The following is a 110658-nucleotide window of genomic DNA, read 5'->3' on the forward strand; positions in this document are numbered from 1 at the left end:
CCAGAACACCCCCCAACCACTGCTCCCCCCGGAGCTCCACGACGACAACCCGCACGCACTTCCCCGCCGCGTCAACGGCCAACTGCAACACTGACGACCCCGGAGGACGTGACGACGAGCGGCCGTCACCCGCCCTCGGGCTGGCACCGGGGGCAGAACACCGTGCCGCGCCCGCCGACCCGCTCCTTGTGCAGCGGCCCGTCGCAGCGCGGGCACAGCGGGGCCGCGTCGTCGCGGCGGCCGGTGAGCCAGCTCCGCCGCGGCGGAACCCGCCCGGCGCGCACCGACGAGCGCAGAGTTCGGCGCATCTCGGTGTGCAGCCGGCGGCGCTCGTCGTCGTCCAACCGGTCGGCCCGGCGCGTCGGATGCACACCGGCGCGCCACAGGATCTCGTCGGCGAGCAGATTGCCCAGCCCGGCGAGGACGGACTGGTCGGTGAGGGCCGGCTTGACCCGGCCGCGCCGACGGGAGAGCAGCCTGTCGAACTCCTCCCGGTCCACCGACAGCGCGTCCGGCCCCTGGTCGTGGAGGATCCGCGCGACGTCCCGGTCGGCGTCGTCGGCGAGCCACAGCCCCCGCAGCTTGCGCTGGTCGCGGTAGCGGAGCTGGTCACGGCCGACGGTGAACACGACACGGTCGTGCGGATGCGGCGGGTCCGTCGCCGGGCAGCAGACCAGTTCGCCGGTCATGCCGAAGTGCAGCAGTACGGTCGGCCCGTCCGTACAGGCGAGCAGCCACTTCCCGTGCCGCTCCGGCTCCGCGAACCGGCGCCCCTCCAGCGCGCGGCGCAGCCGCGGCGCACTCACCCCGTGCAGCACGCCCGTGTCGCCGACCTCGACCCGCTCGATCCGCCTGCCCCCCGCGCAGGCGGCCAGGACCTCCCGGAAGCCTTCCACATCGGGCAGTTCGGGCACGACATCCTCCAGCCGCTGTTCTCACGTGAGCCTGCCGGGCCTGCGGCGCTGCCGCAGCACGAGGACCGCGGCCAGGCCGGCCGTGCCGACGAACGCTCCCGTCCAGGCGTACGCGATCCCCGACCCGGTCTCCCCGGACACGGCGCCGGCGTGCGCGGGCGGTGTGGCGGTCGGGGTGACGGGGCCGGGTCCGGCCGGCGGGGCCTGCTGCGCCACGGGCGGTTCCAGCGACCCGACGGGCTCGGCCCGTCCCGCCGCGGCGAACCCCCAGTCCAGCAGCGACCGCGCCTCCTCGTACACCGAGCGTCCGCCGCCCTGCTGAGGGTTCATCACCGTCACCAGCAGGGTCCGGCCGTCCCGGCGCGCGGCGGCGATCAGCGTGTTGCCGGCGTGCGAGGTGTAGCCGTTCTTGACGCCGATGATCCCCGGGTACTTCTCCACCCCCTTCGCGCCCGTCAGCAGCCGGTTGGTGTTCTGGATGCCGTAGGTCCAGGTGGGGCTTCCGTCGTCCGCGGTGCCGCCGGGGAACTGCGCGTCGACCGTCGCCGCGTACTCGGCGAACCGAGGGTCCGCCAGCCCCACCCGCCCGAACACCGCCAGGTCGTACGCGGAGGAGACCTGGCCCGGCGCGTCGTAGCCGTCCGGGGAGACCACCTCGGTGTCGAAGGCGCCCAGTTCGCGGGCCTTGGCCTGCATCTGCTCGGCCGTGGCGGTCCAGCCGCCGTTCATCCGGGCCAGTACGTGCACGGCGTCGTTGCCGGAGCTGAGGAACACACCCCGCCACAGGTCGTCGACCGTGTACGTACGGCCGGCGGCGATGCCGACCCGGCTGCTCCCCTCGCCCACGTCCGCGAGGTCGTCCTCGGTGACCGTGTGCGGCGCGGCGTCGGCGAGGCGCGGCAGCGCGGTGACGGCGAAGAGCGCCTTGATGGTGCTGGCGGGCGGCAGCGGGCGGTGGGCGTCGTGGGCGGCGAGCACGTCCCCGGTGCCGGCGTCGGCGACCAGCCACGACAGCGCGGAGACGTCCGGGAGTCCGGGGGCGCCGCCCAGCTCTCCGACGTGCGTTCCCGGGCCCTGCAGCGGCGACGCGCCGGCGGCGGGCCGGGGCGTGGGGTCGGTGCGCGCGGCGGCGGAGGCGGGGAGGAGACCGACGGTGCCTGCGGCGACGGCGGCCAGGCAGCAACAGACCAGCCGTGCAGTAAATCTGATGATCATTCGGCCAGCGTAGGAACGGGTACGGGGACGCGCAGTTCCGCTGAGCCGACCGGCGGAAGCCGACCCTCCGGGGGGTGGCGCCTTGCAGCGGTCGGGGCGTCCGCCGTCGCGCACGTCACCGGCCGCGACGGCCCCGGCGCCCGAGCCCGCGCCGTCCGCCGGCGCGGTGCCGCGCCGGCGTTGCTGGCGCCGGGTGCCCCGGCCTCGTGGCGCGGGCACCCGCGCCGTCCGGGTACGCGTACGCCCCTGCCCCCGGCTTGTGGCCGGGGGCAGGGGCGTTGGCGGCGTGCGTCCGTAGGTGCCGGCGTACGCGTCAGTCGCGGTCGACCTGCTCGCGCAGGATCTTGCCGTTCGTCGCGTCGATGTCGAAGGTCGTCTTGTTCCAGTCGGCCTGGGTGACGACATCGACCGACCAGATCAGCTTGTCGGCGTCGTCGTTGTCGAGTTCGACGGCGGTGACGGTCCCGTCCGTCCTGCCGGTCGCCGTCTGCACGGCCTGCTCGGGCGTGGTCTTGGCCTGGGCCAGGCGGTCGGTGATCCGGCGCTTCTCGTCGGCGCTCTGGTCGGACTCCTGCCGGGACCCGAGTACCTGGCCGGAGGCCGCGTCCACATGGACGGTGTGGACGGTGCCGTCCTCGGTGGCGACGTCGACGGCCCACGCGGGGGCGCCGGGGCTCGGGGAGGGGCTGGGCGAGGGGCTGGCCGGGCTGGGGGACGGGCTGGCGGGGCCGCCGCTCTGGTAGCGCGTCAGTTCGATCTCGACCAGCTTGCTGCCGGCGACCTCGCCGACGGCGGTGTCGGCAGCCTTGTCCCAGGTGACCGTGGCGGCCGGGACCAGCGCCCTGCGCTCGGCCTGGTCGTCCGTGAGACGGGTCGGCTGCCCGTCGGACTCGGCGAACCGGTGGGGCTGCCGGTGGGGCTCGCGGTGCCGGTCGGACTGTCCGTCGGCTGTGCGGCGGCCGCACTCACGTCGGTCCCCTTGTCGCTGCCACAGGCGGTGAGCAGAAGGGCGGAACAGGCGATGAGGCATCCGGGGATCGCGGCACGCAGACGAAGAGCATGAGTCGATACGTTCATGTCGCCACGCGTAACCCCTTGCCCCGTCGCGGACACGGGCTGCCGGGAAGATCACCCGATCGCGTCCGTCCGGTCGGGGCCCTCATGCCGACGCCGTCCAGCGGGGCGAGGTGTCGGCCCAGGCCCCTTCCCACGCCGAGTCACGCCGTCCGTCCAGGAACCGGGCGACGACCGCGTAGGCGGCCAGCCCGGTCAGGACGACCGCCGCGCCCGCCGTGGCGGCCCAGCCGTAGGCACGGCTGCGGATCTCGTCCTCCGCCGTCGGAGCGTCCGTCAGACGACCCTCGGCGTCGCGCCAGACGCGCACGGTGGATCCGGCGGGGAGGCCGGGGGACACGTCCGTCCTGCCGGTGTGCGGCCTCCCGTCCGGGCCGGGGAAGCGCACCTCGGCCGGGTACCGCGTGAGGCGGGCCTCCTCCGACCCCGGTTCCGGATGGCGGGGAGTGTCGTGCACCAGCACGGCCGTGACGCGCTCCCGCGTGCGGGCGTCGGCGGCGGCGTCCTCCCACAGCGCGCTGTGCACGGCGCTGCCCACGAAGACCGCCGCCGTCGGCGCGCCCGCCGTCACGACCACGGCCAGCAGCAGACCGGCCCACGCCTGCACCAGATCGCACCGGCGTCGCAGCGGACTGCGCCGCCATCGCCACAGCCCGGCGCGGGCCGGTGCGGGCGGCGGCTGCGCCCGCGGCTCGGGATCGAACATGTCGCCTCTCCTTCTGCTCGTACGACCTGACCCCCTGTCCCGGGAACGAAAGACCCTAAATCCGGTCCCGGTCCGGCGGTTGGCGCGGGGCGCTGGTCGCGGGGTGGCGGTGGGCCGACTCCAGGACGTGCGACGCACCCCGCAACGCTGCCGTGTGCGGGGCGGGCACCGGCTGGACGGGGGACCGCAGCTGCCCCGTCAGGTCGTAGACGACCTCCGCCCGCAGGGCACCGCCGCCCGCCAGGACCACACCCCGTTGCAGCGCGTCCAGGGTCTGCTGGGTCTCGTCGAGACGCAGCATGTCGGTGACCATGGCGACGACCGCCCGGGTGAGCACGCGACAGCTCGTGCCGTCGTCGAGGTCCGCGGTGCCCAACTCCGTGCGGTACGCGTCGGTCACCTCGCCGGCGCACAGCAGCGTGAGCTCCGTGACGTGCGCGCCGATGTCCGCGACGAGCAGCGGCCGGGTCAGGTCCGCTCCCGCGCCCAGGGCGATCGCCTTCGCGGCCGGGACGGTCAGCACCGTCCGCGGGTGCAGCACGGCGAGGGCCGTGACGGCGGCGCCGCGGAAGGCGGGGCCGCCCAGCACCGGGGTGGTGACGACGATCAGCGGCCGGCAGAAGGCGGGGACACGGCGGCGGAACAGCCGCTCGAGCATCCGGGCCGCCCCCTCCGGGTCGACGACGGCGCCGCGCCGGACGGGGTGGCTGCCGCCCGGGAAGGTCACCGTCGGGACGTCGAGGACGACACCACGGCCGGGGGACCACGCCCGGGTCCGGGAGCTGCCCAGATCGATGGCGAAGCGCGGACAGCTCCGGCCGGCCGGCCAGGACTGCCGTCGCCCGGCCCCCGTCCAGGCGCGGAGACCGGTCACCGCCCCGCCCCGCTCCCCGGCCGGCGGTGCCCGCGGCGGCGCGCCCGGGGCGCGGCGGTGGGGCGGCCCCCGGCAGTCATGCGGTCCGGCGCTGGCAGCCGACGCAGCAGCGCGCGTAGGGGAGGATCTCCAGGCGCTCGACGGGGACGGCACACGCGCACTCCTGGCAGCGTCCGTACGCGCCCGCTTCCAGCCGCTCGAAGGCCGCGTCGATCTCCGCCAGCACACGGCTGATGGACGCCTTCTGAGCGAGCATCAGCTCCTGGGGGGCGTCGTTGCCCTCGTTCTCCATCGCCTCCAGCTGCGTGAGCCGGGAGTTCCGCTCGTGCTGAAGACGCTGACGGACCTCGTGAGCGGTCAGGCGCTCGGGACGGGAGTCGGAGCGGGCCGCGTCGAGCGACATTGAAGGGTCCTTCCACGGGAGGCGAACGCCGGGGTGCTCCGCCGCGAGGGGCGAGGACGCCCCCTGCTCCCGCCGGTGCGGCGGGAGGGCGAAGGGTTCATCAGCGCAACCATGACCGTCCGCCGGAGCCGGGACCATCGGGCCCAGCACCCATTTCCCGGGGGCCGCATGGTGCAGAGGGACGGGGACGGTGCGCACCGCCGCGCGTACGGATGGCTGTCACGGCCGATCGACGGGCGCCTCGGCGCACGGCAGGCTCGGGGGCGTTGTACGCGACCCCGGCCCGCCGTCCACGGTCACCGGCCCCCGGTGCCGGCCCGGTCCGGCGGTGGACGATAGTGGTAGCTCCTGCGGAGTCTGTGGAGGTCTGGTCCTACGTGTCCCTGTTCTGGCGGATCTTCGCGTTGAACGCCGTGGTCCTCGGCCTGGCCACGGCGCTGCTCCTGTGGGCGCCGGTGACCGTCTCGGTGCCGGTGCTGCTCACCGAGGCCGTCATCCTGGTGGGCGGTCTCGCCGTCATGCTGGTCGCGAACGCCGCCCTGCTCCGTATCGGCCTCGCGCCGCTGGACAGGCTCACCCGGCTCATGGCCACGGTCGACCTGCTCCGGCCCGGGCAGCGGCTTCCGGGCCCGCCCGGCCGCGGCGGGGTCGCCGAACTGATCAGCTCCTTCAACGACATGCTCGAACGGCTGGAGTCGGAGCGCGCCACGAGCAGCGCGCGGGCGCTCAACGCGCAGGAGGCCGAACGCCGGCGTATCGCGCAGGAGCTCCACGACGAGGTCGGCCAGAGCATGACCGCCGTCCTGCTGGCACTCAAGCGCGCGGCCGACCGGTCGCCCGAGCCGCTGCGGGCCGAGCTGCGGCAGGCGCAGGAAACCACGCGGGACAGTCTCGACGAGGTGCGCCGGCTGGCCCGCCGGCTGCGGCCCGGTGTGCTGGAGGACCTGGGTCTGATCAGCGCGCTCACGTCGCTGACGGCCGACTTCGCCGCGCACACGGGTCTGCGGATCGAGCGCCGCTTCGGCTCCGGCCTGCCGGAACTCGGCCGGGAGACGGAGCTGGTGCTCTACCGGGTCGCCCAGGAGGGGCTCACCAACATCGCGCGCCACGCGGAGGCACAGAACACCGAACTGATCCTGCGCCACGAGCCCGGCGCCGTGGTTCTGAGCATCGTGGACGACGGCCGCGGCATCGGGTCGGCCTACGAGGGCGCGGGTATCCGCGGCATGCGGGAGCGGGCCCTGCTGATCGGCGCCGCGCTCGACATCGGCCCCGGCGGACCGGGAGACTCCGGCGGCCCCGAAGGCCCCGGTAACCGGATCGGCACGCGGGTGTCGCTGTCGGTCCCGGTCGAACGGGTACCGGCCGTGCCGGTCCCCGCCGCGCCGGCTCCCGACGAACCGTCACAGGACGGAACCCGTGCCGGAAATGGAGCGCCGTAGCCGTGCCGGAGACCGATGAGATCCGCATCCTGCTCGCCGACGACCACGCTCTGGTCCGGCGCGGTGTCCGGCTGATCCTCGACGGGGAGCCGGACCTGCGCGTCGTCGCGGAGGCCGGTGACGGCGCCGAAGCCATCGCCATGGCCCGCGCCCACGCCGTCGACCTGGCCGTCCTCGACATCGCCATGCCCCGTATGACCGGTCTGCAGGCGGCCCGCGAACTCGCCGCGCTCCAGCCCGGCCTGCGCATCCTCATGCTGACGATGTACGACAACGAGCAGTACTTCTTCCAGGCGCTCAAGGCGGGGGCCTGCGGATACGTCCTGAAGTCCGTCGCGGACCGCGATCTGGTGGCGGCGTGCCGCGCGGCGATGAGGGGCGAGCCGTTCCTCCACCCCGGTGCGGTCACCGCGCTCATCCGCAACTACCTGGACCGGGTCCGGCGCGGCCACGAGGCCCCCGACCAGATCCTCACGGTGCGCGAGGAGGAGGTGCTCAAGCTCGTCGCCGAGGGTCAGTCGTCCAAGGACATCGCGGAGACGCTCGTCATCAGTGTGAAGACGGTCCAGCGGCACCGGGCGAACCTGCTGCGCAAACTCGGCCTGCGTGACCGTCTGGAGCTGACCCGTTACGCGATCAGGGCCGGTCTGATCGAGCCCTGAGCGTACGGGGCCGGTGCGCGTGACCCAGGGTCGCCGACGGACGCCGCCGGGGCACCTCCTACACTCGGTGCCTGCTCTCGGCCGCGGTCGGGCGCGGTGACGAGACGACCCCGTGAAAGGACCCTGTTCCAGATGAGTGCCGCAGACCGTACCGACGCACCGATCTACGCGGACCTGGTGGAGGAGCGCGGCGACGTGCCCGCGGATGTCCGGCGGACCGCAGAGGAGACGCTGCGGGAGATGGGGCGCGTCATGGACTTCAGCGACGTCCTCGCCGGCCGCTGACCCCGCAGGCCCGGCCGCACCTCCCGGCGACGGCCGCCACGCCGCACCTCCCGCGCGACGGCCGGCGCACCACGCCAGACCCATGCCTCCGGCGCACCACGCCGGACCCGTGCGCCGCCACGCCGGGCCGGCACCCCGCCGGTGGTCGGGCTGATCAGGCCGGTCGGGCCGCCGGTCCGACGCCCGCCAGCAGCCGCAGCAGCGGCCGCGGCGCCGCGCCGGGGTCGAGCGCCTCGACCAGGGCCCGCCCGTAGTGGATCTTGCGGCCCCGGATGGTGCCCAGAAAGCGCCGGATCTGCCGCTCCACCTCCCGCTCCCGCTGCGCGGGCTGCTTCTGGAACGTGCGGAAGGACCGCAGATCGCCCTGCGCGGCGAACACCTCCTCGACGGCCCCGGCGCCCAGCGCCCGGATCAGCTCGTCCTCCAGGTCCGCGACGCACACCTGGAAACCACGGCGCTCCAGCGCCGCGCGGTCCGGGTGCGGTCCCCGTCCGGCCCGCTCCAGGGCACGCCGGAAGAACGCCTCCTCCGCCGCGTCGCACAGACCCGCCGGCTCCGCGTCGATCCCCTGCGGGCCGAGCAGGTCCAGGAAACGGCCGATGCTGGTCGCGCCGCCCATCGCGACGACGCACACGCCCTCCGCGCCGAGATCCCGGCCGAGCCGCGGTGCCAGCGCCTCCACCGCGGCCCGGTCGCTGTGGCCCTCGACGAGCACGACCTCACGCAGCCGGGCCGCCTTCGCCAGCTCGCGCGCGGCGGTGCCCGCCGCCGCGGCCTCACGGCCGTTCGCCGCCCAGGCGACGAACGCCGAGCGGAACAGTTCCATGTTCATGACCCCTCCATCGCGCCGGAGCGTACGCGAGACGGCGGCACTCGCCCACAGGTTTGCCGCCCGCCGCGACGGCGGCGGGCAGGGCCCTGTCGAGAGGGAAGCGATCACGGGATATCTTGATGTCGAGCAATGTTGCAGACGTGGAGAGCGGAGCACCGGGTGACTGACTCGACCATCATTTACACGCACACTGACGAGGCGCCCGCCCTGGCGACGTACTCGTTCCTGCCTGTGATCCAGGCGTACGCCTCGACGGCCGGTGTCACCGTGGAGACCCGTGACATCTCGCTCGCGGGGCGGATCATCTCGCAGTTCCCCGAGTACCTCGAGGAGGGGCAGCGCGTCGACGACGCCCTCGCCGAGCTCGGCGCCCTGGCGAAGACGCCGGAGGCCAACATCATCAAGCTGCCCAACATCTCGGCCTCGATCCCGCAGCTGAAGGCGGCCGTCGCCGAGCTGCAGGAGCAGGGCTACGCGCTGCCGGCCTACCCGGACGACCCGAAGACGGACGAGGAGCGCGACATCCGCGCCCGTTACGACAAGGTCAAGGGCAGCGCCGTCAACCCGGTCCTGCGCGAGGGCAACTCCGACCGGCGCGCCCCCGCCTCGGTCAAGAACTACGCCAAGGCGCACCCGCACCGCATGGGCGCCTGGAGCGGCGACTCGAAGACGAACGTCGCCACCATGGGCGCCGACGACTTCCGCTCCACCGAGAAGTCCGCGGTGCTCGGCGAGGCCGGTTCGCTGCGCATCGAGCTCAAGGGCGACGACGGCTCCACCACCGTGCTGCGCGAGTCGGTCCCGGTGCTCGCCGGCGAGGTCGTCGACGCGTCCGTGATGCGCGTGGCCGCCCTGCGCGAGTTCCTGACGGAGCAGGTCGCCCGCGCCAAGGCCGAGGGTGTGCTGTTCTCCGTGCACCTGAAGGCCACCATGATGAAGGTCTCCGACCCGATCATCTTCGGTCACGTGCTGCGCGCCTTCTTCCCGAAGACGTTCGCCGCGCACGGCGAGGCGCTCGCCAAGGCCGGCCTCTCCCCGAACGACGGCCTCGGCGGCATCTACAAGGGCCTCGAGGCGCTTCCCGAGGGCGCCGAGATCAAGGCGTCCTTCGACGCCGAGCTGGCCGAGGGCCCGGACCTCGCGATGGTCGACTCCGACCGCGGCATCACCAACCTGCACGTGCCGAGCGACGTCATCGTCGACGCCTCCATGCCGGCGATGATCCGCACCTCCGGCCACATGTGGGGCCCGGACGGCGAGGAGGCCGACACCGTCGCCGTCCTCCCGGACAGCAGCTACGCGGGTGTGTACCAGGTCGTCATCGACGACTGCCGCGCCCACGGCGCCTTCGACCCGTCCACCATGGGCTCGGTGCCGAACGTCGGTCTGATGGCGCAGAAGGCCGAGGAGTACGGCAGCCACGACAAGACCTTCGAGGTCCCGGTCACCGGCACCGTGCGGGTCGTCGACGCTGCGGGCAACGCCGTGCTGGAGCAGGCCGTCAGCGCCGGCGACATCTTCCGCATGTGCCAGACCAAGGACGCGCCGATCAAGGACTGGGTGAAGCTCGCCGTCACCCGCGCCCGCGCGGCCGGCGTCCCCGCCGTGTTCTGGCTCGACGAGACCCGCGCGCACGACGCCCGGCTGATCGAGAAGGTCAGGACCTACCTGGCCGAGCACGACACCGAGGGCCTGCAGATCGAGATCATGTCCCCGGTGGAGGCCACCGCCTTCTCCCTGGAGCGCATCCGCCGCGGCGAGGACACCATCTCCGTCACCGGCAACGTGCTGCGCGACTACCTGACGGACCTGTTCCCGATCCTCGAGCTCGGTACCAGCGCCAAGATGCTCTCCGTCGTCCCGCTGATGAACGGCGGCGGCCTGTTCGAGACGGGTGCCGGCGGCTCCGCCCCGAAGCACGTCCAGCAGCTCGTCAAGGAGAACTACCTCCGCTGGGACAGCCTCGGCGAGTTCCTCGCCCTGGCCGTCAGCTTCGAGCACCTCGCGACGTCCACGGGCAACGCCCGCGCCAAGGTCCTCGCCGACACGCTCGACCGCGCCACCGGCACCTTCCTGGGCGAGGACAAGTCGCCGAGCCGCAAGCTGGGCGGCATCGACAACCGCGGCAGCCACTTCTACCTGGCCCTGTACTGGGCCCAGGAGCTGGCGAAGCAGACCGACGACACGCAGCTCGCGGAGGCGTTCGCGGCACTCGCCAAGACGCTCGGCGAGCAGGAGCGGACCATCGTCGACGAGCTGATCGCCGTGCAGGGCTCGCCGGCCGACATCGGCGGCTACTACCGTCCCGACCCCGCCAAGGCGGAGGCCGTGATGCGCCCGTCGAAGACCCTCAACCAGGCTCTCTCGACCCTGGCCTGACGCGCGACGGCGGGCAGTCGCCCGCCCGTCCCGCATCCGCGTCCGCCCCGGCCGGCCCTCGTGCCCGGCCGGGGCGTTCCGCGTGCCCGCCGGGAACAACTCGGCGTGCCGCGGGGGTTGTTACGGGACACGAGCCGGGCCGGGCGGTCGCCGGTCCCGGCGGACGCCCGCGTACGAAGGAGTCACCCGTGGCGCTCACCCGTGAAGACCGCGAGAAGTTCCTGGCAGAGCCGTTCGTCGCCGCGCTCGCGGTCGACGCGGTCGAGGACGGCCGGGCACCGCTCACGGTGCCGATCTGGTACCAGTACGAGCCCGGCGGCGACATCTGGATCATGACGGAACGGGATTCGCGCAAGGCGGCGGCGATCAGGGCCGCCGGGCGGTTCACGCTCATGGTCGACCGGCTCGAACCGACGGTGCGCTACGTCTCGGTCGAGGGCCCGGTCGTCGACACGGCCCCGGCCACCCGCGAGCAGCTGGTGGAGATCTCCGCGCGCTACCTCGACCCCGCCAAGGTCGAGGCGTACGTCGACTTCGCCTGGAAGAACCACGGCGACATGGTGGTCGTCCGGATGCGGCCGCAGCGCTGGATCAGCGCGGACCTCGGCGACGTGTGACCACGGGAATTCCTCCGGCGGACCGCACCGCCCGCCGGCGGCCCTGAGAGCTCGCTGTCAGTCGCGGCGGACCATCGGCGGCCCGACGTAGCGCGAGCCGGAAAGGCCGAGCGTCGCGTCGTACGCCAGCTTGTAGTCGCCGTTCTCGTCGTGCGCCTGGAGGGCGTCGTTGACGGCTTCCTTCAGCACCGTGTCGCCCTTCCGCATCCCGATCCCGTACGGCTCCTCGGTGAACGGCTGGCCGACGACCTTCAGCTTGTCCGGGTGCTGGGCGGCGTAGCCCTTGAGGATCGCGTCGTCCGTGGTGACCGCGTCGACCTCGCCGGCCAGCAGCCGCTGGACGCACTCGGTGTACTTGGTCGTCTCGACCGTCTGCGTGTTGTACTCCGGCTTCTTGATCTCCCCGAGCGCCGTGGAGCCCTTGGCAGAGCAGACCGTCTTGCCCTCCAGCGAGAACGGACCGGCGATCGTCCTGTCGTCCTTGCGGACCAGCAGGTCGGCGCCGGCCAGATAGTAGGGGCCCGCGAACGAGACCTTCTTCTTGCGCTCCTCGTTGATCGTGTACGTCCCGACGTACAGATCGACCTGGCCACTGGAGATCGCCGCCTCGCGGACGCCCGTGTCCACGGTCTTGAACTCGATCTGCCGGGCGGAGAAGCCGAGGTCGGCGGCGATCATCCTGGCGATCTCGATGTCGAAGCCGGACCGCTCTCCGTTCTCGTTCTCGAAACCGAGGAACGGCTGGTCGTTCTTGGCGCCGATGACGAGCTTCCCGGCCTTCTTCGCCTTCTTCCACGTCGGCGAGTCGAGGTCGACGTCCGTGGCGACCTTGTACGTCGGCAGCTCCGGCAGGTCCCTGGCGTCCGCCGTGCGGGAGGGCCCACTGCCGGCGCCTTCGGATTCGCCGGCGCATCCCGTAGCGGTGAGTGCTACCGCGAACACGGTGACGGCCGCGGTGGCGGCGGACTGGTAGGCCTTCATGGTGCGACATCCTTCACTCGATTTTGCGAGGAGAGTAAGGAGTCGAAGGGGCGAGCGTCATTACATCTGAGCGGAACTTGAGCATCACATTCCGGATACGGCGCCACGTAGGCCGTGCACCCGGCACGACCCGCGCCGGGTGCGCACCGCCCCGGGTCATTCGACCCGGAAGGCCCGGGTGGCGCCGCTGAAGGCGCTGATCGGGCCGAGCAGGCTCCTGGCGTCGCCGAAGTGCGCGATCCGGTACGTCCCGGCCGGCGTGCCGGGGGCCACCTTCCAGGTGATGACCGCCTTGGACGTGCCCGTCAGGCCGTTCAGCCGCACCCAGCGGTACGTCGTGTCCCAGTCGCCGTCGTCGAGATGACGGACCCAGCCGCCGTCCACCTGCCGCTGAACCTCGAGGAAGGTCCCGTTCCGGTGCAGGTCGTTCTTCGGGTGGCCGGTCACGAACTCGGCCGTGACCGTGGCTCCCGGCCCGTACGAGGCGGCCGGCTCCGCCAGCAGGTCGCCGAACCGCCGGCCCGTCGGCGGGTTGTCCATCACCACACCGGTCTGCAGCGACGTCTGCCGGTCCGAGTGGTCGGGCGGCGTCGGCCCGCCGCCGGCCGGCGTGCCGTCCCGCAGCGAGGCCGCCAGCGCGGCGAACTCCTGCTGCTGGGCGGGGAGCGTGTACCTGCCGTAGAGGGTGGAACCGCCCTCGTACTGCTGGAGGTCGTACTCCTCCGGCGTGGTCACGTACTGGCTGTACGCGTTGGCGTACCCCTGCATCAGCACGTTCTCCAGCGATACGCCCAGCTCTTCGGCGACCGTGCGGCGGATGCGCAGCCCCGAGACGATCGTGTACTCGGCCGGTCCGGCCACCAGATGGAACTGGCCGATCTTGACGATCTGCAGCGGCAGCACGGTCGGGGTCGTCGGCGTCACCGCGTTGACCAGCCCGGTGGGCACCAGATTCGCCTTCGGGTACTGGCAGCTCACCAGCCACTCGGGCGGGTCGATGCCGAACGGTTCCAGCAGCTTCGCGACCGGGCTGTTCATGCCCTCGGTGAAGCCGGGGATCGCGGGCCCGTCCTCCACGCTGCCGGCGAGCGTCGAGGCGCCGACCATGGCCGGGCAGGTCCGGTGCTCCCTGCCGTCCGGGGTGTACTTCCCGTCGACCGTCACGTCCTCCATGTCCACGAACCGCAGCCGGGAGTCCACGCTGCCGCGCACCGGGACGGCGGCCGCGTCGTGGATCCGCTGCGCCGCCCTGAACTGCCGGTCGCCGATGATCCGCGTGTTCTCGAACTCGTCCTCCGTCGGACCGGAACCGGGCCGCAGATTCAGATTGGGGGACATGTCGCCGGCGTTGGTGTTGGGGAACGCGGCGACGAAGCCATTGCGGTCCTCGAGATAGCGCACGCCCTTGGCGTCGTGCTCCCACTCGTACGCCGCGTAGCCCTTGTTGTCCGGGCTGAGTAGCGTGTTCTTGTTGGTGAGCGACGTGTTGTGGGTGGCGAACCAGCTGATGGCGCCGATGTCGGTGGCGCCCTGCCGGAAGCGCAGCACGGTCATCGCCGGGTCGATCGCGTCGGGGAAGGCGGCCCTGTCGCGGGCGGGGTTCTCCTCGAACGCGGTCCGTGAGCGGTTGACGCTCGCGTTCTTCAGCTCGCCCCTGCCGAGGGTGACGGTGCCCGGCCGCAGATCCTCGTGCGCCTCGGCCACGGATTCGACGATGCCGTCGACGATCGCCCGGTAGGTGTTCTTCTGGAAGCCCAGCGACGCCAGGTTGTAGGCGAGGTGGTGGGAGTGGCCGCCGGTGCCGGCGTGCGTGTGGGTGGCGGACAGCAGGACGTTGCGGTCGCCGTAGAGCGAGCCGTAGCGCCGCCCGAGCTCCGCGACGACGCCCTGCCGCACGGACTGGAAGATCATCGCCAGATCGGCGTTGACGTACACGACCCGCTCGCCGCTGGTCCGGTCGGCCACGACGAAGGCCCGTGAGCGCTGCCGCTGGTGGATGCCGGTCGCCTTCTGCCCGAAGCTCGAGTAGCCCATCATGCCGACCTCGGCGGCCTCCCCGGTCACGTCGGAGATGCCCCGGCCGACGAGATACGTCGTCGGCCCGGACTCCGCGGCCCGCGCGGTCGCCGCGCCGGTCGGGCCGGCTCCCGGTACGACGGCCGGGGCCAGGGCGCCGAGCGCCCCCGCGAGCAGCAGGGAGGCCGCCTTGGAGCTGGTCGTGGGGAACCGCATGCCTACTCCCTCGTACGCCCTCGTGCCGGAACGAAACCGGGCCTGGCCCACTGGAGCCTGGAGCCGGTCGTGACAGGTGTGGCCGAAGGTAACCGCGGTGGGCGGCCGCTGGAGAGGACCGGACCGGCCAGTAACGGGACTTCATCGGCCACCGGCCCTGTCCTCCCGCCGCCCCGGTCCCTACAGTGACCGCCCGGGAGGTGAGGCGATGACGGCGCACGACCCGGCACCCGCCCGGACCGCACAGACACCGCGGCTCGCGGACCCCCGGCACGGGTCCGCGACCATCACCCCCCACCTGCTGCGCTACCTCACCCTGGTGGCCGCCGAACGCGGGCACGACCTGGGCCCCGCCCTGCGCCGCGCGGGGCTGAGCGAGGCCGCCCTCAGCGCGGTCGGCCAGCGGGTGTCCTACCGGCAGGGCAGCTCCGTCATCAGGGAGGCGATACGGGACCTCGGCGATCCGGCGCTCGGCCTCGCGGTGGGCCGCCGCCAGCGGGTCACCGCGTGGGGCCTGGTCGGTCTCGCCCTCCAGGCCAGCCCCACCCTCCACGACGCACTGCTGCTCGGCGTCCGCCACCACGGCGTCACCGGGTCCATGCTCGACTACCGCTTCGAGCGCGTACCGGCCGGCGCCGCGATCCTGGCGACCGCCCGGTACACCGACACCGGACTGCGGGCGTTCCTGCTCGAAGAGGCCTTCGGCAGCATCGTCGCCCTGATCCGGGACGCCTGGCACGAGGAGTTCGCCCCGCACCGCGTCGCCGTACGGCATCCGCGCCCGTCGTACGGGGACGAGTACGAGCACTGGTTCCGCTGCCCCGTCACCTTCTGCGCCCCCGACGACCGGCTGGTCTTCTCCGCAGAGTCCCTGGCCGGCCCGCTGCCCGGCGCGGACGCCTACACCCTCGCCCAGGTCGTCGCGCTCCTCGACGCGGCCCGCGCGCAGGGCAGGGACCGGCAGGACCTGGTGCAGGGGCTGGAGGTGTCGCTCGCCCGGGCGCTGCCCCGGGTGCCGCCGCTCGCCCAGCAGGCGCTGGAGCGCGGCATGAGCGAGCGGACGCTCCGCCGGCGGCTCGCCGAGCACGGCACCAGCTACGAGGCGCTCGTCGACTCCGTGCGGCTGGTGCGGGCCGAGGAACTGATCATGACGAGCGACCTGCCCCTGCACCGGATCGCGGGACTGCTCGGCTTCAGCGACGCCCGCACCCTGCGCCGCGCCGTGACCCGCTGGTTCGGCGCCAGCCCCTCCGCGCTGCGCGGCTCCACGGCACGCCGGCGGTGAGACGTGCCGGCCGGCCACCGGCCCCGGAGTGCCCGCGGATACGTATCAGGTCCTGCAGTCCGGGTGCTCTGCGCGGCGCCGCGCCCCATACTTGATCCAATGACGGCAGGGAAAGGCGGTGCGGTGAGACATCCGGGATGGACGCGGCGGGCCGGGGGACCGGCGGTGCGCCGGGCGGCCGCCGTGGCCGAGCGGTTCAGGATCCGCAGCCGTCTCGAGTGGCTCAGCCTCGCCGGCACCGAGATCGGCACCACGCTCGACCTGGAACGCACGGCGCAGGAGCTGGCCGACTTCGTCGTGCCCCGCCTCGCGGACGGCGCGGCCATCGACCTGCTGGAGTCCGCGCTGCGGGGCGAGCACGTCGAGGCGGGCCGGGACGGCGAGCGGCCCGTGATGCGGGCCATGGCCGTCTCCGCCGTACCGCGCCTCATGGAGCTCGAACCCGACCCGGTGGGCGAACTGGCCTCGGTCAACAAGGACACGATCGCGGTCCGCGCCCTGATGCGCCGGCAGCCGGTGCTGATGAGCCGGCTCTCCCGGGAGGACTTCGCGCAGGTGGCGCCCACCCGCAGCGCCGCGGAGAAGATGCGCGCGGCCGGCGTGCACAGCTACATGGTGGTGCCGCTGATCGCCCGGGGCGTGCTGCTCGGCGTCGCCGACTTCGTCCGGGCCGGCAGCAGACCGCCGTTCTCCCGCACCGATCTCGTGCTCGCCCAGCAACTCGCCTCGCGGGCAGCCGTGTTCGTCGACAACGCCCGGCTGTACAAACGGGAGCGCGAGCAGGTCGTCAGCCTCCAGCGCAACCTGCTGCCGCGGACCACCCCGCAGACGCTCGGCCTCGACGTCCACGCCGACTACGCCCCCACCGCCGACGCGAGTGGTGTCGGCGGCGACTGGTACGACGTGATGGCCCTGCCCGGCGGGCGGACCGCCCTCGTCGTCGGCGACGTGATGGGCCACGGCCTCGCCGCGGCGGCGACCATGGGCCGGCTGCGCGCCATCGCCCGCACCCTGCTCGCCCTCGACACCGTGCCCGAGCGCGTGCTCGCCAGACTGGACCTCGCCGCCCGCGACCTGGAGGACGACCAGGTCGCCACCTGCCTGTGCGCGGTGTACGACCCCGCCACCGGCGAATGCACCCTCGCCACCGCCGGCCATGCGCCGCCGCTGCTGGTGGACGCCGCCGGCAACGCCGAGTACCTCGACGTACCGGTGGGCGCGCCGCTGGGCGCCGGCGTCATCCCGTACGACCCGGCGAAGGTGGCCGTGCCCGCCGGAAGCCGGCTGCTGCTCTACACCGACGGACTGATCAAGACCCGCACCGAGGACGTCGACGTGCAGCTGGCGCGGCTGCGCAAGGCCGTCGCCGCCGCCGGCGCCGCGGAGCTCGAGTCGTGCGAGCTGCTGGCCGGCGACTGGGGCCCCGGCACGCGCTTCGACGAGGCCGTCATGCTGGTCGCCACCGCGTACGCACGCCGCCCGGGGGAGGACCTGGCCGTCTGGACCCTGCCGGCCGACGCCACGGCCGCCTCCGCGGCCCGCAGGCTGGTGGTGCGGCAACTGGCCGACTGGGACCTGGAGGGCCTGGCCGACACCACCGAACTCGTCGTCAGCGAACTCGTCGGCAATGCCCTGCGCTACGGCGGCGGCCCCGGACAACTGCGGCTGCTGCGCCATGAGCGCCTCGTCGTGGAGGTCTCCGACACGGGCCCCGACCTGCCGCTCATCCAGCACGCGACGATCAACGACGAGGGCGGCCGGGGCCTGCAGCTGATCAACATGATGTGCCGGCGCTGGGGTTCGTGCCGCACGTCCGGCGGCAAGGTCGTCTGGGCCGAGCAGGACATCGTGCCCACCGTATGAACCCGTCCCGGGGCGCGCCGCCGGGGAACCGGAACCGGCCGCCCTGCGTAGTACCTGCGGAGAGGTAACGGGACGAGGGGAGTTCACCGTGGCCGCGAGTGCCGTGCGGATCGACGGAAACAGCCTGCTGCTGGGCGCGGGAGTGCGGGTCCGCTTCATCAGGACGCTGCGGCTGCCGGAAACGGGGACGCACCAACTGCCGCCGGGGCTCGGCGAGTTCCCGGTACGGCGCGTCGAGGACCACCTCTCCGCCGTGCCGCCGCAGATGCGCGAGCGGGGCGGCGTGATGCTGCCCGTGTATCTGCGCGAGGCGATGTGGCTCAGCTTCGCGGGCAGCAGCGAGCCGGCCGCCCTCCAGGTCGGCGTCGGCAAGGTCTGCGCCGTGTCCGGCGAGCCGTGGCGCCCCACCTTGACCCGCACCCCGCAGAACTATGTGGTGCTGCCCCGCCAGCCGTGGCTGGACGGCATCAACTCCGGCAGGGGGACGGTACGTCAGTTCGTCGCCGTACCGCTCGGGACGGGCGCCACCATCGAGGGGCAGGTGACCGGCGAGGAGACCTGGGGCGGCGTACAGCTCCAGGCGTACGGACTGTCGCCCGCGGCGCTGGCCGCCTGGCGGGAGGAGGCGCGCGCCCGCGCCGAGCGCGCCGTGGCCGCCCCGGCCGCCGCGCCGATGGCCTTCGGGGCCGCGCCACCGCCGGCGCCCGGGGGAGCGCCGCGGGTCCGGGCGGCGTCCATGGGGCTCGGCGTGGGCGGCTCCATGCGGCAGGAGGTCTACCGCGACGACCGGAGCCCGCGCGATTGGGCGGAGGAGCCCTCCGGCCGGGTCTTCGTGCACCTGGTGACCCCACCGGAGTGGCGGCGCATCACCGGTGAGGACGCGCCGCCGTCGCCCGTCGACCGCGCGGCCTACACGCGCGCCGGGCTGCCCTGGTACGACTACTACGACGAGAGCGCCGCCGGCCTCGCGCCGGCCGGCCCCTTCACGGGTGTGCGGCCCGTCGGCGACTGGCTCGGCGACGACCACACCCCGTGGGAGCCGCCGGCCCCGGAGCAGATCGTGCCGCTCGGCGACGTGCCGAAGCCGGGGAAGGCGGTCGCGGACGGCGACTGGTGATCAGCCGCCGTCCACGGTCCCACCGTCGTCCGGCCCGGGGGCCGGACGTCAGGGCAGCTTCGTGAAGGGCGAGAGGAACGCCCGTGCGCCGGGGGAGTCCAGACGGTACGTCACATTGGTGGCGTAACAGGGGGAATCGCCCGTGATGGTGGTGGACACCAGGGTGCGCCTGCCGTCCAGCACGGCGAAGTTCGGGCCGCCGGAGTCGCCGTAGCAGGCGCCGCCGTTGCCCTGAGGGGCCGTCATGGCGAGGCGCACCCAGGACTTGTTGAGGGCGTCGAAGCCGACGGGCGCCTTCATCCGGACACCGCCGCCGGGGTGCGTGTGACCGCCCGGTCCCCGCTGGGCCTCCTGGGTGCCGTACCCGGCGACCGTGAACGGGGTGTCCTTCAGTCCCTGCGGCCCGAGCGCGTCGAGCGCCCCCGCCTCGGGCAGCGCGGCCGGGGTGAACGACCAGCGGGCCTTCATCTGCGCGGCCGGCAGCTCCACGACGGAGATGTCGCGGGTGTCCACCGCGGGGCCCGGGTACTCGGGGTGGTTGTGCGCGGCGCCCTGGACGCCCACGGCCGCGGCGACGGCCGCCGGGTCGCCGGGGTGCCGGGTGGCCGCCTCGTCGAGGCCGGCCTGCACGTCCTGGTCGAGGGAGACGTAGAACCTGACGTTCTCCGGCCAGTCGGTGGTGCAGTGGGCGGCGGTGAGGAACGTGTCCGCGTCGATCATCGTTCCGGAGCAGACCCAGTCCACCCGGTCCGGGGTGGCGGGGTCGCCGTCGTTGTCCCAGGTGGCGACGAGCGCGCCGACCTCGGTGCGCTCGGGCGCGGGCGTCGCGTTGTACGAGTTGATCGCGGACGACGGCACGGCCGCGCTGAGGACCAGGGCGCAGGCGCCGGCGGCGACGCCGGTCAGACGTATGGGCAGGGCAGTCAAGGGAAACCCTTCGGTGTCGCGGGAAACGGGATCTCCTGTGGAGTGATCGACAGTGAAGCGTGCCGTGGTCGGCGCGGCAAGGGTCCTGGCGCCGCGAAGCGGCGCCGGGACGCGGAAAAGCGCGTGCCGCGGCCCCCCGGCCACGGCACGCGCTCCCTCGGGGAGGCGGTTCGGATCAGAGGCGCTGCCAGAGCGCCGGGACGGCCGGCGGCTCCCAGCCGGTCTGGGCCTGGTGACCCTGCAGACAGCGGTAGGTCGCACCGCCGTAGGTGACCTGGGCGCCCGTCTGGTAGACCGTGCCGGCCGCCCACGTGCCACCCGGCTCACCGGGCTCCTCGGGCGGCTCGCCCGGACCGTCGGTGGTGGTCTTCAGGGTCAGCCCGTATCCCTGGAGCAGCGGGTTGAGGGGCTGGTGATACGTGGTGCCGCCGGTCCGGCAGTTGCCGGAGCCGCCGGAGGTGACGCCCTGCGCCTGGCTGCCGGAGATGTACGAGCCCCCGGAGTCACCGGGCTCGGCGCACACGGTCGTACGGGTCACGCCGGTGATGGTCCCCTCCGGGTACGTGACGCTGGTGTTGTGCTGCGAGATGGTGCCGCAGTGCCAGCCTGTGGTGGACCCGGAGCGGCAGATCGACGCGCCGACCGGCTGCTGCACCGAGCCGGTCACCCGCACGTTCTGACCGCTCTGCCCCTTGACGTACGGGGTCGAGGTCCAGTTGGCGTTCGTCGCCACCCAGGCGGTGTCCCGGCCGGGGAACGTCGACGCCTGGAAGGTCCCCTGCGCCACCTGGTTGTAGCCGCTGGTGGCCGTGCCGGCCCGGCCGCAGTGCCCCGCGGTGGCGAAGCCCTGGGTGGCGCCCCGGGTGACCGCGAAGCCGACGGAGCAACGGCCGCCGCCGCCCATGTAGTACGCGTCGCCGCCGCGGATGTCGTAGAGCGGGCGCGGCTGTTCACGGGTCGGCACGACCCGTATCAGTTCGCGCTCCGCGCCGCTCGCCCCGATCATGGCCTCGGCGGCGGACGTCTCCACGGCCCGGACCACCACGGAGTTGGTGCGGACGTCGACGTACCAGACCGGCACGTCTCTTGAGGAGTTGCGCGCGGCGGCCCGGTCGAGCGCCGCCTTCGTACGGTCGAGTTCGGCCAGCGTGTGGGAGGCGATCTCGGCGTCGGCGCCGGCGCTCCTGATCGCGGCGGCGTCCGCCGCGCTGGTGGTGGCGACGGTCAGCGTGCCCGAGTCGGCGCCCGCCACCCAGGCCCCGGCGAACGAACCGCCGAGCCGCTGCCGGAGCCCGGCCGCGGTGGCTCCCGCCTCGGCCTCGTTCACCAGCCGCCGTTCCGCCTGGGCCCGGGTGAGGCCGAGGTCCCGCTGCATGGCCCGGAGCAGCTCCGGCTGTGCGGCGGACACGGCGAGCGTGTCCGCCGCGGTGCGCGCGGGTTCCGGTCCGGTCTGCTGTGCCGAGGCGGCACCGTGCAGGGCGGTCAGGATCAGCGCGCCCGCGGCGACGGCGCCGACACACGCTGACCTGGCGTGTCTGTGGAGCATGGAAGTCCCCTAGGTTCGGTGGGAGGTGTGCCGAAACCGTAGGGAAGAACAACCCCCGTGCGTCAGCTATCGGTCGGCCCCCTCCACGGCGTTATGGAGGACCGGGCTCCGGTCGGCCAGCCAGCGCGCGTAGCTGGAACTGCGGGCCGCCGCGTCGGCGTGCGCGGCCCGCACATGGCCGACGACGTCGGGGGCCCGCAGCGCCGCCGGCGCCTCCGGATGCCAGCCGAGCAGATGGCGCCAGACCAGCGGCGCGCCGCTGAGCGGACGCGTCACCATGCCGGGGGTCTCGGGGAACGTGGCGCGGCACAGACCCACCGCCCGGCCCACCTGGACCAGATGGACACAGGAGGCGGTGTCCGCCTCGTACACGCACGCCGGGGTGAAGCCCGCCCGGACGCAGGCGGCGGCGAAGCAGTCGGCGAAGCAGCCGTCGCCCGGTACGTCCGTCCACGCCTCCGCCGCCAGTTCGGCCAGCTCGATCTCGGGCCGGGCGGCGAGCGGATGGTCCGCGGCCAGCATCACGAAGACCGGGTCGCGGGCCACCTCCGCCCACGCGAGCCGCCCCGATTCCGGCGGCGCGCTCTCCCCGCACGCGCCGATCAGGGCGTAGTCCAGCCGGCCCTCGGCGGCCGAGGCGGCGATCTCGCGCTCGGACCACGACGTGTGGGTGACCACCGCGACCCCCGGTTCCGCGGTGGCGAGCCGGTCGACGAGCCCGCCCAGGAGCGGGCCGTGGGTGCCGCCGAGCCGGAACGCGCTCCCCGGGCCGCACCCGGCGCCCGTCCGGGCGAACCGCACGGCCTCCTCCTGCAGTTCGTGCACCGCGGGCAGCACGACCCGGGCGCGGTCCAGCACCAGTTCACCGAGCGCGGTGGCCCGCACCCCGCTGCGTCCGCGCTCGAAGAGCGTCCCGCCGAGCGAGCGCTCGATCCTCTTCAACTGCGCGCTGAGCGCCGGCTGGGCGAGCCCCAGCGAGGTGGCCGCCTTGGTGAGACTTCCGGCGTCGGCGATGGCCCGGATCGTTCTCAGGTGCCGCAACTCCAGTTCCATGCCTGGAGCTTGGCGCGCCGGAAGAGCCCCGGCAATAGGCAGGTCCAGACCAAAGTCGCGGCGTCAGGTTCCGTTCGGCGAACCGGGCGGAACCGGCCCGGAGGGAGGCTGGAGAAGCTTCTCGATGCCACCGGGTCCACCGGTCGGCGGAGGCAGCGTCTGCTCCGTCCAGACGGTCTTGCCGGCGCGTGAGTGCCGCGTGCCCCACCGCGCCGTGAGCTGCGCGACCAGCAGCAGACCCCGCCCGCCCTCGTCGGTGCTGCGGGCCCGGCGCAGATGCGGCGAGGTGCTGCTCGGGTCGGACACCTCGCAGATGAGCCGCTGATGGTTGATCAGCCGCAGCATCACGGGCCCGCCCGCGTACCGGTAGGCGTTGGTGACCAGTTCGCTGACGATCAGCTCCGTGGCGAACGCCATGTCCGCCAGCCCCCACGCCGCCAGCTGGTCCGCGGTGAGCCGGCGGGCCCGCGACGGCGCCGTCGGCTCGGCGGGCAGCTCCCAGGTCGCGACCATCTCCGGCGCCAGGGTGAGCGTCTGGGCCAGCAGCAGGGCGACGTCGTCGCTGGGCCGCGCGGGCAGCAGTTCGTCGACCACCGCCTGGGCCATCTCCTCCACCGGCCGGCCGGTACCGCTCAGCGTCGAGCACAGTTTCGCGAGAGCGGCGTCCATGTCCAGCGGGGCGTACTCCAGCAGCCCGTTGGTGTAGAGCGCGAGCACGCTGCCTTCCGCCAGTGTCAGTTCCGCCGCCTCGAAGGGCAGCCCGCCCAGCCCCAGCGGCGGCCCGGCGGGCAGGTCCGGCAGGCTCACCTCTCCCTCCGGCGTCACCACGGCGGGCGGCGGGTGCCCGGCCCGGGCGACGGAGCACAGCCGGGTCACCGGGTCGTACACGGCGTACAGACACGTCGCGCCCACCACCTGCTCGCCGGGACCGCCCTCGACGTCGTGCTCCTGCTCCCCGGCCAGCCGGGTCACCAGGTCGTCGAGATGCGACAGCACCTCGTCGGGCTCCAGGTCGAGGTCGGCCAGCGTGTGCACGGCGGTGCGCAGCCGGCCCATGGTCGCCGCGGCGTTGATGCCGTGCCCGACGACGTCGCCGACGACGAGGGCCACCCGGGCGCCGGAGAGCGGAATGACGTCGAACCAGTCCCCGCCGACCCCCGTCGCACCGCCGGCCGGCATGTACCGGTGGGCGACGACGACCGCCGGGTGCGCGGGCAGGTCACGCGGCAGCAGCCGCCGCTGCAGCGTCAGCGCCGCCCGGTGCTGCTGGGTGAAGCGGCGCGCGTTGTCCAGGGAGACCGCCGCCCGCGCCGCCAGCTCGCCGGCCAGGGTGAGGTCGTCCTCCTCGAACGGCTCCGGAAGCCGCGAGCGCCACAGGCTCACGAACCCGAGGACCAGCCCGCGCGCAGTCAGCGGCACCACCATCAGCGAGTGCACGGCCAGGGCCGCCTCCCGGACCCCGGGCCCCCGGGCGGTGACGAGGTCCGTGATGTCGATGAACGGCTCCAGCACCGGACGCCCGGTCGCCAGGCACCGCGCCTGCGGCGACCCCTCGGGGAACGAATTGACCGTGCCCACCGGGAACAGCAGAGCCTCCGTCTCCGGCGTGACGGTCGTGTACGCCGTCCTGCGGACCGGTCCGCCGCCCCCGTCCGCGACCGGTTCCTCGCCGCGGCTGATCGCTTCCAGCAGGTCCACGCAGGCGCAGTCGGCGAGCCCCGGCACTGCGGCCCGTACCAGCTCCTGCGCCGTCCGCCGGACGTCCAGGGTGGTCCCTATGGTGGCGCCCGCCTCGGTGAGCAGCGCCAGCCGGCGCCGGGCCCGATGGCCGTCCGTGACGTCCTCGACCAGCTGCGTCACCCCCAGCACCCGGCCGCCCGCGTCCTCGATGCGGAACCCGGACATGGAGACGAACCGCTCCCTGCCCGGATCGGCCGCCATCCGGCACGGCTGCTCGGTGAAGATCATCGGTGTGCCGGTGCGCAGCACCTCGCGCAGCCCCGCCTCCACCATCTCCGCGTCCGCCGGGACGAGAAAGTCGCCGATGCGGTGGCCGCGCGTCTCCTCCGGGGTGACGCCGCCGATGTGGGCGATCGCCCGGTTGACCCGCAGGATGTTCATATCGGGGTCGAGCACCGCCAGTCCGACCGGCGATCTGCGGAACAGCCCGTCCATCACCGACCGGTCGATCTCCCACTGCACCACCTCCTCCGCCGGCGCGGCCACGAGAAACCACTCGCGACCTCCCTCCATCCGCGTCACCCGGCGGGCCCGGACGCCGAAGCCCAACCTGCGCCCGTCACGCGCACGCACGGGCACGACCCCGAACCAGCCCCGCCGCCGGACGCAGGCCGCCGTCGCCTCCAGCACGAGGTCCACGTCGGCGGGGTCCACCAGCACCTCCACCGCGCGGCGCCCGAGCACCTCCGCGGCCGACCAGCCGACCAGTGCGCGGGCGCGGTCGCTCCAGCCGGTCACCCGGCCGTGGCGGTCCAGCACCACGGAGGCGGCTCGACCGTGTGCGTACGGGTCCTCCGGGCTCTCACCGATCAGGATCACGGATCCGGTCATCGGTCCTATCCTGCGCCCGGTCCCGCAGGCACGCGAGCGATGAATTCCGGGCGGCGCGGCGGTCACAGGGAGACAGTGGGTACAGGCCCGCACCGACACACCAGGAGGCCGCCATGCCGCGCATCACGCCCAACCTGTGGTTCGACACCCAGGGCAGGGAAGCCGCCGAGTTCTACGTCTCCGTGTTCCCGAATTCGCGGATCAAGCACGTCTCGTACTACGGCTCGGCCGGCCCCAGGCCCGCCGGCACCGTGCTGACCGTCGACTTCGAGCTCGACGGCCAGGAATACACCGCGATCAACGGGGGCCCGGAGTTCACCTTCGACGAGGCGATCTCCCTGCTGATCAACTGCGCCGACCAGGAGGAGGTCGACTACTACTGGAAGAAGCTCGGCGAGGGCGGGCAGGAAGGCCCCTGCGGCTGGCTGAAGGACAAGTACGGCCTGTCCTGGCAGGTCGTGCCCGCGGCGCTGGGGGAGCTGCTGGAGGGCGAGGACGAGGAACGGTCGCAGCGCGTGATGTCCGCCATGCTCTCCATGGGGAAGATCGACGTCGCCGCTCTGTACGAGGCCGCCGACCGCGCGTGACCCGCGTCTACGCGGGCGGCGCCGGGAAGGCGTAGAGGACCTGGGGCTCGTCCCACTCGACTAACGAGTCCTCCACCGTGGCCCCGAGGGCCTCGAGGAGCCGTCGCGACCGCAGGTTCGCCTGCTGGGTCAGGGCGACCACCCCGGGCGCGCCCGACGGCGCGTCGCCCCGCGCCCAGGCCACCGCGGCGGCCACGGCCTCGCGGCCGTAGCCCCGGCCCCAGTGCTCGGGAAGCAGCTGGTACGACACCTCGGTCCGGCCGTCCCTGGCCCCGAGCTCCACCGTCACCAGGCCGACGACGGCGCCGTCCGCCCGCCGCGCCACGGCGAAGACTCCCGGGGCGCCGACGCACCTCTTCTCCCGGATGCGTACGACGCTGCCGGCGACCGGCCCGCCGAGGTGCCGCCGGACCTCGAGGTCGGTCCACAGGCGCGCGATCTCCGGTACGTCCGCGGCGGCGACGGGACGCAGCGCCAGCCGGCGCGTCGTGAGGGCGGCGGGCCGGACGGCGGCCCCGGAAGCGGAAGGCATGACGGCGATCATGGCACGGGCCGGTGCGCACCGGTGCGCGGCCGGGCCGGACACGACGCGGCGGCGGCACTCGTCGCGTCCGCCGCTGCGTCAAGCCTTGAACGGAAGCGATGAATCGGAGCCGTGCGTCTTGTCAGGAGTTCGAAAGACTCCTACAGTCCAGCAGCGAATGGGAGCGCTCCCACGGCATTTTCCCCACTGCTGAAGGAACACCATGCGACACCGCTTACGCGCCTTGACGACGGCCCTGCTGCTCCTGCTGGGAGCACCGGCCGCACTGCTGTCGGCCGCGCCCGCCGCGCAGGCCGCCGCGGAGATCTGCGACCAGTACGGCACCACGACGATCCAGGACCGGTACATGGTCCAGAACAACCGCTGGGGCACCAGCGCCACCCAGTGCCTCGACGTGACCGGCACCGGCTTCACCCTCACCCGGGCCGACGGTTCGGTGCCCACGAACGGGGCGCCGAAGTCCTATCCCTCGGTCTTCAACGGCTGCCACTACACCCAGTGCTCGCCCGGCACCCAGCTGCCGAAGCAGCTCAGCACCATCGGGTCCGCGCCCACCAGCGTCACGTACGGCTACGTCGACAACGCGGTCTACAACGCCTCGTTCGACATCTGGCTCGACCCCCAGCCCAGGACCGACGGCGTCAACCGCACCGAGATCATGATCTGGTTCAACCGGGTCGGCCCCATCCAGCCCATCGGTTCGCGGACCGGCTCCGCGACCGTCGGCGACCGTCAGTGGGAGGTGTGGACGGGCAACAACGGCGGCAACGACGTGATCTCCTTCGTGGCTCCGTCCGCCGTCAGCAGCTGGTCCTTCGACGTCATGGACTTCATCGACCAGACCGTCAGCCGGGGCATGGCCGCCCCCGACTGGTATCTCACGAGCGTCCAGGCCGGCTTCGAGCCCTGGCAGGGCGGCGCGGGTCTGTCGGTCGGGTCCTTCTCGTCGACGATCAGCGCGGACGGCGGTGGCGGCGGTGGCGGCGGGGAGGAGCCTCCCGGCGAGCCGGCGGGCACCTGCCAGGTCGGCTACGCCACCCAGTCGTGGCCCGGCGGCTTCACGGCAGAGGTGACCATCAGGAACGCCGGCACCGCACCCGTGGACGGCTGGAACGTGGCCTTCACCCTGCCTACGGGCCAGCGCGTCACCAACGCGTGGAACGCCACGGTCGCACCGGCCACCGGCACGGTGACGGCACGCGACGCGGGCTTCAACGGGCGCATCCAGGCCGGTGGCACCCAGTCCTTCGGCTTCCAGGGGACGTACACCGGCGCCTTCGCCGAGCCGGACCGGTTCACGCTCAACGGGACGGCCTGCTCCGTCGTCTGACGGACCGGCCCGTTCCCGGCACGGCTCACCCGGCGCCCCTGAAGGCGCGGCCGGGTGGCGCGGCTCCGTCGGTCCCCCGCACGAGGGGGCGGGGGACCGACGGTTCACGCACGGCGCCGGCTGACCCGGCCTGACACGGCCGGTGCCCGGTGCGACCCTGGGAAGCGGCACGGTGTCCGGCGGGGGAGGGACCGTAAGGAGCCCGGTGGATCTGGAAAGCACCCTCGACGAGCTGTACGCGCTGCGCCCCCAGGAGTTCACCGCGGCCCGCGACGCCCGCGCGGCCGAGGCCCGCCGGGCCGGTGACCGCGAACTGGCCGACCGGATCCGGGCCCTGCGCCGGCCCACCCTGTCCGCCTGGGCCGGCAATCTGCTGGTCCGCCGGGAGCCCGAGCGGATCCGGCCGCTGATCAGCCTCGGCGAGGGCCTGCGCGACGCCCACCGGAACCTCGACGGCGAGCAGCTGCGCGAGCTCGGCAGACAGCAGCACCTCCTGGTCGGCGCGCTGGCCCGGGAGGCCCGGCGGCTGGCGGCGGAGGCGGGACAGCCCGTGGGGGAGTCCGCGGTCCACGAGATCGAGGCCACCCTGCACGCGGTGCTCGCCGACCCGGACGCCGCGCGGCAGTGGGCGGCCGGTCACCTCGACAAGCCGCTGAGCGCCCCCGTCGGCTTCACCGGCCTGGAGGCGGGTGCCGACGCCGGACCCGAGCCGGCCGCGCGGCGCACCCGCGCGGAGAGCAAGGCGACCACGGAGACCACGGAGACCACGGAGACCACGGAGACCACGGAGACCACGGAGACCACGGATCGTGCGGACCCTGCCGACCGCCGACGTCGCGAGAAGCTCGACCGCGCCAGGCAGGACGCCCGGGCAGCCGAGGAACAGGCCCGCGAGAGCGAGCAGGCACGCGAAGAGGCCACGGCGGCGCTGGAGCGGGAGCAGGCCGCCTTCGAGGAAGCGCGGGAGCGGGCGGCCTCGCTCGCCAGTGCGCTCGAGGAGGCTCAGGACCGGCAGCGGCGGACCGAGAGCGCGTTGCGCGAGGCCCGGGACCGGGTCCGCCGGGCGGAGCGGACGGCCCGCGACGCCCGCCGCCGCGCGGACAAGGCGGGCGCGGCGGCGGACCGGCTGTCGGCCGACGGCGGATGACGCGCCGGCCGGCCCGGCCTCAGGGGGCGGGCGTCGCCTTCCAGCTCTGCTCGATGCCCCGCATCAGCGGCGGATACACGAGCACGTGCCGGAACGGGGCGATCGCGGCCATGTAGGCCCGTCCCCAACGGCCGTTCGGCTTCACCAGGACGGCCATCTGTCCCCGGTGACCCCCCTTGCCGTCCGGGACCCAGCTCAGATGCATCACACCGTGCATCGTCCGGTTGGCCATCTCGGCCGCCCATTCGTCCGCTGCCAGATAGAGCGGGGTGAACGGCAGCCGCTCGAATTCCGGACCGGACGGCCCGTCCCGCAGATCGGCCGGCAGCCGGTCACGCAGCGTCGGCACCCGGGAGCCGAGACCCGAGCCCGGACGGTCCCAGCCGAACAGCTCCCCGAGCCGCCACCGGACGGCGAACAGCGCGCGGGCGACCCGGGACGGGTTGTTCGCCGTGTCGCCGCCGGCCGCCTGCCGCACCAGCCGCGGGAAGTCGTCGGGTCCTCCCGGGGTCGGCAGCGCCCACACGTCGTACAGGCGGAAGTCCGGTGCGATCTCGTGGATCCGCCACGGCCGGGACGTGTGTGCGGTGCTCCGGAGCTTCATGCGTGCCTCCACCTGTTCGGTGACGGCCGGGGGCCGCAGTGCGCGCGGCCCGGCTCGTCGTGATCCACGACGAAGTCTCCCCCGCCGCGACCGGCGTGGCATCGGCCTCCGGGTCGATCCCGCTCCGCCGCGCGGGTGAGGCGGCGGGCCGCCCCGGCACAGATCCGAAGGGCCACGGCCCCGCGGCCGTTCACCCGGGCGGGGCCCCCAGCGGATTCGCCGCAAGTGCCTTCGCGGCGCCGAACAGGTTGGCCGCCATCGCCCGGCCCGTCTTGTGCGACCAGTCGCGTCCCCGCTCGTCGTCGAGATAGTCCGGTCCCGGTCCCAGGTGCCAGTACGTCCACGACTGACCCGGGACGGTGTAGCCGATGTCGCCCAGGGCCCCGGAGATCTCGCTGATCACATGATGCGCGCCGTCCTCGTTGCCGGTCACGACCACGCCCGCGACCCGGTTGTAGGCGACGGGGCGGCCGTCGTCGTCCGTCTCGGAGAGCATGGCGTCCATCCGCTCCAGCACCCGCTGGGCGACGGACGAGGGGCGGCCCAGCCAGGTGGGCGAGGCCATGACAAGATCTGGGACGCCAGCAGCTTCTCGTGGACCTGAGGCCACTGGTCGCCGGGGCCGACGGCCTCGCTCACCACGCCCGGCCTGATGTCCAGGTCCACCGCCCGGATGATTTCCACCTCCGCCCCGTACTGCTCGAGTTGTCCGGCGACGACGGTCGCCGGCGCATGGGTGTTGGAGGGGTCCGGGGACGTCTTCAGCGTGCAGTTGATCACCAGTGCCTTCATGTGCCGAGCCGTACCCCTTCGGGCCGCCCGCACCCTGTGCGCCGGGCCGACCGGGTGACACCCCCAGGTTTCCGCCGCCGCCCGCACGGTTACCCAGGACAAGCCGGGACAACTGAGCGCACAGCACGGAGGAGCGGAACACCGATGGCCGAGGCGAAAGTATCCGACTACGTCCTCCAGCGGCTGCGGGACTGGGACGTGACCCATGTCTTCTCCTACGCGGGGGACGGCATCAACGGTCTGCTCGCGGCCTGGGGCCGGGCGGACAACCACCCGAAGTTCGTCCAGTCGCGCCACGAGGAGATGTCGGCCTTCCAGGCCGTCGGCTACGCCAAGTTCTCCGGCAAGGTCGGGGTCTGCGCCGCCACCTCCGGGCCGGGCGCCATCCATCTGCTCAACGGGCTCTACGACGCGAAGCTCGACCACGTACCGGTCGTCGCGATCGTCGGGCAGACCAACCGCAGCGCGATGGGCGGCTCCTACCAGCAGGAGGTCGACCTGAACAGCCTGTTCAAGGACGTGGCCTCCGACTTCTGCGAGACGGCGACCGTCCCCGAGCAGCTGCCCAACCTCATCGACCGGGCAATGCGCACCGCGTACGCCCGGCGGACCGTGACCGCCGTCATCATCCCCGCCGACGTGCAGGAACTGGACTACAGCCCGCCCAAGCACGCCTTCAAGATGGTCCCCTCCAGCATGGGCATCGGACGCTACGCCCCGGTGCCCGCCGACGAGGACCTGGAACGCGCCGCCGAGGTTCTCAACGCCGGCGAGAAGGTGGCCGTCCTCGTCGGCCAGGGCGCCCGCACCGCGCGCACCGAGGTCGAACGGCTCGCGGACGTGCTGGGCGCCGGTGTCGCCAAGGCGCTGCTCGGCAAGGACGTCCTGCCCGACGACCTGCCGTACGTGACCGGGGCGATCGGGCTCCTGGGCACCCGGCCCTCGTACGAGCTGATGCGGGACTGCGACACCCTGCTGGTGATCGGCTCCAGTTTCCCGTACACCCAGTTCCTGCCGGAACTGGACCAGGCGCGGGCCGTGCAGATCGACATCGACCCGCACATGATCGGCATGCGGTACCCCTTCGAGGTGAACCTCGTCGGCGACGCCCGCGAAACCCTGCGGCGGCTCCTGCCGAGGCTGCACCGCAAGGAGAGCCGCACCTGGCGGGACGGGATCGAGCAGAGCGTCGACCGCTGGTGGGAGGTCATGCAGCGCAGGGCCGCCGTCGACGCCGACCCGATCAACCCCGAGTACGTCGTCCACGCCCTCGACGGCATGCTCCCCGACGACGCCATCATCACCGCCGACTCCGGCTCGGCCGCCAACTGGTACGCCCGCCACCTGCGGATGCGCGGCCGGATGCGCGGCTCCCTCTCCGGGACGCTCGCCACCATGGGCCCCGGCGTCCCGTACGCCATCGGGGCCAAGTTCGCGCACCCCGACCGGCCCGCGATCGCCATCGTCGGCGACGGAGCCATGCAGATGAACGGCATGATGGAGCTGGTCACCGCGGTGAAGTACCGGCACGAGTGGTCCGACCCCCGGCTGATCGTGGCCGTGCTCAACAACGGCGACCTCAACCAGGTCACCTGGGAGATGCGCGCCATGTCCGGCGCCCCGCAGTTCGAGGAGTCCCAGCACATCCCCGACCTGCCGTACGCCGACATCGCCGAGCGGATCGGCCTGGGGGGTGTACGGGTCGAGAAGCCCAAGCACGTCGAGGCCGCCTGGAAGCAGGCGCTCGCCGCCGACCGGCCCTTCGTCATCGACTTCCGCACCGACCCGGCCGTCCCGCCGATCCCGCCGCACGCCTCGCTCGACCAGATCCAGGCCGCCGCGGCCGCGATCGTCCAGGGCGACAGCGACCGCGCGTCGGTGCTCAAGCAGGGCTTCAAGGCCAAAGTGCAGGAGTTCCTGCCCGGGACCCGGCACCGCGGTGACCGTTCCGGTGCGACGGACGACAGCACGGCCGGCGAGAGGTGACACCGCGTCGTCGCACGCCCCGCTCGCGTCCCGGGCCGGCCGCAGGGACCGCGGGGGCATGAGCGTCACCATCGGAGTGGAGGAGGAGTTCTTCCTCGTCCGGACCGACAGCCGGGCCGTCGAGCCGGCCGGCGGCCGCGTCGTGGCCCGCGCCCGTGAAACCGTCGGGGACCTGGTCGCCGGCGAGTTCCACGAGGGCCAGCTCGAGGTGCGGACCCCGCCGTGCGACGACACCGCCGCGCTGCTGCGGCAGCTCACCGCCGTACGGGCGGCCGCCCGCGACGCCTGCGGTCCGGACGGCGTCGCCCTGTGCGCCTCGGGCACGCCCGTCCTCGGTGGCCCGGGAGCCCGAGTGCTCGGCGACCATCCCCGCTACCACGCGGGCGTACGGCAGTTCGGCAGCATGCTCGACGACTTCACCGTCTGCTCCGCCCATGTCCATGTGCATGTGCCGGACCGCGAAGTGGCCGTGCTGACCGCGAACCATCTGCGCCCCTGGCTGCCGCTGCTGGTGGCCATGAGCGCCAACTCGCCGTTCTTCGAGGGCCGCGACACCGGCTACGCGAGCTGGCGGACCGTCGTCCGCGGCCGCTTCCCCGCGCTGAGCGCCCCGCCGTACGTCGACTCCCTCGCCCACTACGAGCGGCTGACGGCGGCACTCCAGGAGTCCGGGGCGATGCTCGACGCCAGGCTCCCGTTCTGGGACGTACGGCCCAACCCGCGGGTGCCGACGCTGGAGGTCCGCGTCATGGACGTCCCGGCGGACGCCGCCGAAACCGCCGCCCTGACCGCCCTCGTCAGGGCCCTGGTCGTGCGCTCCGCCGAGCGGGTGCGGAACGGCGACAACGGCGAGGCCGTCTGCGGTGAGCTGCTGCGCGCCGCCTACTGGCGCGCGGCGCGCGACGGCTGGCCGGGCAGCGGCCCGGACGCCCTCACCGGGAGCGTCGTGCCGTTCGCCGAACAGGCGCGGCGGCTGGTCGACCACGTACGGCCGCAGCTGGAGGAGTGCGGCGACCTCGAGGAGACCGCCGCCCTCCTGCGGCGGCTGGACCGGCACGGCTGCGGGGCCCAGCGGCAGCGGGCGTCGTGGGCGCGCCGCTCACGCCTGACCGACGTCGTCGACGACCTGCTCGCCGCCACCGCCGGAACGGGCGGCGTCAGTCCGGCGTGAGGGTGGTCACCAGCACGTCGCGACGGGCCGGGGCACCGGCGTCGACCGGCCTGATGGGCGACACGCCGTGCAGGGTGGCCCGGTCGTCGGAGAGCAGCAGGCTCGCCGGTTCGTCCAGCGTCACCGACAGCACCTCCTCGCCCTCGGGGCTGTAGACGGTGCTCTCCCCGCCGGTGGCGTTGTCGCGGCCGATCAGCAGCGACGACACCAGCGTGACGCCGTCCCGGTGCCGGCCCTCCGGAGTGGGCTCCCCGCCGCCGTCCGCCGTGGCGAGGACCCGGAAGGGATGCACCTTGACGCTCCACCGCTCTGCGCTGTCCAGCGCGCCGGCTGTCCGGCCCAGTACGCCGAGGACCGACCGCAGCACCGGGTCGGCGACGAAGGCGCCGGTCAGCGGGTCGAAGTGACGGTCCACCGTCTCGTACAGCGGATTGGTGTTGTCGGGCTGGACGAACACGGTGTGCGGCAGGAGCCGCAGCTCGCCGGTCGCGGGCACGAAGGAGAAATGACCGTAGCGCCGCAGTCTGCGGGTGCCGCGCCGTGCCGCGTACTCGTCCTGTGACAGGTCGTCCCAGTGGGCCGCGAAGCGGGCCCAGTCGGCCTCGTCGGTCCCGGTGCAGGCCAGGACGTCGGCCGAGGGCATCAGATGTACGCCCTCGCCGGCCAGCGCGGCGCGAGCCGTCTCCTCGGCGGTTCGCGCGGCGGCGTGTCCGGCCGCCGGGTCTTGGAAGTCGGTCAGGGGATCCACGGTCTGCCACCGCCCTTTCTCCGGTGCTGCGCCTGTGTTCGGACCGGGTGCCATCATCGGCGGCCCGCACACCCGGCGCACCTCAGCGCAGTGCCGGCGGTCCGCCCGCCGCTCATGATTGGCGTCCGCGGGTGTGGGAACCCGCCACTGCGTGCCGACCGGGTTCCCGCTGTCACGGGTTCGGCACCCCGTAAGGCGGCAGCCGGCTGAGACGGTGAGGAGTGGTCCCATGAGCGAGCAGACGCCCTCACAGGCCGAGGGCGAACGTCCCGAGGACGAACTCGGCCCGAACTACGCGCGGACGACCCCGTCGCAGGCGGAAGGCGAACGGGACGAGGAGGTCGGGGAGCCGGCGACCGAGGAGAAGACCGGCCCCGGGAACTGACGCGGCCCGAGGCGCCGACGGCGCGCCGTGGGCCTTCCGTACGGGCGGCGGAGGCCGTCGCGGAAGGCCCGGGGGCGGTCACCGTGCGCGGCGGGCACGGTGGACCGGGTGGGCTCAGGTGTTGCGCGTCGCACCGGGGGCGGGCTGTCTGCGTCGTAGCAGGACGGACCCGGCGAGCGACGCCGTCGCCCCGGCGCACAGTACGGCGGCCGCTCTGGCCCAGCCGAAGGAGTCGCCCAGGCTGCTTTGCATCAGGTTCATGGTGCCCACGCCCGCCAGCGTGTGCAGGGCGATGACGCCGACCGCCAGCCCGGCGGCGGCCGCCCAGACCAGCTCGGTGTCCCGTACGGCCAGCCAGACGGCGACGACCAGGCACAGCACCATGACGGCCACCGAAAGCGTCTCGGCGTAGCCGCCGGAACGCAGGCCGGCGACGTCGGTGGGCAGATGGACGACGCCGCACGCGAAGAGGGCGAGCGCCGCGGGCCAGCGGAGTGCGGAGCGCAGGGCGGGGGAGACGCTGTGGCCGTCCGGGCCCGCGGCCAGGGCGCCGTTCAGCGCCGCCTTGGGCCACGCCGACTTCTTCTTCGGCGCGTCGGCGGGGGCGGCGGCCCGGGTTTCCGCCGCGTCGGCGCCGGCCGAGGGCCGGGGCTCCTCGGCGGCGGCCTCGTCCGCCGCCGTACGCCAGTCGCCGGCGTCGGCGCCGATCATGTTCACGAGCCGCACGACGTCCTCGACGGGCCTGTCGACGGCGGCGGCCTTCAGTGTCGTATCGGCCTCGTGGAGGGGGTGCGGGTACTCGTTGAGCAGGGCGACCAGCTGCCGGACCTCTTCGAGCGGGCGGGAGACCGCCGCGGCGCGCAGGGCCAGGTCACCGGGGCTGTCGACCTCGCCGGTCCGCTTGAGCCGGCTCACCAGGGCGGCTACCTCCGCCACCGGGCGTTCGGTCGCGGCCGTCCACAGCAGCGTGTGTATGGGCTGGTCGCTCTCGTTCGCCGCCGTCTCCGGGGCGGGGCCGGCCGCGGGGACCGGGTCGGCGTCCGGCGCGGACGGGTCCACCGGGTCCGCCGGCGCCGGCGTCTCGTGGCGGAGCGGGCGCGGATCCTCGATCGCGTCGCGGACAGGCGTCGGGTCCTTGGCCCCGTACGCCGCACCGGTCTCCGGCTCTGGCGACTGCGTCTGCGACTGCGACTGCGTGTCTGCCTCGGTGCCGTTGCCGTCGTGCGGGGCGCGCGGCTTCTCGGCCGGGGTGCGGACGGGGGTGGGCCGCTGCGCGGGGTCCGGCCCCGCCGTCTTCGGCCCGCTCGCGTCGGCGCCCGTGGCTGTTCCCGTACCCGTTCCCGCCGAGGTCTCGCGGGCGGGGAACGGCTCCGCCTCCGGGGCGGGCGGCTCGGGCGCGGGGTGGACGGGGTCGAGGCTCGCCCGGCCGGCGGGGGCGGCGGAGAGCACCGCGGAATCGGGGAAGGCCGGCGGGTGCGGGGGCAGCGGCGGCACGGGTGGCGCCGCGCGGGTCCCGAACGCCGGGGCGGTGAACCCGGCGTCAGGGCTCCTGTCGGGCGGCCGCGGCCGGTCGTCCTGGTAGTCGGAGGTGGCAGGGGTTCTGGGGTCGGTGGTCATGGCGCGGGCTCCGTTCGCGGAACATCCGGGTAGGCGTACACCGTGTCGTTCGTCGTGCGCCGCCTGAGCGCGCACACTTTGTTACATCTAATGGGCACAAAGCGACATTGCGCCATCCGGGAACGGCCCGGCCTGCTCCGCTCGACGGAATGCGCGGGCGCCTCCGCACCCGCCCCGCCCGGCGACCGCCGTCCGTGCCGGGTGGGCGAGAGAGGTGGGGCCGGCCGCCGTGGTGTCGACGGGCGGCGGCGCAGGGTGTGGCGTTCAATGGAGGCTCGGGGTTTCCACAGGCCTGCCGCGTCTGCGGTACCGGACACGGAGTTCGGGAGCGCCATCTGGGAGTGATCGACGCGTGAGCACCAGCGGCCACATCGTGGACACGGGATCGGAGCGGCCGGAGGATTCCGCCCTGCTCGTGATCGATCACGACGGCGCAGTGCTCGCGTGCACCGGCGGCGCCGCCGAGGTCACCGGCCGGCCGGCCGCCGACCTCCAGGGCCGTACCGTCGAGGATCTGCTCGCGACGCCCGGCGTCTGGGCCCGGCTGCGGGACCACACCCCCGCGCACCGCCCGCGCTCGGTGCGGACGGCTTTACAGTGCGCCGACGGCCCCCGCCTGACGCAGCTCGACCTGCTCCCCGTGGAGGGCCCGCTGGCGGCGCGGTTCCTGATGCGGCTGCTGCCGGCGGCCGTGGCCGACCGGCGGGACGAGGACGACGCGCTGCTCAGGGCCCTGTTCTCGCAGACCGGCATCGGCCTCGCCGTCCACGACGGCGAGCTGCGGATGATCAGGGGCAACTCGCTGCCGAACGATCCCCGGCCGCCGGCCGATTCGGCGGGCCGGCGGCTCGACGAGGTGCTCGTGCCGGAGGACGCGTTGTCCGTCGAGGCGCAGCTGCGCCACGTCGTGACCACCGGCGAACCGCTGATCGACTTCGTCACCCCGGCCCGGCTGGCGCAGGCCCCCGAACGTGAACGCACCATCTCGCTCTCCGCCCTGCGCATGGCCGGCCGGGACGGTGTCGTCCGCGGCGTCGCCGTCACCTTCACGGACGTGACCGAGCAGGAACGGGCCCGGCGGCGTTCGTCGCTCGTCGGCACCGCGGCGTCCGCGCTGGGCCGCTCCCTGGACGTCGGCCGCAACACCCAGGTGCTGGCCGACCTGCTGGTCCCCGCCTTCGCGGACCTGGCCTGCGTGGACGTCACGGAAGCCGTGCTGATCGGTGAGGAGCCCGGCGAGTTCGCCACCGGCGCGCCGCTGCGCCGCGTCTCCGCCGTCGCCAAGGACGGCGAGGACTGGCCGAACGAGCTGTACCCGCTGGGCGCCGTCATCCGGGTCAAGGGGTACGAGAGCGATCGGCTGCGCGGCGGTTCGGCCGTCATCGTGCCCGACATCGACGAGCTGCGGCCGAGGATCGCCGGCGACGCCGAGCGCCGCCGGCTGGTGCTGGCGCCGGGTGCGGCCTCGTACATGGTCGTGCCGCTGCAGGCCCGCGGCCATGTCCTCGGCGCGGTGTCGCTGTGGCGGTCGCCGGAACAGCCGCCGTTCGACACGCGTGACGCGGCCGTCGGGGAGGACGTCTGCTCCCGCGCGGCGCTCGCCATCGACAACGCGCGGCGCTACACCCGCGAACGCCGCACGGCGGAGAGCCTGCAGCGCAGCCTGCTGCCGCGCCCGGTGCTCAAGGTGACGGCCGCGGAGACCGCCGGTATCTATGTGCCCGGCCGGACGCTCGCCGGCACGGGCGGCAGCTGGTTCGACGTCATCACGCTGTCCTCGACCCGCGTCGCGTTCGTCGTCGGCAACGTACGCGGACACGGACTCAACGCCGCCGCGGCCATGGGCAGTCTGCGTACCGCCGTGCGCACCCTCGCCGACCTGGACCCGCCGCCGGAGGAACTGCTGACGCATCTGGACGACCTCGTCGTGCGGCTCGCCGACGACGAGCAGCAGGGCGACTTCGACGGCACGGTCCGCGGCGCGAGCTGTTTGTACGCCGTCTACGACCCGGTCACAGCACGCGCGTCGATGGCCGGCGCGGGACACACCGGGCCCGTGCTGGCCCGGGCGTCGGGCGAGGTGGGCCGGGTCGAACTGCCGTCGGGGCCGGCGCTCGGGCTGGAGGGCGCCCCGTTCGAACCGGTCGACGTCGCGCTCAGGCCCGGTGATCTGCTGGCCTTCACGGCGGGTTCGCTCTCCGAGACCCCCGGCACCGGCACCGGACCGGTCATCGAGCATCTGCGGACCAGGGCCGGCCGGGGCGGCTGCGACGCGTCGGCGGTACCGGAGATCGGCCGGGAGATGCTGGTCCCGTTCCTGGCCCGGCCGCCCGACGACGACGCCGCCCTGCTGCTGGCGCGGGTGGCCACGTCCCCCGAAGGGTCCGTCGTCGCCTGGGAGTTCCCGGCGGACGGGCGGATCGTCGCCGACGCACGGGCGCGGGTGGCGGAGCGGCTCGCGGGGTGGGGGCTGGACGAGCTGGTCTTCACCACCGAACTGATCGTCAGCGAGCTGCTCACCAACGCCATCCGCTACGCCGGCGGCCCGGTGAGCGTACGGCTCATCAGGGACCAGCGCCTGGTGTGCGAGGTGTCCGACCCGAGCGAGACGCAACCGCATCTGCGCCGGGCACGGCTGACCGACGAGGGCGGGCGCGGACTGTTCCTGATCGCCCAGCTCACCCACCGGTGGGGGAGCAGGTACACGGCCGCCGGCAAGACGATCTGGACGGAGCAGCTGCTGCCCGGCTAGGCGGCGACCAAGACGGGCCGCGGCGGTCGGGACCTGTCGGAACAGGGGCCTTCGTGGTCCACTGATGGCACGGGGAGCGTGGCCAATGGAGACGGCAGACGGACGCGGACGCGGCAGCGCGCGGGTCGCCCTGCTCACCGCCGCGGCACTGATCGTCGCCCTCTACGGGTGCACCGACGCCGAGCCGCCCGGGCCGGGGGAGACCACCCCACCCACGTCCGAGCAGGCCACGTCGTACTTCACCGGGCTGCCCGCACGCCAGGGGCCGGTCCTCGCGGTCAAGATCGACAACGTCCGCCCGGCGCGCCCCCACACCGGGCTCGGGGCGGCCGACATCGTCTACGTCGAGCAGGTCGAGTCCGGCCTCAGCCGGATACTGGCCGTCTTCTCCTCCCGGCTGCCGCCGCGGATCGGCCCGGTGCGCAGCGCGCGGGAGTCCGACCTCGAACTGCTGCGGCAGTTCGGTCGGCCCGCACTCGCCTACTCGGGCGCCCAGTCGGCGCTGAAGCCGCTGATCGAGGCGGCTCCGGTCGCCGCGCTGCCGCAGGGCGAGGCGCCCGACGCGTTCGTCCGCTCCGACGACCGCTCCGCTCCGCACAACCTCTATCTGCGCCCCGACCGCGCCCTCGCCGCCGCCCGCGACGTGAGCGAATCCTCCGACATCGGGATGCGTTTCGGCGCCGCCCCCGGCGGCGGCCGCCCGCTGACCGAGCACACCGTGCGCTACCCCTCCGCCCGGTACACCTTCACCTGGTCGCCCGAGCGGAAGCGCTGGCTGGTGGCCATGGACGGCGCCGCCGCGGGGACCACGGACGGCGGCCGGCTCACGCCCGCGACGGTGGTCGTGCAGTACACCGAGGTCCGCCCCTCCCGGTTCCGCGACCGGTCCGGCAGCGTGTCCCCGTACACGGAGACGGTCGGTTCGGGTACGGCGCTGGTGCTGCGCGACGGCCGCGGCCACGACGCCCGGTGGCAGCGGACGGCCGCGGACGGCGACACGGTCTTCACCGACGCGGCGGGGGAGCGGCTGAACTTCGCGCCCGGGCAGGTGTGGGTGCTGCTCACCGCCCGCTGAACGAGCCCGGCAGCGCGGAGGACAACGGCCGCCGCGTCGGCCAGACTCGTAGGGGAGGTTCGCTGCCCGGGTCCGCCGGTCGCTTGTGAGGTCTGCTTCGTGCACGACGTGCCGTACTGGTTGTGGGTCGTCTTCGCCGCCGCGGTGGTGATTTCGCTGGCGGTCGATCTGCTTGCCCACCGGCAGGCGCACATCATCGGTTTCCGGGAGGCGGCGGCCTGGAGCGCGGTGTGGGTCGGTCTGGCGATCGTCTTCGGCGTCGTCGTCTTCCTCGTCGTCGGCGCGCAGGCCGGCGTCGAATACACCACCGCCTGGCTGCTGGAGAAGAGTCTGTCGGTCGACAACCTCTTCGTGTTCGCGCTGATCTTCGCCTACTTCAGGGTGCCGCGGGCCTATCAGCACCGGGTCCTCTTCCTGGGCGTGCTGGGGGCGCTGGTCTTCCGCGGCGTCTTCCTCGCCGCCGGTGTGGCCGTCGTCAGCCGCTTCACCGCCGTCCTGTTCGCCTTCGCCGCGGTCCTCTTCTACAGCAGCTACAAGATCCTCCGGGGAGAGGAGGAAAGCTTCGACCCCGGCAGGAGCTTCGCCGTGCGTCTGCTGCGCAGGCTCATGCCGGTGTCGGACGAGTACGCCGGGGCGAAGTTCTTCGTCAGGGAGGCGGGCAGACGTGTCGCCACCCCGCTGCTCGCCGTGGTGGCCGCGATCGAGGCGGCCGACCTCGTCTTCGCGGTGGACAGCGTGCCCGCCGTACTCGCGGTCAGCAACGACGCCTTCATCGTCTACACCAGCAACGCATTTGCCATCCTGGGCCTGCGGGCGCTCTACTTCATGCTGGCCGGTCTGCTGGACCGGTTCCGCTATCTCAGCAAGGGCCTGGCGCTGATCCTGGCGTTCATCGCGGTCAAGCTGATCCTGCAGGCGTCCCACGAGGTGATCAGCCCGGCCGTCCCCGAGATCCCCTCGCCCCTCAGCCTGGGTGTCATCGTCGTCGTCCTCGCCGTCTCCGTCGCGCTGAGCGTGCTGCGACCACCGGCCGCCGAACGGGAGCCCGAGAAGGACGTCTGAGGCGCGGGCACGCGGTGCCGACCGTGGTGGGCGTCTACGTGCCGACCAGCCGGTGCAGCCGGTCCGCGGCCGCCCGGCCGAACGACGGGCTGTTGATGTCCGGTGATGTCGCTCGCCCCGACGTAGGGCGACACGTCGCCGGCCGCCATCGAGGACACCATCACCTTCGGCACGCCCAGCGGGAGCCCCGCATCGCGCGCGTCGCGATCGACGTCCCGCCGCTGCCGCCGACGGCGAGGACCGCGTGCAGCCTGCCCGCCTCGTACAGCCGCAGGACCGTCTCCGCCGCCCCGCGCGCCATCGTCGTCACGGCCGCGCCGCGGTCGGCGTCCGGCCGCAGCGCGCCAGGTCGGCCCCGGCCGCGCGGGCCACCTCGGCGCGCGGGACGTCGGCCCGTATCCTCGGCTCGCCCACGACGCCGGCGTCGACCACCAGCACGTCGGTCCGCGCGGCCAGCAGCCGCTCGCGCTGCCAGCCGTACTCCACACCCCTGGTGTCCAGCGTGCCCACCAGTACAACGGTCGCCATGGCACGTACTGTTCGCGGAAAACCAGCGGCCGACAAGAGCGCCCGGCACGGCTTCCGGGATCAGGACGCGGGCGGTGCCGTGCTGTTGCGGACCACCAGGCTGGTGGCCAGGTCGATCCGGCTCGCAGCCGGGCGCCGGCCGCGCCCGAGGTCCAGCACCAGCCGCGCCGCCGCCTCCGCCATCTCCGTCAGCGGCTGCCGCACGGTGGTGAGCGGCGGGCCGACCCAGCGGGCCAGCGGCAGATCGTCGAAGCCGACCACGCTGAGGTCCTCGGGGACGCGTACGCCCAGCTCCCGGGCGGCCTCGTAGAGCCCGAGGGCCTGGAGGTCGTTGCCGGTGAAGACGGCGGTCGGCGGTTCCGGCAGGCGCAGCAGCTCCAGACCGGCCGCGTGGCCGGCCTCGTGGTGGAAGTCGCCCTCGCGCACCAGCTCGGGGTCGGCCGCCACCCCGGCGCTCTCCAGCGCCGAGCGGTAGCCGTCGATCCTGGCGCGGCTGCACATCATCCTGGCCGGGCCGCCGATCACGCCGATCCGGCGGTGGCCGAGCTCCAGCAGATGGCGGGTGGCGGCGAGGCCGCCCTGCCAGTTGGTCGCCCCGACCGAGGGCACGTCGTCCCCGGGGTCGCCCGCCGGATCCATCACCACGAACGGGATGTCGCGGCTCGTCAGCTGGGCGCGCTGGGCGGCGTCCAGGTCGGACAGGACCAGGATCACCCCGGCGGGTCGGCGGGCGAGCACCCCGTCCACCCAGGTCTGACCGGGCATGAGCCGCCCGGCGCTCTCCGAGAGGACCAGCGACAGGCCCTCCTCGCGTGCCACGTTCTCCACCCCGCGGATGACCTCCATGGCCCAGGAGCTCTCCAGCTCGTGGAAGACCAGGTCGATCATCCGGGACTGCTGCGAGGCGCCGCGGCGCCGGCGGTAGCCGTGATGGCGCAGCAGCTCCTCCACCCGGGTGCGCGTGGCGGCGGCGACATCGGCGCGGCCGTTGAGGACTTTCGAAACTGTCGGAGCCGACACACCGGCCGCACGGGCGATCTCGGCCAGGGTGGCACCGCCCTCGGCCGTTTCGTCCGAGGAAGGATCCTCCGGTCGGGAGTGGACGTCTGCGGGTCTCATGCAGGGATCGTAGCCCGCCGCAGGGCCTGCACAAGGCCCGGCCGTTGATCACGGAAACCTTTCGCGCGACCTCTTGACGCGCCGGAAACCCCCTCGTACGGTTCCGGCAACATTCGCCGAGCTTTTCGAAACATTCGACAAGGGGCAGTTATGGGGTCGGGCTTTCTCCGCAGAGGTTCGGGTACGGCCAGAGGGACCGCGGCGGCCGCCGCGATGGTGATGGCCGCGGTGCTCGCGGGCTGCGGTTCGGGCGGCGGCGCCGCCGGCGCCGACGGCAAGACACTCACCGCCTACGTCTACGGCGACGACGCGGTGAAGGTCCAGCAGGCCGCCGTGGACGACTTCAACAAGTCGTCGGACGTCAAGGTCAAGCTGGTCTCGGTCCCCGGCGCCGAGTACGTCAACAAGCTCCGCACCGCCATGGGCTCGCCGAACGCCCCGGACATCTTCTTCAACTGGGGCGGCGGCTCCATCAAGCCGTACGTGGACGCGGGCCAGATCGTCGACCTCTCCCCGTACTTCGAGAAGGACAAGGTCCTGCGGAGCGGCTTCCTGCCGTCCGTCGTCGAGGCCGGCAGCCTCGACGGCAAGGTCTACGGCGTGCCGATGCGCGGCATGCAGCCCGTGATGCTCTTCTACAACAAGACGCTGTTCGCCGAGAACGACCTGCAGCCGCCCAAGACCTGGGAGGACCTGCAGAAGGCGATCACCACCTTCAAGGCGAAGAAGATCACGCCCTTCGCGCTCGGCGGCACCGACGCCTGGACCCAGCTGATGTGGCTGGAGTACCTGCTCGACCGGATCGGCGGGGCCGACGTCTTCAAGAAGATCCGACACGGCGACTCGTCCGGCTGGGGCGACCCGGCCGTCCTCAAGGCCGCGCAGACGGTGAAGGAACTCATCGACGACGGCGCCTTCGGCAAGAACTTCAACTCCGTCTCGTACTCCAACGGCGGCGCCCCGGCCCTGTTCGCCCAGGGCAAGGCGGCGATGCACCTGATGGGCTCGTGGGAGTACTCCACCCAGCTGGGCAAGGCGCCCGACTTCGCCGAGAAGGACCTCGCCTGGACCGCGTTCCCGACCGTGGCCGGCGGCACCGGCGACCCGAAGAGCGTGGTCGGCAACCCGACCAACTACTGGTCGGTCAACGCCCGCACCAAGCACAAGGACGCCGCCATCGACTTCCTGAAGGCCATGGCGTCGAAGGAGTACGCGCAGGCGCTCGTCGACAACGGCGACATCCCCACCACCGCGGACGCGGCGCAGCAGCTGAAGAAGTCGCCCAACCCCGAATTCGCCGCGTTCCAGTACGAGATGGTCCAGCTCGCCCCGAGCTTCACGCTCTCCTGGGACCAGGCACTGGAGGCGAGCAAGGCCACCCCGATGCTCACCGAGATCAACAAGCTGTTCGCGGGCAAGTCCACGCCCGAGCAGTTCGTCGCGGCCCTGAAGGCTCTCAAGTAACCATGACAGTAGCTTCCACACCGCTCGAGAAGCAGCGGAGCAGAGCGGCGGCCACCCCCCGGCGCGGCCGCCGCACTGCGGCGGGCGGGGGCTTCGGCCGCCCCTCCGTCGCCTGGGCAGTGCCCGCCATCGTCTTCTTCGGGCTCTTCGGGATCGTGCCCATGGCCCTGGCCGTGTATCTGTCGTTCACCTCCTGGGACGGCCTCACCTCGCCGACCCTGATCGGGTTCGACAACTGGACCCGACTGCTGAACGACCCCGAGTTCCGCCAGGCCGGCTGGCTCAGCCTGCTGCTGACGGTCATCAGCTGGGCCTTCCAGACGCCCATCGCCCTGATGCTGGGCGTGTGGGCGGCCGGACGGCAGCGCAACCGGGCCGTGCTGTCCGCGGTCTTCTTCGTACCCCTGCTGCTGTCCACCACGGCGATCGCGGTGCTCTTCCACGCCCTCCTCGACCCCAACTTCGGTGTCATCAAGGAGATCGGGCCGTGGCTCGGGATCGACCCCAACATCCTGGGCTCGTCCACCGGCGCACTGCTGACCGTGGCGTTCGTCGGCGGCTGGCAGTTCATGCCGTTCCACACCCTGATCTACCAGGGCGGCACCCGGCAGATCCCGCAGGTGCTCTACCAGGCCGCCTCGATCGACGGGGCGGGACCGGTCCGGCAGTTCTTCTCGATCACGCTGCCCCAGCTGCGCAACACCGTCACCACGTCGTCGGTGCTGATGATCGTCGGCTCGCTGACGTACTTCGACACCGTGCTCATCATGACCAGGGGCGGCCCGGGGACCGACACCACGATCGTGCCCTACCTGATGTACCGCACCGGCTTCCAGACCTACGACCTCGGCTACGCCAGCGCCGTCGCCACGGCCCTCGTCGTGGTGGCGACCGCGCTGTCGCTGCTGATGGTGAAGTTCAGCGGATTCGGGTCGATGCGCTCCACCCGGGAAGGGATGTGACCCGATGACCGCACACCTGACCGCCTCACGGCATGTGCGGCCCAGGGGCCGCCGCCGGCCGAAGGGCAATCCGCTCGTCGGTCTCGGGGCGCTGGCCTGGCTCGTCGTCGTGCTGGTACCGCTCTACACCCTTCTCTCCTCGTCGCTGACCCGGCAGGACGAAGCGCTCAGCGGCAACCCGCTGGCCTTCCCCACCAGTCCGACGCTCGAGAACTACAACACCGTGCTCAGCAGCGGCTTCCTCACGCTGCTCACCAACACGGCGATCGTCGCGGTCGCCACCGTCGCCATCGTGCTGCTGCTCTGCGTGCCCCTCTCCTATGTGGCCGTGCGCACCCGCAGCCGGCTGTCGTCGCTGGCCTTCAGGACCTTCCTGCTCGGCGTCGCCATCCCCGCCCAGGCGGTCATCGTGCCGCTGTACCTGCTCATCGCCGAGATGGGCCTGTACGACTCACTGGCCGCGGTGATCCTGCCGACCGCCGCGTTCTCGATGCCCGTCGCCGTGCTGGTCCTCACCTCCACCCTCCGGGACATCTCGGAGGAGCTGTACGAGGCGATGGCCCTGGACGGGGCGACTCCGCTGCGGATGCTGTGGCAGCTCGCCGTGCCGATGTCGCGCGCCGGCGTCAGCACGGTCGCGATCTTCTCCGCGCTCCAGGCGTGGAACGGCTTCCTGTTCCCGCTGATCCTCACCCAGTCGGAGGAGCAGCGTGTGCTGACCCTCGGACTCTTCAACTTCATGGGCCAGTTCGGGCTCAACGTCCCGGCCCTGCTCGCGGCCGTCGTGCTCTCCGTGATCCCCATCTTCACGGTCTATCTCTTCGCCCGGCGCGCCCTGGTCAACGGCCTGATGGGCGTCGGCGGCAAGTAGCCCGCCGCCGGATCCGCACATTTGCCACCACCGAGAGGAACCCTGCCCGATGGCAATCCCCCATGCCCCGGACGCGCCCGCCACCGCCGCCGATCCCACCGTCACCGTCACCGCCGCCCCCGTCGTCGAGGGCCGCTGGCGGGACGCCTCGCTCAGCGATGAGGCACGCGTCGAGGACCTCATGGGCCGCATGACCCTCGAGGAGAAGACCGCCCAGCTCTACGGCGTGTGGGTGGGCGCCGACGGCGACGGCGACGGTGTCGCGCCCCACCAGAACGACATGGTCGACCCGGTCGACTGGGACGCCCTCATCACCCGCGGACTCGGCCAGCTCACCCGCCCGTTCGGCAGCGCCCCCGTCGACCCGGCGACCGGCGCCGTGGCCCTGGCCCGCGCCCAGCGGCAGATCGCCGCCGCGAACCGCTTCGGCATCCCGGCGCTCGCCCACGAGGAGTGCCTCGCCGGGTTCACCGCCTGGTCCGCCACCGCCTATCCCGTACCGCTGGCCTGGGGCGCCACCTTCGACCCCGACCTGGTGGCCGCCATGGCCCGCCGCATCGGCGCGGACATGCGCGCCGTCGGCGTGCATCAGGGCCTCGCCCCGGTCCTGGACGTGGTGCGCGACCTCCGATGGGGCCGCGTGGAGGAGACCATCGGCGAGGACCCGTACCTCGTCGCCACGGTCGGCACCGCCTACGTCCGCGGACTGCAGTCCACCGGGATCGTCGCCACCCTGAAGCACTTCGCCGGCTACTCGGCGTCCGCCGGGGCCCGCAACCTCGCCCCGGTCCGCGCCGGCGCCCGGGAGCTCGCGGACGTCATCCTCCCGCCGTTCGAGATGGCCCTGCGCGACGGCGGCGCCCGCTCGGTGATGCACTCGTACGCCGAGATCGACGGCGTGCCGGCCGCCGCCGACACCCGGCTGCTCACCGGACTCCTGCGGGACACCTGGGGCTTCACCGGCACCGTCGTCGCCGACTACTTCGGCATCGGCTTCCTCGAGACCCTCCACAGGGTCGCCGACGACCCGGGCGACGCCGCCCGCCTCGCCCTGACCGCCGGCGTCGACGTCGAGCTGCCGACCGTCCGCTCGTACGGCGACGCACTCGTCGAGGCCGTACGGGACGGGACCGTGCCCGAGGCCGTCGTGGACCGGGCGCTGCGCCGGGTGCTGCTCCAGAAGTGCGAACTGGGCCTGCTCGACCCCGACTGGTCACCGCTGCCCGACGTGCTCGGGGGAGCCGACGGCGACCCGGAGTCCGTGCGCGGCACCGTCGACCTGGACCCGCCCGCCAACCGCGAGACCGCCCGCCTGGTCGCGGAGCGCTCCTGCGTGCTGGCCGCCAACGCGGGCGGCGTCCTCCCGATCCGCGGCGCCCGCCGCATCGCCGTCGTCGGCCCCCGGGCCGACGACCCGCTGGCCATGCTCGGCTGCTACTCCTTCCCCAGCCACGTCGGCGTCTCGCACCCCGACGTGCCCCTCGGCGTCGACATCCCCACCGTGTTCGCGGCTCTCACCGACGAGTTCCCTGACGCTGCCGTCCGCCACGCCGCCGGCTGCGACGTCGACGGGCCGGACACCTCCGGCATCGCGGAAGCGGTACGGCTGGCGTCGGACGCCGACGTGTGCGTGGCGGTGCTCGGCGACCGGGCCGGGCTGTTCGGCCGCGGCACCTCCGGCGAGGGCTGCGACGCGGCCGACCTCTCGCTCCCCGGCGTCCAGGCCGCGCTGCTGGACGCCCTGCTGGCCACCGGCACACCGGTGGTGGCCGTCCTGGTGACGGGCAGGCCGTACGCGCTCGGCCGCTGGGCGGACCGGCTCGCGGCCGTCGTGCAGGCGTTCTTCCCCGGCGAGGAGGGCGGCCCGGCGCTGGCAGGCGTGCTCTCCGGGCGCGTCAACCCGTCCGGCCGGCTGCCGGTGGGCGTGCCGTACGGGCCGGGCGGCCAGCCCTGGACGTACCTCCAGCCGCCGCTCGGACTCGCGGGCGGCGTGAGCAACCTCGACCCGACCCCGCTGTACCCCTTCGGCCACGGGCTCTCCTACACCACGTTCGCCTGGGAGGCCGGCCCGCCCGCGCCGTCCGAGATCCCGACCGACGGCTCCGCGGACGTCGAGGTCGTCGTGCGCAACACCGGGGACCGCGACGGCGCGGAGGTGGTCCAGCTCTATCTGCACGACCCGGTCGCCCAGACCACCCGGCCGCAGGCACAGCTGATCGGCTACGCCCGGGTGCCCCTCGCGGCCGGCGAGGCGGCCCGGGTCCGCTTCCGCTTCCACACCGACCTCGCCTCGTTCACGGGCGTCGGCGGGCAGCGGATCGTCGAACCGGGCGACGTGGAGCTCCGGTTCGCCGCGTCCAGCGCGGCGCACGACGTCCGGCACACGGTACGGCTGCGCCTGACGGGCCCGGAGCGCGCCTGCGGCCACGACCGGGTGCTGCACTGCGACACCGAGGTGGCCCCGGTCACCGGCTGACCGGGGCGCACGCCGGAACCCCCCGGGGGCTTTGGTATGTCCTCAGTGCCGGTCATCGCCGTGGCGTTCACCGTGCGCGGCCGGTCGCCGTCGAACGCGAACGCGGGGCCACCCGCCGGACTGGGCGCCGGTGGCGGGCAGTGCGAAGCCGGCGAGCAGGCCGGCGGTCGCCGCGCCGATCCCGAGGACGTGGGTCACCTTGATCACGGACGTTCCCTTCGGTGGGGCGGAGTTTCCGGTGCGTAACGCCTCGAACGAGCCGCTCCGAACGAGGTCTTCAAAAGTTTCGTAAGTTGTTCCGCAAGTTTTGTGGTCCGAGCCTGGGGACCTGGGGCCTGGGAAATCACCGGTCAATCCCCTTGCACGGAACTCGCGTCGGCGGGGTGTGTGAGCCCCCGCGAGATCAGCGGGAGATGCGATCCTCGGACCAGGACGCATCCGAACGCCGTCGGCGCAGGGAGGCCTGACCGCATGTCACAGAACGGGTCGCAGAGCAGGTCGCGACGGAGGGCCCGGCAGCGCTCGCGGCAGCTGTCGCAGGGAAGCGGCTGGGCGAATCCGCTGCGAGACCCGCTCGACCGCCGGCTGCCCCGTATCGCCGGCCCCTCCGGACTGGTGATCTTCGGGGTCACCGGTGACCTGTCGCGCAAGAAGCTCATGCCCGCCGTCTACGACCTGGCCAACCGGGGGCTGCTGCCGCCCGGCTTCTCGCTCGTCGGCTTCGCCCGCCGCGAGTGGCAGGACCAGGACTTCGCGGAGGAGGTGCACCGGGCCGTCCGGGACCACGCCCGCACCCCCTTCCGCGAGGAGGTCTGGCAGCAGCTCTCGGAGGGTATGCGGTTCGTCCAGGGCGACTTCGGCGACAATGCCGCGTTCGAGCAGCTGAAGAGCACGGTCGAGGAACTGGACCGGGCGCAGGGCACCGGCGGGAACTTCGCGTTCTACCTCTCCGTGCCGCCGAAGTTCTTCCCCGAGGTCGTCCAGCAGCTCAAGGACCACGGGCTGTCGGACGCGCCCGAGGGGTCCTGGCGCCGGGCGGTCATCGAGAAGCCGTTCGGCCACGACCTGGACAGCGCCTGCGACCTCAACGAGATCGTGCACGAGGTGTTCGCGCCCGACGAGGTCTTCCGGATCGACCACTACCTGGGCAAGGAGACGGTCCAGAACATCCTGGCGCTCCGGTTCGCCAACACCCTCTTCGAGCCGATCTGGAACCGGTCGTACGTCGACCATGTCCAGATCACGATGGCCGAGGACATCGGCATCGGCGGCCGCGCCGGCTACTACGACGGCATCGGCGCCGCCCGTGACGTGATCCAGAACCACCTCCTCCAACTGCTGGCGCTGACCGCGATGGAGGAGCCCCCCTCCTTCGACGCCGCCTCGCTCGTCACCGAGAAGCTCAAGGTCTTCAAGGCCGTCCAACTCCCCGCCGACCTGGCCCGGTCCACCGTGCGCGCGCAGTACACCGGGGGCTGGCAGGGCGGCGAGAGGGTCCTCGGCTACCTCCAGGAGGAGGGCATCGCCCCCGACTCCCGGACCGACACCTACGCCGCGATCAAGCTGGGTATCGACAACCGCCGCTGGGCGGGCGTCCCGTTCTATCTGCGCACCGGCAAGCGGCTCGGCCGCCGCGTCACCGAGATCGCCGTCGTCTTCCAGCGCGCGCCGCACTCGCCGTTCGACTCCACCGCCACGGAGGAGCTCGGCGAGAACGCGCTCGTCATCCGGGTCCAGCCGGACGAGGGCGTGACGGTGCGGTTCGGCTCCAAGGTGCCGGGTACATCGATGGAGCTGCGCGACGTGACGATGGACTTCGCCTACGGGGAGTCGTTCACGGAGTCCAGCCCCGAGGCGTACGAGCGCCTCATCCTCGACGTGCTGCTGGGGGACGCCAACCTCTTCCCGCGGACGGAGGAGGTGGAGGAGTCGTGGAAGATCCTCGATCCCGTCGAGGAGTTCTGGGACCGCGGCCCGAAGCCGGCGCAGTACCCGGCCGGCACCTGGGGTCCCGCCGAAGCGGACGACATGCTCGCACGAGACGGACGGAGCTGGCGCAGGCCATGAAGACGGACCTCACCGACACCACGGCCAGCAAGATCAACAAGGCGCTCGTCCAGGGCCGCCGCGCGATCGGCACCCCGGCCGTCGGCATGGTGCTCACCCTGGTCATCGTGACCGACGAGGAGAACGCCTACGACGCCATCAAGGCGGCCGGCGACGCCTCCCGCGAACACCCCTCCCGCACCCTCGTCGTCATCAAGCGCCACGCCCGCTCGCCGCGCGAGCGCCACGAGGCCCGTCTCGACGCCGAGGTGCGCCTCGGCAGCGACGCCGGGGCCGGCGAGACCGTGCTGCTGCGCCTGCACGGCGAACTCACCCACCGCGCCGACTCGGTGGTGCTCCCGCTGCTGCTGCCCGACGCCCCCGTCGTCGTCTGGTGGCCGGTGGACGCCCCGCCCGTGCCCGCCCGGGACCCGCTCGGCGCGCTCGCGCAGCGCCGCATCACCGACGCGTACGCGGTCGAGCGGCCGATCGAGGAGCTGAACGCCCGCGCCGCCGGTTACGAACCGGGCGACACCGACCTCGCCTGGACCCGGCTCACCCCGTGGCGCTCGATGCTCGCCGCCGCGCTGGACCAGGCCCGGGCCGAGGTCGTCTCCGCCGTGGTCGAGAGCGAGGCCGACAACCCCAGCGCCGAACTGCTCGCCCGCTGGTTCACCGCCCGGCTGGCGGTGCCCGTCGAACAGGTCGTCACCGACGGTCCGGTGGTCACCGCCGTCCGGCTGCGCACCGTGGACGGCGAGATCCACATCGACCGGCCGGAAGGGCCCGTCGCCCGGCTGACCATCCCCGGACAGCCCACCCGGGTCCTCGCCCTGAAAGTACGCAGCACGGCCGAACTCATCTCGGAGGAACTGCGCCGGCTCGACCCGGACGAGGCATACGCCGCGGCACTCCACGCCGAGATCACCGCACCCGCGCCGGAAAAGGCCGCGGAAACCGGCTGAGGCAACTCTCCGCAATTGCGCGGTGACCCGGTGAAAGGGGTGGAGTGCGGCGGTCGCTCCACCCCGGTGAAATCCTCGTGAGCCACCGTCAAACGATCGGCGCCTGCCGGGAATCTGCACACCGAATGCTCAGGCGGCACACGGTCTCCTCATCCTGATCTCTCTGTTGACCTGCAAGTATCGTCCTCTGGGTGGGAATGTCCACTTCGCCGTCGGGTCCTCGCGCACATCCTGGGGCCGCGAGTTCGACCATTTGGTGAAGGAAATGCCGCAGAGTCATGCAGGGGCGTCCACGGGGCGGTAATGAGCAGCCGCTTTCTCTGCGGATCCGCTCTTCGTGATTGGCTGCTCAACGGCCTTACATGCTTTGATCCTTCGCACTGCGGGATTCGACGACGGTTCCCGGATCCGGGAATCCCCCCACGCCCGCCGGCGGCCGGTGGCGCTCTTTTCGCGCGGCCGGGCGCAGCAATACAGAAATATCCACCCCGAAGGGAACTTCTCATGAGCTTCGTCCCCACCCAGGAGATCGCCGACTCCGAGCTGGACAACATCGCGGGCGGTCTCCACAGCGCCACGGTGGGCAACGCCACCGCCGCTCTTGACACCATCGCCCCGGTCTCCGGCACCATCGGCACCGTGACCGGCGTCGTCGAGGGCGCCACCGGCATCAACTCCGCGGCCATCACCGGCCCGGTCAACGGCCTCGTCGCCGGCCTGTAGGACCCACGGCTCGCCGGCATCCGCTCTGCCGGCATCGCCGAGCCGTGTGCCCCGGAGCCGGCCAGGTTCCGGGGCACACGGCCGCGCGTGGTTGCGGGTGTCGCCGCGCGCGCCGTTCCCCGTAGTCCCCGGCAGTCGAGGGAAGAGCAACGTGCAGTTCCGCCAACAGGCCCTTTCCAAGCTGCAGTCGCCGGAGGAGATAGATCTTCCCGTGCGGTTCGCCCGGCCGCAGGGGCTGCTCGTGCTCGTCGTCACCGTCGTCGTGATGATCGCCGCGGGCGGGTGGGCCGTGGCGGGCACGGTGTCCTCCACGCTGGACGCGCCCGGCATCCTCACCCACGCCCAGGGCAGTTACGTACTCCAGAGCCCCGTCGCCGGGCAGGTCACCGCGGTCCTCGCAGAGGAGGGCGACCGGGTCGGCGCCGACGCGCCCCTGCTGAAGGTCCGCACCGCGCAGGGCGACACCGTCGTCCGTACCGTCGCCGCCGGCCGGCTGACGGCCCTCGTCGCCACCATCGGGTCGGTCGTCACCCCGGGCTCGGACGTTGCGGCGGTCGAGCGGATCGAGGAGGCGGACGACCCCCTGATGGCCGTGCTGTACGTCCCCGCCGAGAAGGGCAGTTCGGTCCCGGTCGGCGCCGAGGTCGACCTCAGCGTCCAGTCGGTGGCGAGCCAGCAGTACGGAGTGCTGCGCGGCCGTGTGAAGTCTGTCGGCAGGACCGCCCAGACCCGGCAGCGGATCACCGCCTTCCTCGGCAGCAGCCAGCTCGGAGAGCAGTTCTCGGCGGCCGGCCAGCCCGTCGCCGTGCTGGTCGCACTGGAGCCTGCGGAAGGCACCGAGTCCGGCTACCGGTGGTCGTCGTCCGACGGGCCGCCGTACCCGCTCGAATCCATGACCCTGACCGGCGGCGCCGTCCACCTCGCAGAGCAGCGCCCGATCGATTGGCTGCTGCCGTGACACAGACCGACCACAACACCCCCGCCCCGCAGCAGCAGTTGCCGCCCGCCGGCCGCGGCAGACACCGGCCCCAGACCGCGGCGCCCGGCGGCCGGCGCGGATCGCGCCGCGCCGCACCGCCGCCGCGCCGCAAACAGCGCACCGCCCGACCCCGCGCCGTCCGCACCCCCACCGTGCTCCAGATGGAGGCCGTGGAGTGCGGCGCCGCCGCCCTCGCCATGGTCCTCTCCCACTACGGGCGCCATGTGCCGCTCGAGGAGCTGCGGATCGCCTGCGGCGTCTCCCGGGACGGCTCGCGCGCCAGCAACGTGCTGAAGGCGGCCCGCAGTTACGGCCTGACCGCCAAGGGCATGCAGATGGAGGCGTCCGCGCTGGCCGAGGTGCAGCCGCCCGCCATCCTGTTCTGGGAGTTCAACCACTACGTCGTCTACGACGGCCAGGCACGCCGGTTCGGCCGCCGCGGCGTGCACATCAACGACCCAGACAAGGGCCGCCGGTTCATACCGGCGGAGGACTTCGACACCAGCTTCACCGGGGTCGCCCTCGTCCTCGAACCCGACCGGAACTTCCGTAAGGGCGGCCGCAAACCGGGCATCATGTCCGCCGTCCCCGGACGGCTGCGCGGGACCACGGGCACTCTGTTCGCCGCCTTCCTCGCCAGCCTGCTCCTCGTCGCCGTCGGCGCGGCCGTCCCGGCGCTCAGCCGCACCTACATCGACATGTTCCTGATCGGCGGCCGGACCTCGCTGCTCGGGACGCTGTTCACCGCCATGGCCGTGATGGTGGCGCTGACCGCCGTGCTGACCGGGCTGCAGCAGTCCAACCTGCTGCGCGGCCGGCTCATCTCCTCCACCCTGAGCAGCGCCCGCTTCCTGCGCCATCTGCTGCGCCTGCCCGTCACGTTCTTCGCCCAGCGCAGCCCGGCCGACCTCGTGCAGCGGCTGCAGTCCAACGACGCCGTGGCCGAGACCCTGGCACGTGACCTGGCGGCGGCCGCGGTGGACGGCGTCGTGGTCGTCCTCTACGCCGCGCTGCTGTGGAGCTACGACCCCCAGCTCACCGTCGTCGGCGTGCTCATCGCCCTCCTCAACGTCGTGGCGATGCGCATCGTCATCCGGCTGCGCGCCACCCACACCCAGAAGCTGCGCGCCGACAGCGCCCGCCTCACCAACACCTCGTACACCGGCCTCCAGCTCATCGAGACCATGAAGGCGACCGGCGCGGAGAACGGCTTCTTCCGCCGCTGGGCGGGCCAGCACGCCACGACTCTGGACGTGCAGCAGCGGCTCGGCGTGCCCAGCGCGGTCCTGGCCGTCGTCGCGCCCACCCTCGCCACCCTCAACAGCGCGCTCATCCTCTGGATCGGCGGACTGCGGGCCGTCGAAGGCCATATATCGATCGGTCTCCTGGTTGCCTTCCAGGCCCTGGTGGCCCGCTTCACCGCACCGATCACCCGGCTCAACGGAGTCGCCGGCCGGATCCAGGACTTCGCCGCGGACATGACCCGGCTCAAGGACGTGGAGAGCTTCCCCGTCGACCCCCTCTACTCCCGCGACGAGCCCGACCCCAGCAGCCGCCGGCTCAAGGGTCACGTCACGCTCGAGAACATCACCTTCGGCTACAGCCCGCTCGACGCACCGCTGCTCAGCGGCTTTTCCCTGACCGTCGGACCGGGCCGGCAGGTCGCCCTCGTCGGCGGCTCCGGCAGCGGCAAGTCCACCGTCTCCCGGCTGATCGCGGGCCTCTACAGCCCGTGGGAGGGAACCATCCGCATCGACGGACGGCTTCTCGCGGACATCCCCCGCGGCGCGCTCGCCGCCTCCGTCTCCTTCGTGGACCAGGACATCTTCCTCTTCGAGGGCACCGTCCGCGACAACGTGACGCTGTGGGACCCGTCCGTCCCCGACGAGGCCGTGGAGGCGGCGCTACGGGACGCCGCCGTCCACGACGTGGTGATGCGCCGTCCCGAAGGCATCCACGGCCGCGTCGAGCAGGACGGCCGCAACTTCTCCGGCGGGCAGCGCCAGCGTCTGGAGATCGCCCGCGCCCTGGTGCGCCGGCCGAGCATCCTGGTCCTGGACGAGGTCACCAGCGCCCTCGACGCCGAGACGGAGCGGGTCATCATCGACAACCTGCGCCGGCGCGGCTGCGCCTGCGTCGTGATCGCGCACCGGCTGAGCACCGTGCGCGACAGCGACGAGATCGTCGTGCTGGACCACGGCACCGTCGTCGAACGCGGCCGCCACGAGGACCTGGTGGCCGCCCAGGGCCCGTACGCCCAGCTGGTCAAGGAGCACTGACGTGTCGTCCGTCCACCCGCCGCCCGCCGGCGGCCACCACCAGGCGCCCGCGCAGACCGACCCCGTGATCCACGCGCTCGGCGGCCTGGGCACCCACGTCGACTGCACCGGCCTGCGCAGCCTGCCGCTGGAGGGGCCGCTGGTGCTGTGGCTCGTCATGGGCGGCACGCTCGACCTGTTCGCCGTGGACGCCGCCGAACAGGGCCACTGGCACTTCCTCGGCCGCCTCGAACCGGGCACGCTGCTCCTCGGCCCGGTCGAGGGCCCCCGCCACACCCTGACCGGCCGCCCCTCGCAGGACTGCCTGCTGCGCCGGATCCCGCTGCGCGAACTGCACACGCCCGAGTACGGGCAGTACGGGGAGTACGCAGACCCCTACCCGCCCGCGTACCAGGACCCGTACGGCCGCACGGCCGCCACCCCGCTCGAGTACGCCTTCGGGCTCGGCGTCGGCCGCGGCCTCGGAGTGCTCTTCGAGGCGCCGCTGGAGGGCCGCCCGGCCACCGACGAGGTGCTGGCCGACGACGACGTCCTGTGGATGCAGGTCGAGCCCGGCAGCGTGCAGTACGGCGCCTCCTACAGTGCGGAGGCGGCGGGCGACCTACTGGTCGAGGGCGCCATGTGGCAGGGCATGGTGAACCAGCAGTACCGGCTGCTGTCCGCCGTGGACGGCTGGATCGAGGAGCTGGAGCGGGCCCACGAGGACCGCACGGCCGCCGGCATCAAGGCGGGCGCCGACGCCGGCGCCCGAGCCGACGAGGCGCTGCTCGCCTCCATCGGCCGGCGGGACCGGGCCGCGCGCGACCACGGGGCATCGGGCCTCGACGACGACACGCTGCTCGCGGTGTGCCGCCATGTCGCCCGCGCCGCCGGGATCACGCTGACCGACCCGCCGAAGAGCGGACCCGTGCAGGACCGCGTCGGCCCCGTCGAGCGCATCGCCGTCGCCTCCCGTGTCCGCACCCGTCCGGTCCGGCTCCAGGGCCGCTGGTGGCGCAGCGACGCGGGGCCGCTCGTCGGCCACCGGGCCGCCTCCGGCGCGCCCGTCGCACTGCTCTGGCGCCGCGGACGCTACGAGGCGGTCAACCCGGTCACCGGCTCACGGACCCGGATCGGCAGGGAGAACGCGGACGAGTTCGAGGAGCGGGCCGTCATGTTCTACCGGCCGCTGCCCGAGCGGCCCGCGAACGTGCGCCGGCTGGTCGCGTTCAGCCTCCGCGGCACCCGCACGGACCTGCGGAACCTGCTGCTCGCCGGCCTCGTCACCGTCGTGCTCGGTGCGCTCGTGCCCATCGCCACCGGACAGATCCTCGGCGTGTACGTGCCGAAGGCGCAGACCGGCCTGATCGTCCAGGTCGCCCTCGCCGTCATGATCACCAGCATCGTCTCGGCCGCGTTCATGCTGCTGCAGAATCTGACGGTGCTGCGGATGGAGGGCCGTATCGAGAGCACCCTCCAGCCCGCCGTCTGGGACCGGCTGCTGCGGCTGCCGACCAGGTTCTTCGCCGAGCGGTCGACCGGAGAGCTGGCGAGCGCCGCCATGGGCATCAGCTCGATCCGCCGGGTCCTGTCCGGCATCGGCCCCATCGCCCTGCAGTCCACCACCGTCGGTGCGATGAACGTCGGGCTGCTGCTCTGGTACAGCGTGCCGCTGGCCTTCGCCGCCATCGGCATGCTCCTCGTCATCGGCGCCGTCTTCCTCGGCATGGGCCTGTGGCAGGTCCGCTGGCAGCGCCGGCTGGTGGAGCTGAACAACAAGCTCAACAACCAGGCGTTCCAGACCCTGCGGGGCCTGCCGAAACTGCGGGTCGCGGCGGCGGAGAGCTTCGCGTACGCCGCGTGGGCACGGCGCTTCGCCCGCTCGCGCGAACTCCAGCAGCGGGTGGGCCGCATCAAGAACCTGACCACCGTGCTGGACTCCGTCTATCTGCCGCTCTGCTCGCTCATCATGTTCATGCTGCTCGCGGGCCCGGCCCGCGGCACGATGTCGGCGGGCGAGTTCCTCACCTTCAGTACCGCCGTCACCATGCTGCTGACCTCGGTCACCCAGCTCACCGGCGTGCTCGTCTCCGCCGCGGCCGCGCTGCCCATGTTCGAGCTGGTGCGCCCCATCCTGGACGAGGCGCCGGAGGTGCGCGGAGCGAGCGCGCAGCCCGGCACGCTGTCCGGCGCGATCGAGGCGCGGGGTCTGACGTTCCGCTACGCCGACGACGGCCCGCCCGTCCTCGACGACGTGTCGCTGACCGTGCGGCCGGGGGAGTTCGTGGCCGTCGTCGGCCCCAGCGGCTGCGGCAAGTCGACCCTGCTGCGGCTGCTCATCGGCTTCGACCGCCCCGCCTCGGGAACCGTCCTCTACGACGGCCAGGACCTGGCCGCCCTGGACCCCGCCGCGGTACGCCGGCAGTGCGGTGTGGTGCTCCAGAACGCGCAGCCGCTGACCGGGTCGATCCTCGACTGCATCAGCGGCGCGGAGACGTTCTCCCAGGACGAGGTGTGGGAGGCCGCGGAGATGGCGGGCCTCGCCGAGGACATCAGACGGATGCCGATGGGCCTGCACACCCTGATCTCGTCCGGCGGCGCGATCTCGGGCGGCCAGCGGCAGCGGCTGATGATCGCCCAGGCACTGGTGCGCCGGCCGCGTGTCCTCTTTTTCGACGAGGCGACCAGCGCGCTGGACAACGAGACGCAGCGCGTCGTCATCGAGAGCACCCGCCGGCTGGACGCCACCCGCGTCGTCATCGCCCACCGGCTCTCCACCGTGATGGACGCGGACCGGGTGATCGTGATGGACGAGGGCCGGGTCGTCGAGGAGGGCCGCCCGGCGGACCTCGTCGCCGACGCGGGCGGCCGGCTGCACGAACTGGTCCGGCGGCAGCTGGCGTGACCGCCCCCGTGGCGGGCGGCTACCGCCTGCGGTGCGTGCCGCCGCCCGTCGCGAGCGCGTCGCCGACCAGCCTGACCCTGCGGGCCAGGCGGCCGAGCTGCTCCAGCTCCACCGCGTACAGCCGGATCGTGTTCTCGATGACCGTCTCGGCCACGCCCAGCGGGGGCAGCTGCACCCGGGACGTCTGGAGGGCCTCCCGTACCGCCCGCATCTCGTGCTGCACCTGGAGCTGTACGTGCCGGGCCAGCAGGACGGGGTGCCGGTTGAACGTCGAGTAGGCGGCGTAGCGGGCGGGCAGCAGATCGCGCAGCCAGCGGGCGGCGCTGCGTTCCCAGTCGTGACTGCCCGGGGCCTTCACCTGGCAGGGCCAGTCCGGGCTCGTCGTGGAGAGGGGCTGGGACATGGCGTCGCTCCGGGTGGTGCCGATGAACTCTGATCGAGAGAGGGGCGGCGGTCCCGGCCCAGGGGTTGACCGGGACCGCCGAGGGCATCCGCGGCGGAATGCGGAGCCCGGATTGAACACCCGCGGGGCGGCGCGAGGAGGGAGCGCCGTCCCAGGGTGTCCGCTGGGTGGAGGGCGCGGGTCTCGCCCTCGTGGTGGCATCGGAGTACCCGGCGCCAGAAGTAGTAAATATATATACCGTCGAGTAAGCAAGGGTATGAAAAATTACATGCGCCACTGGGCATGAAAAAGTCCGGTAAGAGACCGGTTCGAGCTCCGAAAAGCAGGCGGATCAGTCGTCGATGAAGAAGTCGTGCTGGTCGGCCACCTGCTCGTAGCCCTCCAGCCGCAACTGCGTCCGCCCCGGATCCGCGTCCGCCATCGCCTGCAGCACGGCGGCGGACAGCACCCCCGGCGCCGCGTACGAGTCGAACACCAGCCGCGAGCCCGTCGCCGCCGTCAGCGTCACATCCGCCTCGTCGACCAGCGGGCCGAGCGTCAGATCGGTGATCAGCGCGACCCGCAGCCCCGTGCGGCGGGCCGCCCGCAGCGCCCCCAGCGTCTCGTTGGCGTGCCGGGGCATCGCGAAGGCCAGCACCCACGTCCCGCCGACCTCCCGGGACTGCAGCAGCGCGTCGTAGGCCACGCTGCCGCCGCGGGTCACCAGCCGTACGTCGGGGTGGATACGGCGCGCGGCGTACGCGAAGTACTCCGCGAGCGACACCGAGATCCGCAGCCCCAGGACCGTCAGGGGCACCGACAGCGCCAGCTCCCGCCCGACGCCGAGCACCTGGTCGGTGTCGGCGAGCACCCGCCGCAGGTTCTCCAGGTTCTGGATCTCGGCGTCGACCGCCGCCTGCAGCTCGTTGCGGCGGATCTCCGTCCGGCCCTCGGGGGGACCGGCGACCGTGCTCAGCGCGATCGGCTGCAACGCCTCCCGCAGCGCCGGATACCCGGTGTAGCCGAGGGAGGTCGCGAACCGGGTCACCGACGGCTGGCTCACCCCGACGCGCTCCGCGAGGTCGGTGATGGACAGGAACGCGGCCTCGGGCATGTGGTCGATGATGTACTGGGCGATGCGCCGCTGGCCGGGGGAGAGGCGGTGGCCGCCGAGCAGTGCCAGCACCCGTTCCGCAGGAGCCGGCTCCTGCTCCTCCGACGGCCCGCCCGGGGTGATCGCGGCCGCCTGCGCACGTTCCTGCTGCCCTGATGGCACCGGTGTGCCCCCTTCTGTGTCCAGCCCGTTGCTCAACATAGCCCACTCGCCCGGCCCGTCAGGATGCTCGTCCGCACAGCAGACGCCCCCGCGTCCGCCGTGCACAAGGAGATGCGCCGCCCCGCCGCCCGGGAGCATGCTGGCAGGGTGACCTGGTACGGCAAGGGCGGGCCGGGGCCGCCCGCCGAGCACGGTCCGGACCCCGCGGGCACGGGCGGGCGGGACCCGCGGACGAACGAGCTCGCCATGGTCCTCGCCCAGGCGGAGGTGAGCGCCGTAGAGGCCGTCGGAGGCTTCGCCGGCGGCCTCTACCTGCGCTCCCGCTCCCCGGAACAGCTGCGGCTCGCCGTGATCGCGGGCCTGCCGCTCCACCTCTTCCGCCACTGGTGGACCATGCACGTCAATCGCCCGTTCCCGCACTCCGACGTCTACCGCTCCGGCCAGCCCGTCTACCTCGGCGACGCCGAGGAGGCCATGCGCCGCTACCCGCAGCTCATGGCCGGCCTGCCGTTCCCCTTCGGCTCGCTGTACGTGCCCGTCTCCCACGAGCGCGAATGCTTCGGCGTCCTCACGGTGCTCCGCCCGGCCACCCCCGGCGTACCGGTCTCCGACGCCGACCGGCGGCGCATCCACGAGGTGGGGACCCGGCTCGGCGCCACGCTGGCGGACATGGCGCCGCACCGCCCCCGTATCGAGTGGGACGCCGAACCGCTCGCCGTGACCTTGCAGTCACTGGGCTCACCGCCGCTGCGCATCGGCGCCTTCGACTGGAACCTCGAGGCCGGCACCGTCACCGGCGACGAAGGCTGGCGCACCATCCTCGCCGTACAGCGGGAGGACCTTCCCCTGACCGCGGAGGACGTGGCCGCGCGGATCGAACCGGAGGACGCCTACGGGCTGTGGGCCCTCGGACGCCGGTCCGTCGAGTCCGACCAGCCGGTGACCCGCAGGATGCGGCTCCAGGGAGCCGACGGCCGGCCGCATCTGGTCGAGCTGACGGGCCGCCGCAGCCGCCCCGCCGACGGCACCGGCGCCACGCATCTGACGGGCTATCTCATCGACCTCGGCGCCGGTCCGGTCGTCGCCGAATCCGCCGACCGGCTCCCCTTCGGCGTCTGCTCGCTCGACCGCCTCGGCCGGATCACCTACATGAACGACATCGCGGAGCGGCTCCTCGGCCGGCAGCGGCCCGATCTGATCGGCCGCGTCCTGTGGGAAGCCGTCGACCTGTTCGGGCCCGCCCACGAGGACCACTACCGGGCCGCGCTGCTCGCCCCGGACCCGGTCCGGTTCCAGGTCCTGCACACCGACGCATGGCTCTCCGTCGCCCTCTATCCGGACATCGAGGGGCTGACCGTGACCCTCACCCGGTCGGAGCAGCCCGCCTACGCCCCCACCTCCATGATCAACCCCGGCGCCGGCGTCGGATCTCCGGCGGACCGGGCCGTGGCCCTCTACCGCCCCGTCGCCCTCGCCATCGCGCTCACCGAGGCGGTCACGGCCCGTCAGGTGTCCGCCGTGGTCACCGAGGAGCTGCTGCCCGCCTTCGGCGGCCGCCAGCTGGCGATCTACCTGCTGAGCAACCGTCACCTCCACCTCGCCTGGGAGACCGGCTTCCCCAGAGGGTTCCTCAACCGCTTCGAAGGCGTGGGGCTCGACGCGAAACTGCCCGGCGTCGAGACCCTCACCTCCGGCCGTCCCCTCTTCTTCGAGTCGATGCGGCATCTGGCCGGCGCCTACCCCGGCATCCCCCTCGACGCCCACGTCGGCGCCAGGGCCTTCCTGCCGCTGATCGCCTCCGGCCGCCCCGTCGGCTCGTGCATCCTCGGCTTCGACCAGCCCCGCGGCTTCAGCCCGGAGGAGCGCACGGTCCTCACCGCGCTCGCCGGACTCATCGCCCAGGCCCTCGAACGCGCCCAGCGCTACGACTCGGAGGCGGCCCTCGCCCGGGGCCTCCAGGACGCCCTGCTGCCGCACCGCCTGCCCGTCGTCGACCAGCTCGACACCGTCGGCCGGTATCTCGCGGGTACCCAGGGCATGGAGGTCGGCGGCGACTGGTACGACGTCATCGACACCGGCGGCGTGCCGGCCCTGATCATCGGCGACGTCCAGGGACACGGCGTGCAGGCCGCCGCCGCCATGGGGCAGCTGCGCAGCGCCGTCAGGGCACTCGCCGTCAGCGGCCACACCCCCGTCGAGGTGATGAGCGGCACCAACCGGCTGATGATCGACCTCGACCCCGGCCTGTTCGCCAGCTGCTGCTACCTCAGGCTCGACCCGGCCACCGGCCGCGCCCTGGCCGTCCGCGCGGGCCACCTCCAGCCGCTGCTGCGCCATCCGGACGGCAGGACGGAGGTCCTCGACCTGCCCGGCGGTGTGGTCCTCGGCGTCGACGCCGACGCCGTCTATCCGGCGACCGACCTGACACTCGAACCCGGCGCGGTGCTCGCCCTCTTCACCGACGGCCTCGTCGAACAGCCGGGGACCGACATCGACCTGGGCATCGAGCGGCTGCGCCGCACACTCTCCGACCTGGGCTCCGGCCCGCTCGCCGACACCGCGGACCGGCTCATCAACCAGGCCCGGCAGAACGCGGATCGCCCCGACGACATCGCGCTGCTCCTCGCGGCCCGCTGGTCGGCCCCGGCCTGAGTCCGAACGAGAGGCCCTAGCGTGGACGCATGACCGGCCACCCAGCGCCCGCCCCGCCGCCCGGACCGGACGACGGCGACTTCCCGGCCCGCACCGCCCCGCACTGCGCCGGGCTCGGCGAGCTGGACGCGGCCGTCAGCCGGTGCCGGGCCTGCCCGCGGCTGGTGGCCTGGCGGGAACAGGTCGCGGAAACCCGGCGCGCGGCGTTCGCCGACCGGGAGTACTGGGGCAGGCCGGTGCCCGGCTTCGGACCCGCCGACGCGTCGCTCGCCGTCGTCGGACTCGCCCCCGCCGCGCACGGCGGCAACCGCACCGGCCGCATGTTCACCGGCGACGACTCCGGCGACGTGCTCTTCGCCGCCCTGCACGCCGTCGGCCTCGCCTCGCAGCCGACGTCCACGCACCGCGGCGACGGCCTCGTCCTGCACGGCGTACGCGTCACCGCGCCCGTCCACTGCGCCCCGCCGCAGAACCGGCCCACGCCCGGGGAGCGGGACACCTGCCGCCCGTGGCTCGCGCGCGAGCTGTCGCTGCTGACCGGAGTGCGTGCGGTCGTGGTCCTCGGCGGGTTCGGATGGCAGGCGGTGCTGCCCGTCCTGGAGGCCGCCGGATACCGGCTGCCCCGGCCGCGCCCCGCCTTCGGACACGGCGCCCATGTCGTGCTCCCCGGCGGCGACGGCCGGCCGGAACTCCACCTGCTGGGGTGCTACCACCCGAGCAGACGCAACGTGTTCACCGGCCGGCTCACCTTCCCGATGCTCGTCGACGTGCTCCGGCACGCCGCGCGCGTCAGCGGCCTCAGGCCCCGCTAGCCGCCGCCGTGTCGAGCGACTCCAGCACCTTGTCCGGCGTGAGCGGCAGGTCCCGCAGCCGCACGCCCGTCGCGTGCCGCACCGCGTTCGCCACGGCAGCCGCCGTGCCGACGATGCCGATCTCGCCGATGCCCTTGCTGCCCATCGGGTTGAGATGCGGGTCGTCCTCCTCGATCCACCGCGCGTCGATCGAGTGGACGTCCGCGCAGACCGGGACGTGGTACATCGCCAGGTCGCACTCCGCGTAGTCCCCGAACCGCTCGTCCATCGTGCTGCCCTCCATCAGCGCCATCCCGATGCCCATCGTCATCCCGCCGATGAACTGGGAGCGCGCGGTACGGGCGTTGAGGATGCGGCCCGCCGCGTACACGCCGAGCATCCGGCGCACCGCCACCTCGCCCGTCACCGTGTCGACCTGCACCTCGCAGAACACGGCGCCGAACGCGTGCCGCGCGTGGGAGGGCTCCGCCCCGGTCTCCTCCCGGGTGTCGGCCCTGACCGTCACGCCCTCCGGCGGCACCTCGCCGCCCAGGTCCGCGAGGCGCTCCGCGAGCCGCGTGCACGCCTTGTGGACCGCCCAGCCCCAGGACGCCGTGCCGGACGAGCCGCCGGCCAGCGGGGCCTGCGGCAGATCCGAACTGCCGATCTCGACGGACACCGACTCCAGGGGCACACCCAGTGCCTCCGCCGCGATCTGCGCCAGCACGGTCCTCGCCCCGGTGCCGATGTCGGTGGCGTTGACCCGGACCACCCGGACTCCGTCGCGGCCCACGTGGGCGCTCGCGGACGACGGCGAGACCAGCACCGGATAGGTGCTCGCCGCCACACCGGTGCCGAGCAGCAGATCGCCCTCCCTGGTGACCCCGGGCGCGCCGGCGCGGCGCCGCCAGCCGAAGAGGTCCCGCCCCTGGCGGAGGCATTCGCCGAGATGCCTGCTGCTGAACGGCAGTCCGGAGTCGGGTTCGGTCTCCGGCTCGTTGCGCAGCCGCAGCTCGACCGGGTCCAGCCCGGTGGCGAGGGCGAGTTCGTCCATCGCGCACTCCAGGGCGTACATCCCCGGCGTCTCGCCCGGCGCCCGCATCCACGACGGGGTCGGCACGTCGAGGGCCGTCACCCGGTGCGCCGTACGGCTGCCGGGGGAGACGTACATGACCCGGGCGGGCACCGCGGCCTGCTCCACGAACTCCTTCACCCGCGAGGTCTGGGTGACCACCTCGTGGGCGAGCGCCGTGATCCGGCCGTCGGCGCCGGCGCCCAGCCGGACACGATGCAGCGTCGGCGCCCGGTGACCGACGACGGCGGGCATCTGCCGCCGCGGCAGCGACACCTTGACCGGGCGCCCGGTGTGGCGGGCGGCCATCGCGGCGAGCACCGCCGGCGGCCGCGGCGTCCCCTTCGACCCGAAACCGCCGCCGACGTGCTCGGACACCGCGGTCACCTGCTCCCGGTCCAGCCCGAACAGCTGCGCCAGGGCGTCCCGGACGGAACCGGAGCCCTGGCTGGAGTCCCACACGGTCAGCCGGCCGTCGTGCCACCGGGCCGTGGCGGCGTGCGGCTCCATCGGATGGTTGTGCAGGGCGGTGATGCCGTACGAGGCGTCGACGCGGACGTCCGCCGACGCGTACGCGCCCTCGAAGTCGCCCCGCTCGCGCACCGCCGGGAAACCGCCGTTGGCCTCCTCGGGCGTGTACAGCCCCGGATGCCGGTCGGTGAGCCGTACGTCGTGCTCCTCGGCCTTGTAGTCGACGCGCAGCGCGGCGGCGGCCGCGCGGGCGTTCTCCAGGGTGTCGGCCACGACCAGGGCGATGTACCAGCCGCGGTGCGGGACACGGTCGTCCTGGAGGAGCCGGAGCGTCGGATCGTCCGGCTCCCCGAGCCGGGGCGCGTTCTCGTGGGTGAGCACCGCGATCACCCCGGGCAGCTCCAGCACCTCCTCCGTGTGGACCGCCGTCACCCGCCCCCGGGCGACGGCGGCGGGTACCGGCCGGCCGTACGCGCAGCCCGACGGCGTGTGCTCGGCGGCGTAACGCGCGCGGCCCGCCGCCTTCTCCCGGGCCTCCCGCCGCTCCACGGGCGCGCCCAGCACGGTCGTGGCGGCCGGCCGGGTCATGACCGCTCCCCGGTGTCGTCGGCCGCGGCCAGCCGGCTGAGCACGTCCACCGCGAGATTGCGGGCGAGCCGCACCTTGAACGCGTTGTCCCGCAACGGCCGCGCCGCCACCAGCTCCGCCTCCGCCGCCCGGACGAACGTCTCCCGGCCGACCGGGGCGCCGGCGAGCCGCTCCTCCGCGCGGCGGGCACGCCAGGGCCGGTGGGCGAGGCCGCCGAAGGCCAGCGCCGCGTGCCGTACGCGCCCGTCCTCGACCGCGAGGACCGCCGCGACGGAGACCAGGGCGAAGGCGTACGAGGCACGGTCGCGGGCCTTGCGGTAGGCCGACCGTGCGCCGACCGGGACCGGCGGCAGCTCCACGCCCGTGATCAGCTCGCCGGCCCGGATCTCGGTGTCGGTCTGCGGACGGTCCCCGGGCAGCCGGTGGAAGTCGGTGACCGGCAGCGACCGGTCCCCGTCGGTCGAGTGCAGATGGACCGTGGCGTCGAACGCGGCGAGCGCCACCGCCATGTCCGAGGGGTGCGTGGCGACGCAGTGCTCGGAGTGGCCCAGCACGGCCAGATCGCGGTGGACGCCCTCCCGCGCGGGGCAGCCGGTGCCCGGGGCCCGCTTGTTGCAGGGCTTGGAGATGTCCTGGAAGTAGGTGCAGCGGGTGCGCTGCAGCAGGTTCCCGCCGGTCGTGGCCGCGTTGCGCAACTGGCCGGACGCCCCGGCGAGCAGCGCCTGCGACAGCGCGAAGTAGCGCGTGCGGACGGCCGGATGGGCCGCGAGATCGCTGTTGCGCACGGCGGCGCCGATGAGGAGGCCGCCTCCCGGCACCCCCTCGACCGTGTCGAGCGGCAGCCGGCTCACGTCGATGAGTGCGTCGGGCGTCGCGACGCCGAGCTTCATCAGGTCGACGAGGTTGGTGCCGCCCGCGAGGTACTGCGCCCCGGTGTGCGCGGCGAACGCGGCGACGGCCTCCGCGGCCGTGCCGGGTCGGACATAGGCGAAGGGCTTCACAGGGTCACGTCCTCGATGGCCGCCACGATGTTGACGTACGCGCCGCAGCGGCAGAGATTGCCGCTCATGCGCTCGCTGATCTCCTCATGGGTCAGTTCCACGGGCCCGTCCGCCTTCCGCGGTCCGGTCACCAGCGAGGGCCGGCCGTCGGCCGCCTCCGCCAGCATCGCGACGGCGGAGCAGACCTGGCCCGGAGTGCAGTAGCCGCACTGGAGGGCGTCCCTGGCGACGAACGCCTCCTGCACGGGATGGAGTTCGCCTCCCGGAGCGAGCCCCTCGGCCGTGGTGATGTGCGCCTCGTCGTGGGACACGGCCGGCATCAGACAGCTGTTGACCCGCCGCCCGTCGGCGATCACGGTGCACGAGCCGCACTGCCCGTGGTCGCACCCCTTCTTCGGTCCCGTCAGGTCCAGATGCTCGCGCAGGGCGTCCAGGACGGTGGTGCGGTTGTCGAGCGTCAGGGTGTGCCTGACTCCGTTGACATGCAGGGTGACCGTGGAGTGATGGGCGCCCTCGCCGGTCGGGGCGCCCGAGGTCTCCGGTCGGCTGGTTGCGTCCACGCCGCAGCCCTTTCCGGTCGGGTGATGACGTTTTGTTCTCTTTCCTACCAGCCTGTGACGAATCCCGCGGTCCCACCGCTCACGAGCCGGCGCCGCCGTCGGGACGGCCGGGGTCGTCGGAGCCGTCCGAGCCGTCGACGGTGCGCCGCTCCAGCGGCCGGACTGCCGGGCCCTGCAGCACCGAGCCGTCCACGCCGAACCTCGAACCGTGGCAGGGGCAGTCCCAGCTGCGCTCCGCCTCGTTGAACGCCACCAGGCACCCCAGATGGGTGCAGCGGGCCGACAGCGCGTGGCAGACGCCGTCGTCGTCGCGGTGGACGGCGCAGCGCCGCCCGTGCAGCCGCACCACCGCGCCGCTCCCCGGCGCGATGTCCGCGACGGAGTCCACATGGGTGGTCCGCAGCCGGTCACCGACGAAGTGCTTGCCGACCTCCGCCTGCTGGGAGAGCAGCGTCGGCGCCTCCCGCACCGTGCTCCACAGCCGCCTCGGGTCGTACAGGTCGGTCCACGGGGGCCGCACCGCGCAGATCAGACTCGCCAGCAGCCGGCCGGCCAGCACGCCGCCGCTCATGCCCCAGCCGCCGAAGCCCGTCGCCACATAGGTGTGCCGGGCACCCGGGTGGAACGGCCCGATCAGCGGCACGCGGTCGCTCGGGTCGTTGTCCTGCGCGGCCCAGCGGTACCGGGTCTCCTCCACGGCGAAATGCGTGTGCATCCACTCGTCGAGGACCCCGATCCGCTCCGGGACGTCCGCCGTGCCCGGGGTGAAGTTCTCCCCGGTCACGATCAGCAGCCGCCTGCCGTCGTCCAGCGGCGCCGTACGCACCGACCGCTTCGCGCCGTCCTCGGTGATGTACATGCCGCCCGGGTCGCGGTCGGCGGGCAGCGGCGCGGCCACGACCAGCTCCCGGCGCGGCGACATCCGAGCGAACAGCAGCGCCCGGTCGAAGACCGGGAAGTGCGTGGCGACGACGACGTCGTGGGCGGTCACCGTATGACCGCTCTCCGTGGTGAGCCGGCACGGCGTGCCCTCGTGCAGACCGGTCACCCGGGTCCGCTCATGGATCGTGTTGCCGTACGCGGTCAGGTCGCGGGCCAGTCCGAGGAGGTACTTGCGGGGGTGGAACTGCGCCTGGCCCGCCATCCGTACCGCGCCGGCGACCGGGAACGGCAGCCCGGTGTCCTCCGTGTACGCCGCGTCCAGACCCGCCTCGGCCGCGGCCTCCGCCTCCCGCTTCAGGGCGTCCCGCTCGGCCCGGTCCCTGGAGTAGACATAGGCGGGGCCGCGCTCGAACTCGCACTCGACCTCGAGTACGGAGGCGACCTCCGCCACGCGCTCGACGGCCGCCTGCTGGGACCGCGCGTACAGCCGTGCGCCCTCCGCGCCCCTGGTTCGCCGCAGCCGGTCGTAGATCATGCCGTGCTGCGCCGTCACCTTCGCCGTCGTGAAGCCGGTGACACCGGCCGCGATCCGGTCGGCCTCGAGCACCACCACCGACCGGCCGCCCTCACGGGTCAGCTCCCACGCCGTGCACAGCCCGGCGATCCCACCGCCGACGACGGCCACGTCGACCTCGAGGTCGGCCGTCAGGGGAGGGAAGGACGTGGTGTCGCTGGTGCGCATCCAGTGCGAATCCGTCGTGCGCGTACGCCAGTGCGTCCGGCTCTCCGCGCCCGGAGAATGAGAGTTCGACATACGGGCCGGGTGCCCCCTGACGGCCCGCCGAAGCGCTTGTCCCGCGGGCCGCCCGGCGTGACTGACACACGGCGGACGGGGTACCCGCAGCAGCAGAAATATGGCAGAACCGGCCGCCTCGCCGGTACCGAGCAGCAGGAGGAGGTGTCAGCCGTGGAGACCCGGGCCGACACCGGAAGGATCAGCAGCCGAATCTCCGAGCGGGAACAGGTCCGCACCTGCAGGCCCGCCGTGGTGACGAAGGGCCGTGAGCCCGACCGTCAGTCGGAGAAGAACAACCCGGAACCGAACATCGTCCGGGGCGAGGACTGAACGCAGCCGTCTGACAGCGTACGGAGGTGCCCGTCATGGACGGACCCGGTCTCTCCGAGCCCGAGCGGATGATCCTCGCCGAGATCGAGCGGGATCTGCGCGCCGACGAGCTTCTGGACCACCGCCTGCGGACGATGAGTCCCGGCCCGCCGCTCGCGCGGGTGACCCGCGGCTTGCGGACACATCTGCTCGCCGCCGGCGTGAGCATGCTGGCGACCCTGACGTGCGTCCTGCTGGTGATGGCCGCGTCCACTTCGGAGCCCGGCCTCATCTGGGCGTTCGCCACCACCTGGGCGCTGACCCTGGTCGGTCTCCTCGTACTCGTCTGCCGGTGGTCCAGGCGGCTCTCCGCCCGCCGTCGGACAGGCGGCGGCGAGCGGGATCCCGGACCGGCCTGAGCGGCGGCGGCCGATGGGGATCACACGCACCGGCCCGGGCGGGCGCCGTGAGAGCGACGAGGAACGCCTGGACCGGTTGTGGGGGGAACTGCTGCGCGAGGTGAGGGTCGCCCTCGCCGGCGTCCAGCTGCTTTTCGTCTTTCTGCTCGCCGTCGCCTTCATGCCGCTCTTCCGCTCGCCCGGCGACGTGGACCGGGCCCTCTACGTGGCCTGTCTGCTGCTGGGGGCCGCGGCGATCGGCGTGCTCGTCGCGCCGGTCGGCATCCACCGCATGGTCACAGGCCGCGGACTGAAGTACGAGGCCGCACGGTGGGCCTCCCGGCTCACCCTCCTGGGGCTCGCGATGCTCCTCGGCATGGTGGCCCTCGCCCTGCTGCTCGTGCTGCGCAACGTTCCCGTGATCGGTGACACGGCGGCGCTGGTGATGGCCGCCGCCGTCGCCGGAGGGCTCACTGTCTGCTGGCTGGTGCCGGCGGCCGTGATGCGGCACGGCATCGGCCCGGACGCCGACGGCCGGCAGGGCCGGGAACGGCCGGGTCCGCGGGGGCCGGGGGAGCGTTCCTCCTCCGGGCAGGGGTGAACGCCGCCGGCCCGTCGGCCGGCGGCGTTGCGTTTCCGGGCGTGTCAGCCGCCGTGGCCGCCACTGCCGAACGCGCCACCGCCCTCGTCGGAGTCCCGCGGGGGCTTCTTCTCGGGCACCGGACGGGACCCCATGTTTCCGTAACCGTGGAGCTCGTGGGGTGTCAGCCTGCCCGGGACCTCATGACCCGCGCTCGGGTCGAAATCGTCGTCGGGCTCCAGGCGGCTCTCGAAGTGGGTCTGGTGATCGGGGCGCCTCGGCTGCTCGTCCTCCGTCGGAGGCGCATCGCGCCGCCGCCGCGCCCCCACCTGCCAGACGACCCATACGAGCAGCACCAGCAGCCCGATCACGATCAGTCCGAAGACGATCACCGCGGGCGCTCCCTCAGCGGCCGCGAGGACGGTCTCGGCGTCCCCGGCCGGCCGGTTCAAAGTGACCATGCATAGCGGGTACCCAATCTGAGCGGTATATCCGCCGGTCGCGGCGCAGACGCCCGAATGGACGCGACCGCTACCAGCGCTCGTGCACCTGGGGCCGGATCCGCCGGTCGTACAGCTCGCGGACCGCGTCCAGCGTGGCCTGCGGGAGCGGCGGCGCGTCCGCGGCGGCGGCGTTGGCACGGGCCTGCCCGGCGGAGCGGGCGCCCGGGATCACGCTGGTCACGCCCGGCTGCTGGACGACCCAGCGCAGCGCCGCCGCGGCCGGCGTGCGCTCCGGTCCCACGAGCCCGGCGAACTCGGCTGCCGCCTCGACCCCCGTCGCGAAGTCGACGCCGGAGAACGTCTCGCCCTGGTCGAACGCCTCGCCGTGCCGGTTGTAGGTCCGGTGGTCGTCGGCGGCGAAGACGGTGTCCTCGGTGTACTTGCCGGAGAGCAGCCCGGACGCCAGCGGCACCCGCGCGATGATGCCGACCCCGGCCTCGGCGGCGGCGGGCAGGACCTCCTCGAGCGGCTTCAGCCGGAACGGGTTGAGGATGATCTGCACGCTCGCGGTGCCGGGCCGGGCGATCGCCGTGAGCGCCTGCGCGCAGGTCTCCACGCTCACGCCGTACGCGGCGACGCGCTCCTCCGCGACCAGCGTGTCCAACGCGTCGAAGACCTCGTCGGACCCGTACACGGCGGTCGGCGGGCAGTGCAGCTGCACCAGGTCGAGCCGGTCCACGCCGAGGTTCTTGCGGGAACGGTCGTTCCACGCACGGAAGTTGTCCAGTGCGTAGTTCTCCGGGAGCTGGTCGGCGCGACGGCCCGTCTTGGTCGCCACGAACACGTCCGCGTCCGGCCGCCTCCGCAGATACCGGCCGATGAGCTGCTCGCTGCGCCCGTCGCCGTACACGTCGGCGGTGTCGAAGAACGTGACACCCGACTCGACGGCCGCGTCGAGCACGCCGAGCGCCTCGTCCTCCGCGACATCGCCCCAGTCGGCCCCGAGCTGCCAGGTGCCGAGCCCCACCACGGAGGCGCTCCGGCCGGTCCTGCCCAATACACGCTGTTCCATGCGGCGCATCCTATGCCGCACCGCCGCCGCTGCTGGGGCCGCCGCTACCGGTCTTCGAGTGGGCACTCGGTGAGCGGATCCCGGCCCTCGCCGGGCATGGCCACCGTGTGGCTCGCCGCCGGCGTGCGGCCCTGGGCGATCCAGTCCTCCATCGCCGCGAAGGCCGATCGGTGACACGGCGTCAACGGCCGCAGCCGGTCCGGGAAGACGTCGTACAGCGAGTCGACGTGCGTGCCGCCCTCGACGCGGTAGTAGCGGAAGAGCCCGTCCCGCCCCGCGTCGCGGACCATGCGCGCGTACACGTCGGAGCCCTCACCGATGGGCAGCAGCACGTCCAGCGTGCCGTGCAGCGTGATCAGCGGCTTCCCGATCCGGCCCGTCAGCGCGATCCGGTCCACGGCCCGGTGCACCTCGGCGGGCCGTGACGCGTAGTCGTAGTCCGCGTCGCAGACGGGCATCCCCGGCGCGCAGAACGGAGTACCGGCCTCCGCGGCCCCGTCGAAGGCGGGGTCCAGCTCCTCGCGGTAGATGCGCTGCGTCAGGTCCCAGTAGTACCGGTGGTGGTACGGCCACAGGAACTCGGAGTCCGCCGGATACCCGGCCGCCACCATCTCCCGGTGCGCCTGCCCGGCCCCGGTGCCGCCCGCCGCGTACACCGGATACGCGCGCAGCGCCGGCGGCAGGAACGTCAGCAGGTTCGGGCCCTCGGTGCGCCACAGGGTGCCCTCCCAGTCCACCCCGCCGTCGTACAGCCCGGGCCGGTTCTCCAGCTGCCAGCGCACCAGATAGCCACCGTTGGACATGCCCGTGGCGAGGGTGCGCTGCGGCGGGCGCTGGTAGCGCTGGGCGACGACCGCGCGGGCGGCCCTGGTCAGCTGGGTGACCCGCTCGTTCCACTCGGCGATCGCCGCACCGGGGCGCCGCCCGTCCCGGTGGAACGCGACGCCGGTGTTGCCCTTGTCGGTCGACGCGAAGGCGTAGCCGCGGGCGAGCACCCAGTCCGCTATCGCCCGGTCGTTGGCGTACTGCTCCCGCACCCCGGGGGATCCGGCGACGACGAGTCCGCCGTTCCAGCGGTCCGGCAGCCGGACGACGAACTGGGAGTCGTGCATCCAGCCGTGGTTGGTGTTCGTCGCCGAGCCGTCGGGGAAGTAGCCGTCGATCTGGATGCCGGGGACGCCGCTGGGCGTCTCGAGCCCCGCCGGTGTCAGACCCGCCCAGTCGGCCGGGTCGGTGTGCCCGGTGGCGACCGTCCCCGCCGTGGTCAACTCGTCGAGGCACGACACCTCCTGGCGCTCGGCGCCGGGCACCCGCAGGGTGTGCTGCCGGGCGCAGTGGCCCGGCTGCCCGGCCGTTTCGCCCGCCCCGGCGGCGGGGACGGCGGTCACGCCGAGCAGCAGCGCGGCCCCGGCGACGGCGACGGCCCGTACGGCACGTCCGCCCGCGGCGGACCGGGTGGGGCGTGCGGGGAGGATGCCTGGCGGAAGGGCGAACGGCACGGAAGAGCCTCCTGGTGAGAAGTGGTGGAACGGTGGGGTGCGGGGCGGGCGGCGGTCGTCGCCGTGAGCGTTGGTGCTGGGTCTGGCGCGGGGCTCATGGCGGGTGGGGGCCGCTGCGCGGGGCCGTTCCCCTGCCCGCCCCTTCCCGCTGTACCGGATGTGCGGCTCCGCCGCGTGGCGGGGCAGGCCCCGGACCCCGGTTATCGCCCTCCGGGCGGCGGGCCGGGCTCCGCCCGGGGCCGTTCACCGCGCTCCCCGCGGTGGCCTCAATCTCCCCCTACGGCCGCCAGGCCGTGGGGGGGAGATTGAGGCGCGGGGCTCGGGGCAGCGCCCCGACATGGCCGGCAACCCGTGCGGGCGTCGGCGTTGACGCGACGGCATCGGGACCTCCCACGGGTGACGGAACGAGTCACGTCACCGTAGGAAAGTCCCGCGCGGCGAGGAATGGTGACAGCCCCCATAGCCCCGCCCGTGGACGGCGGTTCACGGCCCCTTGCGCGGTCGGGCGACCCGCTGCTACGGCGTGCCGCTCCTACGGCCCGGGGGCCACCGGAGCGGAGTTCTCCGGAGCGGGCGCGTCGGGGGCCGGGCCGGCGGGGGAGTCGGCGCCGGACTCCGGAGCCGGCTGGGACGGGGGCTGTCCGGGTTCGGACGGCGGCGCCGGTTCAGACTTGGGCGGCGGCGCCGGCGAGTCCTGCGGCGCGGGCTCGGACGCGGGCGGGCCGGACGGCCGGTCCGGGGCCGGGGTGTCGCCGTCGGACGGGGAGGCGTCCTTGGAGGGCGAGGGCGACGGCTCCCGCGAGGGCGGCTCGGTCTCCTTGTCCCGCGTACCCGTGTCGCCCGCGGGGCGCTTGATCCACCGGTCGTCGTCACGGAGGACGAACTCCTTGACGGGCCGGTCCGCCGGCGCCACGACGACGACGTTCGAGGCGCGGTAGCCGGGCCACGAGTCACCGGTCGTCCGCGGGTCCTGCTGTGCGACGGGCGGCGTCAGCGGATTGCCGCAGGCGCACCGGACCCTGGGCACCCCCCGCTCGTCGACCAGCACCGCCGTGCCGGCCTGCAGCACCGCCTGATAGGAGGTCGGCTCGCCGTCCTTGTAGCCGTGGTTGGTCACCCTGGTGTCCATCCGCAGCTGCACCGGGGTGAACGAACGCAGCAGCTCCGGAACCCGGGCCGGCTCGACCCGCTGGACCTCGGCGAAGGCCCGGTTCTTGGCCGGGTCGGCGCTCAGCGCCTTGATCTGCTGCTCCACGTCGCAGCTGGCCACCTTGCGGGTGCCGCCGTAGAGCCCCGGGGCCGACCCCTCGACGCTGCGGGTGACATTGGGGCTCGCGGTGGATCCGTCGGTCTCGGCGGCCGGTGTGGAGGCGGGCGGCGAACTCTCCTTCGCCGTCGACTCGGTGAAGGGGTCGGGCCCGGTCGAGCCCGCGGCCTGCAGGAAGACCTCACCGCCGCCACCGCCGGCCCCGGTGCCGGCGCCGCCGTCCGGGCGGGTGAGCACGACGGTGAGGACCACGGCGGCGACGAGCGCGACGGCGATCGTGGCGATCCGGGGCACCGACCGCCACCAGGGCCGGCTCGGCCCCTCGTGCGAACCGCCGCCGGGGCCGCTGGGCTCACTGGGACCGCCGGGGCCGCCGGGGCCGCTCGGCGGGCCGGGCGGGCCCGCGTCGGACGGCCCCGAGGGCGGCGGCGGGGGAGTGGGCCCTGGCTGCGACGGGCCGGAGAGCGGTCCCGAGGGAGGACCAGTCGGGCGGCCGGAGGACGGAGGTTCGGCACTCACGGGGTCTTCTTCCCTGGCGTAGGGAGGCGGAAGACGGACAGCTCTTCCGTCGCTACCGATATGCACCATTGTGTTCCCCGGCCCGGGGTCACCCGCAAGCCGACGCGGTCGGCCCACCCGGGGAGCGCACCACAGCCGCCGTGCATAGCGTGGCAGCGTGAGTCAGCAGGCACCGAAGAGCCCCGGCAGCGCGACCCGTCCGGCCCACGGCTGGCCCCACGCACTCGCGGCCGTGCTCGGCGGCCTCGTCGTCATGGCCGCCACCGCGGCACTCGGACTGTGGGCGGCCGGCGCGGCGGACCTGCCCGACGGCGGTTTCCTCCCCGTCGTCGCGGCGCTCGTCGTGATGGCGGCCGGCGGCACCGTGGAAATCGCCGGAGACGCCGGCGTGATTGCCGAGACCAGAGCCGGACTGACCGCCCTGCCCCTGTCCGTGTCCCTCGTCGGAGCCCTCACCGTCGCCGCCGGCTTCCTGCGGCCCCTGCGCCACCGTGCCGTCGCCTCCGCGCGCGAACTCGCGGGCTGGGCCGGCCGGCTCGCCGTCCTCTGGCTGCTTGCTCTCATCGGCCTCGGCGCCCTCGCACGCCACACCTTCACCATCCCCATCGAGGACCCCACCGGCGGGTTCCTGGAAGAACTGCTGGGCCCCGGTCCACAAGTGGGCTTCCGCATCGACCTCCCGCTCACCCTCCTCTTCGGCCTGCTGTGGCTGGCCGGGGTCCTCGCTCTGGCGGTCCTGGTCTCGCGCGGCGCCCCGCTCCCCGCCCGGCTGCTGCGCTTCCAGGAATCCGTGCGCCCGGCCGCGTACGCCATGGTCGCCCTGCTGCTCACCTACGTCGCGGTCGGCGTGGTCATCGGCGTCGTGGTCGCCCTGACCCGCGACAGCACCGCGGAGACCTTCGCCGTGATCTTCCTCGCGCTGCCCAATCTGGTCTGGCTGGCCTTCACACTCGGCCTCGGCGCGTCCTGGGAGGGCAAGGTGGAGGGCCCCTTCGGTCTGCCGATGCCCCAGCTTCTCGACGAAGTGCTCCGCACCGGCGACATGTCCCGGCTCGACCTCGCCACCCTCACCGAACGCGACGGCCGCGCCTGGTGGCTGCTGGTCGTCGCCGTCGTGCTCGTGACGGCGGCCGCCTTCCTGATGGCCGTCCGTTCACCGGCCCGGACCCGCCTGTGGCAGCACGTCGTGCACATGGCCGTCGCCCTCGTCCTGACCGTGCTCACCGTCTGCCTGCTCGTACGGCTGTACGCCCACTACGGCCTGTCGCTGCTGGGCCTCGGCGATCTCGGCGGCGACCTCGCCGGCGAGGTGGCGCTGCGGCCGAACCTGTGGCCCGCCCTCGGCCTGGCGGCCGCATGGGGACTGGTCACCGGCCTGATCGGCGGGCTCCTCGCCGCACGCGTGCACCGTCGGGGGCAGGCGCCCCCGCCTCCTCAGTGACCGCCCGCCGGAGCTGAGCCGGGGAAGACGGGCAGCGCCCAGCGCGGTGGCTCCGGCGTGGCGGCCGACTCTCCGGACGGCCCCGTGCCCCGCCCGGCCACCACCGTCGCCGGACGGCCGCTCCCTCCGGACGCAGCATCCGCGGCGGGTGCCGCGGACGCGGCGCGCAGGGCCGCCACGAACTCGCCGCAGGAGCCGTAGCGGTCCTCGGGGCTCTTGGCGAGCGCCTTCGCCATCACGGCGTCGACCCCCGCGGGGAGGTCGGGCCGCTCCCCGGTCAGCGGCGGCGCGGGATCGAACTGGTGCGCCCACAGCAGGGCCATGTCGTCGTCCCGCCGGAACGGCGGGGCGCCGGCCAGCGTCTCGAAGACGACGCAGCCGAGGCTGTAGACGTCGCACCGACCGTCCACCGGCCGGCCGGAGATCTGCTCCGGCGCCACATAGTCGAGCGTGCCGACGAACTGGCCGACCGTCGTGAACCCGGTCAGCGACAGGGACTTCTTCGTCAGCCCGAAGTCCGTGAGATAGACATGCTCGGGGTGGTCGCTGTCCGTACCCTCCGCGACCAGGACGTTCCCCGGCTTCACATCCCGGTGCACCAGGTCGTGCGCGTGCGCCGCGTCCAGCGCGGACGCCACCTGCGCGGCGATCCGCCCCGCCGCCACAGCGGGCAGCGGCCCCATGCGGTCGAGCAGTACGCGCAGGTCCTGGCCGGGGACGTAGCGCATGGCGATGTAGAGCAGACCGTCCGTCTCGCCGGCCTCGAAGACGGGCACGATGTGCGGGTGGTCGATGGAGGCGGCGACGCGGGACTCATGCGTGAACCGTTTGCGGAACGTGTCGTTGCGGGCCAGTTCGGGGGCGAGGAGCTTCAGGGCGACGGTGCGGTCGAGGCGCAGATCGCGGGCGCGGTAGACGACCGCCATGCCGCCGCGGCCGATCTCGCGCTCCACGAGATAGTCCGCGACCCGCCGTCCGACCAGCTCGGACGGCCGGCCGCCGGCCACGCCGGAAGCCGACGCCATCAGCGCTCACCGCCGGGCGGCGTCTCGGCGCTCCCACCGGGCGTCCCTTCGGGCCGGTCCACGGTCCGGGTGGGCTCGGGATGCGCCACGGCCCGGGTGGCCTCGGGCTGTTCCGCGGCCCGGGTTCCCTCCGGCCGGTCCACGGCCTGTGTCGGGTCAGGGGGCTCCAGCACGCGGGTCGGGTCGGGCGGTCGCACGACGGCGGTCCCGTCCGGTTCCTCCACGGCCTGGGCCTCCGGCCGTTCCCCGGCCCGGGTCGCCTCCGGATGCTCCACGACGCGGGTCGCGTCAGGGCGGTCCTCGTCCCGCGCCGGGGCGGCCGGCTCGGCGGGCCGGGGCTCGTCGCCCTCGCCCGTACCGGGCGGCGTCTCGGGCGTCACGACCCGTGTGGGCTCGTGGTGCGGCGTCCCGCCGGGCGGATCGGAGGCGACGACCCGCGTGGGCTCGTGGCGCGGCGCCTCGCCGGGCGGATCGGAGGCGACGCGGTTCGGTTCGGCGGTGGGCGGTGCGGCGGGCTCCGGGGTGACGATCCGCGTCGGCTCGGGGCCGTCGACCGGTTCCGGGCCGGGCCGGGCCGCGTCGTCGCCCGGCGCCGCGTCCTCCCGCGCCGTCGGGCCCGACGAAGTCGCGAACGTGCTGAGCCGGAGACCGTCGCAGTACACCCAGCGCTCGTGCTCCCCGTCGTACAGCCACACCGACTCGCCGTCCACCACAAGCCCCACCCGCAGTCCGCGCGTACGGTCGCGGAACGTCTCGCCGTCGGACAGCCCGTCGGCCAGGTCCTCCGCGGCGCGCCGGTAGCGGGCCAGCGTCTCGCCGACCCGGGCCAGCAGCGGCCGAGGGTCCTCCGTGCGCGCGAGTGGCCGGCCGGCCGCCGGCGGCTCCTGCGGTACGGGCACCAGGAGGCGGCCGTCGACCCACGCGGACCAGCTGTTCGCGCACACGATCCGGCCCCAGTCGCCGCGCCGCTCGGTGAGCTGGACCGGGAGCAGCGGGTCGAGCGGGGTCGTCGGGCGGGACACGTCCGGCGCCTCCCAGGCGGGCATCCCCGACTGCGGCACGACGTGTGTGGCGCGGAAGTCCCAGGCGCCGGCCATGGCGTCGCGGCCTACTTCCGCATGACGGCGGGTTCGTGGCGGCGGAGCAGGCGGAGCACGAGGACACCGAACAGCGCCGACAGCACCAGCAGCATCCCCATGTCGAGCAGCCACACGCCCGCCGAGTGCTCGAAGAGCGGATCGGCCGTCAGCTCGCCGGGCACGATCCGCCCGAGGTCGATCGTGCCCGCCATCGCCCCGAGCGCCCACCGGGACGGGACGAGCCAGGCCAACTGCTCGACGACCGCGACACCGGCCAGCTTCAGCAGCGCGCCGCAGAAGACCACCTGCACGATGGCGAGGAGGACCAGCAGCGGCATCGTGACCTCCTCCTTGCGCACCACGGCGGAGACCAGCAGACCCAGCATCATCGCGGTGAACGACAGCAGCGCGACGGCGAGCGTGATCTCCACCAGCGGCGGCAGCAGGACGCCTTCGCCGCCCGGGGCGCCGAGGTCGACACCGGCCAGGGCGACGAGGGTCAGCACGATCGCCTGGAGGACCGTGATCGTGCCCAGCACCACGACCTTGGACATCAGATACGCGGACCTGGACAGGCCGACGGCACGCTCCCGCTGGTAGATCGGCCGCTCCTTGACCAGCTCCCGTACGGCGTTCGCCGCGCCGGTGAGGACGCCGCCGACGCACAGGATGAGCAGGGCGTTCAGGGCCGTCTCCCGGTCGAGCCGGCTCCCCGCCAGCGCCCGGGCCATCGCCCCCATGACGAACGGCAGGGCGATCATGATGACGAGGAAGGTCCGGTCCGCGCTCAGCGCGGCGGTGTATCTGCGCACCAGGGTGCGCAGCTGTGCGCCCCAGCTCTGGTTCTTCGGCGGTGGCGGCACCGGCCCGGGAGCGGCTGCCCGCGGTTCGCGCGGCTGGGCCGTGGAGGCCACGATGTACTGCCGGTTGAACCGCGATTCGCTGTAGGTCCCCGCCCAGTCCCGTGCGCGGTCGCCCTCGAACGCCTCGAACGCCTCCGGCCACTGCGTGAAACCGAAGAAGCCGAGGGCGTCGGCCGGCGGGCCGTAGTAGGCGATCCGGCCGCCCGGCGCGAGGACCAGGAGCCGGTCGCAGACGTCCAGGCTGAGCACGCTGTGCGTCACCACGACGACTGTGCGGCCGTCGTCGGCCAGGTCCCGGAGCATGTGCATGACCGAACGGTCCATACCGGGGTCGAGCCCCGACGTCGGCTCGTCGAGGAAGAGCAGAGACGGCTTCGTCAGCAGCTCGAGCGCGACGCTGACCCGCTTGCGCTGGCCCCCGGAGAGGCTGTGGATCGGCTGGTCGGCGCGCTGCTCCAGGCCCAGTTCCCGGATCACCTCGGCGACCCGGGCCTCGCGCTCGGACCGGTCGGTGTCCTGCGGGAAGCGCAGCTCGGCGGCGTAGGCGAGGGCGCGGCGCACCGTCAGCTGCGCGTGCAGGATGTCGTCCTGCGGGACGAGCCCGATGCGCCGCCGCAGCTCGGCGTAGTCGCGGTACAGATCCCGCCCGTCGTACAGGACGGTGCCCTCGTCGGCGGGGCGGAGTCCGGTGAGGGCGTTCAGCAGTGTGGACTTGCCCGCGCCGCTCGGCCCGACGACGGCGAGCAGGCACTTCTCACCGACCGGGAACGAGACACGGTCCAGGAGCACCTTGCGGCCCCGGTCGACCGAGACTGCCAGGCCCTGCACGTCGAGGGAGATCTCGCCGGTGTCGACGAACTCCTGCAGCTCGTCGCCGACGAGGACGAACGCGGAGTGCCCTATGCCGACGATGTCGCCGGGCCCCACCGGGGCGCGGCCGACGGGCAGGCCGTTGAGATAGGTGCCGTTGTGGCTGCCGAGGTCGACGATCTCGTACGTACCGTCGGCGAGTGAGCGCAGTTCGGCATGGCGGCGGGAGACGACCAGGTCGTCGACGACGAGTTCGTTGTCGGGCGACCGGCCGATGCGCACGGTGCGGGCCGGCAGCGGGCGCACGCTGGTGGGCCTGCGGAAGGTCCCGGTGGCGGAGGGCAGCGAGACACCGGAGGGCCGGTCTGCGGCGGGTGGTGGTCCGGCTGGCGACGGTTCGGCGGCCGGGGCCGGTGCCGGCTCCGTCAGTACGGCCCGTGGGCCGTCGGCGGCGCTGCCGAAGCGGATGACGCTGCCGGGCCCGACATCCCACTCGTGGATCCGGTGGCCCTCGGTGTACGTGCCGTTGGTGCTGTTCTCGTCGGCCAGCGCCCAGTGCCCGTCGACGGTGTGCAGGACCGCGTGGTGCCAGGACACCCGCGCGTCGTCGATGACGATGTCACTCAGGGGGTCACGTCCGACGTGATACGCCCGGGTCGGATCCAGCACCGTCGAGCCGGTGTCGGTCTCCACGGTGAGTACGGGCGCGGTCGGCGTGCCGGACCGCTCAGCCATGTTCGAATTCTAGCGATATGCGTCGCTTTGTGCCCTGCGATGATTCGACGGCCCGGAGCCGGCGCCGGAACCGCGGGGATTCGGGCGGCCCCTTGCGGCCGCGTGTTGCGGGCGGCGGAGGGCCGGTGCACCCTGAGGGTTACCCAGAAGCGACACAGGCTCACTCTTCGTACTCGGGGGCCATTTACGAATGACGGGCCGTCGCGGTGAGGAGCCACGGTCATGAACGTTCCGGTTGCCTGCCAGTACAGAATCGAAGTGCCGGCCTCCCCTGAGCGCATTCCTCAGATCCGCCGCATCGTCGCGGCGCATCTGAAGTACTGGGGTCTCGACGCCCATGTCATGCCGGTATGCAGTGCCGTCGACGAACTCGTCGGCAATGTCGTCGACCATGTCGACGGCGACAAGACGTGTGTGGTCGAGCTGCGTTGGACGGGTCGCCATCTGGGCGCCTCCGTCTCCGACCGCGACCGGACCCTTCCCCGGCTGCACACCTCGTCCCCGACCCGGGGCGGACTCGCGAGGGTCGCGAGGCTCAGCGACAGCTGGGGCACCTGCGCCACGGAAGAGGGCAAGGTGATCTGGTTCAGCCGGCGCGTGAAGGAGCCGCAGCGCGTGTTGTCCGGACCGCAGGTGCCGCAGCCGCCGGTCCCCGAGTTCAGGCCGCTGCCGCTGGAGTCAGTGCCCGCCGACCGGTTCGAGACACCCGCCCTCCATGTACACGCCGTGCGGTGACACGTCCATGTCCTGCCCCACGACGATGTCTCCCGTGACGCACGGACCGGCCTGCGGAACCGACACCGTGAACCGGACCCGGTCCGACCAGTCGGAGACGTGCACGCTGTCCTCCGGATATCCGAGCCCGACCAGCCCGTCGAGGACCTGCTGGGCGTCCGGAGCCGCCGAGCCGCCGGGGACGGTCAGTCCCCGTGCGATCCGCTCCGCGTGAGCCGTACCCCTGCACAGTGCGTCGCCGTCCATCGGCAGCTGCTTCTTGAAGGCATGATTCTCGGCGTACTTGGGGTTCTCCGGCTGCGGGCCGTCGCCGGCGGGGCCGTCCTCGGCCGTGCGGGAGGGCGCCGGGCGCGCGGACGCCGCGCGGTCCGCGCAGCGGGCCGCGACGTCCGTGAACATCCGGTCGTGCCGCGCCCGCGCCTCGCTCGCCGCCGCTGCCGCGTCCCGCGGTGACGGCGTGCCGGTCCCGGAACCGGACGGGTCGGTGTGCGGCTGCGTGCCGCATCCGGTCAGCGCGACGGCGAGGAGTGCGGCCGCGGCGGCGGTCCGGTCGGGACGTCCCACAGGTGCTCCGTTCCTGACGGTCGACGACACGGTGACGTGCTCCCCGATTGTCGTCCGCCGGACCCTGCCCTCGCCTGAGTACGCGTACTCAGGCGAGGGCAGGCGCCGCTCACGCCGCCCTGGTGTCCTCACGGCCGGCGGGACGTATCGCCGTGAGCAGCCGGAAGAAGTCCGCCTCGTTGCCCGCGAGTCCGGCGGCACGCAGGGCGTCGTCGGCCTCCGCCATCGGCACCGCCAGCAGTGGGACCGCGAGCGGCGCCCGCCGCGGGTCGGCGAGAACGGCCCTGGTGGTCTGCAGCAGCCGTACGTACGCCTGGGCGGCGGCGGTCTCGGGATCGGTCATCTCGCGCTTCCCCTCCTGAAGGTGTCGACCCGTCAAGCATGGCCGACGCCACTGACAACGGCGAAGACCGGCGGTCCGCCCAGGGGTGGCGGACCGCCGGCCGCAGGCCGTGGAGGGAAGCTCTAGAAGACACTCACCCCGTAGGCGTTGAGCGCCTCGGTGACGGGCTGGAAGAACGTGGTGCCGCCCGTACGGCAGTTGCCGCTGCCGCCGGAGGTGAGGCCGAGGGCAGTGCTGCCGGCGAACAGAGCGCCGCCGCTGTCGCCGGGCTCGGCGCAGACGTTGGTCTGGATCATGCCGTAGACGACGTCGCCGCCGCCGTAGTTGACGGTCGCGTTGAGACCGGTGACCCGGCCGCTGTGCAGACCGGTGGTGCTGCCGCTGCGCTGGACGGTCTGGCCGACGTAGGCGTTGCCGGCGCCGGTGATGTCACGGTAGCTGCCGTTGTAGAGGTAGACCCGGCCGTCCGCCGCGGAGGCGTTGGAGTGGCGGATGATGCCGTAGTCGTTGTTCGGGAAGCTGGAGCCGGCCCGGTAGCCGAGCAGCGTCGTGTTCGAGGAGTTCGTGTACCAGGTCGAGCCGATGTTCGTGCAGTGACCGGCGGTCAGGGCGTAGTACGTGCTGCCGCTGCGGACGTTGAAGCCGAGCGAGCAGCGTCCGCCGCCCGCGTAGATGGCCTGGCCGCCGGCGATCAGCTTGTTGAACGTGCCGGGTGTGCGCTTGATCTCCAGAGCGCCGGCGCGGTCGCCCGCGGCCTTCTTGATCTTGGCGATCTCGGCGGCGGAGACGGTGGAGTCCGCCGTCACGACGACCTTGCCGGTCTTCTGGTCGGTGTACCAGGCGGTTCCGGCCACGTCGGCCCCGAGCACGGCCTGGCCGGTCTGGGCGAGCTGGGCGGTGGTGGCCCGCGGCGCGTCGGCCGGGTCGGCCGTGGCGGACGGGGCGGCAAGCGCGGAGGCGGCCACGAGTGCGGCGGCTACGGCGATCAGCCGCGCACCTCTCGAGACGCCGAGGGGGGTAAGGCGCTTGATGTTCACTGCATCCTCCGGTGGGGGAATCCGGGGCCCGCTGGGTGGGAGGGCCCGTCGAACGCCGGCTGCCGGACCGTGACGCGAAGGACTGCGTCATGAGCCTGACAACCGCCGCGGAACGAATCCTGGGCTCCCCGCCGTTCCGCGACAAGATCGGCTTTCGGCCGCGCTACGCGCGTACATCGTGGGCGCGCTCCGGCGGCCGCCGTGGTGCCGTCGTCGCCGTCCTTCCGCCCGGCCCGGGCGGGGTGGTTCCGGACGCGGCGCACGGCTCCCCGGCCGGGTCGAGCAAAGGCAGAAAGCGTTTGCTGTCGCAGCCTCGGCCGGCGCGGCCGCCGGGCGCGGCCCGGCCGGAGCGGAGCCTGCCGCCCGACAGGCAAACGGAATGACGCGTGCCGTTTCGGCAGCTCAGCGTCGAGCGCAGTCGCCCGTCCCCGATGCACCGGCCCGCCGCCGCTCCACCGTTGGCCACTGCAACGTTTCAGTCCGCTCCGCAAAACGTTGCAGTGGCTTCCGCAATCCCCGGCGTTCCCGTCCCAGCCACCCCGATCCGTCGCGAGCGCCGCCCCTGCCCTCCCCGACGCCGGGCCGCAGCCCCCGAACGGCCGCGCCCGACGATTCCCCAGAGCCCCGCCGCCAACTCCTTTATGCCTCAATCAATACCGTTCGCGCGGCGCCCGGAGGTGTCCGGAACCCGACCGTCGTACCGTGAGCGGCATGTGCTGGAGTGCGACGGCCGATCTCGTGGCCGGCACGGGCATCGCCGCCGTCGGCGCGGCCGCCGTGGCGGTCACCGTGCACCGTCGCAGAGCGCGCGATCTGCCCCTGGCCGTACTGCCGCTCCTGCTCGGCGCCCACCAGATCGTCGAATCCGCCGTGTGGCACTCCGGCGGCGGCGCCGGACCCGCCACCACCGCCTGGGCCGTCATCGCCCTGCCCGTACTCGCCCTCTGGGTCCCCTGCGGCGTACTGCTCGCCGCACCGCCCGCGCACCGCCGGCGCCTGCTCGTCCCCGCCGCCGCCGGCGCCTGCTCGTCCCCGCCGCCGTCGGCGCCGCGACCGCCGCCGCGCTCGCGCTGCGGCTCGCCGGCGGCACCGTCACCGCCGACGTACGCCGCCACACCGTGGGCTACGCCGTCGACCTCCCGTACGCCCCGCTGCTCATCGCCGCCTACCTGGTGGCCACCGTCGGCGCCCTGCTGCTTGCCGCGGACCGCGCGCTGCGGACCCTCGGCCTGCTCGTGGCGGGCGGCGCCGTGGTCTGCGCCCTGCTGTGGAACACGGCGTTCGTCTCCACCTGGTGCGCCGTCGCCGCGGTCGCCTCCGTCACGCTGCTCGCCTGGGCCGTCCGGCGGCCCCCGGTCGCCGGCCCCGAGCGCCGCGCCGCCCCGTGAGGTTCCGTCCCTCCGCACCTGGGTACCCGGCGCTCCTCACGGCTCGTCGCCACCCCGTGTGCAACCGGCCCAGGTCCGGTCGCACGGGAAAGTCCCCCGGGTCAGTCTGGAGCACGGGGGACACGTCCCGAGAGGCAGGAAACACGGTGAACAGTGCACAGGAATCCGCGACATCCGTCGTGGTGTCGCTCAGCGGCTGCTCGAGGGAGGATGCCGACGCGGTCTTCCGCGCCCTGAGCAGGTCGTACGAATCGGACCGTGCGCCGGACGAGACGCCCCAGTACGTGTCGGAGGGCCACGCGACCGTGTGGACCACCACCTTCGACGTGGCACAGCCGCACGAGCACGCCGAACCCGTCCGGCTCGCGTCGCCCGTCACGGCCGAGCTCCAGGGCGGCTACTGGGCGGTGGACCAGATGCAGGCGACGCTCGCCGCCGCCTTCGACCTGCTGGAGGAAGGCATGGCCGCCGGCGACCAGGAGAAGGACGTCCAACTGCGGCTCAACAGCGGCGTCCACCAGGAAGAGACCTGATCGGCCGCGCGCCCGCACCACAGCCCGAGGAGCACCCCCCATGCCCATCGCCACCGTCAACCCAGCGACCGGCGAGACCCTCAAGACCTACGACGCCCTCACCCCCGACGAGATCGACCGCCGCCTCGGCCTCGCCGCCACCGCCTTCGCCACCCACCGCACCCGGCCCTTCGGCGAACGCGCCGACCTGCTGAACCGGGCCGCCGACCTGCTCGAAGAGGACCAGCGGGACATCGCCCGCACGATGACCACCGAGATGGGCAAACCGATCGCGGCCGCCCGCGCCGAGGCCGCCAAGTGCGCCAAGGCCATGCGCTGGTACGCCGCCCGGGCCGAACGGCTGCTGGCCGACGAACACCCCGCCGACGACGACGTCCGGGACTCCGGAGCCGTACGCGCCACCGTCCGCTACCGGCCCCTCGGCGTCGTCCTCGCCGTCATGCCCTGGAACTTCCCGCTCTGGCAGGTGATCCGCTTCGCCGCCCCCGCGCTCATGGCGGGCAACGTCGGTCTGCTCAAGCACGCCTCCAACGTGCCGCAGACCGCGCTCTACCTCGAAGACCTCTTCACCCGCGCCGGATACCCGCAGGGCTGCTTCCAGACCCTGCTCGTCGGCTCCGGCGCGATCGAGTCGGTCCTGCGCGACCCGCGGGTCGCCGCCGCCACCCTGACCGGCAGCGAGGGCGCCGGCCGCTCCGTCGCCTCCGTCGCCGGCGACGAGGTCAAGAAGACCGTCCTCGAACTCGGCGGCAGCGACGCGTACGTCGTCATGCCCTCCGCCGACCTCGACGCGGCCGTCGCCACGGCCGTCACCGCCCGGGTGCAGAACAACGGCCAGTCCTGCATCGCCGCGAAACGTTTCATCGTGCACACCGACATCCACGACGCGTTCTGCGACCGCTTCACCGCCGCCATGAAGGACCTCGCCGTCGGCGACCCGATGGACGAAGCCACCGACATCGGCCCCCTCGCGAGCGAAAGCGGCCGGTCCGACCTCGAAGAGCTCGTCGACGACGCCGTCGGCCAGGGCGCCACCGCACGCTGCGGCGGCCGCCGCCCCGCCCACCTCGACCGCGGCTGGTACTACGAGCCCACTGTCCTGACCGGCATCACCGACGGCATGCGCATCCACCGCGAGGAAGCCTTCGGCCCCGTCGCCTCCGTCTACCGGGTCGACGACGCCGAACAGGCCGTAGCCGTCGCCAACGACAGCCCCTTCGGACTCAGTTCCAACGCCTGGACCCGCGACGCGGGCGAAGTGGACCTCTTCTCCCGCGACCTCGAGGCGGGCGGCGTGTTCTTCAACGGAATGACCGCGTCCCACCCGGCCCTGCCCTTCGGCGGAATCAAACGGTCCGGCTACGGCCGCGAACTCTCCGGCCACGGCATCCGGGAATTCTGCAACGTCACGACCCTGTGGCACGGCACGAAGACGGAGAGGTAGACCATGGCGCAGTTCGGATACACGATGATGACCGAGCAGGCAGGACCCCGCGACCTCGTCGCCCACGTGGTCGGCGCGGAGAAGGCCGGATTCGACTTCTCCGTCATCTCCGACCACTACTTCCCCTGGCTCGCCTCCCAGGGCCACGCCCCCTACGCCTGGAGCGTCCTCGGAGCCGCCGCCCATGCCACCTCGCGCATCCCGCTCATGACGTACGTGACCTGCCCGACCACCCGCTACCACCCCGCGGTCGTCGCCCAGAAGGCGGCGACCGTCCAACTCCTGTCCCAGGGACGCTTCCGGCTCGGACTCGGCTCCGGCGAGAACCTCAACGAACACGTTGTCGGCGCCGACTGGCCCGCCGCCCATGTACGCCTCGACATGCTCGACGAAGCCGCCGGCATCATCCGCCGGCTCCTCGACGGCGAGCACGTCACCCACCACGGCGCCCACTTCGACGTCGTCGACGCCAAACTCTGGGACGTACCCGAGGACCGCGTGCCGATCGGCATCGCCGTCTCCGGGGACCGGTCCTGCGCCGTCGCCGGCCGGAACGCCGACCTCGTCATCGCCACCGAACCGAAGCGTGAACTCCTCGACACCTTCGACCGCTACGGCGGCACAGGCAAACCCCGCGTGGGCCAGATCCCCGTCTGCTACGACACCGACCGCGACACCGCCGTGAAACGGGCACACGACCAGTTCCGCTGGGCCGTCGGCGGCTGGCGGGTCAACGCCGAACTGCCCGGCCACCTCTCCTTCGAGCAGGCCACCGCACTCGTCACCCCCGACGACGTCGCCGAGGCCATCCCCTGCGGCAACGACGTCGGCGCCTTCACGGAGGCCGTCCGCGCCTACGTCGACGCCGGCTTCACCGAGATCGCCCTCGTCCAGATCGGCGGCGACCAGCAGGAGCCGTTCTTCCGTTGGGCCCAGGACGAACTGCTGCCCGCGCTGCGCGACCTGTGAGGTGACCACGAGGCGGGCGGGGCCCGGTTCTGTGCGGGCGGGCGGCCCCGTGCACTCAGTGCGCCCGGTGCACTCGCACGGGACCGCCCGCCCGGGTCCAGGGACCCCTCGGCGGGACGTCACACGTTGGGGACCTTCAGCTTGTCCCAACTCGTCTTGCCCGGAATGCCGTCCGCGTCGCTGCCCGAGTACCCGAGCTTGCGCTGCCACGCCGCGTACGACTTGCGGTCCGCCTCCGTCCAGTTGGGCCCCGGCCCCACCTCGTAACGCCCGCACCCCTCGGCCACCAGGCGCTTGCCCATCGCCGTGATGATCGCGCTGCGCCGGCCGACCTGGAAGAACGCGGCCCCGGGATACGGCTCGTACCTCGGCGCCGGTGGCGGCCCCGACGGATCACCACCGAGTCGCTCCCGGATCCGGCCGCGCATCGACTCCATGCCGAACCCTCTGGGGTCGACCTTCCCCGGCTGCCACTCCAGGTGCCCGATGACCGACCGGTGCGTCCAGCCGTGCGCCCGGCAGATCGCGGCGGCGGCCTTCTCGATGGCCTCCAACTGCGCGGCGGGCCAGGGGTCCTTGCCGTCCCCCAGGTTGATGCACTCGAAGCCGTAGAAGTGTCTGTTCCCGTCGGTGTTGGCCTCGTTGTCGGCGGGCAGCGTCGACGACTCGTTGATCACGGCTCTGAGCACGTCGTCGTCACCGAGACCGGCGTGGTTCGCCCTGCCGTTGCCGACGAGATAGACCGTGCCGTCCTTGGCGATCACCCCGTGACAGAGCGGACCGGGCAGGCTGGAGTGCCCGTTGTAGCAGAGCTCCACGGAGTTGGAGGTGCCCGACGTCACGGTGTGATGGATCATCACCCCGTGCGTCGGCCCCCAGGGCCCTTTGTGATTCCGGTTGTGTGTGCGCCAGCTCCGGTGCTCGACGACACGCAGTCCTTCGTTGCGTAACGCTCTGAGAAGCTTGTCGGCGGACAGAGGCGTTGCCATCGTGGTGCTCCTTCCCGGACGACCCTCAGCTCACGGGCCGCTCCTGATCGATTTGCCCGCGGGAAGGGCCGATTGAACTGGTCTGACGCTGCGGGTCACGAACAGGCCACGGAGACTACTCGTCCTGCAGTAGCCCGGTGGGACGCCCGCACGTGCCGAGCGGGCGGCGCTCGGGCGGGCGGGACGCGGGGAAGGGCAGGTCAGGCGGTATTCCGGCGGTGTGGTGGGGCGTTGAGGGGCGGGGGCTGGTGCCGACGGGGCCACGGTGATCAAGTGGCAATAGCACAACGGATCGATACCGCATCGAGGATCACCTGTGACTCCGCATTCCCTGGCGTTCTACGTGGGCGCCGTCACCACCGGCACCTTGCTCGGCGTGGGCCCGGCGGATTCTCCCGACCGCGTCGCCGAGGTCTGGAGATCCCGGAAAGCCCGGCGAACGCCCCGTACTTCCGTACCTTCGGGCAGCCTGATTCTCAAGTGGCCGTCTCCGTCATACGCGCCTATGGCGAGTACAGCACGCCGGACAATCTACGAGTCGGCGACGTGTACAGCGTCCTGGCCCCGATGACCGCGGAGGAAGTGGAGCACCGGAGAGCGCGGTTCGGGTAGCTGGGTTCGTGGCTTCTGAGGGCGTCCGGCGAGCTGGGCGGCGGGCAACCGCCGGCCAACCGTGCATCGTGTACGCCGGACAGTCAGGGAGGGTGCTGGGCGCCTCAGCGGCCCGCGTCAGGGCTCCCCACGCCGGCGGCGGTAGTAGGCCACCGTGACCACCGCGAGCAGTGGCCCCCAGGCCAGCAGTGGCAGGTAGCAGGCGGTCATCACCCAGTAGTGGGCGCCGTCGGGGGAGCCGGCGGCGCCCATGTTGTCCGCGTTGTTCCAGCCGAAGGCGCCGGTGAACGTGATGAGGGTGACGAGCGCCGCGCCGAGTGAGGCCGGGATCACCGCGGCCGGTACGGGAATTCTGCGGCCGCCCAGGACCGGTACCCAGCGCGGGAGTACCTCGCCCCAGCTGTGGACCAGGCCCAGGGTGAGCAGTCCGAGCGCCTCGGCGAACAGGCTGAGTCCGATCAGATACGCGGTCCCTTCGCCGGGGAAGTTCTCCGGGCCGAGGTCCTCGTCCGTGAATCCGGAGTCCCAGCCCAGGCCCACGGCGATACGCCACAGCCCGGACGGCACCAGGGTCAGTGCGGCGGCTTGCGCCGCCAGGCGGACGGAGCGGGGGACCTCCGGCGCGGCGGTCAGGGTGTCAGTCACGGGGAATCGCCGACCCGGGCTCCGCCGGAGACTTCGTGATCTCGGCGTGGACCACCTTGAAGCCGCCCTTGAGCACGGTCGTGAACGGTGCGGGGGCCATGCATGTACCGGCCGGCGGCGAGACGAGCCGGCCGTTCTCGTCGACGTTCCCGGGGTCGACGTTCACCGCTCCCCAGGAGAAGCCGAGGCGGTCCGGCTCGCCCTTGGCGCCCTGCTGGACGCTGATGCCGATGCGGGCGCCGGGCTCATCGACGTTCGACTTCGTCACGACCGCGGTCAGAGTCGCCGTCCGGCCGCTGGTGACCAGGCAGTCGACCTGAGCCTCCGCCCACCCCGTGCCTCCGCCGGGAGGAGTGTGGGAGAACTTCACCGTGCCCCGGGCGTCCGTGGACATTCCATGAGGCAGGTCGGGCGGCAACGGCCGGGTGAACGGCCTCTGTTCGGCGTGGACGGTGAAGCGGATGTCGTGGTCGACCGACTCGATGTAGGAGATGCGAGCCTTCCCGTGGACGCTCGCGGTCTTCGCCGGTTGCCTCTCGGCGGACGGAGCCGGGGGCGCGGGAGCGGGACCGGCGGCGACCAGCCCGGAGAGGACGGCGATGGCTGCCGTAGCGCTGATGACGGTGTTGCGCACGATGAACTCCCGTGTGTGGAGAGGAAAAGTGTCGACCGTGGCCGGCCGAACGGCTCAAGCTTCGCCCCGGCGGCCCGGCGATCCCATCCGCCGATCGGCACAAAGATCGCGCCGCCGGACGCGCCTCCTCTGCCGTTCGGCAGAGAGTCCCGCCGGTCGCACGCCCGTACGCTGATCACCATGTGGGAATCAACCGGCCCGGCCGGCACGGCGCTTGGCGCTCTGCCGTCACTGGCGGCCGCGGGCACGCTGGTGTGGGCCGTCGCCTGCCCGCGCGCCGCGGTTTGCCGGCGGCGCGGCCGCCTCGCCCGCCCGACCATGGTCTGCGCGGTGCTGTCCCTGATCACCAGCTTCGCCGGACCCGCGGCCGGCCTCGACGCAGGCTGGAAGTTGGCGGAGGCCGGTGTCCTCCTGCTTCTCGTGGCCGCGGTCACCCGCTGGTCGCCCCTGCGCGAACTCGCGTCGGCCCTTCCGCCGGCCGCCCTCGCGGTGACCCTCTGGCCCCTGCCGCTGGTGCCCGGTGAGTCCTTCCTGGAGTCCCTCGGGATCGCCGCCTTCTGGCTGCTTCCGGCAGCCGTCGCGGTGACCGCCGGCGCCTACCCCCGCCGCCAGGAAGTCCGCCGCCGGCGTGCGGTGGCTGCCGCCCGCAGCGCCCAGCGCCTGCACCTCTCCCGTGATCTGCACGACTTCGTCGCCCATGACATCAGCGGGATCGTCGTCCAGGCCCAGGCGGCCCGTTTCGTGGCCGCCACCGACCCCTCGCAGGCGATGCTCGCCCTTGCGCGCATCGAAAAGGCCGGTCTGAGCGCCCTGGCCGCGATGGACCGGACCGTACAGATGCTGCACGGTCCGGAGGAACCCGCCATCGAGCCGCACCGGGACGTGTCCCGACTACCCGTCCTTGTGGACGACTTCACCTCCGCCGGGGCCACCGAGGCGCACCTGGACATGCCTCCCCGGGCCGCGGAGGCGCTCTCCCGCGAGGCAGGCGCGGCCGCGTACCGCATCGTCGTCGAGGCGCTGACCAACATCCGGCGGCACGCCCCCGACGCACCCCGCGCCACCGTCGCACTCGTCCCCACGGGCAGCACCGTGGAGATCCGGGTCACCAACGACCGGGGCGCCCGCCCCGCCTCGACCCGCCGCCGCGCCTCCCGGGGCGGCCTCGGGCTCCCCGCCCTCACCGAGCTGGCCCAGGCTCTCGGCGGAACCCTCTCGGCGGGTCCGCACGGCGACGGCGGATGGCGGCTCACCGCCGTCCTGCCGGCCGCGCTCGCGAAGGGGGCATCATGACGAAGGCCTCCACACCTACCCGTATCCTCATCGCCGACGACCAGGACGACGTCCGCAGCGGCTTCCGGCTGATCCTGGGCTCCCAGCCGGACATGACCGTGGTCGGCGAGGCGGCGGACGGCCTGACCGCCGTCCGCCTCGCCCGCACCCTGAGCCCGGACCTGATCCTCGCCGACATCCGTATGCCGGGCCTGGACGGCCTCGAACTCACCCGCCGCCTCGCCGGCCCCGGCGTACCCGACCCGATGCGCGTCCTCGTCGTCACGACCTTCGACCACGACGACTACGTACGCACGGCGCTGCGCGACGGCGCCTGCGGGTTCCTGCTCAAGCGCTCGGGCCCCGGGCTGCTGATCGAGGGCGTCAGAGCGGCGATGGCCGGGGACATCCTCATAAGCCCCCAGATCACGGTCCGCCTCCTCCAGACCCTCGCCCCCGCACGCGGCCCGGCAGCGCCCACGGCGCCGTCGCCTCTCACCGGCCGGGAGCAGGAGATCGCCCGGCTGGTCGCCGACGGGCTCACCAACGCCGAGATCGGCGAGAAGCTCTTCATCTCGGCGGGCACCGCCAAGACCCATATCGCGAACGTCCAGTCGAAGCTGAAGGCCCGCAACCGGGTGGGCATCGCCGCCTGGGCCTGGGAAAACGGCCTGGCGGGACCGGCCCCACGGGAGTAGGGTGCGGGCGTGCCCGTGGAGTTGCCGGAGCCGGTCCGTATCGGAACTGCCGCGGGGCGGTGGCCGGTTGGCGGCCGCCGCCCCGCGTACTGCGGTCCCCGGAGGGTCAGATGCCCTGCCAGGCGGGCTTCGCCGCGTACGTCGCGCGGAAGTAGTCGGCGAGCTTCAGGCCGGAGGCCGCCGCCTCGTCGACGACGACCGTCGCGTGCGGGTGGAGCTGCAGTGCGGACGCGGGCACCAGCGCGGAGAGCGGGCCCTCGACGGCGAGGGCCACGGCGTCGGCCTTGGCCTTGCCCGTGGCGAGGAGCACCAGGTGGCGGGCCTCCAGGATGGTGCCGATGCCCTGGGTGATGACGTGGTGGGGGACCTGTTCGATGTCGCCGTCGAAGAACCGGGCGTTGTCGACGCGGGTCTGCTCGGTGAGTGTCTTGATCCGGGTGCGGGAGGCGAGCGAGGAACAGGGCTCGTTGAAGCCGATGTGGCCGTCCGTGCCGATGCCCAGCAGCTGGAGGTCCACGCCACCGGCCTCGGCCAGGGCGCGGTCGTACGCGACGCAGGCCGCGGCGACGTCCTCCGCCGAGCCGTCGGGTCCCATGAACGAGTCCTGGTCCAGCCCGAGAGGTTCGACGACCTCGCGCAGTACCACCGAGCGGTACGACTCGGGGTGCCCGGAGGGCAGGCCCACGTACTCGTCGAGCTGGCAGATGCGGGCCCGGGAGGCGTCGACCTCCTTGGCCGCGACCTTCGCCGCGAGGGCCTCGTAGATCGGCAGCGGGGTCGACCCCGTGGCGACACCGAGGAGGGCGTCGGGCTTGTGTCGCAGCAGGTCGGCCATGGCTTCGGCGATCAGCTCGCCACCCGCGGCGGAATCCGGAACGATGACAACTTCCACGAAGATCCCTGTCTCTGTTTGCACCCGGTCAGTGGTGTAGACCAATCTACCTGGTGAGCGGGGTCCTGTCCTGCCCGGACAGCATGTGGACAGGGTGCGTGGCCCGTACGGAGCAGGGAGCGGACGCCGGGCCGTCAGAAGAGCGGCAGCTGGCCCGGGAGCGCCGGGACCACGCTGCCGTCGAGGGACGGCTGGAGCGCCGGGTCGAGCGGTGCGACGTGCCGGGACCCCGGGCACGACACCAGCTCCGTGCCTGCCCGCGCACCGGCCGGATCGTGGCGGGCGAACCGGCCCGCCACCACGGCGATCTCGCGGCGGCACACCGGGCACAGACGACGGGGAGCAGCCATGATCCCAGTCTGCCAGGCCGGTCCCGGCGCAGGCCGGGCGGACCGGTGGCCGCGCGCCGCGTTCGAGGGCCGCGACCGCGCCGGCACGCGTCCCGACCCCGCCGGCGGACCGGGACAACGAGGCGGTGACCCATCGCTACCCCGTCCTAGGCGCCCCCGGGTGCTGCGGCCCCGACGGCTCCAGCGTGCCCCTGGCCGGGGGCCGGCTGCGGGCGCTGCTCACGGCGCCGGCCGCGGGCGCCGGGCAGCCGGCGCCACCCGGGGAGCTGGTGCGGCAGGTGTGGGCGGCGGATGACCGGCCCGCCGTCCCAAGCCACCCCGTGCGAGCCCTGCGCGCCTGCCTGCTTGGCACGACGCAGACGCCCATCACCGCGACGTCCTGGCCGCCGAACGCAAGGAGCACGCCCGCGTCCGCAGCGAGAAGGGCACCCGCCGCGGCGGGTGCCCTTCTCGCTGCGGCGATCCGAACGCGACCGGCGAACCTGTGCGGTCACGGCATCGGCCGCATGAGCCGCAGGATCAGTTCCGGCAGCTGGAGCAGACTTCGACCTTGACGTCGTCGAGGACAGGCCCGGCGAATCCGACGGTGCTGCTGGCGAACGTCAGCTTCGTGGACGGGTTGTTGGCCACGAACGTGAACTGCCGTGTCACGTAGCCCATGTTCGTGAAGGTCTTGCCGGTGGTGTTGAAGGTGAAGTCCTGGAAGTTCTGTCCGTCGATGAGGACTTCGCCCGTCTTCACCGTCGGCTCACCGCCGGGGTTGCCGGCGAGCGAGTACGTCACGGTGTACCTCGTCCCGGGCTCCGTGGTGAAGGTCTGGGACAGGGTGCCCGCGACGCGGCCGTTCAGGTCTACGGACTGGTCGCCCTCCGCAGCCTCCCAGAAGCCGGCGCCGCTCAGGTCGACGCTCCCGCTCTCGACCTGCCACAGGCCCATCGTCTGACCGGCGAAGTAGGTCGCATAAGAGTTCGCCGGGGCGGTGGGGGTTTCGAAGCTGCCGTTGGTGAACGCGGTGTTGGCGGCCTGGGCTGCCACCGTGCGGGCCGAGTGGGCGCTGTGAGCAGGGGACGCCACAGCGGCACCGGCGCCTGCGAGGAGGCAGGCAGCGGCGAGAGCGGCGTAGAGGCGCTGGGACAGCATGAGAGCCTTCCGGAAGGGGGCAACGACTGGACGGACAGAAAGTCCCACAGTCATTGGCATATGACACTGGCAGACACGCGGGCATCCGGGTGGCCGCGCCCGGACCGCCCGCCGGGGTGCCGGTGCGCGCCTGCGCTGAGCGGCCGTCGCGGCCCTGAGCGGGTCCGCCCGCAGCCGCGTCCGCGCCGGTGGCAACGTGCCTACAGGGCGTCCTGCTCCGCGTCGCTCTGGCCGGGCATGTCGCGTGCGCCCAGGCGGAGGTGCTCGATGTGGTAGACCGCCTCGTCGAGGAGCTGGGCGACGTGGTTGTCGTACAGGCTGTACTCGATGCGGCGGCCCTGACGGGTGCCGGAGACCAGGCTCAGCGCGCGCAGCAGCCGCAGCTGGTGGGAGACGGCGGACTGCTCCATGTCGACGGCCTGGGCCAGTTCGGTCACTCCGCAGGGCCCCTGGCGCAGCCGGGTCAGGATCATCAGGCGTGACGGCGTCGCCAGCGCCTGGAGTGTGGCTGCGATGGTCGCCGCGGAGTCCGCGTCCAAGTGAGCGGCCGGGGTGGCCCTGTCGTCGCCGACTCCGTGTCCCATGGTCCACATGGTAGCCGCGCCCCGTCGCGTATGAATGAAGACCTCTTCATGTATTCCGCTATGGTGGTCGGGTTCCGTCCACATCACCGTGCGCGGGATCCGAGGAATCCGAGGAAGAGGTGTGCCTCCGATGGTCCCCCCGACGTCTCCGACGTCCTCGCCCACCACGCCGGTCCGCGACACGCCCGCGTCCGCCCCGACCCCGCTCCCGGCGCCCGGTCGGCGCCGTACCCGGCTGTTCGCGCTGCCCGAGGTCCGCTGGGCGGCGCTGTCCGCCGCCGCGTTCCTGTGCGCACTGCCGCTCGACCTCGGCGGCGCGCCCGCCTGGGCCTGGGGACCGCTCTACGCGCTCTGCTACGCGGCCGGCGGCTGGGAGCCGGGCTGGGCCGGGCTCCGGGCGCTGCGCGAGAAGGCCCTCGACGTCGACCTGCTGATGGTCGTCGCCGCGGCCGGGGCCGCGGCGATCGGGCAGTTCCTCGACGGCGGGCTGCTGATTGTCATCTTCGCCGTGTCCGGCGCGCTCGAGGCGCTCGCCACCCGGCGCACCGCGGACTCCGTCAGCGGCCTGCTCGACCTCGCCCCGGCCCGGGCCGTACGCCTCACCGACGGCGGCCGGGAAGCGGTGGACGTCGCGGAGTTGCGCGTCGGCGACACCGTGCTCGTACGGCCGGGGGAGCGGCTGCCCGCCGACGGGACCGTGCTGGAGGGCGCGAGCGAGGTCGACCAGGCCACCATCACGGGCGAGCCGCTCCCCGTCGGGCGCACCGCCGGCGACACCGTCTTCGCCGGCACGCTCAACGGCACCGGCTCGCTGCGCGTCCGCGTCGACGCGGACGCCGCCGAGTCCGTCATCGCACGGATCGTGGCCATGGTCGAGGAGGCGAGCGCGACCAAGGCGCCCACCCAGCTGTTCATCGAGAAGATCGAACAGCGGTACTCCACCGGTGTCGTGGTCGCCACCCTCGCGCTGCTCGCCGTGCCGCTCGCCTTCGGCGCCGACTTCACCACCACCCTGCTGCGCGCCATGACGTTCATGATCGTGGCCTCGCCGTGCGCCGTCGTGCTCGCCACCATGCCGCCGCTGCTCTCCGCGATCGCCAACGCCGGCCGCCACGGAGTGCTCGTCAAGTCCGCCGTGGCGATGGAGCGGCTGGGGTCCGTCACCCGGGTCGCGCTCGACAAGACCGGCACCCTCACCGAAGGGGCGCCGCGCGTCGCCCACGTGCACGCCCTGCCGGGGGGCGGCCTCGACGCGGACACCGCGCTGACCCTCGCCGCGGCGGCAGAGCTCCACAGCGAGCACCCGCTCGGCCGCGCGGTCGTCGCCGCGGCCCGCGAACGCGGCCTGCGCCTGCCGGAGGCACGGGAGTTCGACTCGGAGCCCGGGCGCGGAGTGTCGGCGCTCGTCTCGGGCCGCAAGGTGCGCGTCGGCAGCCCCGCCGCGCTGCTGACCGGCGCGTGCCCGGCGGTCACGGAGGCGGAGGCCGACGGCCGTACCGCGGTCGTGGTCGAGGTCGACGGCGAACCCGTCGCCGTGCTGGCCGTCGACGACCGGCTCAGGGCAGGCGCACCGGAGGCCGTCGCGGCCCTCGCCAGGCTCACCGGCACCGCACCGACGCTGCTCACCGGCGACAACCCGCGGGCGGCGGCGCGCGTGGCGGGCGAGGTCGGCATCACCGACGTACGGGCCGAACTGCTGCCGCAGGACAAGGTCGCGGCGGTACGGGAATGGGAACGGGCCGGCGACAAGGTCCTGGTCGTCGGCGACGGCGTCAACGACGCCCCCGCGCTGGCGGCGGCGACCGCCGGCGTCGCGATGGGCCGGGCCGGCTCCGACCTGGCGCTGGAGAGCGCGGACGCCGTCGTCGTACGCGACGAGGCCGCCGCCGTCCCGGCGGTCGTGGCCCTGTCACGCCGGGCCCGCCGGCTGGTCGTGCAGAACCTCGTCATCGCCTCCGTGTGCATCGGCGTCCTGGTCGTCTGGGACCTCGCCTGGCACCTTCCGCTCCCGCTCGGCGTCGCGGGCCACGAGGGCTCCACGGTCCTGGTGGGCCTCAACGGCCTGAGGCTGCTGCGGGAGTCGGCCTGGCGCGACGCGGCGGCGGCGTGACGTACGGCGCGAACCCCGCGACCCGGCCCGGTGACCGTCCCGTACCCGGTCGCGGGTGCCGGGCGTCAGCCCCGGGAGGAGGTACGGGGAGCCGGCCCGGCGGGGGAGGAGGCGGCCCGTGTCCACGCCGCCAACTCCTCCGCCGTCCGCGGACCTTCGCCCCCGTCCAGCAGCCCCTGCGCCCGCAGCAGCTCCGCGACCGCCGTCCCCCACGGCATCCGCAGCCGCGCCGACTCCAACAACGCGTGGTCCGAGAGGAGTCCGGCCGCCGGGCCGGTCCGCAGGCCGTCCGGCGTCAGCACGGCGGCGTCGTCGGCCCAGCGCAGGGCGAGATCGACGTCGTGCGTCGCCATGACCACCGTCGTCCCCGCCGCGCGCAGACCGTCCAGCACGTCGAGCAGCCGCTCCTGCCCGTGCGGATCCAGCCCCGCGGTCGGCTCGTCCAGGATCAGCACCCGCGGCCGCATCGCCACCGCGCCGGCGATCACGGCCCGTTTGCGCTGCCCGTACGAGAGCAGATGCGTGGGCCGGTCCCGCAGCGCCACGATGTCCATCGCGGCCAGCGACTCGTCCACCCGGGCCCGTACCTCTTCCTCCGCCAGCCCGAGGTTCATCGGACCGAACGACACGTCCTGCTCGACGGACGCCGCGAACAGCTGGTCGTCCGGGTCCTGCAGGACCAGCTGCACCGTCGTGCGGAGCCGGGTCAGCCCGGCCCGGTCGTAGGTCACCGGCTCGCCGCCCAGGCGCAGCCGGCCGGCCGCGGGCCGCAGCCCGCCGCTCAGCAGCCGCAACAGGGTCGTCTTGCCGCTGCCGTTGCGTCCGAGCAGCGCGGTCGACCTGCCCTCCGCGAGGCCGAGGCCGATGCCGGTGAGCACGGCCGGGCCGTCCTCGTAGGCGTAACCGGCGTCGACGAGTTCCACGATCACAGGGCGTACCTTTCGAGCACGAGAGTGAGGACGACGATCCCGGTCAGCAGCGCGGCGACCCAGGCGAGGAACGGGCGGGACACCGTGGCCGGCGGCACCAGCACCCGCAGGGTGCCGTCGTAGCCGCGGCCCGCGAGCCCCGTCTGCAGCCGGCTCGCCCGGTCGAAGGCGCGCACGAAGGCCGTCGCCCCGAGCCCCGCGAGCGAGCGCCAGGCGGCGGCTCGCGTCGTGTGGCCGAGGCGGGCGGCCTGGGCCTGGCGGATGTTCGCCACGGCGTCGAGCAGCAGAAAACTGATCCGGTACATGACAAGCGCCACGTCGACCACCGCGGGCGGCACGCCCGCCTTCACCAGCCGCGGCAGCAGGTCGGACATCGGCGTCGTGAAGGCGAACAGCAGAACGCCCAGCGAGGCCGCGGACGTGCGCAGCAGCAGCCGCGCCGCCTGTCCCGGCCCGTCCGGCGCGAACGCGACCAGGCCGTCCGGGCCGCCGACCGCGAACAGCAGCGGTACGGCCCCGGTGACACAGAACCCCAGCGGGATACGGAACGCCCGCCAGAGCCGGCGGGGCGCCACCCCCGCCGGGCCGAGCAGCACGGCGAGCGTGGCCGCGGCGACGAGGACGGCGCCGGGCCACGGCGGCAGACAGACGGCCGTCACCGTCAGACCGACCCCGAGGGCGGCCTTCTCGCACGGGTGGCGGCGGCGCCAGCTGCTGCTGTGCGCCGCCACGTCGATGGGAAGCATCGGCGGCTACGCCGGGGGCGCGGCGGTGTCGGAGTCCTCGGCGGCGGCTTTCGCCGGCTCCTTCGCCTGTGCCTCTTTCCCCTGCGCCTCCTTCGCCCGCTCCTCGCCCTGCCGCCGGCCCCGGCGCAGCCCGAAGTAGTACGCCAGCACGCCGGCGCCGAGCGCCGCCTGCAGGGAGAACAGCGCCGACTCGACCTCGCCGGACGGCGGTTCGTACAGCGGGGAGAACCAGGGCTCGTAGTCCGGTTCGAGCTCCGTGATCGCCGCCTCGGCCTCCCCGTCCGCGCCGGTGAACGGTTCCGCCTTGTGGTCCCCGAGTCCCAGGACCAGGGGCAGGACGGCCAGGGCCGCAACGGCCAGCAGGAGCAGGGTGTTGATCCTCGCGTTACGGCTCATCGGACCGTGGCCTCCTTCTTCGTACCCGGAACCAGTACGCCGAGCCTGGTCAGTTCGCCTTTGCTGGACCGGCTGAGCAGCCGCATCACCAGCACGGTGAGCAGGCCCTCGCTGACCGCCAGCGGGATCTGGGTGAGGGCGAAGATCCCGCCGAACTTCGCCAGCGAGCCCGCGACACCGCTGCCGGGGTCGGGGAAGGCGAGCGCGAGTTGGACGGTGGTCACGCAGTACGTGGACAGGTCGGCGGTGAACGCGCCGAAGAACACGCTCACCATCAGCGGCGCCCCGGACCGGCGCAGCAGCCGGTACACCCCGTACCCCGCCCAGGGGCCGACGACCGCCATCGAGAAGACGTTGGCGCCGAGCGTGGTCAGACCGCCGTGCGCCAGCAGCAGGGCCTGGAAGAGCAGCGTGATCGTGCCGAGCACCGCCATGATCGGCGGTCTGAACAGGATCGCGCCGAGACCGGTACCGGTCGGGTGCGAGCAGCTGCCCGTCACCGACGGGATCTTCAGCGCCGACAGGACGAACGTGAAGGCGCCCGCCGCGCCGAGCAGCAGGGTCGAATCGGGATTGGACCTGACCTCGCGGGTCAGGGCGCGTACGCCGTGGACGACGAACGGGGCGGACGCGACGCCCCAGGCGGCCGCGTGCAGCGGGGGCAGATACCCCTCGGCTATATGCATGATGTGGGAGACCCTCTCCAGCACCTCGTGGATGGACAACGCACCCTGGCCGGTCTCCTGGCTGACGGGTCATGCCGCCCGTACTCCGCCTTCCCGGGCACCACGCGCAGGCGCGGTGTCCCAGTGGCTCCCCGTGAGGGGTCGGAGCCGGACTTCCCGATCACAGTGGCGAGGGCCGCACCGGTACCGCACCGGTTTCCCGAACACCAAGGCCCCGTGACAGTAATGCGCCGACCAGCGACATCACAAGCCGCGCACGGGCGCACCGGGCCGCGGCGGGGTGAGCCGTTCGCCACATCCGGGCCGGGGGCGGGCGTTCGGGGGCCGCTCGCGGCCGCGGTACGTCGGGGTCTGGGGCGGTCGTACGCGCGGTTCGCGGGCCGCGGTGCCTCAGAGCTTGCCGCGGCCGTACGTCACACCTTGCGGTAGTCGTACGCCTCCGAGGCCGCCGCCTCCACCGCGTCCAGGTCGGCCCCCGCGGAGGCCGTCACCAGGGCCGCCACCGCGCCCTCCACGAACGGCGCGTCCACCAGCCGGGTCCCGTCGGGCAGTTCGTCGCCCTCGGCCAGCAGCGCCTTGACCGTCAGCACGGCGCTGCCCAGGTCCACCAGGACCGCGACGCCGGCGCCGCCGTCGACCTGCTCCGCTGCCGCGGTGATCAGCTCGGCGCTGGTGCCGAGACCACCGTCCGGGGTGCCGCCGGCCGGCGCCACCGGGGCCGTACCGCCGCCGCCCGCGAGGCCCTTGGCCAGTTCGGCGACGGCGGCGGCCACCTCCCTGCTGTGCGAGACCAGCACGATCCCGACCTGTCCGGCGTCGCTCATGGCGCCTCCACCGCCTCCGCCGTCTCGGCGAGCGCGGCGACCAGCAGGGCGGACGACGTGGCTCCGGGGTCCTGGTGGCCGATGCTGCGCTCACCGAGATAGCTCGCCCTGCCCTTGCGCGCCTGCAACGGCACCGTCGCCAGGGCCCCCTGCTCGGCCGCCTCGCGGGCCGCGGCGAACGACTCGGTACTGTCGCCGAGCGCCGCGACCGCCGGCTCGAGGGCGTCCAGCATCGTCTTGTCGCCCGCCTTCGCGCCGCCCAGCTGCGCCACCGCGGCGACCCCCGTCCGCAGCGCCTCCGCGAGCTGCGCGGGAGTCACCTCCGCGTCGTCGCCCAGCGCCTTGCCGGTGCGCCGCAGCAGCGTCCCGTACAGCGGGCCCGACGCGCCGCCGACTGTCGACACCAACTGCCGTCCGGCCAGCATCAGGACTGCGCCGGGCGTCGCCGGCGGCTCCTTCTCCAGCGCGGTGCCGACGGCCGTGAAACCGCGCCGGAGATTGCTGCCGTGATCCGCGTCACCGATCGCCGAGTCCAACTCGGTCAGTCGGTCCGCCTCCCGGTCCACGGCGGCTGCGACCGCGGCCAGCCAGCGGCGGAAGAATTCGGCGTCGAGCACAGGAACTCCCTGGTGAGTCGGGTCGGTTCGGTCGGTACGAGGGACGACGGCATCGGGGACGCAGGCCGTCACGACCCCCAGCGCAGAGCCGGTGTCCGCACCGGCGCGTCCCACAGCCTGAGCAGCTCCTCGTCTACCTGGCAGAGGGTCACGGACGCGCCGGCCATGTCGAGGGACGTCACATAGTTGCCGACGAGGGTCCGGGCGACGGCCACGTCCCGCTCGGCCAGCACCCGCTGGACCTCCGCGTTGAAGCCGTACAGCTCCAGCAGTGGAGTCGCGCCCATGCCGTTGACGAGGACGATCACCGGGCCGGAGGGGCGCAGATCCTCCAGGACGGCCTCGACGGCGAAGTCCGCGATCTCCCGCGACGTCATCATCGGGCGGCGCTCCCGCCCCGGCTCGCCATGGATGCCGACGCCCAGTTCCAGTTCCCCGGAGGGCAGGTCGAAGGTGGGGCCGCCCTTCGCCGGGGTGCTGCAGGCGCTCAGCGCCACGCCGAAGCTGCGGGTCGACGCGTTGACCTGCCGGCCGATCGCCTCGACCCGCTCCAGCGGCGCCCGCTCCTCGGCGGCGGCCCCGGCGATCTTCTCCACGAACAGGGTCGCGCCGGTGCCGCGCCGCCCGGCCGTGTACAGGCTGTCCGTCACGGCCACGTCGTCGTCGACCAGGACCCGCCCCAGCCGTACGCCCTCGTCCTCCGCGAGCTCGGCGGCCATGTCGAAGTTCAGGACGTCACCGGTGTAGTTCTTCACGACGAACAGCACGCCCTCGCCGCTGTCGACCGCGGCGGCGGCCCGCACCATCTGGTCCGGCACCGGGCTGGTGAACACCTCGCCCGGGCACGCCCCGTCGAGCATCCCGGGCCCGACGAACCCGCCGTGCAGCGGCTCGTGCCCCGACCCGCCCCCGGAGACCAGCGCCACCTTCCCCGCGACGGGTGCGTCCCGCCGCACGATCACCCGGTTGTCCACGTCCACGGCCAACTCGGGATGCGCGGCCGCCATTCCGCGCAGCGCGTCCGCGACGACGGTCTCCGGCACATTGATCAGCATCCTCAACGGTTCCTCCTGGAAGGTGCCTGCCCGGCCCGTGCGCCGGGTCCTGCCTGGTCGGTGGGTCTGTACGGTTCGTGGCCCGTGGCGTCGCCTGTCGTCGTCGGGACGGAGGCGTCCAGTATCGAAGAGGCGGGACCCGATCGGGAAGCGGCGCGGCGAAGGCCGCGCAGAGATCCGGTGACGCTCCGGCGCGCCTCACTCGCTCCTCCGGGGCAGGGCCTGGCGCACCACGCGGTGGCGGAGGTAGACGACGCTCGAGCTGAAGGTGCGGGTCTCGACGAGTTCGAGATCCACCCGGCGTTCGTGGTGGGGGAAGAACGGGATGCCACCGCCGACCAGCACCGGGTAGACCATGGCCCGGTACTCGTCGATCAGATCCAGCGCGGCCGCCTCGGCGGCGAGCGTCGCGCCGCCGATCGCGATGTCGCCCTCACCCGGCTCGGCCCGCAACCGTTCGATCTCCTCCGCCAGGCCGCCGGAGGCCAGGCGGGCGTTGCCCTGCACCGCCGGCAGCGTGGTGGAGAACACCACCTTCGGGAGCGGCTTCCAGAGCGCGGCCCACTCGAGCATCGGCGCGTCGAGGGAGGGGTCCTGGTCGGCGGTCTCCCAGTACAGCATCGTCTCGTACAGCCGTCGTCCCATCAGGTGGACGCCGACGTCCCGGATTTCGTCGATCCAGAAGCGGAAGACCTTCTCGTCGGGCGCCGTCCAGTTGAAGTCGCCGTCCGGCCCGACGATGTAGCCGTCGAGGGACATGCTCATGGAGTAGGTCACGCTGCGCATCAGAGGTCCTCCTCGGGAACGGGACTCGACACTACGACCGCCGCCCGCCCCAGGACTCGTCACGGCACGCGGGCCCCGGCGTTCGCGTCGCCGCACATCGCCTGCCGGTACAGCGCCGACAGCGCGTCGTCGATGGGGGGGGTGCCGAGGCTTCCCCGCGGAGTCCAGCTTGTTCCATCTGATGAGGTTGACCGCGACGGACATCTGGCGCCGGCCGTCGGCCCGGGTCAGGGACATCGTTCCGGCTCCCCAGACCGTGCCGTCGTGGCCCCAGAAGGTGCCGCAGCCCAGAGCGTCGACCTTGTGCAGACCGAGGCCGTAGTCGACCGTCGTTCCGTCCAGGGCGCGGACCGGGACCGTGCGCTGCATCTGCGTCAGCGACGCATGGCTGACGATCCCGCCGTCGAGCAGCCTGCCGTAGAAGCGGTTGAGATCCTCCATGGTCGAGACCAGACCGGCCCCGGTCATCACCCAGGACATGTTGTAGACGCTGTAGTCGCGCGGCGGGTCGATCAAGCCGTACAGCGCCTCGTACATCCGCGGGTGCGGCCCCCTGATACGCGGCCCGGACGGAAACCCGGTGTGCCGGAGTCCGGCGCGCTCGATGACGTTCCGGGTGATGTACTTCTCGGCCGTCGTGCCGGTCACCTGCTCCAGGAGTTTGCCGAGGAGCAGGTAGTTGGTGTTGGAGTAGACCCCGGTCGGGCCTCCGGGCCGGCCGGCGGGCGGCGCCGTGCGCCCCATCTCGATCAACTCGGCCGGGCGGAACTGCCTGAACCGGTTGTCGTCCAGGCTGTCGGGCGAGACGTCCGGCAGGGAAGGTCACGCCTTGAGCGACGGGAACGCGTAGGGCAGGTAGTCGCTGATGCCGCTGGTGTGGTTGAGCAGCATCCGGACCGTGATCCTCCTGCCGCGCTCTCCCGGCACCAGCCGCGGCAGATAGCCGCCGATCGGCGCATCGAGCCGGATCCGGCCCTGCTCGACCTGCTGCATGATTGCGGCGGCGGTGAAGGTCTTGGTGATGCTGCCGACGCGCTGCCGCATGCCGGGCCTGACGGGACGGCCGTTGCTGACATCGGCGACCCCGGAAGCGCCGCGCCAGACCTGGCCGGCCGCGCGCACCTCGGCGTACACCCCCGGTATTCCCGCGCGGTGGACACCATCCATGGCGGACTTCAGCTCCGCGGGAGCCAAGCCGGTCGACGGGCTCGTGCCGCCGGCCGGCACGGCCCTTGCCCCGTCTGGCGCGGGAACCGCCGCCACCAGGCCCGCACAGACACTCAGCGCGGCCACACTTCCGCACACCATCAGCCGGATTCTCAAGACAGCCGTCCTTTCGTGATCAACGGGTGCGACGCTCACTCGGCCAGGGCGCGGCGCAGAGCCGCGCCGAGTTCGGCGTTCTGCCGCTGCGAGACCTCGGCGGACAGGATCGCCTGCGACCCGTGGAAGGTGCCGGGCCACTGGTGCAGCTCCACCGGCACGCCCGTCCGCAGCAGACGCAGCGCGTAGTCGATGCCTTCGTCGCGGTTCGGGTCGAACTCCGCGGTGGAGAGGTAGGCCGGCGGCAGGCCGGACAGATCAGCGGCCCGTGCGGGGCGGCGTACGGGGTGGCGGACCGGGAGCCCAGGTAGTGCCGCCACGTGGTGGTGGCCTTGTCGCGATAGAACCAGGGCGTGTCGGTGAAGTTCCGCGCCGACCACGTCTCCTGCCGGTCGTCGAGTCCCGGCTGGTTGAGCAGTTGGAGGCGGATCGCCGGCCCCTGCGCGTCACGCGCCCGCAGCGCCACCGCGGCCGCGAGCCCGCCGCCGGAACTGTGGCCTCCGACGGCGATCCGCGCCGGGTCGACGCCGAGGCCGGCCGCGTGCCCGGCCGCCCACGTCAGCACGGCGTAGGCGTCGTCCAGGGCGGCCGGGAACGGGTGCTCGGGGGCCAGGCGGTAGCCCACCGAGATCACGACCGCGCCGGAGGCCTGCGCGATCCGGGCGGCCCACGAGTGCTCGGTGTCCAAGTCGCCCATGACGAATCCGCCGCCGTGCAGCCAGGCGACGGCGCCCTGCGCCCGGTGCGGGCGGTAGATCCGCACCGCCACGTCCGAGTCGGCGGGCACCGTACGGTTCACCACCTCCATGTCCGCGGTGTCCGGCGCCGGCACGGCGGCGGCCAACTCGCCGAAACTCTTTCGCGCGGGGACCGGGTCGGTCAGGTCGGTGCGGGGGAACAACGGGATGAACGCTTCGAGTTCGGGATCCATGACGACCATCCTCACGGCCGTCCCCCGAGGGGTCACCCGCCGTCCGTCGCGCATCCCGCCCCGATCACGCGACGCGCGGCGCACCCCCGTCTTTCTATCCTTCAGTCATGGAGGCACTGGCCGTACGGCTGTCGGGACTGGATCCGTACGTCGACGGTGCGATGCGCATCATCGCGTTCTACGACACCCTGATGCGCCGACGGGTGGACCTCCCGGCGCTCGCCCGGGCCTCGGCCGGCCTGGCCGAGTGCGTCGCCGGGATACGACTCCACCACACGGGGCGGGCGACCCGCGTCTCGCCCCACGGCACGGAAGCGCGCACCCCGCAGCCGCCCGCGTCCACCACGGGGTCGATCACCCTCGACGAGGAGGAGGTCGGCACGGTGTGGCTGGAGCGTCCCGGCCCGCCCAACCCGCTCGACGAAGTCCTCCTCGACCGGCTCGCCATCGCCGCCGCGGCGGTCGTCGAGCGGTACGGCTCGGCCCGCACCACCATGGCCGACCCCGCCCTCGTCGAACTGGCGATCAGCGCCGACAGCGACGAGGCGGCCAGGGCACGGGCGTTACGGCTCCTGGGATTCGCCGGCGACCGGCCGGCCCACGTCGTCGCCGTCCGCTCGCGGCTACCGCTGGACCGGATCGGCGGCCTGGTCTGCCCGGCCGGCCCGGTGAAGGCGGTGCCGCTCGCCGGCGTGGGCGTCATCCTGGCCACCACCTTGGACCCGGACCGGTTCCCGGCGGGCGTACGCGCGGGCATCGGCGCCGCCGGAAGCCCCGATTGGTCTTGGCGGCAGGCCCGGACCGCCCTCCGCTTCACCACCCCCCGCGAACCCGTCGTCCGCTACACCGACCTGGGCGCGCTGGCGCTCCTGGCCCAGATACCCGAGGACGACGCGCGCGACAACGCCGACGTGGCCGCCATCGCCAGAATCGCCGGCGATCCGGAGGCTCTGGAGACTCTGGACGCCTACTGCGCCACAGGCTCCCTGCGCCGGGCCGCCGACCTCCTCCACCTGCACCACAGCAGCATCGCCCGCCGACTGGAACAGCTGGCGAAGACCTGGACTTCGAACTCACCGAACCCACCGGACTGACCAGGGCCAAGGTCGCTCTCACCGCCTGGCGACTGCTCGACGACTGAGCAGGCTCCGCCCCCGGCACCGGCGACCAGTTCCTCGCCGGGCCGGCCGGCCGCCCGGCCCGGCGCCGGGCGCGGTCGACGGCGGCGACCTCGCGTACGGCCTCTGCGACAGCGGCGCCGCGAAGTCCTCGCACGCAGCCCGAAGCGAGCCCGGGCGCCACCTCTCCGGCGAGGACGCCGGTGTCGGCGCAGGGCGGTGAAGTCTCGCAAATTCCTTAGCCCGTTACTGCTTCGCTGGTCCTCCGTGAAACCGTGAGAACGAAAGGGCATGGGATGGCCAAGCGCGCGCTGATCACCGGCGTCACCGGGCAGGACGGATCGTATTTGGCGGAGCACCTGCTTTCCTTGGGATACCGAGTCTGGGGGCTGACCAGGGGGCAGGCGAATCCGCGCAAGGACCGCGTCAGCCGACTGATCCCCGACCTTGAATTCGTGCACGGTGATCTGATGGACCAGGGCAGCCTGGTCTCCGCGGTCAACACCGTGCAGCCGGACGAGGTCTACAACCTGGGGGCGATCTCGTTCGTCCCGATGTCGTGGCAGCAGCCGGAACTGGTCACCGAGGTCAACGGGACCGGTGTGCTGCGGATGCTGGAGGCGATACGGATCGTCAGCGGTCTGAGCAAGCCGTCGGCGAGCAGCGTCGTCGACGGGCAGATCCGCTTCTACCAGGCGTCGTCGTCCGAGATGTTCGGCATGGTGACGCACTCGCCGCAGAGCGAGACGACCTCCTTCCATCCGCGCAGCCCCTACGGTGTGGTGAAGACGTACGGGCACTACATGACGCGGAATTACCGGGAGTCGTACGGCATGTACGCCGCCTCCGGGATTCTGTTCAACCACGAGTCGCCCCGGCGCGGCGCGGAGTTCGTGACCAGGAAGATCTCGCTGGCCGTTGCGCAGATCAAGCTCGGTCTCCAGGAGAAGCTGAGCCTCGGCAATCTCGACGCGGTGCGGGACTGGGGATTCGCCGGGGACTATGTCCGTGCCATGCACCTGATGCTCCAGCAGGATCAGCCGGACGACTATGTGGTGGGCACCGGGCAGATGCACTCGGTCCGCGACGCCGCCAGGATCGCGTTCGAATGCGTCGGGCTGGACTGGGAGGACTACGTCGTCGTCGACCCCGGACTCGTACGCCTCGCCGAGGTGGAAACCCTGTGCGCCGACTTCTCGCACGCCCGCAAGCACCTCGACTGGGAACCGACGGTGGACTTCGAGGAACTGATGCGGATGATGGTGGAGTCGGACCTGAAGCAGGCCCGCCTGGTGAGCGAACAGCGCGCTGAACTCGCGGGGGCGCACTGGTAGCGGACAGCCGGAGCCCAGCGGCGATCCGGCGAGCAACCACGCGGCGTTCCGCCCGGTGCTCGCCGGATCTGTGCTGTCAGGGGTGACGGCGGGCTGGGTGCGGGAACGACGGTCCGCCCCGCCGGTAGTGCGGGGCGGGGATTTCGCGAGGTCAGTGGCGCCGGGACAGTGCGAGGACCGCCAGGGCGATCGTGGTGCCCTCCCGGCCGAGGTGGTGCGCGTAGCGCCGCAGCATCGCGTTCTCCCGGGCGAGCGGCGACATCGGCAGGCCCGACGAGCGCCGGGCCAGCTGGCCGTCCCGGGCCCGTCGCGCCCGGTGGAGCACCAGAGCGATGAGCTGCTCGTCGAGTGTGTCGAGCTGGTCGAGGTCGTACGGCTCGTACGACTCGCGCTGCTCGACCGGGTCGGTGACGTCGGTGAGGCGGTCGGACGCCGCGCCGCCCTCCAAGGTTTCGGACATGCCGCCGATCCTGCCTGTCCGCCGTTCCGTAAATCCCTAATCCATGACTAGGGGAATTCCTGGCGGCGCCGATCGGAGACTTGCCGCTGGTCTGCAGGTATGCGCCTTCACCGCGTCTGACCCCCTGCTGTCCGCCGGTCTTCCAGATGGGTTGAGTTGATATGGGCAACGAGCAGAAACTCCGGGACTACCTCAAGCGGGCCGGCGCGGACCTCCAGCGCTCGCGGCAGCGGGTGAACGAGCTGGAGGCGGCCGCCACCGAGCCGATCGCCATTGTCGGCATGAGCTGCCGCTACCCGGGCGGGGTCGCCTCCCCGGAAGACCTGTGGTCCATGCTCGTGGAGGAACGGGACGGCATCACCGGCCTCCCGGCCGACCGCGGCTGGGAACTCGACCCCGCGGACGGGACCACCGACATCCGCGGCGGATTCCTGCGCGGCGCCGCCGACTTCGACCCCGCCTTCTTCGGCATCTCGCCCCGCGAGGCCCTGTCCATGGACCCGCAGCAGCGGGTGCTGCTCGAGGCGACCTGGGAGGCGTTCGAGCGGGCCGGCATCGACCCGCTCGCGCTACGGACCACCCGTACCGGCATGTTCGTCGGCGCGATGCCGCAGGAGTACCGCACCGGGCCCGACGACGACGTGCAGGGCTTCGTCCTGACCGGCAACGCGACCAGCATCATCTCGGGCCGGCTGGCCTACGTCTTCGGCACGGTCGGCCCCGCCGTGACCGTGGACACCGCCTGCTCCTCCTCGCTCGTCGCCCTCCACCTGGCCGCGCAGTCCCTGCGCTCCGGCGAGTCCGAACTGGCGCTCGCCGCGGGCGTCACCGTCATGTCCAGTCCCACCACTTTCGTGGAGTTCGCCCGGCAGGGCGGCCTCGCCGCGGACGGCCGCTGCCGTTCCTTCGCCGACTCGGCGAACGGCACCGGCTGGGCCGAGGGCGTCGGCGTCCTCGTCCTGGAGCGGCTCTCGGACGCCCGCCGCAACGGGCACCGGGTGCTGGCCGTGGTCCGCGGCTCCGCCGTCAACCAGGACGGCGCGTCCAACGGCCTGACCGCCCCCAACGGACCCTCCCAGCAGCGCGTCATCGAACAGGCGCTGCGCGGCGCCCGGCTCTCCGCCGGCCAGGTGGACGTGGTCGAGGCCCACGGCACGGGCACCACCCTCGGCGACCCGGTCGAGGCGCAGGCGCTGCTCGCCACGTACGGGCAGGACCGCGACGCCGAACGGCCGCTGCTCCTCGGCTCGGTCAAGTCCAACATCAGCCACACCCAGGCCGCCGCCGGTGTCGCCGGCGTCATCAAGACGGTTCTCGCGCTGCGCCACGAACTGCTGCCCAGGACGCTGCACGTGGACGAACCGTCCACCCACGTGGACTGGTCGGCCGGCGCCGTGCGGCTGCTCACCGAGGCCACCCCGTGGCCCCGGCGCGAGGAACCGCGCCGGGCCGGCGTCTCCTCCTTCGGCCTCAGCGGTACGAACGCGCACGTCATCATCGAGCAGGCCCCGACCGAGCAGACCCCCGAGGACGCCGCCGCACCTGAGCCGCAGGCCACCGAGGCCGTCGAGCCGGGACCGCTGCCGTGGCTGGTGTCCGGCCGCACCCCGCAGGCCCTGCGCGGCCAGGCGGACCGGCTGCTGGAGTTCCTGGCGGCCGAGCCGCACCACCGCGACACCGACCTCGCGTACTCCCTGGCCACCACCCGCGCCGCACTGGAGCACCGCGCCGTGATCACCGCGGCCGACCGGGCCGGGGTCCTGGCCGCGCTCACCGCCCTCGCGGCCGGCGACGACGGCGCCGCCGTACAGGGCGCCGTCCAGGGACGGACCAAGCTCGGTCTGCTCTTCGCCGGGCAGGGTTCGCAGCGGGCGGGGACGGGGCGTGAACTGTGCGCCCGGTTCCCGGTGTTCGCGGCCGCGCTGGACG

General features: G+C 73.2%; 97 protein-coding genes, 6 pseudogenes and 1 riboswitch. Of the genes and pseudogenes, 47 read left to right on the plus strand and 56 right to left on the minus strand.

Annotated features, from left to right (window positions below):
- Positions 1–125: 125 nt before the first annotated feature.
- From ACWD01_RS24460 to ACWD01_RS24485, 6 genes are all read right to left on the minus strand, one after another.
- Positions 126–914: an Fpg/Nei family DNA glycosylase gene (locus tag ACWD01_RS24460; protein ID WP_451164929.1), complete on the minus strand. Its 789-nt coding sequence runs from the start codon at positions 912–914 to the stop codon at positions 126–128.
- A 21-nt stretch (positions 915–935) separates the two neighbouring features.
- The gene (locus tag ACWD01_RS24465; protein ID WP_451164930.1) at positions 936–2129 is read right to left on the minus strand and encodes a D-alanyl-D-alanine carboxypeptidase family protein; all 1194 of its coding nucleotides are present in this window, start codon (positions 2127–2129) and stop codon (positions 936–938) included.
- Between the two features lie 313 nt (positions 2130–2442).
- On the minus strand, positions 2443–3159 hold the full coding sequence (locus ACWD01_RS24470) for a PepSY domain-containing protein (protein WP_451164931.1): 717 nt from the start codon (positions 3157–3159) through the stop codon (positions 2443–2445).
- Between the two features lie 129 nt (positions 3160–3288).
- Positions 3289–3909, minus strand: coding sequence for an Rv1733c family protein (locus tag ACWD01_RS24475; protein ID WP_451164932.1), 621 nt, complete (start codon positions 3907–3909; stop codon positions 3289–3291).
- Positions 3910–3964: 55 nt separating this feature from the next.
- Complete coding sequence (locus ACWD01_RS24480; protein ID WP_451164933.1) at positions 3965–4783, minus strand: rod shape-determining protein; 819 nt, start codon at positions 4781–4783, stop codon at positions 3965–3967.
- Positions 4784–4859: 76 nt separating this feature from the next.
- Positions 4860–5186 (minus strand): TraR/DksA family transcriptional regulator, encoded by a 327-nt coding sequence (locus ACWD01_RS24485; RefSeq protein WP_451164934.1) that lies wholly within the window; start codon positions 5184–5186, stop codon positions 4860–4862.
- A gap of 377 nt (positions 5187–5563) precedes the next feature.
- On the opposite strand from ACWD01_RS24485, the gene ACWD01_RS24490 reads away from it, so the two are divergent.
- The 3 genes from ACWD01_RS24490 (at position 5564) to ACWD01_RS24500 (ending at position 7575) form a co-directional block, all read left to right on the plus strand.
- Entirely contained in the window at positions 5564–6628 is a 1065-nt protein-coding gene (locus ACWD01_RS24490; RefSeq protein WP_451165018.1) for a HAMP domain-containing sensor histidine kinase, read from the plus strand.
- A 2-nt stretch (positions 6629–6630) separates the two neighbouring features.
- Entirely contained in the window at positions 6631–7290 is a 660-nt protein-coding gene (locus ACWD01_RS24495; protein ID WP_451164935.1) for a response regulator, read from the plus strand.
- 132 nt (positions 7291–7422) lie between these two features.
- Positions 7423–7575, plus strand: coding sequence for a hypothetical protein (locus ACWD01_RS24500; protein WP_356897325.1), 153 nt, complete (start codon positions 7423–7425; stop codon positions 7573–7575).
- A 154-nt stretch (positions 7576–7729) separates the two neighbouring features.
- On the opposite strand, the gene ACWD01_RS24505 is transcribed toward ACWD01_RS24500, so the two are convergent.
- Positions 7730–8407, minus strand: a complete 678-nt coding sequence (locus ACWD01_RS24505) for a TOPRIM nucleotidyl transferase/hydrolase domain-containing protein (protein WP_451164936.1) — start codon at positions 8405–8407, stop codon at positions 7730–7732.
- A 159-nt stretch (positions 8408–8566) separates the two neighbouring features.
- On the opposite strand from ACWD01_RS24505, the gene ACWD01_RS24510 reads away from it, so the two are divergent.
- Both ACWD01_RS24510 and ACWD01_RS24515 read left to right on the plus strand, forming a co-directional pair.
- The gene (locus ACWD01_RS24510) at positions 8567–10786 is read left to right on the plus strand and encodes an NADP-dependent isocitrate dehydrogenase (RefSeq protein ID WP_451164937.1); all 2220 of its coding nucleotides are present in this window, start codon (positions 8567–8569) and stop codon (positions 10784–10786) included.
- 188 nt (positions 10787–10974) lie between these two features.
- Positions 10975–11403: a pyridoxamine 5'-phosphate oxidase family protein gene (locus ACWD01_RS24515; protein WP_451164938.1), complete on the plus strand. Its 429-nt coding sequence runs from the start codon at positions 10975–10977 to the stop codon at positions 11401–11403.
- A gap of 57 nt (positions 11404–11460) precedes the next feature.
- Here ACWD01_RS24515 and ACWD01_RS24520 read toward each other — a convergent pair whose 3' ends face one another.
- Both ACWD01_RS24520 and ACWD01_RS24525 read right to left on the minus strand, forming a co-directional pair.
- Positions 11461–12384: a glutamate ABC transporter substrate-binding protein gene (locus tag ACWD01_RS24520; RefSeq protein WP_451164939.1), complete on the minus strand. Its 924-nt coding sequence runs from the start codon at positions 12382–12384 to the stop codon at positions 11461–11463.
- 156 nt (positions 12385–12540) lie between these two features.
- Positions 12541–14616 carry a neutral/alkaline ceramidase gene (locus tag ACWD01_RS24525; RefSeq protein WP_451164940.1) on the minus strand — a complete coding sequence of 692 codons (2076 nt, stop codon included), beginning with the start codon at positions 14614–14616 and terminating at the stop codon, positions 12541–12543.
- A 208-nt stretch (positions 14617–14824) separates the two neighbouring features.
- Between ACWD01_RS24525 and ACWD01_RS24530 the strand changes: the two genes are divergently transcribed.
- The 3 genes from ACWD01_RS24530 to ACWD01_RS24540 all read left to right on the plus strand — a co-directional run bounded on the left by ACWD01_RS24530 (position 14825) and on the right by ACWD01_RS24540 (position 18881).
- Positions 14825–15901 (plus strand): AraC family transcriptional regulator, encoded by a 1077-nt coding sequence (locus tag ACWD01_RS24530; protein WP_451164941.1) that lies wholly within the window; start codon positions 14825–14827, stop codon positions 15899–15901.
- Between the two features lie 99 nt (positions 15902–16000).
- Positions 16001–17764 (plus strand): SpoIIE family protein phosphatase, encoded by a 1764-nt coding sequence (locus ACWD01_RS24535; protein WP_451164942.1) that lies wholly within the window; start codon positions 16001–16003, stop codon positions 17762–17764.
- Positions 17765–17852: 88 nt separating this feature from the next.
- Complete coding sequence (locus ACWD01_RS24540) at positions 17853–18881, plus strand: hypothetical protein (RefSeq protein WP_451164943.1); 1029 nt, start codon at positions 17853–17855, stop codon at positions 18879–18881.
- A gap of 48 nt (positions 18882–18929) precedes the next feature.
- Here ACWD01_RS24540 and ACWD01_RS24545 read toward each other — a convergent pair whose 3' ends face one another.
- From ACWD01_RS24545 to ACWD01_RS24560, 4 genes are all read right to left on the minus strand, one after another.
- Positions 18930–19808 carry a trypsin-like serine protease gene (locus tag ACWD01_RS24545; protein ID WP_451164944.1) on the minus strand — a complete coding sequence of 293 codons (879 nt, stop codon included), beginning with the start codon at positions 19806–19808 and terminating at the stop codon, positions 18930–18932.
- Between the two features lie 175 nt (positions 19809–19983).
- On the minus strand, positions 19984–21354 hold the full coding sequence (locus ACWD01_RS24550; RefSeq protein WP_451164945.1) for an alpha-lytic protease prodomain-containing protein: 1371 nt from the start codon (positions 21352–21354) through the stop codon (positions 19984–19986).
- Between the two features lie 66 nt (positions 21355–21420).
- Positions 21421–22407 carry a LysR substrate-binding domain-containing protein gene (locus ACWD01_RS24555; RefSeq protein WP_451164946.1) on the minus strand — a complete coding sequence of 329 codons (987 nt, stop codon included), beginning with the start codon at positions 22405–22407 and terminating at the stop codon, positions 21421–21423.
- Positions 22408–22470: 63 nt separating this feature from the next.
- Entirely contained in the window at positions 22471–24978 is a 2508-nt protein-coding gene (locus ACWD01_RS24560) for a SpoIIE family protein phosphatase (RefSeq protein ID WP_451164947.1), read from the minus strand.
- 113 nt (positions 24979–25091) lie between these two features.
- Between ACWD01_RS24560 and ACWD01_RS24565 the strand changes: the two genes are divergently transcribed.
- Positions 25092–25565, plus strand: a complete 474-nt coding sequence (locus ACWD01_RS24565; protein ID WP_451164948.1) for a VOC family protein — start codon at positions 25092–25094, stop codon at positions 25563–25565.
- Between the two features lie 7 nt (positions 25566–25572).
- On the opposite strand, the gene ACWD01_RS24570 is transcribed toward ACWD01_RS24565, so the two are convergent.
- A complete protein-coding gene (locus ACWD01_RS24570) occupies positions 25573–26097 on the minus strand; it encodes a GNAT family N-acetyltransferase (RefSeq protein ID WP_451164949.1) in 525 nt (174 codons plus the stop codon).
- Positions 26098–26311: 214 nt separating this feature from the next.
- Between ACWD01_RS24570 and ACWD01_RS24575 the strand changes: the two genes are divergently transcribed.
- Positions 26312–27439, plus strand: a complete 1128-nt coding sequence (locus ACWD01_RS24575) for a GH12 family glycosyl hydrolase domain-containing protein (protein WP_451164950.1) — start codon at positions 26312–26314, stop codon at positions 27437–27439.
- 205 nt (positions 27440–27644) lie between these two features.
- The gene (locus ACWD01_RS24580) at positions 27645–28586 is read left to right on the plus strand and encodes a hypothetical protein (RefSeq protein WP_451164951.1); all 942 of its coding nucleotides are present in this window, start codon (positions 27645–27647) and stop codon (positions 28584–28586) included.
- A 19-nt stretch (positions 28587–28605) separates the two neighbouring features.
- Here ACWD01_RS24580 and ACWD01_RS24585 read toward each other — a convergent pair whose 3' ends face one another.
- Positions 28606–29190: a DUF2867 domain-containing protein gene (locus tag ACWD01_RS24585; protein ID WP_451164952.1), complete on the minus strand. Its 585-nt coding sequence runs from the start codon at positions 29188–29190 to the stop codon at positions 28606–28608.
- Positions 29191–29380: 190 nt separating this feature from the next.
- Positions 29381–29982 (minus strand): annotated as a pseudogene (locus ACWD01_RS24590) (flavodoxin family protein).
- Positions 29983–30126: 144 nt separating this feature from the next.
- On the opposite strand from ACWD01_RS24590, the gene ACWD01_RS24595 reads away from it, so the two are divergent.
- Complete coding sequence (locus ACWD01_RS24595) at positions 30127–31968, plus strand: thiamine pyrophosphate-requiring protein (RefSeq protein WP_451164953.1); 1842 nt, start codon at positions 30127–30129, stop codon at positions 31966–31968.
- 58 nt (positions 31969–32026) lie between these two features.
- Positions 32027–33139 (plus strand): carboxylate-amine ligase, encoded by a 1113-nt coding sequence (locus tag ACWD01_RS24600; protein ID WP_451164954.1) that lies wholly within the window; start codon positions 32027–32029, stop codon positions 33137–33139.
- Here the strand turns inward: ACWD01_RS24600 and ACWD01_RS24605 are convergent.
- Complete coding sequence (locus ACWD01_RS24605) at positions 33126–33887, minus strand: 2OG-Fe dioxygenase family protein (RefSeq protein ID WP_451164955.1); 762 nt, start codon at positions 33885–33887, stop codon at positions 33126–33128. The two genes, ACWD01_RS24600 and ACWD01_RS24605, sit on opposite strands and share 14 nt — an antisense overlap.
- Before the next feature lie 229 nt (positions 33888–34116).
- Here ACWD01_RS24605 and ACWD01_RS24610 point away from each other — a divergent pair, with 229 nt between their 5' ends.
- Entirely contained in the window at positions 34117–34272 is a 156-nt protein-coding gene (locus ACWD01_RS24610; RefSeq protein WP_451164956.1) for a hypothetical protein, read from the plus strand.
- Between the two features lie 114 nt (positions 34273–34386).
- Here ACWD01_RS24610 and ACWD01_RS24615 read toward each other — a convergent pair whose 3' ends face one another.
- Positions 34387–35889: a hypothetical protein gene (locus tag ACWD01_RS24615; protein WP_451164957.1), complete on the minus strand. Its 1503-nt coding sequence runs from the start codon at positions 35887–35889 to the stop codon at positions 34387–34389.
- 352 nt (positions 35890–36241) lie between these two features.
- On the opposite strand from ACWD01_RS24615, the gene ACWD01_RS24620 reads away from it, so the two are divergent.
- The 3 genes from ACWD01_RS24620 (at position 36242) to ACWD01_RS24630 (ending at position 40778) form a co-directional block, all read left to right on the plus strand.
- Complete coding sequence (locus tag ACWD01_RS24620; protein WP_451164958.1) at positions 36242–38641, plus strand: SpoIIE family protein phosphatase; 2400 nt, start codon at positions 36242–36244, stop codon at positions 38639–38641.
- 85 nt (positions 38642–38726) lie between these two features.
- The gene (locus tag ACWD01_RS24625) at positions 38727–39716 is read left to right on the plus strand and encodes a DUF3048 domain-containing protein (RefSeq protein WP_451164959.1); all 990 of its coding nucleotides are present in this window, start codon (positions 38727–38729) and stop codon (positions 39714–39716) included.
- 99 nt (positions 39717–39815) lie between these two features.
- A complete protein-coding gene (locus ACWD01_RS24630) occupies positions 39816–40778 on the plus strand; it encodes a TerC family protein (protein ID WP_451164960.1) in 963 nt (320 codons plus the stop codon).
- Between the two features lie 161 nt (positions 40779–40939).
- On the opposite strand, the pseudogene ACWD01_RS24635 reads toward ACWD01_RS24630, so the two are convergent.
- From ACWD01_RS24635 to ACWD01_RS24645, 3 genes and pseudogenes are all read right to left on the minus strand, one after another.
- Positions 40940–41079, minus strand: a pseudogene (locus ACWD01_RS24635) (Tm-1-like ATP-binding domain-containing protein); the annotation flags it as partial.
- Positions 41080–41084: 5 nt separating this feature from the next.
- Entirely contained in the window at positions 41085–41306 is a 222-nt protein-coding gene (locus tag ACWD01_RS24640; RefSeq protein ID WP_451164961.1) for a Tm-1-like ATP-binding domain-containing protein, read from the minus strand.
- Between the two features lie 60 nt (positions 41307–41366).
- Positions 41367–42425 carry a LacI family DNA-binding transcriptional regulator gene (locus ACWD01_RS24645; RefSeq protein WP_451164962.1) on the minus strand — a complete coding sequence of 353 codons (1059 nt, stop codon included), beginning with the start codon at positions 42423–42425 and terminating at the stop codon, positions 41367–41369.
- A 213-nt stretch (positions 42426–42638) separates the two neighbouring features.
- On the opposite strand from ACWD01_RS24645, the gene ACWD01_RS24650 reads away from it, so the two are divergent.
- From ACWD01_RS24650 to ACWD01_RS24665, 4 genes are read left to right on the plus strand one after another with little or no spacing between them, the layout of a single operon-like run.
- Positions 42639–43889: an extracellular solute-binding protein gene (locus ACWD01_RS24650; protein ID WP_451165019.1), complete on the plus strand. Its 1251-nt coding sequence runs from the start codon at positions 42639–42641 to the stop codon at positions 43887–43889.
- Positions 43890–43891: 2 nt separating this feature from the next.
- A complete protein-coding gene (locus ACWD01_RS24655; RefSeq protein WP_451164963.1) occupies positions 43892–44851 on the plus strand; it encodes a carbohydrate ABC transporter permease in 960 nt (319 codons plus the stop codon).
- A 4-nt stretch (positions 44852–44855) separates the two neighbouring features.
- The gene (locus tag ACWD01_RS24660) at positions 44856–45722 is read left to right on the plus strand and encodes a carbohydrate ABC transporter permease (RefSeq protein WP_451164964.1); all 867 of its coding nucleotides are present in this window, start codon (positions 44856–44858) and stop codon (positions 45720–45722) included.
- Between the two features lie 49 nt (positions 45723–45771).
- Entirely contained in the window at positions 45772–48198 is a 2427-nt protein-coding gene (locus ACWD01_RS24665) for a beta-xylosidase/alpha-l-arabinosidase (protein WP_451164965.1), read from the plus strand.
- Positions 48199–48240: 42 nt separating this feature from the next.
- Here ACWD01_RS24665 and ACWD01_RS24670 read toward each other — a convergent pair whose 3' ends face one another.
- Positions 48241–48405 (minus strand): hypothetical protein, encoded by a 165-nt coding sequence (locus ACWD01_RS24670; RefSeq protein ID WP_451164966.1) that lies wholly within the window; start codon positions 48403–48405, stop codon positions 48241–48243.
- A gap of 264 nt (positions 48406–48669) precedes the next feature.
- Here ACWD01_RS24670 and zwf point away from each other — a divergent pair, with 264 nt between their 5' ends.
- The 6 genes from zwf to ACWD01_RS24700 all read left to right on the plus strand — a co-directional run bounded on the left by zwf (position 48670) and on the right by ACWD01_RS24700 (position 58074).
- Positions 48670–50265, plus strand: coding sequence for a glucose-6-phosphate dehydrogenase (gene zwf, locus ACWD01_RS24675; RefSeq protein WP_451164967.1), 1596 nt, complete (start codon positions 48670–48672; stop codon positions 50263–50265).
- Positions 50262–51209: a glucose-6-phosphate dehydrogenase assembly protein OpcA gene (gene opcA, locus ACWD01_RS24680; protein WP_451164968.1), complete on the plus strand. Its 948-nt coding sequence runs from the start codon at positions 50262–50264 to the stop codon at positions 51207–51209. The genes zwf and opcA overlap by 4 nt, the downstream gene beginning before the upstream one ends.
- Before the next feature lie 504 nt (positions 51210–51713).
- On the plus strand, positions 51714–51932 hold the full coding sequence (locus ACWD01_RS24685) for a type A2 lantipeptide (RefSeq protein ID WP_451164969.1): 219 nt from the start codon (positions 51714–51716) through the stop codon (positions 51930–51932).
- Positions 51933–52083: 151 nt separating this feature from the next.
- Positions 52084–52890: an HlyD family efflux transporter periplasmic adaptor subunit gene (locus ACWD01_RS24690; protein WP_451164970.1), complete on the plus strand. Its 807-nt coding sequence runs from the start codon at positions 52084–52086 to the stop codon at positions 52888–52890.
- Positions 52887–55190, plus strand: coding sequence for an NHLP family bacteriocin export ABC transporter peptidase/permease/ATPase subunit (locus tag ACWD01_RS24695; RefSeq protein ID WP_451164971.1), 2304 nt, complete (start codon positions 52887–52889; stop codon positions 55188–55190). Before ACWD01_RS24690 ends, ACWD01_RS24695 begins: the two co-directional genes overlap by 4 nt.
- A gap of 1 nt (position 55191) precedes the next feature.
- Positions 55192–58074 (plus strand): NHLP bacteriocin export ABC transporter permease/ATPase subunit, encoded by a 2883-nt coding sequence (locus ACWD01_RS24700; RefSeq protein WP_451164972.1) that lies wholly within the window; start codon positions 55192–55194, stop codon positions 58072–58074.
- A gap of 19 nt (positions 58075–58093) precedes the next feature.
- Here ACWD01_RS24700 and ACWD01_RS24705 read toward each other — a convergent pair whose 3' ends face one another.
- Positions 58094–58477: a hypothetical protein gene (locus ACWD01_RS24705; protein WP_451164973.1), complete on the minus strand. Its 384-nt coding sequence runs from the start codon at positions 58475–58477 to the stop codon at positions 58094–58096.
- A gap of 331 nt (positions 58478–58808) precedes the next feature.
- Positions 58809–59732 (minus strand): MurR/RpiR family transcriptional regulator, encoded by a 924-nt coding sequence (locus tag ACWD01_RS24710; RefSeq protein ID WP_451164974.1) that lies wholly within the window; start codon positions 59730–59732, stop codon positions 58809–58811.
- A gap of 111 nt (positions 59733–59843) precedes the next feature.
- Between ACWD01_RS24710 and ACWD01_RS24715 the strand changes: the two genes are divergently transcribed.
- Both ACWD01_RS24715 and ACWD01_RS24720 read left to right on the plus strand, forming a co-directional pair.
- On the plus strand, positions 59844–62384 hold the full coding sequence (locus tag ACWD01_RS24715; protein ID WP_451165020.1) for a SpoIIE family protein phosphatase: 2541 nt from the start codon (positions 59844–59846) through the stop codon (positions 62382–62384).
- Positions 62385–62413: 29 nt separating this feature from the next.
- Positions 62414–63196 (plus strand): uracil-DNA glycosylase, encoded by a 783-nt coding sequence (locus tag ACWD01_RS24720; protein WP_451164975.1) that lies wholly within the window; start codon positions 62414–62416, stop codon positions 63194–63196.
- On the opposite strand, the gene ACWD01_RS24725 is transcribed toward ACWD01_RS24720, so the two are convergent.
- From ACWD01_RS24725 to ACWD01_RS24740, 4 genes are all read right to left on the minus strand, one after another.
- A complete protein-coding gene (locus tag ACWD01_RS24725; RefSeq protein WP_451164976.1) occupies positions 63183–65306 on the minus strand; it encodes a xanthine dehydrogenase family protein molybdopterin-binding subunit in 2124 nt (707 codons plus the stop codon). The genes ACWD01_RS24720 and ACWD01_RS24725 overlap by 14 nt on opposite strands.
- On the minus strand, positions 65303–66307 hold the full coding sequence (locus ACWD01_RS24730; protein ID WP_451164977.1) for an FAD binding domain-containing protein: 1005 nt from the start codon (positions 66305–66307) through the stop codon (positions 65303–65305). The genes ACWD01_RS24725 and ACWD01_RS24730 overlap by 4 nt, the downstream gene beginning before the upstream one ends.
- Complete coding sequence (locus ACWD01_RS24735; RefSeq protein ID WP_451164978.1) at positions 66304–66867, minus strand: (2Fe-2S)-binding protein; 564 nt, start codon at positions 66865–66867, stop codon at positions 66304–66306. The genes ACWD01_RS24730 and ACWD01_RS24735 overlap by 4 nt, the downstream gene beginning before the upstream one ends.
- 79 nt (positions 66868–66946) lie before the next feature.
- Positions 66947–68491 (minus strand): FAD-dependent oxidoreductase, encoded by a 1545-nt coding sequence (locus ACWD01_RS24740; RefSeq protein WP_451164979.1) that lies wholly within the window; start codon positions 68489–68491, stop codon positions 66947–66949.
- A gap of 129 nt (positions 68492–68620) precedes the next feature.
- Between ACWD01_RS24740 and ACWD01_RS24745 the strand changes: the two genes are divergently transcribed.
- From ACWD01_RS24745 to ACWD01_RS24755, 3 genes are read left to right on the plus strand one after another with little or no spacing between them, the layout of a single operon-like run.
- Entirely contained in the window at positions 68621–68875 is a 255-nt protein-coding gene (locus ACWD01_RS24745; RefSeq protein WP_451164980.1) for a hypothetical protein, read from the plus strand.
- A gap of 35 nt (positions 68876–68910) precedes the next feature.
- Positions 68911–69273, plus strand: a complete 363-nt coding sequence (locus tag ACWD01_RS24750) for a DUF3040 domain-containing protein (protein ID WP_356897410.1) — start codon at positions 68911–68913, stop codon at positions 69271–69273.
- Positions 69274–69286: 13 nt separating this feature from the next.
- Complete coding sequence (locus ACWD01_RS24755) at positions 69287–69853, plus strand: DUF6328 family protein (protein WP_451164981.1); 567 nt, start codon at positions 69287–69289, stop codon at positions 69851–69853.
- A gap of 44 nt (positions 69854–69897) precedes the next feature.
- Here the strand turns inward: ACWD01_RS24755 and ACWD01_RS24760 are convergent, their stop codons facing one another.
- From ACWD01_RS24760 to ACWD01_RS24775, 4 genes are all read right to left on the minus strand, one after another.
- The gene (locus ACWD01_RS24760) at positions 69898–70293 is read right to left on the minus strand and encodes a DUF6479 family protein (RefSeq protein WP_451164982.1); all 396 of its coding nucleotides are present in this window, start codon (positions 70291–70293) and stop codon (positions 69898–69900) included.
- A 70-nt stretch (positions 70294–70363) separates the two neighbouring features.
- A complete protein-coding gene (locus ACWD01_RS24765; RefSeq protein WP_451164983.1) occupies positions 70364–71356 on the minus strand; it encodes an aldo/keto reductase in 993 nt (330 codons plus the stop codon).
- 35 nt (positions 71357–71391) lie between these two features.
- Positions 71392–72822 carry a tannase/feruloyl esterase family alpha/beta hydrolase gene (locus ACWD01_RS24770; RefSeq protein ID WP_451165021.1) on the minus strand — a complete coding sequence of 477 codons (1431 nt, stop codon included), beginning with the start codon at positions 72820–72822 and terminating at the stop codon, positions 71392–71394.
- A 556-nt stretch (positions 72823–73378) separates the two neighbouring features.
- The gene (locus ACWD01_RS24775; RefSeq protein WP_451164984.1) at positions 73379–74632 is read right to left on the minus strand and encodes a DUF6777 domain-containing protein; all 1254 of its coding nucleotides are present in this window, start codon (positions 74630–74632) and stop codon (positions 73379–73381) included.
- Between the two features lie 157 nt (positions 74633–74789).
- Here ACWD01_RS24775 and ACWD01_RS24780 point away from each other — a divergent pair, with 157 nt between their 5' ends.
- Complete coding sequence (locus tag ACWD01_RS24780; RefSeq protein WP_451164985.1) at positions 74790–76073, plus strand: streptophobe family protein; 1284 nt, start codon at positions 74790–74792, stop codon at positions 76071–76073.
- Here ACWD01_RS24780 and ACWD01_RS24785 read toward each other — a convergent pair.
- Genes ACWD01_RS24785 through ACWD01_RS24795 form a run of 3 tightly spaced genes read right to left on the minus strand, consistent with a single transcriptional unit; the run spans position 76067 to position 80585 of the window.
- On the minus strand, positions 76067–77098 hold the full coding sequence (locus ACWD01_RS24785) for a serine/threonine-protein kinase (RefSeq protein ID WP_451164986.1): 1032 nt from the start codon (positions 77096–77098) through the stop codon (positions 76067–76069). The two genes, ACWD01_RS24780 and ACWD01_RS24785, sit on opposite strands and share 7 nt — an antisense overlap.
- Entirely contained in the window at positions 77098–78195 is a 1098-nt protein-coding gene (locus ACWD01_RS24790) for a hypothetical protein (protein WP_451164987.1), read from the minus strand. The genes ACWD01_RS24785 and ACWD01_RS24790 overlap by 1 nt, the downstream gene beginning before the upstream one ends.
- Positions 78196–78206: 11 nt before the next feature.
- Complete coding sequence (locus ACWD01_RS24795; protein WP_451164988.1) at positions 78207–80585, minus strand: FHA domain-containing protein; 2379 nt, start codon at positions 80583–80585, stop codon at positions 78207–78209.
- A gap of 222 nt (positions 80586–80807) precedes the next feature.
- Between ACWD01_RS24795 and ACWD01_RS24800 the strand changes: the two genes are divergently transcribed.
- Entirely contained in the window at positions 80808–81320 is a 513-nt protein-coding gene (locus ACWD01_RS24800) for an ATP-binding protein (RefSeq protein ID WP_451164989.1), read from the plus strand.
- Here ACWD01_RS24800 and ACWD01_RS24805 read toward each other — a convergent pair.
- The 3 genes from ACWD01_RS24805 to ACWD01_RS24815 form a co-directional block, all read right to left on the minus strand.
- A complete protein-coding gene (locus ACWD01_RS24805; protein ID WP_451164990.1) occupies positions 81264–81884 on the minus strand; it encodes a hypothetical protein in 621 nt (206 codons plus the stop codon). The genes ACWD01_RS24800 and ACWD01_RS24805 overlap by 57 nt on opposite strands.
- 109 nt (positions 81885–81993) lie before the next feature.
- Complete coding sequence (locus tag ACWD01_RS24810; protein WP_451164991.1) at positions 81994–82227, minus strand: hypothetical protein; 234 nt, start codon at positions 82225–82227, stop codon at positions 81994–81996.
- Positions 82228–82349: 122 nt separating this feature from the next.
- A complete protein-coding gene (locus tag ACWD01_RS24815) occupies positions 82350–83264 on the minus strand; it encodes a S1 family peptidase (protein ID WP_451164992.1) in 915 nt (304 codons plus the stop codon).
- 89 nt (positions 83265–83353) lie between these two features.
- On the opposite strand from ACWD01_RS24815, the gene ACWD01_RS24820 reads away from it, so the two are divergent.
- From ACWD01_RS24820 to ACWD01_RS24845, 6 genes and pseudogenes are all read left to right on the plus strand, one after another.
- The gene (locus ACWD01_RS24820) at positions 83354–83647 is read left to right on the plus strand and encodes a hypothetical protein (protein ID WP_451164993.1); all 294 of its coding nucleotides are present in this window, start codon (positions 83354–83356) and stop codon (positions 83645–83647) included.
- A 328-nt stretch (positions 83648–83975) separates the two neighbouring features.
- Positions 83976–84176 (plus strand): annotated as a pseudogene (locus ACWD01_RS24825) (DUF6629 family protein); the annotation flags it as partial.
- The gene (locus ACWD01_RS24830; RefSeq protein ID WP_451164994.1) at positions 84137–84652 is read left to right on the plus strand and encodes a DUF6629 family protein; all 516 of its coding nucleotides are present in this window, start codon (positions 84137–84139) and stop codon (positions 84650–84652) included. The pseudogene ACWD01_RS24825 and the gene ACWD01_RS24830, both read left to right, overlap by 40 nt.
- Positions 84653–84798: 146 nt before the next feature.
- Positions 84799–85185 carry a hypothetical protein gene (locus ACWD01_RS24835; protein ID WP_451164995.1) on the plus strand — a complete coding sequence of 129 codons (387 nt, stop codon included), beginning with the start codon at positions 84799–84801 and terminating at the stop codon, positions 85183–85185.
- A 40-nt stretch (positions 85186–85225) separates the two neighbouring features.
- Positions 85226–86629 (plus strand): NADP-dependent succinic semialdehyde dehydrogenase, encoded by a 1404-nt coding sequence (locus ACWD01_RS24840; protein WP_451164996.1) that lies wholly within the window; start codon positions 85226–85228, stop codon positions 86627–86629.
- A 3-nt stretch (positions 86630–86632) separates the two neighbouring features.
- Positions 86633–87598, plus strand: a complete 966-nt coding sequence (locus ACWD01_RS24845; RefSeq protein WP_451164997.1) for a TIGR03557 family F420-dependent LLM class oxidoreductase — start codon at positions 86633–86635, stop codon at positions 87596–87598.
- A 119-nt stretch (positions 87599–87717) separates the two neighbouring features.
- On the opposite strand, the gene ACWD01_RS24850 is transcribed toward ACWD01_RS24845, so the two are convergent.
- The 3 genes from ACWD01_RS24850 to ACWD01_RS24860 form a co-directional block, all read right to left on the minus strand.
- Entirely contained in the window at positions 87718–88587 is an 870-nt protein-coding gene (locus ACWD01_RS24850; protein WP_451164998.1) for a peptidoglycan-binding protein, read from the minus strand.
- Positions 88588–89316: 729 nt separating this feature from the next.
- Positions 89317–89844, minus strand: coding sequence for a hypothetical protein (locus ACWD01_RS24855; RefSeq protein ID WP_451164999.1), 528 nt, complete (start codon positions 89842–89844; stop codon positions 89317–89319).
- Positions 89837–90478: a hypothetical protein gene (locus ACWD01_RS24860; RefSeq protein WP_451165000.1), complete on the minus strand. Its 642-nt coding sequence runs from the start codon at positions 90476–90478 to the stop codon at positions 89837–89839. Before ACWD01_RS24860 ends, ACWD01_RS24855 begins: the two co-directional genes overlap by 8 nt.
- Before the next feature lie 180 nt (positions 90479–90658).
- Here ACWD01_RS24860 and ACWD01_RS24865 point away from each other — a divergent pair, with 180 nt between their 5' ends.
- A complete protein-coding gene (locus ACWD01_RS24865; RefSeq protein WP_451165001.1) occupies positions 90659–91771 on the plus strand; it encodes a sensor histidine kinase in 1113 nt (370 codons plus the stop codon).
- The gene (locus tag ACWD01_RS24870; RefSeq protein ID WP_451165002.1) at positions 91768–92448 is read left to right on the plus strand and encodes a response regulator; all 681 of its coding nucleotides are present in this window, start codon (positions 91768–91770) and stop codon (positions 92446–92448) included. Before ACWD01_RS24865 ends, ACWD01_RS24870 begins: the two co-directional genes overlap by 4 nt.
- Positions 92449–92554: 106 nt before the next feature.
- On the opposite strand, the gene nagB is transcribed toward ACWD01_RS24870, so the two are convergent.
- On the minus strand, positions 92555–93340 hold the full coding sequence (gene nagB / locus ACWD01_RS24875) for a glucosamine-6-phosphate deaminase (protein WP_451165003.1): 786 nt from the start codon (positions 93338–93340) through the stop codon (positions 92555–92557).
- Positions 93341–93474: 134 nt separating this feature from the next.
- The gene (locus ACWD01_RS24880) at positions 93475–93690 is read right to left on the minus strand and encodes a hypothetical protein (RefSeq protein WP_451165004.1); all 216 of its coding nucleotides are present in this window, start codon (positions 93688–93690) and stop codon (positions 93475–93477) included.
- A 308-nt stretch (positions 93691–93998) separates the two neighbouring features.
- Between ACWD01_RS24880 and ACWD01_RS24885 the strand changes: the two are divergent.
- A pseudogene (locus ACWD01_RS24885) lies at positions 93999–94138 on the plus strand (IS630 family transposase); the annotation flags it as partial.
- A gap of 71 nt (positions 94139–94209) precedes the next feature.
- Here ACWD01_RS24885 and ACWD01_RS24890 read toward each other — a convergent pair.
- Entirely contained in the window at positions 94210–94830 is a 621-nt protein-coding gene (locus tag ACWD01_RS24890; protein WP_451165005.1) for a choice-of-anchor C family protein, read from the minus strand.
- Positions 94831–95030: 200 nt separating this feature from the next.
- Complete coding sequence (locus tag ACWD01_RS24895) at positions 95031–95414, minus strand: ArsR/SmtB family transcription factor (RefSeq protein WP_451165006.1); 384 nt, start codon at positions 95412–95414, stop codon at positions 95031–95033.
- Positions 95415–95544: 130 nt separating this feature from the next.
- On the opposite strand from ACWD01_RS24895, the gene ACWD01_RS24900 reads away from it, so the two are divergent.
- On the plus strand, positions 95545–97524 hold the full coding sequence (locus ACWD01_RS24900; protein WP_451165007.1) for a heavy metal translocating P-type ATPase: 1980 nt from the start codon (positions 95545–95547) through the stop codon (positions 97522–97524).
- Between the two features lie 65 nt (positions 97525–97589).
- Here the strand turns inward: ACWD01_RS24900 and ACWD01_RS24905 are convergent, their stop codons facing one another.
- From ACWD01_RS24905 to ACWD01_RS24950, 10 genes and pseudogenes are all read right to left on the minus strand, one after another.
- On the minus strand, positions 97590–98447 hold the full coding sequence (locus ACWD01_RS24905; protein WP_451165022.1) for an energy-coupling factor ABC transporter ATP-binding protein: 858 nt from the start codon (positions 98445–98447) through the stop codon (positions 97590–97592).
- Positions 98448–98449: 2 nt separating this feature from the next.
- Positions 98450–99199, minus strand: a complete 750-nt coding sequence (gene cbiQ, locus ACWD01_RS24910; RefSeq protein WP_451165008.1) for a cobalt ECF transporter T component CbiQ — start codon at positions 99197–99199, stop codon at positions 98450–98452.
- A gap of 6 nt (positions 99200–99205) precedes the next feature.
- Positions 99206–99595, minus strand: coding sequence for an energy-coupling factor ABC transporter substrate-binding protein (locus ACWD01_RS24915; RefSeq protein ID WP_451165009.1), 390 nt, complete (start codon positions 99593–99595; stop codon positions 99206–99208).
- Positions 99592–100281 (minus strand): energy-coupling factor ABC transporter permease, encoded by a 690-nt coding sequence (locus tag ACWD01_RS24920; RefSeq protein ID WP_451165023.1) that lies wholly within the window; start codon positions 100279–100281, stop codon positions 99592–99594. Before ACWD01_RS24920 ends, ACWD01_RS24915 begins: the two co-directional genes overlap by 4 nt.
- Before the next feature lie 30 nt (positions 100282–100311).
- A riboswitch (cobalamin riboswitch) is annotated at positions 100312–100507 on the minus strand.
- A 187-nt stretch (positions 100508–100694) separates the two neighbouring features.
- Positions 100695–101105, minus strand: coding sequence for a PTS-dependent dihydroxyacetone kinase phosphotransferase subunit DhaM (locus ACWD01_RS24925; protein WP_451165010.1), 411 nt, complete (start codon positions 101103–101105; stop codon positions 100695–100697).
- A complete protein-coding gene (dhaL, locus tag ACWD01_RS24930) occupies positions 101102–101722 on the minus strand; it encodes a dihydroxyacetone kinase subunit DhaL (protein WP_451165011.1) in 621 nt (206 codons plus the stop codon). The genes ACWD01_RS24925 and dhaL overlap by 4 nt, the downstream gene beginning before the upstream one ends.
- Before the next feature lie 68 nt (positions 101723–101790).
- Positions 101791–102783, minus strand: coding sequence for a dihydroxyacetone kinase subunit DhaK (dhaK, locus tag ACWD01_RS24935; protein WP_451165012.1), 993 nt, complete (start codon positions 102781–102783; stop codon positions 101791–101793).
- Positions 102784–102975: 192 nt separating this feature from the next.
- Complete coding sequence (locus ACWD01_RS24940) at positions 102976–103563, minus strand: dihydrofolate reductase family protein (protein WP_451165013.1); 588 nt, start codon at positions 103561–103563, stop codon at positions 102976–102978.
- Between the two features lie 59 nt (positions 103564–103622).
- A pseudogene (locus ACWD01_RS24945) lies at positions 103623–104730 on the minus strand (serine hydrolase domain-containing protein).
- Positions 104731–104921: 191 nt separating this feature from the next.
- Positions 104922–105817 (minus strand): annotated as a pseudogene (locus ACWD01_RS24950) (alpha/beta hydrolase).
- Between the two features lie 107 nt (positions 105818–105924).
- Between ACWD01_RS24950 and ACWD01_RS24955 the strand changes: the two are divergent.
- Positions 105925–106911 (plus strand): PucR family transcriptional regulator, encoded by a 987-nt coding sequence (locus ACWD01_RS24955; protein WP_451165014.1) that lies wholly within the window; start codon positions 105925–105927, stop codon positions 106909–106911.
- 320 nt (positions 106912–107231) lie between these two features.
- A complete protein-coding gene (locus ACWD01_RS24960; RefSeq protein ID WP_451165015.1) occupies positions 107232–108269 on the plus strand; it encodes a GDP-mannose 4,6-dehydratase in 1038 nt (345 codons plus the stop codon).
- A 151-nt stretch (positions 108270–108420) separates the two neighbouring features.
- Here ACWD01_RS24960 and ACWD01_RS24965 read toward each other — a convergent pair whose 3' ends face one another.
- Positions 108421–108729, minus strand: a complete 309-nt coding sequence (locus tag ACWD01_RS24965) for a hypothetical protein (protein WP_451165016.1) — start codon at positions 108727–108729, stop codon at positions 108421–108423.
- 161 nt (positions 108730–108890) lie between these two features.
- On the opposite strand from ACWD01_RS24965, the gene ACWD01_RS24970 reads away from it, so the two are divergent.
- The coding region (locus ACWD01_RS24970) for a type I polyketide synthase (protein WP_451165017.1) at positions 108891–110658 on the plus strand (1768 nt) is incomplete at its 3' end.

Source organism: Streptomyces sp. NPDC002835 (assembly GCF_053591995.1).

Coding starts and splice junctions, on each gene's coding strand:
- ACWD01_RS24465 (WP_451164930.1), bottom strand. CDS start 2,129: ATGATCATCAGATTTACTGCACGGCTGGTCTGTTGCTGCCTGGCCGCC.
- ACWD01_RS24470 (WP_451164931.1), bottom strand. CDS start 3,159: ATGCCTCATCGCCTGTTCCGCCCTTCTGCTCACCGCCTGTGGCAGCGA.
- ACWD01_RS24475 (WP_451164932.1), bottom strand. CDS start 3,909: ATGTTCGATCCCGAGCCGCGGGCGCAGCCGCCGCCCGCACCGGCCCGC.
- ACWD01_RS24485 (WP_451164934.1), bottom strand. CDS start 5,186: ATGTCGCTCGACGCGGCCCGCTCCGACTCCCGTCCCGAGCGCCTGACC.
- ACWD01_RS24500 (WP_356897325.1), top strand. CDS start 7,423: ATGAGTGCCGCAGACCGTACCGACGCACCGATCTACGCGGACCTGGTG.
- ACWD01_RS24505 (WP_451164936.1), bottom strand. CDS start 8,407: ATGAACATGGAACTGTTCCGCTCGGCGTTCGTCGCCTGGGCGGCGAAC.
- ACWD01_RS24520 (WP_451164939.1), bottom strand. CDS start 12,384: ATGAAGGCCTACCAGTCCGCCGCCACCGCGGCCGTCACCGTGTTCGCG.
- ACWD01_RS24525 (WP_451164940.1), bottom strand. CDS start 14,616: ATGCGGTTCCCCACGACCAGCTCCAAGGCGGCCTCCCTGCTGCTCGCG.
- ACWD01_RS24530 (WP_451164941.1), top strand. CDS start 14,825: ATGACGGCGCACGACCCGGCACCCGCCCGGACCGCACAGACACCGCGG.
- ACWD01_RS24535 (WP_451164942.1), top strand. CDS start 16,001: ATGACGGCAGGGAAAGGCGGTGCGGTGAGACATCCGGGATGGACGCGG.
- ACWD01_RS24550 (WP_451164945.1), bottom strand. CDS start 21,354: ATGCTCCACAGACACGCCAGGTCAGCGTGTGTCGGCGCCGTCGCCGCG.
- ACWD01_RS24555 (WP_451164946.1), bottom strand. CDS start 22,407: ATGGAACTGGAGTTGCGGCACCTGAGAACGATCCGGGCCATCGCCGAC.
- ACWD01_RS24560 (WP_451164947.1), bottom strand. CDS start 24,978: ATGACCGGATCCGTGATCCTGATCGGTGAGAGCCCGGAGGACCCGTAC.
- ACWD01_RS24565 (WP_451164948.1), top strand. CDS start 25,092: ATGCCGCGCATCACGCCCAACCTGTGGTTCGACACCCAGGGCAGGGAA.
- ACWD01_RS24570 (WP_451164949.1), bottom strand. CDS start 26,097: ATGCCTTCCGCTTCCGGGGCCGCCGTCCGGCCCGCCGCCCTCACGACG.
- ACWD01_RS24575 (WP_451164950.1), top strand. CDS start 26,312: ATGCGACACCGCTTACGCGCCTTGACGACGGCCCTGCTGCTCCTGCTG.
- ACWD01_RS24585 (WP_451164952.1), bottom strand. CDS start 29,190: ATGAAGCTCCGGAGCACCGCACACACGTCCCGGCCGTGGCGGATCCAC.
- ACWD01_RS24595 (WP_451164953.1), top strand. CDS start 30,127: ATGGCCGAGGCGAAAGTATCCGACTACGTCCTCCAGCGGCTGCGGGAC.
- ACWD01_RS24600 (WP_451164954.1), top strand. CDS start 32,027: ATGAGCGTCACCATCGGAGTGGAGGAGGAGTTCTTCCTCGTCCGGACC.
- ACWD01_RS24610 (WP_451164956.1), top strand. CDS start 34,117: ATGAGCGAGCAGACGCCCTCACAGGCCGAGGGCGAACGTCCCGAGGAC.
- ACWD01_RS24615 (WP_451164957.1), bottom strand. CDS start 35,889: ATGACCACCGACCCCAGAACCCCTGCCACCTCCGACTACCAGGACGAC.
- ACWD01_RS24625 (WP_451164959.1), top strand. CDS start 38,727: ATGGAGACGGCAGACGGACGCGGACGCGGCAGCGCGCGGGTCGCCCTG.
- ACWD01_RS24640 (WP_451164961.1), bottom strand. CDS start 41,306: ATGGCGACCGTTGTACTGGTGGGCACGCTGGACACCAGGGGTGTGGAG.
- ACWD01_RS24645 (WP_451164962.1), bottom strand. CDS start 42,425: ATGAGACCCGCAGACGTCCACTCCCGACCGGAGGATCCTTCCTCGGAC.
- ACWD01_RS24650 (WP_451165019.1), top strand. CDS start 42,639: ATGGTGATGGCCGCGGTGCTCGCGGGCTGCGGTTCGGGCGGCGGCGCC.
- ACWD01_RS24655 (WP_451164963.1), top strand. CDS start 43,892: ATGACAGTAGCTTCCACACCGCTCGAGAAGCAGCGGAGCAGAGCGGCG.
- ACWD01_RS24660 (WP_451164964.1), top strand. CDS start 44,856: ATGACCGCACACCTGACCGCCTCACGGCATGTGCGGCCCAGGGGCCGC.
- ACWD01_RS24665 (WP_451164965.1), top strand. CDS start 45,772: ATGGCAATCCCCCATGCCCCGGACGCGCCCGCCACCGCCGCCGATCCC.
- zwf (WP_451164967.1), top strand. CDS start 48,670: ATGTCACAGAACGGGTCGCAGAGCAGGTCGCGACGGAGGGCCCGGCAG.
- opcA (WP_451164968.1), top strand. CDS start 50,262: ATGAAGACGGACCTCACCGACACCACGGCCAGCAAGATCAACAAGGCG.
- ACWD01_RS24685 (WP_451164969.1), top strand. CDS start 51,714: ATGAGCTTCGTCCCCACCCAGGAGATCGCCGACTCCGAGCTGGACAAC.
- ACWD01_RS24705 (WP_451164973.1), bottom strand. CDS start 58,477: ATGTCCCAGCCCCTCTCCACGACGAGCCCGGACTGGCCCTGCCAGGTG.
- ACWD01_RS24715 (WP_451165020.1), top strand. CDS start 59,844: ATGCGCCGCCCCGCCGCCCGGGAGCATGCTGGCAGGGTGACCTGGTAC.
- ACWD01_RS24720 (WP_451164975.1), top strand. CDS start 62,414: ATGACCGGCCACCCAGCGCCCGCCCCGCCGCCCGGACCGGACGACGGC.
- ACWD01_RS24725 (WP_451164976.1), bottom strand. CDS start 65,306: ATGACCCGGCCGGCCGCCACGACCGTGCTGGGCGCGCCCGTGGAGCGG.
- ACWD01_RS24740 (WP_451164979.1), bottom strand. CDS start 68,491: ATGCGCACCAGCGACACCACGTCCTTCCCTCCCCTGACGGCCGACCTC.
- ACWD01_RS24750 (WP_356897410.1), top strand. CDS start 68,911: ATGGACGGACCCGGTCTCTCCGAGCCCGAGCGGATGATCCTCGCCGAG.
- ACWD01_RS24755 (WP_451164981.1), top strand. CDS start 69,287: ATGGGGATCACACGCACCGGCCCGGGCGGGCGCCGTGAGAGCGACGAG.
- ACWD01_RS24760 (WP_451164982.1), bottom strand. CDS start 70,293: ATGGTCACTTTGAACCGGCCGGCCGGGGACGCCGAGACCGTCCTCGCG.
- ACWD01_RS24765 (WP_451164983.1), bottom strand. CDS start 71,356: ATGCGCCGCATGGAACAGCGTGTATTGGGCAGGACCGGCCGGAGCGCC.
- ACWD01_RS24785 (WP_451164986.1), bottom strand. CDS start 77,098: ATGGCGTCGGCTTCCGGCGTGGCCGGCGGCCGGCCGTCCGAGCTGGTC.
- ACWD01_RS24790 (WP_451164987.1), bottom strand. CDS start 78,195: ATGGCCGGCGCCTGGGACTTCCGCGCCACACACGTCGTGCCGCAGTCG.
- ACWD01_RS24795 (WP_451164988.1), bottom strand. CDS start 80,585: ATGGCTGAGCGGTCCGGCACGCCGACCGCGCCCGTACTCACCGTGGAG.
- ACWD01_RS24800 (WP_451164989.1), top strand. CDS start 80,808: ATGAACGTTCCGGTTGCCTGCCAGTACAGAATCGAAGTGCCGGCCTCC.
- ACWD01_RS24810 (WP_451164991.1), bottom strand. CDS start 82,227: ATGACCGATCCCGAGACCGCCGCCGCCCAGGCGTACGTACGGCTGCTG.
- ACWD01_RS24820 (WP_451164993.1), top strand. CDS start 83,354: ATGAGCCTGACAACCGCCGCGGAACGAATCCTGGGCTCCCCGCCGTTC.
- ACWD01_RS24840 (WP_451164996.1), top strand. CDS start 85,226: ATGCCCATCGCCACCGTCAACCCAGCGACCGGCGAGACCCTCAAGACC.
- ACWD01_RS24845 (WP_451164997.1), top strand. CDS start 86,633: ATGGCGCAGTTCGGATACACGATGATGACCGAGCAGGCAGGACCCCGC.
- ACWD01_RS24850 (WP_451164998.1), bottom strand. CDS start 88,587: ATGGCAACGCCTCTGTCCGCCGACAAGCTTCTCAGAGCGTTACGCAAC.
- ACWD01_RS24865 (WP_451165001.1), top strand. CDS start 90,659: ATGTGGGAATCAACCGGCCCGGCCGGCACGGCGCTTGGCGCTCTGCCG.
- ACWD01_RS24870 (WP_451165002.1), top strand. CDS start 91,768: ATGACGAAGGCCTCCACACCTACCCGTATCCTCATCGCCGACGACCAG.
- ACWD01_RS24880 (WP_451165004.1), bottom strand. CDS start 93,690: ATGGCTGCTCCCCGTCGTCTGTGCCCGGTGTGCCGCCGCGAGATCGCC.
- ACWD01_RS24890 (WP_451165005.1), bottom strand. CDS start 94,830: ATGCTGTCCCAGCGCCTCTACGCCGCTCTCGCCGCTGCCTGCCTCCTC.
- ACWD01_RS24895 (WP_451165006.1), bottom strand. CDS start 95,414: ATGGGACACGGAGTCGGCGACGACAGGGCCACCCCGGCCGCTCACTTG.
- ACWD01_RS24900 (WP_451165007.1), top strand. CDS start 95,545: ATGGTCCCCCCGACGTCTCCGACGTCCTCGCCCACCACGCCGGTCCGC.
- cbiQ (WP_451165008.1), bottom strand. CDS start 99,199: ATGCTTCCCATCGACGTGGCGGCGCACAGCAGCAGCTGGCGCCGCCGC.
- ACWD01_RS24915 (WP_451165009.1), bottom strand. CDS start 99,595: ATGAGCCGTAACGCGAGGATCAACACCCTGCTCCTGCTGGCCGTTGCG.
- ACWD01_RS24920 (WP_451165023.1), bottom strand. CDS start 100,281: ATGCATATAGCCGAGGGGTATCTGCCCCCGCTGCACGCGGCCGCCTGG.
- ACWD01_RS24925 (WP_451165010.1), bottom strand. CDS start 101,105: ATGAGCGACGCCGGACAGGTCGGGATCGTGCTGGTCTCGCACAGCAGG.
- ACWD01_RS24940 (WP_451165013.1), bottom strand. CDS start 103,563: ATGCGCAGCGTGACCTACTCCATGAGCATGTCCCTCGACGGCTACATC.
- ACWD01_RS24955 (WP_451165014.1), top strand. CDS start 105,925: ATGGAGGCACTGGCCGTACGGCTGTCGGGACTGGATCCGTACGTCGAC.
- ACWD01_RS24960 (WP_451165015.1), top strand. CDS start 107,232: ATGGCCAAGCGCGCGCTGATCACCGGCGTCACCGGGCAGGACGGATCG.
- ACWD01_RS24965 (WP_451165016.1), bottom strand. CDS start 108,729: ATGTCCGAAACCTTGGAGGGCGGCGCGGCGTCCGACCGCCTCACCGAC.